The sequence below is a fragment of the Cohnella cellulosilytica genome, assembly GCF_042431195.1.
Classification (GTDB): domain Bacteria; phylum Bacillota; class Bacilli; order Paenibacillales; family Paenibacillaceae; genus Cohnella; species Cohnella cellulosilytica.
Window position 1 is genome coordinate 288,358 of sequence record NZ_JBHMDN010000016.1, and the last position, 88,940, is coordinate 377,297.

71 protein-coding genes (1 of these 71 running past the window's edge) are annotated in these 88,940 nt (G+C 56.4%); 56 read left to right on the top strand and 15 right to left on the bottom strand.

Annotation, left to right across the window (positions count from 1 at the left end; genetic code table 11):
* The 6 genes from ACFFT4_RS13245 to ACFFT4_RS13270 form a co-directional block, all read left to right on the top strand.
* Positions 1-434, top strand: partial view of a GntR family transcriptional regulator gene (locus tag ACFFT4_RS13245; RefSeq protein WP_378048308.1) — the 3' portion only. 247 nt of this gene lie to the left of the window's left edge; the window shows 434 of its 681 coding nt (coding positions 248-681); the start codon falls outside the window, past its left edge; the stop codon is at positions 432-434.
* Positions 431-1,408, top strand: coding sequence for a sugar kinase (locus tag ACFFT4_RS13250; protein WP_378048311.1), 978 nt, complete (start codon positions 431-433; stop codon positions 1,406-1,408). Before ACFFT4_RS13245 ends, ACFFT4_RS13250 begins: the two co-directional genes overlap by 4 nt.
* Positions 1,409-1,441: 33 nt before the next feature.
* On the top strand, positions 1,442-2,101 hold the full coding sequence (locus tag ACFFT4_RS13255; protein ID WP_378048313.1) for a bifunctional 2-keto-4-hydroxyglutarate aldolase/2-keto-3-deoxy-6-phosphogluconate aldolase: 660 nt from the start codon (positions 1,442-1,444) through the stop codon (positions 2,099-2,101).
* A 284-nt stretch (positions 2,102-2,385) separates the two neighbouring features.
* Positions 2,386-3,417: an ABC transporter substrate-binding protein gene (locus ACFFT4_RS13260; RefSeq protein WP_378048315.1), complete on the top strand. Its 1,032-nt coding sequence runs from the start codon at positions 2,386-2,388 to the stop codon at positions 3,415-3,417.
* Positions 3,418-3,432: 15 nt separating this feature from the next.
* A complete protein-coding gene (locus ACFFT4_RS13265; protein ID WP_378048316.1) occupies positions 3,433-4,461 on the top strand; it encodes a FecCD family ABC transporter permease in 1,029 nt (342 codons plus the stop codon).
* Complete coding sequence (locus ACFFT4_RS13270; RefSeq protein ID WP_378048317.1) at positions 4,462-5,433, top strand: FecCD family ABC transporter permease; 972 nt, start codon at positions 4,462-4,464, stop codon at positions 5,431-5,433.
* A gap of 136 nt (positions 5,434-5,569) precedes the next feature.
* Here ACFFT4_RS13270 and ACFFT4_RS13275 read toward each other — a convergent pair whose 3' ends face one another.
* Both ACFFT4_RS13275 and ACFFT4_RS13280 read right to left on the bottom strand, forming a co-directional pair.
* Positions 5,570-5,851 carry a toxin-antitoxin system YwqK family antitoxin gene (locus ACFFT4_RS13275; protein ID WP_378048319.1) on the bottom strand — a complete coding sequence of 94 codons (282 nt, stop codon included), beginning with the start codon at positions 5,849-5,851 and terminating at the stop codon, positions 5,570-5,572.
* Positions 5,852-5,893: 42 nt separating this feature from the next.
* Complete coding sequence (locus ACFFT4_RS13280; protein ID WP_378048321.1) at positions 5,894-7,324, bottom strand: aminotransferase-like domain-containing protein; 1,431 nt, start codon at positions 7,322-7,324, stop codon at positions 5,894-5,896.
* 250 nt (positions 7,325-7,574) lie between these two features.
* On the opposite strand from ACFFT4_RS13280, the gene fur reads away from it, so the two are divergent.
* On the top strand, positions 7,575-8,057 hold the full coding sequence (gene fur, locus ACFFT4_RS13285) for a ferric iron uptake transcriptional regulator (RefSeq protein WP_378048323.1): 483 nt from the start codon (positions 7,575-7,577) through the stop codon (positions 8,055-8,057).
* A 98-nt stretch (positions 8,058-8,155) separates the two neighbouring features.
* Here fur and ACFFT4_RS13290 read toward each other — a convergent pair whose 3' ends face one another.
* Positions 8,156-9,034: a LysR family transcriptional regulator gene (locus tag ACFFT4_RS13290; RefSeq protein WP_378048325.1), complete on the bottom strand. Its 879-nt coding sequence runs from the start codon at positions 9,032-9,034 to the stop codon at positions 8,156-8,158.
* A gap of 159 nt (positions 9,035-9,193) precedes the next feature.
* On the opposite strand from ACFFT4_RS13290, the gene ACFFT4_RS13295 reads away from it, so the two are divergent.
* Positions 9,194-10,417, top strand: a complete 1,224-nt coding sequence (locus ACFFT4_RS13295) for an MFS transporter (RefSeq protein WP_378048326.1) — start codon at positions 9,194-9,196, stop codon at positions 10,415-10,417.
* Positions 10,418-10,446: 29 nt separating this feature from the next.
* Entirely contained in the window at positions 10,447-11,163 is a 717-nt protein-coding gene (locus ACFFT4_RS13300; RefSeq protein WP_378048440.1) for an ankyrin repeat domain-containing protein, read from the top strand.
* 322 nt (positions 11,164-11,485) lie between these two features.
* Here ACFFT4_RS13300 and ACFFT4_RS13305 read toward each other — a convergent pair whose 3' ends face one another.
* The gene (locus ACFFT4_RS13305) at positions 11,486-12,280 is read right to left on the bottom strand and encodes a phytanoyl-CoA dioxygenase family protein (RefSeq protein ID WP_378048328.1); all 795 of its coding nucleotides are present in this window, start codon (positions 12,278-12,280) and stop codon (positions 11,486-11,488) included.
* A 155-nt stretch (positions 12,281-12,435) separates the two neighbouring features.
* On the opposite strand from ACFFT4_RS13305, the gene ACFFT4_RS13310 reads away from it, so the two are divergent.
* From ACFFT4_RS13310 to ACFFT4_RS13320, 3 genes are all read left to right on the top strand, one after another.
* Entirely contained in the window at positions 12,436-13,389 is a 954-nt protein-coding gene (locus ACFFT4_RS13310) for a helix-turn-helix domain-containing protein (RefSeq protein WP_378048330.1), read from the top strand.
* Positions 13,390-13,922: 533 nt separating this feature from the next.
* A complete protein-coding gene (locus ACFFT4_RS13315) occupies positions 13,923-14,387 on the top strand; it encodes a WGxxGxxG family protein (protein WP_378048332.1) in 465 nt (154 codons plus the stop codon).
* A 434-nt stretch (positions 14,388-14,821) separates the two neighbouring features.
* A complete protein-coding gene (locus ACFFT4_RS13320) occupies positions 14,822-15,658 on the top strand; it encodes a divergent polysaccharide deacetylase family protein (protein ID WP_378048333.1) in 837 nt (278 codons plus the stop codon).
* Here the strand turns inward: ACFFT4_RS13320 and ACFFT4_RS13325 are convergent.
* Positions 15,637-16,329: an N-acetylmuramoyl-L-alanine amidase family protein gene (locus ACFFT4_RS13325; protein WP_378048335.1), complete on the bottom strand. Its 693-nt coding sequence runs from the start codon at positions 16,327-16,329 to the stop codon at positions 15,637-15,639. The genes ACFFT4_RS13320 and ACFFT4_RS13325 overlap by 22 nt on opposite strands.
* Before the next feature lie 230 nt (positions 16,330-16,559).
* Here ACFFT4_RS13325 and ACFFT4_RS13330 point away from each other — a divergent pair, with 230 nt between their 5' ends.
* Positions 16,560-16,781, top strand: coding sequence for a YqzE family protein (locus tag ACFFT4_RS13330; protein ID WP_378048337.1), 222 nt, complete (start codon positions 16,560-16,562; stop codon positions 16,779-16,781).
* Here ACFFT4_RS13330 and ACFFT4_RS13335 read toward each other — a convergent pair.
* From ACFFT4_RS13335 to ACFFT4_RS13355, 5 genes are all read right to left on the bottom strand, one after another.
* Positions 16,778-17,701, bottom strand: a complete 924-nt coding sequence (locus ACFFT4_RS13335; protein WP_378048339.1) for a hypothetical protein — start codon at positions 17,699-17,701, stop codon at positions 16,778-16,780. The two genes, ACFFT4_RS13330 and ACFFT4_RS13335, sit on opposite strands and share 4 nt — an antisense overlap.
* Positions 17,702-17,850: 149 nt before the next feature.
* Entirely contained in the window at positions 17,851-18,735 is an 885-nt protein-coding gene (locus tag ACFFT4_RS13340) for a YqhG family protein (RefSeq protein WP_378048341.1), read from the bottom strand.
* Positions 18,732-20,402, bottom strand: coding sequence for a DEAD/DEAH box helicase (locus ACFFT4_RS13345; RefSeq protein ID WP_378048441.1), 1,671 nt, complete (start codon positions 20,400-20,402; stop codon positions 18,732-18,734). Before ACFFT4_RS13345 ends, ACFFT4_RS13340 begins: the two co-directional genes overlap by 4 nt.
* Positions 20,403-20,580: 178 nt before the next feature.
* A complete protein-coding gene (locus ACFFT4_RS13350; RefSeq protein WP_378048343.1) occupies positions 20,581-21,984 on the bottom strand; it encodes a sensor histidine kinase in 1,404 nt (467 codons plus the stop codon).
* Positions 21,981-22,697 carry a response regulator transcription factor gene (locus ACFFT4_RS13355; protein ID WP_378048345.1) on the bottom strand — a complete coding sequence of 239 codons (717 nt, stop codon included), beginning with the start codon at positions 22,695-22,697 and terminating at the stop codon, positions 21,981-21,983. The genes ACFFT4_RS13350 and ACFFT4_RS13355 overlap by 4 nt, the downstream gene beginning before the upstream one ends.
* A 155-nt stretch (positions 22,698-22,852) precedes the next feature.
* Here ACFFT4_RS13355 and ACFFT4_RS13360 point away from each other — a divergent pair, with 155 nt between their 5' ends.
* From ACFFT4_RS13360 to ACFFT4_RS13370, 3 genes are all read left to right on the top strand, one after another.
* A complete protein-coding gene (locus ACFFT4_RS13360) occupies positions 22,853-23,653 on the top strand; it encodes a flagellin family protein (RefSeq protein WP_378048346.1) in 801 nt (266 codons plus the stop codon).
* 312 nt (positions 23,654-23,965) lie between these two features.
* Positions 23,966-26,587, top strand: coding sequence for an adenosylcobalamin-dependent ribonucleoside-diphosphate reductase (locus tag ACFFT4_RS13365; protein WP_378048347.1), 2,622 nt, complete (start codon positions 23,966-23,968; stop codon positions 26,585-26,587).
* A 210-nt stretch (positions 26,588-26,797) separates the two neighbouring features.
* Positions 26,798-27,376 (top strand): Uma2 family endonuclease, encoded by a 579-nt coding sequence (locus ACFFT4_RS13370; RefSeq protein WP_378048349.1) that lies wholly within the window; start codon positions 26,798-26,800, stop codon positions 27,374-27,376.
* Positions 27,377-27,501: 125 nt separating this feature from the next.
* Here ACFFT4_RS13370 and ACFFT4_RS13375 read toward each other — a convergent pair whose 3' ends face one another.
* Positions 27,502-27,906 (bottom strand): hypothetical protein, encoded by a 405-nt coding sequence (locus ACFFT4_RS13375; RefSeq protein ID WP_378048351.1) that lies wholly within the window; start codon positions 27,904-27,906, stop codon positions 27,502-27,504.
* Between the two features lie 1,072 nt (positions 27,907-28,978).
* Here ACFFT4_RS13375 and ACFFT4_RS13380 point away from each other — a divergent pair.
* The 13 genes from ACFFT4_RS13380 to ACFFT4_RS13440 all read left to right on the top strand — a co-directional run bounded on the left by ACFFT4_RS13380 (position 28,979) and on the right by ACFFT4_RS13440 (position 48,388).
* Positions 28,979-30,829: a glycosyl hydrolase 115 family protein gene (locus tag ACFFT4_RS13380; RefSeq protein WP_378048353.1), complete on the top strand. Its 1,851-nt coding sequence runs from the start codon at positions 28,979-28,981 to the stop codon at positions 30,827-30,829.
* Positions 30,830-30,983: 154 nt separating this feature from the next.
* Entirely contained in the window at positions 30,984-31,895 is a 912-nt protein-coding gene (locus ACFFT4_RS13385; RefSeq protein ID WP_378048355.1) for a carbohydrate ABC transporter permease, read from the top strand.
* Complete coding sequence (locus tag ACFFT4_RS13390) at positions 31,892-32,734, top strand: carbohydrate ABC transporter permease (RefSeq protein ID WP_378048357.1); 843 nt, start codon at positions 31,892-31,894, stop codon at positions 32,732-32,734. Before ACFFT4_RS13385 ends, ACFFT4_RS13390 begins: the two co-directional genes overlap by 4 nt.
* A gap of 173 nt (positions 32,735-32,907) precedes the next feature.
* A complete protein-coding gene (locus ACFFT4_RS13395) occupies positions 32,908-34,632 on the top strand; it encodes a cache domain-containing sensor histidine kinase (RefSeq protein WP_378048359.1) in 1,725 nt (574 codons plus the stop codon).
* Entirely contained in the window at positions 34,633-35,901 is a 1,269-nt protein-coding gene (locus tag ACFFT4_RS13400) for a response regulator (RefSeq protein ID WP_378048361.1), read from the top strand. It abuts the gene before it with no gap.
* A 111-nt stretch (positions 35,902-36,012) separates the two neighbouring features.
* Positions 36,013-37,365: an ABC transporter substrate-binding protein gene (locus ACFFT4_RS13405; protein ID WP_378048363.1), complete on the top strand. Its 1,353-nt coding sequence runs from the start codon at positions 36,013-36,015 to the stop codon at positions 37,363-37,365.
* 408 nt (positions 37,366-37,773) lie between these two features.
* The gene (locus tag ACFFT4_RS13410) at positions 37,774-38,790 is read left to right on the top strand and encodes a response regulator (protein WP_378048365.1); all 1,017 of its coding nucleotides are present in this window, start codon (positions 37,774-37,776) and stop codon (positions 38,788-38,790) included.
* The gene (locus ACFFT4_RS13415) at positions 38,787-40,634 is read left to right on the top strand and encodes a sensor histidine kinase (protein WP_378048366.1); all 1,848 of its coding nucleotides are present in this window, start codon (positions 38,787-38,789) and stop codon (positions 40,632-40,634) included. Before ACFFT4_RS13410 ends, ACFFT4_RS13415 begins: the two co-directional genes overlap by 4 nt.
* Before the next feature lie 84 nt (positions 40,635-40,718).
* The gene (locus ACFFT4_RS13420) at positions 40,719-42,302 is read left to right on the top strand and encodes an extracellular solute-binding protein (protein WP_378048367.1); all 1,584 of its coding nucleotides are present in this window, start codon (positions 40,719-40,721) and stop codon (positions 42,300-42,302) included.
* A gap of 65 nt (positions 42,303-42,367) precedes the next feature.
* Positions 42,368-43,321, top strand: coding sequence for an ABC transporter permease (locus tag ACFFT4_RS13425; RefSeq protein ID WP_378048369.1), 954 nt, complete (start codon positions 42,368-42,370; stop codon positions 43,319-43,321).
* A complete protein-coding gene (locus ACFFT4_RS13430) occupies positions 43,321-44,199 on the top strand; it encodes a carbohydrate ABC transporter permease (RefSeq protein ID WP_378048371.1) in 879 nt (292 codons plus the stop codon). Before ACFFT4_RS13425 ends, ACFFT4_RS13430 begins: the two co-directional genes overlap by 1 nt.
* A gap of 158 nt (positions 44,200-44,357) precedes the next feature.
* Positions 44,358-46,337 carry a copper amine oxidase N-terminal domain-containing protein gene (locus tag ACFFT4_RS13435; protein WP_378048373.1) on the top strand — a complete coding sequence of 660 codons (1,980 nt, stop codon included), beginning with the start codon at positions 44,358-44,360 and terminating at the stop codon, positions 46,335-46,337.
* Between the two features lie 224 nt (positions 46,338-46,561).
* Positions 46,562-48,388: an AbfB domain-containing protein gene (locus tag ACFFT4_RS13440; protein WP_378048374.1), complete on the top strand. Its 1,827-nt coding sequence runs from the start codon at positions 46,562-46,564 to the stop codon at positions 48,386-48,388.
* A 107-nt stretch (positions 48,389-48,495) separates the two neighbouring features.
* Here the strand turns inward: ACFFT4_RS13440 and ACFFT4_RS13445 are convergent, their stop codons facing one another.
* Positions 48,496-50,469 (bottom strand): glycoside hydrolase family 127 protein, encoded by a 1,974-nt coding sequence (locus tag ACFFT4_RS13445; protein ID WP_378048376.1) that lies wholly within the window; start codon positions 50,467-50,469, stop codon positions 48,496-48,498.
* Between the two features lie 132 nt (positions 50,470-50,601).
* On the opposite strand from ACFFT4_RS13445, the gene ACFFT4_RS13450 reads away from it, so the two are divergent.
* The 6 genes from ACFFT4_RS13450 (at position 50,602) to ACFFT4_RS13475 (ending at position 57,160) form a co-directional block, all read left to right on the top strand.
* Positions 50,602-51,402 carry an AraC family transcriptional regulator gene (locus tag ACFFT4_RS13450; RefSeq protein WP_378048378.1) on the top strand — a complete coding sequence of 267 codons (801 nt, stop codon included), beginning with the start codon at positions 50,602-50,604 and terminating at the stop codon, positions 51,400-51,402.
* A gap of 124 nt (positions 51,403-51,526) precedes the next feature.
* Positions 51,527-53,020: an alpha-N-arabinofuranosidase gene (locus ACFFT4_RS13455; RefSeq protein WP_378048379.1), complete on the top strand. Its 1,494-nt coding sequence runs from the start codon at positions 51,527-51,529 to the stop codon at positions 53,018-53,020.
* Entirely contained in the window at positions 53,017-53,322 is a 306-nt protein-coding gene (locus ACFFT4_RS13460) for a DUF6171 family protein (protein WP_378048380.1), read from the top strand. Before ACFFT4_RS13455 ends, ACFFT4_RS13460 begins: the two co-directional genes overlap by 4 nt.
* 324 nt (positions 53,323-53,646) lie before the next feature.
* Positions 53,647-54,576, top strand: a complete 930-nt coding sequence (locus ACFFT4_RS13465; protein WP_378048382.1) for an ABC transporter permease — start codon at positions 53,647-53,649, stop codon at positions 54,574-54,576.
* A 15-nt stretch (positions 54,577-54,591) separates the two neighbouring features.
* A complete protein-coding gene (locus ACFFT4_RS13470) occupies positions 54,592-55,485 on the top strand; it encodes a carbohydrate ABC transporter permease (RefSeq protein ID WP_378048385.1) in 894 nt (297 codons plus the stop codon).
* Positions 55,486-55,555: 70 nt separating this feature from the next.
* Entirely contained in the window at positions 55,556-57,160 is a 1,605-nt protein-coding gene (locus ACFFT4_RS13475) for an extracellular solute-binding protein (RefSeq protein ID WP_378048387.1), read from the top strand.
* Positions 57,161-57,458: 298 nt separating this feature from the next.
* Here the strand turns inward: ACFFT4_RS13475 and ACFFT4_RS13480 are convergent, their stop codons facing one another.
* Complete coding sequence (locus ACFFT4_RS13480; protein WP_378048389.1) at positions 57,459-59,684, bottom strand: helix-turn-helix domain-containing protein; 2,226 nt, start codon at positions 59,682-59,684, stop codon at positions 57,459-57,461.
* A 412-nt stretch (positions 59,685-60,096) separates the two neighbouring features.
* On the opposite strand from ACFFT4_RS13480, the gene ACFFT4_RS13485 reads away from it, so the two are divergent.
* The 7 genes from ACFFT4_RS13485 to ACFFT4_RS13515 all read left to right on the top strand — a co-directional run bounded on the left by ACFFT4_RS13485 (position 60,097) and on the right by ACFFT4_RS13515 (position 67,894).
* On the top strand, positions 60,097-60,570 hold the full coding sequence (locus ACFFT4_RS13485) for a DinB family protein (protein WP_378048391.1): 474 nt from the start codon (positions 60,097-60,099) through the stop codon (positions 60,568-60,570).
* A gap of 117 nt (positions 60,571-60,687) precedes the next feature.
* The gene (gene lacZ, locus ACFFT4_RS13490) at positions 60,688-63,723 is read left to right on the top strand and encodes a beta-galactosidase, LacZ type (protein ID WP_378048443.1); all 3,036 of its coding nucleotides are present in this window, start codon (positions 60,688-60,690) and stop codon (positions 63,721-63,723) included.
* Positions 63,724-63,906: 183 nt separating this feature from the next.
* The gene (locus ACFFT4_RS13495; RefSeq protein WP_378048392.1) at positions 63,907-64,587 is read left to right on the top strand and encodes a FadR/GntR family transcriptional regulator; all 681 of its coding nucleotides are present in this window, start codon (positions 63,907-63,909) and stop codon (positions 64,585-64,587) included.
* Positions 64,584-65,732 carry a galactonate dehydratase gene (dgoD, locus tag ACFFT4_RS13500; protein ID WP_378048394.1) on the top strand — a complete coding sequence of 383 codons (1,149 nt, stop codon included), beginning with the start codon at positions 64,584-64,586 and terminating at the stop codon, positions 65,730-65,732. The genes ACFFT4_RS13495 and dgoD overlap by 4 nt, the downstream gene beginning before the upstream one ends.
* 10 nt (positions 65,733-65,742) lie before the next feature.
* The gene (locus ACFFT4_RS13505; protein WP_378048395.1) at positions 65,743-66,111 is read left to right on the top strand and encodes a DUF488 domain-containing protein; all 369 of its coding nucleotides are present in this window, start codon (positions 65,743-65,745) and stop codon (positions 66,109-66,111) included.
* A 242-nt stretch (positions 66,112-66,353) separates the two neighbouring features.
* Positions 66,354-67,472, top strand: a complete 1,119-nt coding sequence (locus ACFFT4_RS13510; protein ID WP_378048396.1) for a GntR family transcriptional regulator — start codon at positions 66,354-66,356, stop codon at positions 67,470-67,472.
* Positions 67,473-67,528: 56 nt separating this feature from the next.
* A complete protein-coding gene (locus ACFFT4_RS13515; RefSeq protein ID WP_378048397.1) occupies positions 67,529-67,894 on the top strand; it encodes a winged helix-turn-helix transcriptional regulator in 366 nt (121 codons plus the stop codon).
* Positions 67,895-67,969: 75 nt separating this feature from the next.
* Here the strand turns inward: ACFFT4_RS13515 and ACFFT4_RS13520 are convergent, their stop codons facing one another.
* Positions 67,970-68,527, bottom strand: coding sequence for an NAD(P)H-dependent oxidoreductase (locus ACFFT4_RS13520; protein WP_378048399.1), 558 nt, complete (start codon positions 68,525-68,527; stop codon positions 67,970-67,972).
* A 416-nt stretch (positions 68,528-68,943) separates the two neighbouring features.
* On the opposite strand from ACFFT4_RS13520, the gene ACFFT4_RS13525 reads away from it, so the two are divergent.
* The 14 genes from ACFFT4_RS13525 to ACFFT4_RS13590 all read left to right on the top strand — a co-directional run bounded on the left by ACFFT4_RS13525 (position 68,944) and on the right by ACFFT4_RS13590 (position 87,958).
* Positions 68,944-70,275 carry an ABC transporter substrate-binding protein gene (locus ACFFT4_RS13525; protein ID WP_378048401.1) on the top strand — a complete coding sequence of 444 codons (1,332 nt, stop codon included), beginning with the start codon at positions 68,944-68,946 and terminating at the stop codon, positions 70,273-70,275.
* A gap of 76 nt (positions 70,276-70,351) precedes the next feature.
* Positions 70,352-71,644, top strand: a complete 1,293-nt coding sequence (locus ACFFT4_RS13530) for a glycoside hydrolase family 125 protein (RefSeq protein ID WP_378048402.1) — start codon at positions 70,352-70,354, stop codon at positions 71,642-71,644.
* A 25-nt stretch (positions 71,645-71,669) separates the two neighbouring features.
* Positions 71,670-72,557, top strand: a complete 888-nt coding sequence (locus tag ACFFT4_RS13535; RefSeq protein WP_378048404.1) for a carbohydrate ABC transporter permease — start codon at positions 71,670-71,672, stop codon at positions 72,555-72,557.
* 14 nt (positions 72,558-72,571) lie between these two features.
* The gene (locus ACFFT4_RS13540; RefSeq protein WP_378048406.1) at positions 72,572-73,474 is read left to right on the top strand and encodes a carbohydrate ABC transporter permease; all 903 of its coding nucleotides are present in this window, start codon (positions 72,572-72,574) and stop codon (positions 73,472-73,474) included.
* Between the two features lie 3 nt (positions 73,475-73,477).
* Positions 73,478-74,638 carry a glycoside hydrolase family 76 protein gene (locus ACFFT4_RS13545; protein ID WP_378048408.1) on the top strand — a complete coding sequence of 387 codons (1,161 nt, stop codon included), beginning with the start codon at positions 73,478-73,480 and terminating at the stop codon, positions 74,636-74,638.
* A 24-nt stretch (positions 74,639-74,662) separates the two neighbouring features.
* Complete coding sequence (locus ACFFT4_RS13550; protein ID WP_378048410.1) at positions 74,663-75,742, top strand: glycoside hydrolase family 76 protein; 1,080 nt, start codon at positions 74,663-74,665, stop codon at positions 75,740-75,742.
* On the top strand, positions 75,739-76,788 hold the full coding sequence (locus tag ACFFT4_RS13555) for a glycoside hydrolase family 76 protein (protein WP_378048411.1): 1,050 nt from the start codon (positions 75,739-75,741) through the stop codon (positions 76,786-76,788). The genes ACFFT4_RS13550 and ACFFT4_RS13555 overlap by 4 nt, the downstream gene beginning before the upstream one ends.
* 482 nt (positions 76,789-77,270) lie before the next feature.
* A complete protein-coding gene (locus ACFFT4_RS13560; protein WP_378048413.1) occupies positions 77,271-77,732 on the top strand; it encodes a hypothetical protein in 462 nt (153 codons plus the stop codon).
* A gap of 282 nt (positions 77,733-78,014) precedes the next feature.
* Positions 78,015-79,421, top strand: a complete 1,407-nt coding sequence (locus tag ACFFT4_RS13565; protein WP_378048415.1) for a glycoside hydrolase family 30 protein — start codon at positions 78,015-78,017, stop codon at positions 79,419-79,421.
* Between the two features lie 19 nt (positions 79,422-79,440).
* Entirely contained in the window at positions 79,441-81,753 is a 2,313-nt protein-coding gene (locus ACFFT4_RS13570) for a helix-turn-helix domain-containing protein (protein WP_378048416.1), read from the top strand.
* 131 nt (positions 81,754-81,884) lie between these two features.
* Complete coding sequence (locus ACFFT4_RS13575) at positions 81,885-82,820, top strand: ABC transporter permease subunit (RefSeq protein WP_378048418.1); 936 nt, start codon at positions 81,885-81,887, stop codon at positions 82,818-82,820.
* A gap of 13 nt (positions 82,821-82,833) precedes the next feature.
* Positions 82,834-83,724 carry a carbohydrate ABC transporter permease gene (locus ACFFT4_RS13580; RefSeq protein WP_378048420.1) on the top strand — a complete coding sequence of 297 codons (891 nt, stop codon included), beginning with the start codon at positions 82,834-82,836 and terminating at the stop codon, positions 83,722-83,724.
* Positions 83,725-83,778: 54 nt separating this feature from the next.
* Positions 83,779-85,308: an ABC transporter substrate-binding protein gene (locus tag ACFFT4_RS13585; RefSeq protein ID WP_378048421.1), complete on the top strand. Its 1,530-nt coding sequence runs from the start codon at positions 83,779-83,781 to the stop codon at positions 85,306-85,308.
* 295 nt (positions 85,309-85,603) lie between these two features.
* A complete protein-coding gene (locus ACFFT4_RS13590; protein WP_378048423.1) occupies positions 85,604-87,958 on the top strand; it encodes an ATP-binding protein in 2,355 nt (784 codons plus the stop codon).
* On the opposite strand, the gene ACFFT4_RS13595 is transcribed toward ACFFT4_RS13590, so the two are convergent.
* Complete coding sequence (locus ACFFT4_RS13595) at positions 87,921-88,901, bottom strand: D-alanine--D-alanine ligase family protein (RefSeq protein ID WP_378048425.1); 981 nt, start codon at positions 88,899-88,901, stop codon at positions 87,921-87,923. The two genes, ACFFT4_RS13590 and ACFFT4_RS13595, sit on opposite strands and share 38 nt — an antisense overlap.
* Positions 88,902-88,940: the final 39 nt, after the last annotated feature.

Below are 88,940 nucleotides of genomic sequence, written 5' to 3' on the forward strand. Positions count from 1 at the left end.
CCCTGCGGGAGCTGATCGAATGGGATGCCGTGAGCAGGTCGATTCCGCGTCTGGGGCCGGAAGACTTCGAGCGGCTGTCCGCATTTTACGAGAATATGCTCGAAGCGGCCCGCGAAGACGACTTGTTCCGGTTTATCGATCTGGACATGGCCTTCCACGGTTACTTTTTCGAGAAGTCGGGCAACCGGACGATTCTCCACATTTGGCTGCAGACCGCGGTTAAGCTGAAGAGGTTTCTGGCGATCACCAACAAGCTGTATTTTCCCGACCTGGCGTCGATCGCCGTCGGCCACGCGCCACTGATCGAAGCGCTGAAAACCGGGAACGAGGATGAGATCAAGCGGCTGTTCGTGCTCCATCTGAAGGAAGTCTGGTGGAGAATGGGACGCAGCCGGGACAACGAGCAAGAACGTCTGGGGAGGCAGGAGCGATGAGTGTGCATACGGAAGCGGGCGAAGCGGCGTTTCGTCCGGAAGTGATCACGTTCGGCGAGACGATGGGGCTGCTAATCGGGGGCTCCAAAGGGATTGAACACAGCGCGAGCCTGGACAAATCGTTCGGGGGCGCGGAAAGCACCGTCGCGATGGGACTGGCGCGGCTCGGGCATCGCGTCGGCTGGTTCAGCCTGCTCGGCGACGATCCGATGGGACGACTTATTCTGAAGACGATCCGGGGAGAGGGCGTCGACGTCTCCCGGGCCAGGCTGACGGCGGAGGCGCCGACCGGGTTGATCCTGCGGGAGCAGCTTGCCGGCAAAATGTCGGTGTATTATTACCGCAAGTTTTCCGCGGCGAGCCGCATGCGGCCGGAAGATCTGGACGCCGGGTACCTCTCGCAGGCCAAATTTCTTCATCTGACGGGCATTACGCCCGCCCTTAGCCCGAACTGCCGGGATACGGTGCGCGAGGCGATCCGCATCGCGAAGTCGAGCGGAGTGAAGGTGGTGTTCGATCCCAACCTGCGGCTGAAGCTGTGGGGGCTGGACGAAGCCCGGGCGGTTCTGCTGGAGCTGGCGGAGGAAGCGGATTATTTTCTGCCCGGCCTGGATGAATTAAAGCTGCTGTACGAGACGGACGACTTCGAGGAGATCGTCGGCCGGCTGAGAGGCTTGAAGGCGCAGTCGATTCTCAAGGGAGGCGACGACGAGACTTACGTCATCGGTCCGGATGAGGTCGTTGCCGTGCCTTATTTCAAAGCGAAGCATTTCGTCGATCCGATCGGAGCCGGGGACGGCTTCTGCGCAGGCTTCCTGTCCGGGATTTTGCGCGGCTTCTCCCCTGTCGAAGCGGTGCGGCTGGGCAATCTGGTCGGCTCGCTTGTCGTGCAGACGATCGGCGACTGGGAAGGCTTGCCTACCCGCGAGGAAGCGGATGCGGTCTTGAACGATAAAGCTCATGTAGAGCGCTAATTACCTTAAAGCCAGAAAGGGCGGATTCAACAGATGAACAAGCTTAACACGATCCAGCGTATTGTGGAACACGGCGTCGTCGCCGTATTGCGGGGGAAAGACGCGAACGAAGTCGCCGAGATGGCGGAGCAGGCGATCGCGGGCGGCGTTAAAGCGATCGAAATCACGATGACGGTGCCGTCGGCGCTTAAGGCGATCGAGAAGCTGGCCGGGAAATATTCCAGCACGACGAACGATCCGGACAAATTCGCGATTATCGGCGTCGGCACGGTGCTCGACCCGGAGACGGCCCGGGCCGCCATTCTGAGCGGCTCCGAATTCGTCGTCGGACCGTCGCTTAATCCGGCGACCGTCGCGCTGTGCAACCGGTACCGCATTCCGGTCATGCCGGGCGTCATGACGATCAAGGAAATTCAGGAGGCGCTGGAGCTCGGCGTCGATATTGTGAAGCTGTTCCCGAGCACGACCCCGTCGGCGATCAAGGCGATCAAGGGCCCGCTGCCGCAAGCGAACATTATGCCGACCGGCGGCGTTACGCTGGACAATGTCGGCGAATGGGTCGCGGCGGGCGCCGTGGCCGTCGGCATCGGCTCCGACTTGACGAACGAGGCGGCCAAGAAAGGCGACTTGAGCCTGATCGCCGCCCGCGCCGCCCAATACGTGCAAGCGTTCAAGGCGGCCAAAGGGCGATAAGCCGACGGAAGCCCGTCTTGATGGATTGCGGCCGGCCTGCAAAGCCCGCCGAACGTTATAGAGCCGTGAGCATTAAGCCTGCCTGCCGCGTGAACGCGGTTGGGCAGGTTTTTTACGTTGATTGCGGAGAGCGGAGAATAGGCCAGCGGGACGGCGTTCATCGTCGGACAAAACTGGATGGAAGCTAGTTTTGCAAACTGGATGGCGCCAAAGCCGATTCCCTTCGCTACAATCTATAATTGATAATAATTATCATTTTCGATTACGACGAGGGGGAGCAAGACATGAACAGGAAATGGTCGATCATCGTTTTTATGCTGTTGTTTATTATAACGGCAACAGGGTGCGGAGCAGGCAGCGACGGGCAGCCGTCCGCCGGTTCGCCAAGCGGTACGGAGGCGGCCGCCGGGACGGAAGCGTCGGCGGCGGAATCCGCTCCGGCAGAATCCGCTCCGGCAGAATCCGAGCCTGGCGCGGCGGCATCCGTCGAGCACGAATGGGGAACGTATCAGTCGGAAACCGTTCCCGAGCGAATCGTGACGCTGGATTTCTCCTTCATCGACACGCTGACCAGTCTTGGAGTTAAGCCGGTGGGCAACGCGGGCGTAGGCACGACCAAAATCCCCGAATATTTGCAGGATCGGGTGACGGAAGCCGATGCGGCGGACGTCGGGGAGCGGAAGGCTCCGAATCTGGAAGTGGTGCAGTCTCTGAAGCCGGACTTGATCATTGCCAGCGTGGATCGCCACAGCATGATTCGCGGAGAACTGGAGGGCATCGCGCCGACGGTGGCGTTCGACGACGTCAGCTACGACGAGGTGCTGGACAACGTGCGGAGCATCGCCGCGATCCTGGGCAAACAGGAGGAAGCCGAGCAGGTCGTCGCCGGGCTGAACGAGAAAATCGCCGCCGTCAAGCAGCGGATCGAAGGCGCTCCGACCATTCTGGTCGCCGGTCTGTTCGACGATACGTTTACGGTATGGGTCAAGGATTCGTTCGTGGGCTCGCTGCTCAGCCAAGTCGGGGCGGACTACGCTTTTAACGGGGAAAAGGACAATCTGGAAGGCAAGGGCGAAGGGGTACATATGACGCTCGAGCGGCTCCACGAGATCAATCCGGACTACATTATGCTGTACGGGGACAGCCCGGACAAGCTGCAATCCAATCCGCTGTATCAAGATTTGAAATCGGTCAAGGACGGCCGCTTTATCGTCGTGGACCGCAATTTGTGGGCGCGGGGCCGCGGTCCGATCGCCGCGAACGAAATTCTGGACGAGACGCTCGCCGCGCTGGCGGCGGATTCCGCATCCGAGTAAGGAGAGAAACCGGGCATGGGCGCAAGCATGGAACATAGACGGCCGGATTCGCGTCCGGCCGCCCTCCGGTGGGCGCCGGCGGCAGCGCTGCTCCTGCTGTTCGCGGCAATTGCCTGGCTGACGTTGACCTATCGGGTAAGCGGATTGGACTGGCGAACGCTGTTGTCGCCTTCGGGCGACCTGAAGGACGAGCTGGCCGCCTATACGGTCTGGCATGTGCGGGCTCCGCGGCTGCTGCTGGCGGCCTCGCTCGGCGCGGCGCTGGCCGTGGCCGGCTGTCTGCTGCAGGCGATGACGCGCAACCCGCTGTCCGATACCGAGATCATCGGCCTGAACCAGGGGGCTTCGTGCGCCGCGGTGGTCGCCCTGCTCCTGTTCGGCGGCTCCGACAGCTCGCTGGTCATTCTGCCCGCCGCGCTGTGCGGCGCCGCGGTCAGCGGGGTTCTCGTCTACTGGCTGGCGCGCTTCGGCGGCAGCGACGTGTCCAGGCTGGTGCTGTCCGGCGTGGCGATCAGCGCTTTCATGGGGGCGCTCACGACCGGCATTATTTTGCTGTTCGAGACGCGGCTGATGGAAATCGTCTATTGGATGGCCGGCAAGCTGTCGGGAGCGAATTGGTCGGACAACCGGCTGATCTGGCTGATTGACGCGCCGGTTCTGGCCGCGGCATTTCTGCTGTCCGGAAGGCTCAACCTTCTTGCGCAGGGCGACGAGGTGGCCGCCGGGCTGGGCGTGAACGTGGCGCGCACCCGCGGGCTGCTCGGCCTTATGGTCATCCTGCTGGCGGGCAGCGCCGCGGCGGTGGCCGGACCGATCGGCTTCGTCGGCCTGATGGTGCCGCATATGGCCAGAAGGATCGTCGGCATCGCGCATCGCCGACTCATTCCCGCGTCCGCGCTGCTGGGCGCCGTTCTGCTGTCGACGGCGGATTTCGCCGCGCAGTGGATTTCCTATCCGGCGGATATTCCGGTCGGCATCGTCACCGCTTTCCTCGGCGTGCCGTTCTTCCTCTATCTGCTTCGCCGAAACAAGGAGGAACGCTGAATGAAGAAAGCGCGCTTTGCATCCACGGCCGTCGGTCTGCTTCTCTTGCTGCTTGTCATCGCTTTGCTCAGCCTGCGCTTCGGCGCGGTGTCCGTGCCGCTGTCCGATATCGTGAAGGAACTGTTCGGAGGAGAAGCGCTGGTGCTGAAGTATCGCTTGCCGCGACTCGCAATCGCGGTGCTGGTCGGCATCAATATGGCCGTATCGGGAGCGATTCTGCAGGGGATCACGAGAAATCCGCTGGCGGCGCCGGACGTGGTCGGCGTATCGGCCGGAGGCGGCTTCGCGGCGGTCATCGTCCTGCTGCTGTATCCCGGCTCCGGCGCGCTGCTGCCTTTTGCGGCGTTCGTCGGCGCCGTTGCGGCCGCGGCCGTCGTCTACGCGGCGTCTTATCAGCGGGGAGGCGTTCGACCGCTGCGCCTGGCGCTGACCGGGGTGGCGGTATCGACCGGTTTTCAGGCGATGATTACGTTCCTGATCGTCAAATACGCGCTGTCCTCGTCCCAGGCGCTGGTCTGGCTGAAGGGCAGCCTCTACGCCCGGTCCTGGCAGCACGTTGAGCTGCTGTGGCCGTGGACGCTGGCGGGCTGCGCGATCGCGCTGCTCGGAAGCCGCCACTTGAACGCGCTGCAGCTGGACGAGCAGACGGTCAGAGGCATCGGCATGAAGGTTCAGGCCGCGCGTCTGGCGCTGCTTGCGACGGCCGTCGGCCTCGCCGCGAGCGCGGTGGCGATCGCCGGCACGATCGGCTTCGTCGGCCTGGTCGTTCCGCCGCTGGCCCGGCGTCTGGTCGGCTCCGACAGCAAGCGGCTGCTGCCGGTCGCGGCGCTGCTCGGGGCCGCGCTCGTCTCGCTGGCCGACCTGCTCGGCCGGGTCGCGCATCCGCCGCTGGAAATTCCGGCCGGCATTCTTACCGCGCTGATCGGCGCGCCGTATTTCGCTTACGTGCTGTTCGTCCGCATTTCGCGGTAAAGGCATAGAAGCGCGGCTGATCCCCCGATCCGCCGCGCCGCAAGCGGAAGCCGGCATCGGGTCGTTTAATCGGTTTTTCGCGAGCTTCCGAAGGCACGTAAAATGTACCGTTCCCGGCCTTGTCCGCGGGGACGGTTTATTTTTTATCGCGATTGGTCGTTTTGTATTTGTTTCCCTTGTTGTCGTAGGTGATCCATTCGCCGACGGGTTCGCCCTTGTCGAAATATCCTGAACGTTTTAACGTTCCGTCCGTCCGATACCATTCCCAGTAGCCGTCCGGAGCATCGTTGACCATTTTTCCTTTCGACCAGATCGTATTTCCGTTGGCGTGGTATTTGATCGTCAAACCCTCTACCACTTCCATTTCTTTTTCCTTGACGCCGTTAGGATGGATCAAATCGCACTTTTCCTTCTCCATTACCTTACCTCCCTGTAACTGAAACGATTCCGTTATACCAGCCTACTCCGCGACGGAGCGAATCGCCTCCGCCAGACGGGCGATGCCCAGGTCGATCTCCTCCGCCTTTGGCCGGGCATAGGTGAGGCGCATATGACCGGCTTCGGCCCCGTACAGGCTGCCCGGAACGAAAGCGACCCCGTGTCCGAGCGCTTCGTCGAGCAGACGGCTGTCGTTCATGGCGGCGTTTATTTTGCACCACAGATGCAGTCCTCCTTCCGGAAGGGAGAAGGAAACGAGCCCGGGCAGCTCTCTCTCCAACGCTTCGGCCATCAAATCCCGCTTGTATGTCAACTGCTGCCTAAGCCGCTCAATATGAGGGGCGAACTGCGGCGATCCGATGAACCGTGCCGCGATCTGCTGCGGGATGACGCTGAAACCGAGGTCCATCTGGCGCCGGGCGTCGGTCAGCCGGCTGATGACGGAGTGCGGCGCGACAATCCAGCCGATGCGCAGGCCAGCGGCGGCGATTTTGGAGAACGAGCCGATATACAGCGTGTTCGATGCCGCATCCTCCGCTTTCAGCGGCAGCGGGGCGTCGTCGGCGGTCAGGCTGTGAGGGTCGTCCTCGACGATCGGGAGGCCCAGCTCGCTTGCCGTCTCCAGCAAGCGGCTTCTTCTGCCGGGATCGAGCACCGTTCCGGTCGGGTTCTGATAATTGGGATTGACGAAAATCATTTTGATCCGGTGGTTGCGGTGCAGCGTTCGTACCGCATCCGGGTCCACGCCCCGCTCGTCGACCGGCAGGCGATACAGGCGAAGGCCGGCAGATTGGAACATCGACAGCGAGCGGGTAAAGGAGGGCGTCTCGACCGCCACCGCGTCTCCGGGCGACAGCAGGCATTGCGTAATCAAGTAGAGCGATTGCTGGGAGCCGCTCGTAATGAGCACCGAGGCTTCCGTCGTGCGAATGCTCCTGTGCCGTTCCAGAAACTCGGCCAGCGCTTTTCTTAACGGAAGAAAGCCTTGTCCCCCGTCGTAACCTTCCGCGGGAGGATAGGGGAGGTTTCTCATAATCCGCCCGATCTCCCGGTCGGGGGACAGATCGACGGACAGCTTGCCGCTGGCAAAATCAATGATGGACGGATCTCCGGCAAGATTTTCGCGGATCAGGCGCAGAAACGGCAAATTGGGCAGAAAGCTCCCGCTCTCCGCATAGCGATGCCATTCGGGCGTGCGGATTTCCGCGTTAGCGTGCTTGAAGGGGCCGACGATCGTTTTGCTTCCCGGGATGGATTCGGTGAAGCCGTGCGAGCGCAGCTCCGCGTAAGCCTGCACGACGGTGCTGCGATTCACGCCGAACAGCCGGGCCAGCTTGCGTTCGGAAGGCAGCGGGCTGCCGGGAGGGAATTCCCCGCCGACGATTCGTTCCTGCAGGTGCTCGGAGATTTGAAGGTAGAGCGGGAGAGGGCTTTGGCGGTCGGGTTTCCACACGGGTACACACCTGCTTCGTTCGGTCTGGCGGCGGGTCGTACGCGGACTCGCGATATGTTTGAATTTTACCATATGAAGTTCTTGCCGTCACTTTAGGGGCCGACCGCATCGTCGCTTCGAAAGGAATAATAAGGATATAATAATGCGCTTATGGGATATGCTGGCGATTTTTTTGATTTTTTCGCCCGATTTCGCTATGATGGGAAGGTGACAATATAATCGACTCTAATGAAGCGGAGGTGTCCATAGGATGGATATCGTGGAGCAAATCGACAAGATCAACCGGCAGTTGACCGTGAACGGATATAAGCTGACGCCGCAACGCGAGATTACTCTGAAGGTGCTGCTGGAGAACGAGAAAGACCATTTAAGCGCCGAAGATGTGTTCATGCTGGTGCGACAGAAGTTTCCGGAGATCGGCTTGGCTACGGTATACCGGACTTTGGAGCTGCTCGCTGAATTGCACATCGTGCAGAAAATGAACTTCGGAGACGGCGTCGCCCGCTTCGACCTCCGTCAGGAGGGGCACGATCATATGCATCACCATCTCGTCTGCAGAGTATGCGGAGCGTTGGAGGAAATTCAGGACGACTGGCTGGTGGAGCTGGAGCAGCGGGTCGCCAACGAGTACGGCTTCAAGGTCACCGATCATCGGCTCGATTTCATGGGCGTGTACCAAACCTGTAAAAACGGCAGCAAAACCTGCAAGAAAACGGGTAAAGCCGTTTCTTAAGCGGCGCAAGCCGCCAAGCATCGGGTAAAGCCGTTATAGAACCGGCGATAGCCAACCTGCCTGCCGCCTCGCCGCGGTTCGGCAGGTTTTTTTGCATCTTACAGGCCGGATTTGACGAGATCGACGAAGTTTTGCGCGGCCTGGGACAGGCGGTGCTGTTTGAGCCAGATTAAACCGACCGGCGAAGCGAGCTCGGTGTCCGGCGTCACTTTGCTGGCGTGGATCGGATAGCCGTGATGCTTCTTCAGCACCGTCTCCGGAACAATCGACGAGCAGAAGCCGGATGATACCAGCTCCAGCAGCAGCGCGATGTCGGAGCACTCGCCCATCAGACGAGGGGACAGGCGGGAGCGGGAGAACGCCTCCAAAATCAAATAATGCACGCCCAGTCCCTCGGTGCTCGGCAGCACGAGCGGGGAGGCATGAAGATCGGCCAGCGACACTTCGTCCGTCATCCGCTCCTCTTTCGCCGACGAAATAAAATAGAAGGGCTCGCTGCGAAGATGGAGCACGGCGAAGGAAGACAGCTCCAGCGGCAGGCGAATAATCGCCAATTCGATGGCCCGGTCCCGCACCAGCTGGCATAGGTAGGCGGACTCGTTCTGCTGGATTTTATAGGCGACCTTAGGGTAGCGGCTCCCAAAGGCCCGCAGCAGATCGGACAATCCCGCGGCGGAAAACGTGTTGACGCCAATGTTCAATTTGCCGCTCGCCCCGTTCCCGACTTCCTTTGCTTCCGTCTTCGCTTCTTCCATGAGCGCAACCATTTGCAAGGCGTACTTGTACAAGGTTTTTCCGGCTTCCGTGACTTCGAACGGCTTGCCGCTCCTCTCGACCAACGTCGTGCCAAGCTCCTCCTCCAGCGCTTTCAAGTGCTGGCTAAGCGGCGGCTGCGACATATGAAGCCGCTCGGCGGCGGCGGAGATTTTGCCTTCCTCGACGATTGCGATAAAATACCTCAACTGCCGCATGTCCAAGTCCGTCGAACCTCCTTCTATAGGGAAAAGCTAAGCGAAACCAATTTTATTTATATTTTTCATATACCGAATCTCATGTTAGCATACTTGTAGGGAAGAAAAGAAGGGCCGCTTGCGGGTTTCTTCCTTCCTGTTTTCCAGCTGTAAAGGAGATCGTTCATGCGCATCAAATCGGCTTTTCCGCTGCTGCTGATCAATATGTTTCTCGCGAATTTAAGCATGGGACTCGTCATTCCGATCCTGCCGGAGCTGCTCGAGCAGTTCCGGGCCGGAGGACAGGCCGCGGGGTATCTCGTATCCTGCTTTGGCCTGACGCAGTTTCTGTTCTCGCCGATCGCGGGCAATCTGGCCGATCGTTACGGCCGCAAGCCGCTTATCATTGCCGGACTGATTCTGTTCTCGGCCTCCCATCTGCTGGCCGCTCTGTCCTGGGATCTCTCCTTGCTGTTGGTCTCCAGGCTGATCGGCGGAATGGGCTCCGCCGCTTTAATCCCGGCCATCATCGCCTATGCCGCCGACATTACGACGGACGACCAGCGGGGCAAAGCGATGTCCTGGTCGGGCGCGGCGATGACGTCGGGCTTTATCATCGGACCGGGAGTCGGCGGTCTGCTGGCCGAATGGGGGCTTAAGGCGCCGTTCCATGCTTCCGCGATCGTAGGCGTGCTGGCGATGCTGTGCAGCCTGTGGCTGCTGCCCGAATCGCTCAAGCCGGAAGTCCGGAAGCTGCGCTTGCGGACGCAGCAGTCGAAGACGAATCTGTTTCGTCAAATTGCGCTTTCCGTTCGGTCCCGCTACTTCATTCTGCTGCTGATCGTGTTCACGATGACCTTCGGGCTGACGCACTTCGAGGCGATTTTTCCGCTCTATGTCGTCCAAGCGTACGGCTTCGGCACCGGCGAGATCGCCGTCCTGCTGACGCTGTGCTCCTTGATCGGCACATTTAATCAAATCGTGCTGACCGACCGGATCAGCCGGCGGTTTGGGGAGAAGAAGGTGATCGGCGCCATGCTTGCGCTGTCGGCCGTCTCGCTCGCGTGCCTGCTCGTGTCGGGCAATTATTTTTACGTGATGTTCGTTACGATGCTGTTTTTTACGTTCAACAACATTTTGCGGCCGACGATGAATACGCTGCTGTCCAAGGCGGCCGGAGAGGATCAGGGCTTCGTGGCGGGGATGAATAACGCCTACACGAGTCTCGGAACGATATTCGGTCCGCTGCTGGCCGGCATTCTGTTCGACATCGATCTTGGCCTGCCCTACCTGTTCGGCGCGTCGGTGCTGCTGGCGGGCAGTATCGTTCTGGTCAGACGGATCGACGGCAGGTCGTCTCCTTCCGCGTCCGAAGCGGAATCCGAAACGGCCTTCGGAACAACGGGGTGAAGCCGCAGGGGAAGGGAGCGACAGCGTTGCTGCAAAAATTGGGATGGGTCATTCTGGCGGCGATTATCGCCGGCTGCGAAGCGCGGACGGATATTCTGCCGAGCGGCGGGGAACGGAATACGACGATTGAGGGGAATCAAGAGATGGATAAGTTAAACCGGGATTTGCTGCAAGCCGCTGACCAAGGGGACCGCAAGGCCGTCGAACGGCTGCTGGAGCAGGGCGCGGATCTCAACGCCGTCGACGGCCGGGGACGCACCGCCGCCATGATCGCGGTGCTTAACGACCGGCTCGATTTGTTTAAGCTGCTGGCAGACAGAGGGGCCGACATCGACATCAGGGACGACCGTCTGGACAACCCGCTGCTGTATTCGGGGGCGGAGGGCAAGCTGGACTTCCTGAAGCTCGCCCTTGCCGCAGGCGCCGATACGACAATTACGAATCGCTTCGGGGGAACCGCGCTTATTCCGGCGGCCGACCGAGGGCATGTCGAGATCGTTCGCGAGCTGCTGGAGCATTCCGACGTAGACGTCGATCATGTCAATAACCTGGGCTGGACCGCCTTGCTGGAAGCCGTCATTCTCGGTGACGGAGGTTCCGATCATCGGGAGATTGTCCGTCTGCTCGTCAAGCACGGAGCCGACGTCAATCTGGCCGACAACGACGGCGTGACGCCGCTGCAGCATGCCAAGAGCCGCGGCTACCGCGAGATGGCCGATATTTTGACGAAAGAGGGCGGAAGATAAGCGAGGATTAACGCCGGGCTTGGGGCGAGCGATAGACAAAGCGGAGGTTGCTGCAGAGTTGCTTAGGTAATCGATAGACGAAGAAGGGGCTGTCCTATAAATAGTGAGCGTACAAGACGATCGATGAAAAAAGAAGGACATCTCTCTCCTGGAGTCTGCCTCATACGCTCCTGAAATCACATTGTCACGGGTTTATCTAATCCCATTTCAGGAGCGTATAGCAGCGGAAGGAGATACATACCCCTTGCACTTTATTCATCGATTATCTTTCAAAGCAGCTTTGGTTTACTTATGGGACAGCCCTTTGTCCGGCAGAGGCCGATCAGCTATCGCCCCGCACGGCCAATACGGGGAACAGCGGCCCCTTGAGCACGTCGCCCTTCTCCAGGTTCAACCCGCTCGTGATCGTGTGGTTCGCGCCGCTGAATGTAATGTCGTCCGGCATATAGATGATCGCCAGCGCCCGGCGCGGGCGGTCGGTTTCGTTGGCATGGGCGTAATGGAACGTCAAGCCGTTATGGAACGTACAGCTTCCGGCTTTCAACGGCACGACGACGGGCTTGCGGTCGTCCAGCTGTCCGCCCTCGACGTAGTCGAAAATGTTCTGCGGATCGAGGAAATCGATGCCGTGCAGCTTGCCCAGCTTGTGCGACTTCGGGATGAAGGCCATGCAGCCGTTTTTCTCGTTCACGTCGTCCAGCGCGATCCAGATCGACAGCATGCCCTGCTCGGCTTCGTTGATCGGCCAGTACGGCGTATCCTGGTGCCAGGGCGTCGGCTTGGAGTCGTTCGGCATTTTCCATAGACCGTGGTCGTGGAAGAAGCGGATTTTGTCGGCTCCCGTAAGCTGCAGCGCGGATTGGGCGAACCGTTCGTGGAAGCTGAACTTGCCCATTCCGGCATGATCCCGCCACGTATTGACTTTTTGGTTAAGAACGCGATAGTAGAGCCCGCCTTGCTTGTCCGTCTGCACCGAGCGGTCGCCCGTCGTCTGCATCGCTTCCTCCAAATATTCCCTCAGCAGCTCCAGCTCTTCCGCGTTCAGCATATTGTCTACTTTTACGAAACCGTTCTCACGATAGAAATCGATATGATCTTGCGTAATTGGCGTTGTCATGGAACGTTCCTCCTTGGCGGTGATATGCTTCTATCCTACAGCCGAAACCCGGAGGTGAGGATGGAGAGAAATCCGTATTTTTTGTAAAAAAGTCGAATCGCCTTATTCTTTATAAATCATGGGGTTGCGGGATGTTATAATAGGCGAAAAGCGTTTTGGTCGAAAATGGGGAGGAGGCGAAGACGGCTTTGTCGACGCGCGTGGATTACCGGACGATCTCTCCGTACGTTCGTTTCGTGCACGAGGTGATCATCGCTGTGGGCGCAATCAATCCGGAGCGTTACATTTACGATCACGAGTTTATTTACGTCGTGAAGGGCGCGGGCACTCTGCGCATCGAGGACAGAATGTACCCGATGGGGCCCGGGGATCTGCTGTATATTCGGCCGCGCATGGCCAATGAAATGTTTGTGTCGGAGAGCGAGCCGCTGCATTGCTTCGCCGTGCACTTCGATTACGTCTTCCTGGGCGAGGCGGCGGAGTTTTCCCCGTACGTCGTTTATTTGGGGAACAGAGCGGAGGAGGGAGCGCCGGATGCGAGCTGGCTCCATGCGCGCCCCGATGCCGAGCTGATAGACATGAACATTCCGGAGCGGATGACGCCTGCCCGGGTTCACGATTTTTTCGACGCGTTTAAGGAGCTGTGCCGCGCATTCGAGGAGAGAAGGGCGGACGCGCAAATCTGGCTCAAGGCGTCGATGCTGAAGCTGATCGGCCTTATTCACGGCGAGCTGACGACCGAGGAAGGCATTCGGGTCAGCCACTCCCATGCCGATATGATGCTGGGGGCGATCCAATATATGAAGGAAAATTTTGCGTCCGCGATCGATCTGAAGCTGCTGGCCGCGCGGGCGAGCCTGTCCCCCAAATATTTCGGAACGCTGTTTAAGCAAGCGACCGGGCTGACGGTGCCCCAATATTTGACGGGAATCCGCATCGGGGAAGCCAAACGTCTGCTCAGGGAAAACGCCCACACGATCGAAGCGATTGCCGAGAAGGTCGGAATCGGAGATATGTACTACTTCAGCAAGCTGTTCAAAAAAACGGAAGGACTGTCTCCGAAGCGCTACGCCGATTCCTTGCGGTGGCTGGCCTCGAAGGAGGGCTAGGAGCAAGCAACAACGCCTGCGGCGTCCTTAGGACGATGAACGCGTTTTTGCCGGAGCCGATTCATAAGGATATACTTTCCGAATCATGGACAAAGCCCGCCGCCCCGGCAGGCCGCGAGCGGCGCCGAGACGGCGGAAGCGATGGTTCTCCTCGGTTAGCACCAGCCGGCGCGCAAGATGATTACCAAGAGGACGAAGAGTACAAGTGCGAAAGCCGCGGCTCCCGCAACTCCGCCTTTAGGACCGCAAACATCACCTGCAACAGGATATCCCATATCTATCACCACCTTGCGGTTTGATTATGACGATCGTCACGTATGTAGCTTATGTCAAGGCTCGCATACGGTCCGTACATTCACCCATCTTGGCAAAAACAGGCGCAAGCACATGCCCGGCCGTTCCTCCTGGGCTCCGTCGGACTTTCGCCCGTCTTTCCTCCTTCTGGATGGGGACCCGCCGATCCTCATCGCATATTTTGACCCGCCGCGGACACCTTAATAGGGCAATCAAATTGCTTAAGGAGGGGTTTTGGTTTGAATAAAACGGCGGCTAGTTTGGCTCTTGGCACATGCATCGCGTTGGCGAGCGTCATTCCTGCATCGGCGCACGCGGCAGGGACTACGGGAACCGCAGGAGACATGATAAGCGGAGCGACTCCGACGAGAACGTACGGAACGACCTTAGACCGCACGAACAACGGAAACTTCGGCACTTATAGCACGAATGGCACTTATAACACCAACGGCGCCAACGGCACATATGCACCCAACGGCGTTTACGGCAACGGCATGTACGGAACCAACGGAACGTACGATTCGACGCGCATGAACGCGTATCGTCCGCACAATGCGACGACGAATATGACGACGCGGGCGAACAACACCGTCAGAAGAATGGAAACGACGACCAGAACGGGCTTCAGCTGGGGCTGGCTCGGTTTGCTCGGCCTGTTCGGCTTGGCGGGCATGCGCAGCCGGAGCCGCGAAGACGCGCGTTAATCGGTATTCGACCAAGGAGGCTTGCCTGACACAGGGCGAGCCTTTTTGGTTTGGCCGACGCGTCCGTTTTTGTATGATTTCTCATACAAAATATGGCATTGAAGCGGTCGGGGCGGCAGATTTGTGCGATAAATCATACAAAGTGACCGCAAATAGACGTATACGGATGAATTTTGTATGAAATTTCATATAAAATTGGCGAGCGACAACAGACGGCTTCATTCAACGGCCCCACCCAACGGCCCCACCCAACCCGACTGGTCCAATAACAGAAACGCAGCCCGCAAAGCCCCCTTTTCGAATAACCCATACGTTGTCCGGAAAAACGCCGTAAGGCGTTTTTCTTATGCTCAATGAGGCGGCACATAAATTTTTCCAATCCGAGAATACTGTTAGAGCCTGATGTCGATTACAGCTTGTAGGAGGAAAAAAGGATGACTCAACGCAATCGATTTAACGCCGTCGCCGCCGGTATTCTGTCGGTTTGGCTCGCGCTGTCGCCGGGTTTGCCGCATGCGCATGCCCATGTCCATGCGAATATTCCGGTGAACGAGCCAGCCGCGCAGAGCCGGATTGCCGTCGTGATCGACGACTTCGGCAACGGCATGAAGGGCACGGAGCAAATGCTGAAATTGCCGATCAAGCTGACCGTCGCCGTTATGCCCTTCCTGCCGACGACCAAGAAGGACGCGGAGGAGGCTTACCGGCTCGGACATGACGTTATCGTGCATCTGCCGATGGAGCCGGTACGGGGCAAGCGGAGCTGGCTCGGTCCCGGAGCGATCACGACGGACTTAAGCGACGACGAAATCCGCAAGCGCGTGGAGGCGGCAATCGCCGATGTGCCGCATGCGATCGGGATGAACAATCACATGGGCTCGAAAGCGACCGCCGACAAACGCGTCATGAAGGTGGTGCTCCAGGTATGCAAGGAGAAGGGGCTGCTCTTTCTCGACAGCCGAACGTCTTATCGGACGGTTGTGCCGGAGGTTGCCAAAGAGCTCGGAGTCGAGACGCTGCATAACGACGTTTTTCTCGATGACGTCTATACGCGGCATCATGTGCTGAAGCAAATCGGGATAGTGAAAAAGGTGCTCGACAAAAACAAGAGCTGCATCGTCATCGGCCATGTCGGAATGCCCGGCTTGTCGACTTCGGACGCGCTGCGCGACGCGATTCCGGAGCTGAAAGGCAAGGCGGCGTTCGTGCCGCTCACCGCCCTGCTGCCTTCTCCGGAGCCTTTCACCGCTCACGGGCTGCATAACCGATAGGTGATAATGCCGCTGGCGATGGCCGCGGCGATGCGATTTTGCCCGGGGAGAGAGGTAAGCATCGCCCGGTCTCCCGGATCGCTCAGAAAAGCCGTCTCGACGATGACGCTCGGCGCCTGAACCTGATTCAGCAGGTAGTATTGGCTCGCCGCCTGCGGCAGCCTGAACCGCTTCTGCTGACGGTTCAGGCTGTCCTGAATGAACATGGCCAGCATGGCGCTGCGCCCTTCGTGCTGATGAATGACGAGCGGGCCCCGGTTTGCCCTTTTCGGAGACCAGTTGACGTGGATGCTTACGTACAGGGACGCTCCGACCTCGCCGGAGAGGCCGAGCCGCTGCGACAGATCCCGGCGATGGCGCGAACGCGTCAGGTGCCAGCGGTTGTCGTCGCTCAGCGCGTAATCGCCGGTCCGATTCAAGACGACCTTAAGCCCTCTGGCGCGCAGAAGCAAATAGAGCTTTCTGGAGATGGCCAGATTGATGTCCTTCTCCAGAATGCCGTTCCAATGCGTCCCGCCGTCGATGCCGCCGTGGCCTGCGTCAATCAGCACGTCGGCGCCCGGCAGCGCGCGCTTAAAGCTTGGCGGTTCGCCGGCCGCGCCGGCCGCGGATTGTTCGACCATCCACATTAAGCCGCAAGCGATCATAACGATTCGAATGGCTAATAACAAGGAAATCTCCTCCGTTCTCGTGGCAAAGCTTATCCGCTCTATAGCGTGACACAAATTGCCGTTCGCCATGCAGGACGGTTGAGCGCTTCCCAAAGCGGGCATGCTAGGAAGAGGATGTTCAAGAAGTTCCGGTTTTGATCGCGAAGGGGAACGGGAAGCGGATTAGACATCGAATCTTGAACTAGCCGGACATCCGGTACTCATGCTTTAGAACAAGGAGGAGAGCGGCGATGGACGGAACGGAATATTTAAAATACGTGACGGAGCGGGTGGTCACCTACATGGAACGTCCGAGGGAAGAGGAGAAGCGGGAGACGCACGGGAAAGAGCCGTGGCTGACCAGATGGTTCGGCGTGGCACCGATGGGGCTGATGGTCTGGTGGGCAAGCCGGTCGGACCGAAAAAGCAAAACGCGCCCGGAGGCGCGTTCGATGGATTCGGCGAGAAATTAACGATAAAAAAGTCCGTTTGCCAGCAGGGCGTCAAGAGGGATAAAGCGCGTTCCCGCCATATCCAGGGCAAGGTCGATGCGGCCATCCGCCCAGCGCTGATAGCCGATAACCGGAGCCGCGTACAGCATCGCGTCCCCGAAGGGCTCCGCTACATATCGCAGATGCTTGCCCTCATCGAGGCGCTTCTGCAGCTTCCGGACGTCTTCCGCAGGGAATGGCGTCTCTTTGGTGAGCCAGGGCAGCTTCTCGTAAGCGTCGAACAGCTCGTTCAGCCGCAGGGCGTCGACGCGGGAAGCGGCGGCTTGTCCGGCGGGAAGCGGGCGGTCTCCGCCGCCGGTCAGGGAAGCCCATTGCGCCGCGTCTACCGGAAGCTGCTCGGCCGTCTTGGCATCCAGCCAGTAGGTCTGCTCCCCGATCCGCACCTCCCAGGCGGCGGCGAAGGGATGCGCATAGCGCTTGGAGGCGGTGATCAGGCCGACCTCCTCCGCGGAAATCAGCCCGCTGTAGACCAGCGAGCGCTTGAGCTGCTGCATGGAAAACAGGGAGTAAGGGCCCGTTCCGTATTCGCCAAGCTGGAAGGAACCGTCGACGACCGCGTGCACAACCATGTAGCCGATATCTTGTCCTTCTTTGGTGAACAGCACCAGCCAGCTGTGCGTGCCTGGACCGAGCGCCGCAATGTGCGGATCGGCGCCCTGCCAGTCCTGGAACGGCTTCTGCTTGGACAGCGCCGCGACCCAGCTTTCGACCTGGCGCTCCAGCTTGGATTGCGGCTCGGCGCCGGCTCCGCCTGCGGCGAGTTCCGCGGCTGCCGGCCGCACGGCCGCGCTCGACCAGAGCAGGGCCGCTATCGCCACCGTCGCCGCGAATCTCAGGCTTGTCCTGCGCCGACGGCCGGCTCGGTCCATTGAACTTATCATTCGTATCCCCCGCAATTTCGTTGGAATCCGGCTTGGCGCCGCTTGTCGTTCTTCATTGTAGCCGACGGGCGGCGCCGAAGGTGTTGGAACGTGTCGGGATGCGCCGGGCGCGGCGGTTCTATTTTTGCCGATTGGCGGCGTTTGGCCGCTTAATCGATGCCCGGAAGGTGGAAAATGCCGCAATTCAGCACGGTCACGTTCACGCGCGGCCTGTACTGCCAGTCGATTTCCGCCTCACGCTGCTCGAATCTGGCGGTGACGGCTTCCTTCTGCTCCCGCTGGTCGGGATGATTCATATGCTCCAGCATGGGAACATAATATTGCCGAATTCTCTCCAACTCGTCCTGTCTTCGCGCTTCGGCCTCGACAGCCCAGGAGAAGTCGGCGGCGCGCAGCTTGCGTTCGAGCGCCGCTTCGAGCTGGGTCATTCCTTTTCTCAGGGAAAAACCGTTTTTGAGCAGATGGACGTTGGACGGAAGCCGGGGCGTCATTCTGCGGTCCTTCAGCTTGTCCATGAACCTCTCGTCGATGACGCCGGTGGCGAGCGAGATGCCCCACTGGTACAGCTCTTCCCGTTTCATGTCGCATTCGTAGCCGACTTTGAAGTTCGCCCCCAGCCAGGCGGTATAGGGTTGGGAGGCGAGCGGGTCGAGCCGGCCGCGGGGGGGCTCCTCGAACAAGGTGACGCAGCGTCCGTCCTGCTGCACGACGTCGAACAGCTGGTGCAGCCGTCTGGAGCCGAAATAGACGTCCTCCTGGATGATGCGGCCGGATTCGGTCATGACGTAAGACACCGGCGAAGCGTTCATGCGGTCGGACATCGCCGGATTGTCGAACGACCAGCGATAGGTCATCGTCTCGGGAGGCGTCCCGGTCCGGTCGACGAAGCTCCAGTAATACGGACGGTTGGACAGCGCCCGGTCGGCGTCCGGAGACAGCTTCACCGTCACTCCGGCGGGGGCCTTCTCGATAAATTGGCAGTTTTTCGACTCCAGATAGGAGACGACAAAGCGCTGGATCTGTTTCGTGTTCATGTCGCGTTCTCCAGTTGCCTTCGTTTTTTCGTCTCGAGCAGCGTATCCCCGAGTCCGTCGATCTTTTTGCGCAGCTCCTCGCCGTCCTCGGTTTCCAGAACAAGCTGGGCCAGGCGGCGCTCCAACGAATCTTCCTTCTCGAACTGCTGAATGATTTCGTCCAGCTCCCCGATGACCAGCTCGAACATGTTGATCTTCTCGTGCAGCAGGTGGACGATATGCTCTTCGATCGTGCCGAGCGTGCACAGGTTGAAAATCTGCACGTCCTCCGTCTGGCCGAGCCGATGAACCCGGCCGATCCGCTGCTCGACGCGCATCGGATTCCACGGCAGGTCGAAGTTGATGACGTGGTGGCAGAACTGCAGGTTGATGCCTTCTCCGCCTGCTTCGGTCGCGACCATCACCTGCGCGCGCCTGCGGAACAGCTCCATCATCCAATCCTTCTTGCCGCGGTTCATCCCGCCCCGATAGGGAACGGCGATCAGGTCGTGCTCTTTGAAATATTTCAGCAAATATTCCTGCGTCGCCCGATATTCGGTGAAGATGATCGCCTTGTCGTCCAGGCTGCGGACAAGCTCCATCGTCTTCTCGGCCTTCGTGTTCGACTTGATGCGCTTGATCAGCTCGACCAGCTCCCAGATGCGGGCGCGAAGCGGGGAATCCTCGGACGTCTTCTTGAACAGATTGATCAGCGTCAGGAACACGGCATCGCGGCTGGAGCACACTTCCCGCTGCAGGGTAACCAGCGACAGCATGCTGGCCATGTCTCCGTTCTCGGAAGCCGCGTGCTTGCGCACGTAATCGGTCACGCCTTCATAGAGCGCCATCTCTTCCGCGGACAGGCGCAGCGGAACGTTGGTGACGACCCGTTTCGTGAACTCGACGCCCCCGTCGCTGCGGCGGTTGCGGATCATGACCTGGCCCAGCGCCTCCTGCAGCATGGATTCGTTCTTAGGCACACGGCGGTCGGCCACGAAGTTGGTCGCGAAGTCGCCCTCGCCTCCGAGCTGTCCCGGCTTCAGCAGGGTGATGAGGTTGTACAGCTCCGACAGGTCGTTCTGGACCGGCGTGGCGGTGAGCAGCAGGCAATATTTTTTCCGCAGCTCGTTGATGAATTGATAGTTGCCCGTGCGTTTGTTCTTCAGCTTGTGGGCCTCGTCGACGATGATCAGATCGTATTCGCCGTCCAGCAGCGTCTGCCGGTGCGGGTCGCGCTTGGCGGTATCCATGGAGGCGACGACGATGTCGTTGTCCCACGAATAGGCTTTGCGCTGCGCCACGGCGGGAATGTCGAACTTGCCGTTCAGCTCGCGCACCCATTGGAGCACGAGGGAGGCGGGCACGAGCACGAGCGCTTTCCTCACGAGGCCGCGGATCAGATATTCCTTAAGGATCAAGCCGGCCTCGATCGTCTTGCCCAGTCCGACCTCGTCGGCGAGAATCGCGCGACCCCGCATCTCGTGCAGTACGCGGCGGGCGGTGTCGATCTGGTGAGGCATCGGTTCGAAATGCGGCAGCAGCGACAGGCACCGCAGCGCGTGGAAGTCGGTGACGAGGTTCGCTTCCTCCGCCTCCAGCGCGAGCTGGTACAGCGACCAATCGTCCCAAGGGCCGTTGCGTTCGGCCCGCCGCTCCAGCTCCTCGAAAGCATACCGGTCGACGTACATGTCGACGAGCGGATGAAGCGGGCGGGGGGCGGCATCGGGTGGAACAGAGGTATTCAATCGGCATTCCTCCTCGGCGATCTCGCAAGTATTCCATGTTCTAGTATGGGCAACCGGGAGGGATTCGAAACGGGGAGAGAGCGGAATGCGTGGCCGGACGTTCGGGAAGGCCGGGAAGCGATTATCCGCTCGGTGTCGGCGAGGGAAGACGGAAAGAAAATACGGCTCCGCCTTCGTCCCGGTTGCCGGCTTCTATGCGTCCGCCGCAGCGTTCGACGATCGCTCTCGATATGGCCAATCCGAGGCCGTTCTCGCCGTCCTTTCCTTTGACGAACCGATGGAACAGATGGGGCAGCAGCTCTTCCGGTATGCCTCCTCCGTCGTCGGAGATTGCGATTACGACTTGATCCTGGTCCGTGCCGACGCGCAGTTCGATCGAGCGGCGGGCGTGTCGGGCGGCGTTCGCGACGACGTTGAGCAGCGCCTGCAGCAATTTGTCCCGATCGGCGCGCACGGTCAGGCGTTCGGGCGTTGCTTCCTCGTACGCCACTTGCAGACTCAGCTCTCTTGCGACAAGCATCGGGTTGATCCGCTCGACGGTATCGTCCAGCAATTCCTTCAGGGGGACGGGCGCGGGGCGGAAAACGTCCTCTTCGCTGTCCAGCTTGGCGAGGAGCGTCATTTCGGACACGATTTTTTTCAGCCGGCCGCTTTCGCCGAGAATGACGTCGAGCCCTTTGCGAACGTCCGCACCTTCGAATACGCCGTCGCGGATGCCTTCCGCGTAGCCGGCGATCGACATGAGCGGGGTTTTCAGCTCGTGGGAGGCGTTCTGGACAAACAGCTTCTGTACGCGGACGTATCGGTCCAATTCACCGGCCAGCTCGTACACGGTTTGCGCGACCGCTCCGATCTCGCCGCCGGCCGGGATTTTGCGCACATCGGCGAACCGGCGTTCCTTCACTTTCTTCAGCTCTTCCCGAAGCTTCATGAGAGGACGGATCAGCTTCCTTGTAATAACGAGACTGAGCAGCAGGACCAGAATACCGCCAACGCCCAGCACGACGAGCAGCCGGCCGAACAGCGCCTGTTCGAGCTCGCTGACTTTGCTCATCGGCGTTACGAGCGTCAGCGTGCCTTGCGGGACCGCGCTGACTTCGACGATATAGCGGCCGTCCTGGCCGGACTGCAGCGCCTGCAGGTTCTCGGGGCTGAACGACAACGTTTCCTCCTGGCCCTCGGGAACGGGGATCACGGTGCCGCCCGCCGTCAGGACGGGCTGGAGCGGAAGCGTTCGCGAGAGGACGTTGCCGTTCTCGTCCGCGACGATGGCTTGCACTCCCGCCGTAAGCTGGACGGGCGACGCCTCAAGGGTGGGGATATCCTCGATTGCGCCGGCAATGCCCAGGGGCGCGGCTTGCGTTCGCAGGGTGGTTGCCACGCTGGCTCCGAGCGTTTTCATTTCGTTCTTCTGGGCGACGATCAGATGGTCGAGCAGCACATAGTGGATCATGACCGCGGTCGCGCCGAGAATAACGACGAGCAGCAGGCCGAACGCCAGATTGATCTGATGAACCAGCTTCATGACGCTTCCCCTCCTCCTTCCGTCCGCAGGCGATATCCGTGTCCCCATACCGCTTCCACGGGCAACTGCTCGATTTTTTTGCGCAGGCGCTTGATCAGATGATCGACTGCGCGGTCGCTGCCGAAGTAATCGTCTCCCCAGACGAGCACGAGCAGCTCCTCGCGCGCGAAGGCGCGGTTGGGATGCTCCGCGAACACCTGCAGCAGCGCAAATTCCTTGAAGGTCAGATCGATCTCCTGCTTGTCCCAGAAAGCGCGCCGTTCTTCCGGCAGCAGCTGCAGCGGCCCGATGCCGACGACCGGCTGAGCGGAGGCCGTTTCCTCGGATCGTTCCGTCCGGCGCGGCTTGTACCAGCGCTGTAGAAGCCTTTTCACCCGCGCGACCAGCTCCCGGGGACTGAACGGCTTGACCAGGTAATCGTCGCTGCCCAGCTCCAGCCCCATGATTTTGTCGACTTCGCCGTCTTTGGCGGAGATGATGACGATAGGCACGTCGCCTTCCTCCCGGATGCGGCGGCACAGCTCGTAGCCGTCCATCCCGGGCAGCATGATGTCGAGCACCCACAGGTCGGGCGGATTGTCGCGCCAGAGCGTCCATGCTTCCTCGGCGGAGGAAAGTCCGATCGTCCGGAAGTTTTCTTTGGCCAAATAAGCCTCTACGAGATTGCGAATATGCAGGTCGTCGTCTACGACGGCGATAAAATAATCTTCCATGATTTTGATCCCCTTTCGTTACTTCATTATAGCAACCGGTTTTTCGCTTGCGGCCGGTGCCATCGTTTTTCCACAATTTCACCAACGTCCTGCCACAGTCGGCAGGTACACTCGTACTTGTAAAACAAATTCAAATCCAAGGAGCGTGTTCTACGATGAACAGCAGAAAAAAACGCATTGTCCCGAGAGTCGCCCTGTCCGCGCTGATGCTGTCGGCGATTGCCGGCCCCGTTGCGGCGAATGCCGCACCCGATTCCGCTTCGCACGCCGCGCCGGTTCTTACCGTCGCGAGTTCGGTTAAAGCGATACCGCTCGCGGGAGCTTCGGCGATCAAGCTGCAGGATCCGCTGGAGCTGGCCAAGCAGTACGCGCCGGATACGGTCGAGGCGTGGGAGAGCTTGCTGGCGAAGTACGATTCGCTGCAAGCCACGGTGAAGCCGGTCGCGATCAGCATTAAACTGGAGCAAGCGGAGGCGGTCGCAGATGGCCTGCAGCCAGCCGAGGGTGCAAGCCCGCTCGGGATCGTCGAAGCCGTTCCGTTTGATGGAGACTGGACGAGCCTGGCCGGCAGCGTCAAGGCAACGGGAGCCGGGGCGATCGCGCTTGAGGCCGTCGAAGGTAACGTCGTGTTCGACGTTAAGGACATCGGCACGGCGGAAGCGATTCCGGTTCCGGGCGTCCCCGTGCCGAAATTCACGGCATCGACCGATGCGGCCGGGAGCGTCTCCGCCGTTCCCGAGATCACCAAGCTTGTCGACGCGGGGCATGCGATCGCCGATAAAGCGCAAAGCGTAACGCTTGCGGCGCCGTCGCCCGCTTCGGGGGCTGTGCTGCAAGGACGGATCGAATTGGCGAAGGCGGCGGAGTCGAAGGATGCCGAGACGATCCGCGCCTCACTGGCCAAGCTGTTCGAAGCCTACGAAACCTATGTCGAGGAGCTGCAGTCGTCGAAGTAAAAGAAATCAAGAGAGGCGCGGGCGTAAAAAGGTTGGAATAGAGTCGTTGCGCCGTACGAACAAACCCGTTATCGGAGTCATCCCGGCCGGCATTCGCCTCGTCCGGGATGGCTCTTTTGTCGCGGGATAAATGTCTGGCCGGGGCGGTAAATTTTATGGGCGCAAAGTCTATAGAAATACAACATATGGGAGAGTATAATGGCGGGAGAGCACAATATGTTGTACAATTTACATATAACGCTGATTTTTCGTTCCTTTTCGATTGCACATGGATTGTGCCCTGTCTACTACGTTTAACGGGAGTTGATGGCAATGTCAATGATGCAGGAAAGGCGTCTCGAAGGGCTGAGCGAGAAAATATTTCTCGATCGGTATGCCTGGAAAAACGCGGACACGGGAGAGACCAAGGAAGGCGACGTCGTGCTCGTGCTGACGAAGGACGATCCGAAATTTCCCTCCAAGGACGTCGGGGAGGTCGTGGCGCGCAGCGGGAACGAGGTGACCGTCAAGCTTCGGAGCGGCGAACGGGTCGAATCGTCGATCGAGAAGCTGACGCTGACGATCGAGAAGACGCCGGAGGAGATGTGGGATCGGCTCGCGAACGCGATGGCGTCCGTCGAGGATACGCCGGAGAAGCGGAAAACTTGGGAGGAGAAGTTTCGCTGGCTGCTCGACGACTGGAAGCTCGTTCCCGGGGGGCGGATCGCGGCGGGGGCGGGGGCCAGCGAGGAGCTGACGCTGTTTAATTGCTATGTGATCCCTTCCCCGCACGACAGCCGCGGCGGCATTATGCGGACGTTAACGGAGATGACCGAGATTATGGCCCGAGGCGGCGGTGTCGGCATCAACCTGAGCTCGCTTCGCCCTCGCCGCTCAATCGTCAAGGGCGTAAACGGCACCTCCAGCGGCGCGGTGTCCTGGGGCGGGCTGTTCAGCTACACGACGGGCTTGATTGAGCAGGGGGGAAGCCGAAGGGGCGCCTTAATGATGATGATCAACGATTGGCACCCGGACGTCGAAGACTTCATTACCGTGAAGCAGACGATGGGGCAGGTGACCAACGCCAACCTGTCCGTCTGCGTAAGCAACGCGTTCATGAAGGCGGTCAAGGAAGACGCGGATTGGGAGCTCATGTTCCCGGATTCGGCCGACCCTGAATACGACGATCTCTGGGACGGCGATCTGGACAAATGGAAGCAGCGCGGCAAAAAAGTCGTGCATTACCGAACGGTCCGCGCCCGCGACGTATGGAACACGATCATCGAGAGCGCTTGGAAATCAGCCGAACCCGGCGTCGTGTTCATGGAATACTACAATCAGATGTCCAATAGCTGGTACTTTAATCCGATTATTTGTACGAATCCGTGTGGCGAACAAGGCCTGCCTGCGTGGGGAGTCTGTAACTTGTCCGCGGTTAATCTGTCCAGATTCTACGACGAAGAGAAGCGCGATGTCGCCTGGGATGAACTGTCCAAGGTCGTTCGTTACTCGACCCGTTTTCTGGACAACGTGATCGACAAGACGCCATACCATTTTCCGGAAAATGAGAAAAACCAGCAGAACGAGCGGCGTATCGGCCTGGGCACGATGGGACTCGCCGAACTGATGATCCGGCTGGAAATCCGTTACGGCAGTCCGGAAAGCTTGGATTTTCTCGATAAGCTGTACGGATTCATAGCTCGCGAAGCGTATCTGGCTTCCACGGAGATTGCCGCGGAGAAAGGCTCGTTCCCGGCGTTCGAGGCGGAGAAGTTTCTGCAAAGCGGATTTATGAAAAATATGGCGGAGGCGTTCCCGGAAGTGGGCGAAGCGGTAACCAAGCGGGGGATGCGCAACGTCACCGTCATTACGCAGGCTCCGACCGGATCTACGGGCACGATGGTCGGCACGTCTACCGGTATCGAGCCGTACTTCGCTTTTGAATTTTATCGGCAGAGCCGACTGGGCTTCGACAAGCAGCTTGTCCCGATCGCTCAGGAGTGGAAGGATGCTCATCCGGGGGAAGAGCTTCCGGAATGGTTCGTCACGGCGATGGACTTGTCGGCCAAGGATCACATCCGCGTCCAGGCGGCCATTCAGCGCTGGGTGGACAGCTCGATCTCGAAGACGGCGAACTGTCCTGCGGACTTTACGGTCGAGGAGACGGCCGAGCTGTATGAGCTGGCGTTCGAACTCGGCTGCAAGGGCGTCACGATCTATCGCGACGGCAGCCGGGATGTGCAGGTGCTGAGCACGATGAAGGACGAGAAAAAGGAAGAAGCGGAGACGGCTCCGGCGGCCGGCCCGAATCCGATAGCGGCCGCTTCAAGTTCGGTGGCTGCTGATTCAGGTTCCACTGCGGCTCTGGACACCGCGCTGAACGCAAACGTCACGCCGCAGCAAAGACAAGTGTTCGACAAGCGGTACAAGAGTCGGCCGAAAATTCTTCACGGCGCGACCTACAAATACAACACGCCGTTCGGCATGGCCTATATTACGGTTAACGACATGGACGGCACGCCGGGAGAGATTTTCCTGAACGTGGGGAAAGCCGGTTCCGACGTGTTTGCGATGGCGGAAGCGCTCGGCCGCGTCTGCTCGTTGTTCCTGCGTTACGGGGATCACGGCGACAAGGTTCAATTGCTGGTCAAGCACTTGAAAGGCATCGGCGGCTCAGGCGCTGTCGGCTTCGGTCCGAACCGCGTCGAATCGATCGCCGACGCCGTCGCTCAAGCGTTGGAGGCGCATGCCGGACTTTCGTCCGAACACTCCGGGCACGAGCAGGCCGCCGCTTCCGAGTCGACGGCTCCGGCTGCTTCCCCCGACGACGTCGCCCTCGAAAAGCCGCAAACCGTCTATACTTCGAAGGATCTGTGTCCGTCCTGCGGCTCGGCCTCGCTGCTGAACGCGGAAGGCTGCAAAACCTGCACCAATTGCGGATATAGCAAGTGTTAAAGGCTGAATGGATCGTCCGAGATCGCATAGGTTTCTGGAAGGCAGAAGAGCCGGCCAAACCACAAACAAGACTGCTTGACAGATCCCGCTTGGATTGTCCATACTAAGGGAAAATAAACGGCAGGGAAGCACCCCGCAAAGTCGAACACGGCCAAGTGTTTCTTTGCGGGGTGTTTTCGTTTGCCGAGATCAAGATGGAGTGATGCGGCGATGAATCGTTCGAAGCCCCCGGCACGTCCTAGGGATGGGAAAGTAAAGGAACAGGAGGAATCCTACTCGCTGATTGAAGAGCGCTACGAAATCATCGGAGGGGTGCGTTATGATTTCCTGTCCTCGCCTAAGTACGCGCATCAGAAAATGCTGACGAATTTCTATCTGGCGTTCCATAGCGCATGCAGCCAAGAGGGAGAGATTCTGCTGGCGCCGATGGATGTGCATTTCGACGAAAACAATATCGTGCAGCCCGACGTCATCTACATTGCGAGCGAGCGGCTGGATATGATCCACGACGGATTCGTCTTCGGTGTGCCGGATTTGCTGGTAGAGATTCTGTCCGAGAGCACGGGCCGTCATGATAAAAAGGTTAAAAAAGCGCTGTACGAGCAGTTCGGCGTCAAGGAGTATTGGCTTGCCGATCCGATCTATCGGACCGTCGATCAATTCGTTCTGCAGGAGGGCCGTTACGAACTGGCAGCGACGTTGTCGGAAGGAGATACGCTAACCTCGCCGACTGTCCCCTGCCTGGCCATCGACCTTTCCGCCATTTTTCCGGAGAATCTGCGTCAGTAGAAGCTGGCAGACCCTGCGCAAGTGGACGTTCTGATGGATGGAACTCAAAGGAGCGGCAGTTTCCTACAGACGGCAACATAAACAAACAACCGGCAAAATCCCTGAGCGGATTTTGCCGGTTGCGTTTAATAGGGGTTTTTCAACATTTCGACTTCTGTCTTTATCATTAACTGTTCGCGATTGAGAACCTCGATGCTTGCAGCGTGCGTGTTGAACTGAAACGTGAACTTCCGCTCCAAGGTATCTTGCCGGTTCGCGATGTCCACTACCGTTTCTTTGACAGATTTGACCATGCCGATCAACTGGGCATACATTTTCTCGTGGCTGTTCAGCCGGGTTAATATGGTTTGCTGATCCTTCTTGATACTCTGAATCTCCGCTTTAAAATCCGACCTAACTGTCTCAATCTCTTGACGGAACTCCGACCTAACTGTCCCAATCTCCGACCTGACTGCCTCAAACTCTTGATTGACTTCCGACCTGAAATTCCGCAACTCATCAAGAATCAATTCCAGCGTTGCTTGGCTCACTGAATACTTTTCCTCCTCCAGGATTGGGATACCGAATCAACGATTCCTTTCCGAGCAACGTATCAATGCCGACCTGCGAACCTGGTCCCGGAGGCACGAGGGACGTATATTAATTTTATTATATCAAATTAGGATAGGCAGGAGGAGGTATTACTACAATTCTGTGATGCTTTTAAGAAATCAATTGAAGCATCACACTATCCTGCTCGTTAATCGAGAAAGGTCAGCCGCTCTATCCGTATTAGCCGGAACTCCTGCCACTGATAACCAATACGAATTCGGGACAATCGGAGGTGCGTCATGGAGGCGTTATCGGATATTCAACCGCAGGCATTGGCGGACAAGCTGGCCGAGCGGCTTCATCGGCCGCCGGATCGGCCCGCTCATCGAAAATTTGGAAGCGTCGGTTACGGTCCTCTTATTGGCCGCCATCCTCTTGAAAATTACGATTGCGTTTCACGGGGCGGTCAGCGGCATATGCCAGTTGTTCGGATTGAGGGATAGAACGTGGGTGGCCGTTCCGCTCGCGGTCATCGTCGCCGGCTTAGCCTTGTCGAACGAGAACGTCGTTGAGAACATCGAGTGGGATCGGCGCTATTTATTCGAATATGAATTGCTGTACGGGCTTATTTTCCCATTAATATTGCTGGCGATTACTTGGATCAGGAAGAGAACTCATCGGGGATAAACCCGTCTAAGTCTGAGAGCCGGACATTCAGCCAAGCTCGTTACATACTGAAAGATCTGCGTTCATTCCCCCCATAAGAGCGTCTATCCTATTTCCTATAATGGAGAGGGTAAGATCGCTTAACGATGGACAGGGGAGAAAAAGTTTATGCCTATAATTGACGCGAAGACAACCTATTGTCAGCCCGATCACCTGAAGAGCGCTGTGCGGCATGCACTCCGGATGCTATATCGCGATCACGAGACTGTATTTCAAGCTCCCGCAACGACGGGGAGTGTCGCGTCTGAAGGCAGAACGCTCGTCCGTATTCGCTATGCGGCAGGCGGCGATGCATGTCCGGAATGGGCGGAAGCATATACGATACGCATAGCGGATGACTGCAGCGTGGAGATTGTCGGCCGCGACGATCTTGGCTTGGTCTACGGCATTCTGCACTTCAGCCGTCATGTGCTGGGGGTTGACCCGTTCTGGTTCTGGGCGGATCTGCCGCCGCAAGCCAGGGACATTATCGAGGTGCCCGCCAGCGATTACTTCTCCAAGCGGCCGAGGACGCGCTTCCGAGGCTGGTTCGTGAACGACGAGGTGTGCCTGATCGGCTGGAAGCCGACCTATCCGCCGACGGCGGAGGTATGGCAGCCTGTGTTCGAGGCGCTGCTGCGCTGCGGGGGCAATATGGTCATTCCGGGCACCGATCTGCCGAAGTCGGGCATCCATGCCGAGCTTGCCTCCGAGATGGGACTGTGGATGACGCATCACCATGCGGAGCCGCTCGGGGCGGAAATGTTCCTACGCGCCTATGAAGGCTTTAAGGCAAGCTATCATGAGCACCCTCGGCTGTTCGAGAAGCTGTGGGAGGAAGCGATCGAGAAGCAGAAGGATCGGAACGTCGTCTGGGTGCTGTCGTTTCGCGGTCAAGGAGACACGCCTTTCTGGGAGAACGACCCGTCGTTCGACACGCCGCACAAGCGGGGCAATCTGATCGGGCTTGCCGTCCGCAAGCAATACGAGATGATCCGGGAGCAAGTCGCCGACCCCGTATGCTGCATGGCGATGTACGGCGAAATCGCCGAATTGTACAAGCAGGGCCACATTCAGGTGCCCGAGGGCGTCATTCTCGTCTGGGCGGACAACGGCTACGGCAAGATGGTGTCCCGCCGCCACGGCAACGTCAATCTCCGGGTGCCGGCGCTGCCGGCTCCGAAGGAAGGAGAGGCGCACGGCATCTACTACCATGTGACGTTCCACGATCTTCAGGCTTCCAATCATCTGACCTTGTTTCCGTCGCCCGCCGGGCTGATCCGGGACGAGCTTGAAGCGGCTTTGGAGACAGGGGCCGGCGATTATTGGCTGATCAACAGCGGCAATATCCGCCAGCATCTCTATACGCTTGATCTGATTGCGGAGCTGTGGGGCTCCGGCGCGCCCGGCGTCGAGGAGCACAGGAAGCGGTTCGTCGCAAGGCTGTTTCCGCAATCGGAGGCACAGCGCGGGGCAATCGAGCGCTTGCTCGCCGATTATGCGGAGCCGACGATTCGCTACGGCCCGCACGAAGACGACAAGGCCGGTGACGAGTTCTACCACCATCCGGCGCGCCGGATCGTCGGCCACTGGCTCCGCGGGGAGGCGGCAAAGCCGGACGAGGGCTTGCTGTGGGCGGCCGGGGAAGCTGGCTTCGACCGGCAGGTCGAACATTTCGAGCGTCTGTGCGAGCAGGCGATTCCGGTTTGGACGCCGCTTGGGGCGCGGGCGGCCGAGACGCTGGGCCGCATGAAGGAAGCCGAGAAGACGAGATTCGAGGATCACTGGCTGTTCCATATTCGCCTGCACACTTCCGGCTGCCGCGGTCTCTACTCCCTATGCCGGGCGTATCGCGCGTTCCGGGAAGGGGACGCTCCGGCGGCGTTCGTGTACGCGGCGCGCTCGCTTGCCGCCTATCGCGAAGGGCTTGCCGAGCTGCGGCGGGCAGAGCACGGCAAATGGGAGAGCTTCTATTCGGCGGACTACTTGACGAACGTGGCCAGCACGGTCCAGAGCGTCGAGACGGTCGTCCGATGGATACGTCTGCACGGCGACAGCCCGGACTTCTTCCAATGGTACAAGCAATATTTGATGCCCGAGACGGAGAAGTACATTTACCTGGAGAACACGCATCGCCGGGTACTCCCGGACGAAGAGCTCGCCGCACGGCTGGATGCGCTGTTTACGTTCCAAGGAGCAACTTCCCCTGCCAAGTAACCGGACAATTCGGACGCCCGAGAGGCGTCCATTTTTTGTTGAATAGTGAAAGAATCGCATTCGATCCTCTCCTTATCGCCGCCGGCAACCGCTTATATAATGAGGGTACGCAAAGAAAGCCAGGCAACCGGATAGACGACAGGAGTGGGAATGTATGCAAATGAAGGTTAGACAGAAGCGCTGGGAATCGCCCCTCGCGGGCTACTTATTTTTATCGCCGTGGCTGATCGGTTTTATTTTGCTGACGCTCGGGCCGATCTGCATGTCCTTGTATTACTCGTTCACCGACTATTCGCTGCTGTCCGCCCCGAACTGGGTCGGGCTGGACAATTACCGCAAAATTCTCACCGCCGACGATACGTTCCCGCATACGCTCAAAATTACGATTTTGTTCGTTCTTCTCACCGTGCCGCTTCGCTTGGCGTTCGCTCTGCTGATCGCGATGATGCTGAACAGGCCGATCAGAGGGATCGCCTACTACCGCACGATGGTCTACTTCCCGTCCCTGATCGGGACGAGCATCGCGGTGTCGATTTTGTGGAAAAACATTTTCGGCCGCAACGGCTTCGTGAACGATGTGCTCGGCTTCTTCGGCATCTCGGGCAAATCGTGGATCGCCGACCCGAAATACGCGCTCGGCACGCTGATTCTGATGATGGTATGGCAGTTCGGCTCCTCGATGATTATCTTCCTCGCGGGCTTGAAGCAGATTCCGCGCGATTTGTACGAAGCCGCCTCCGTGGACGGCGCGAGCAAGTGGCGGCAGTTTGTGAGGATCACGCTGCCGATGCTGTCCCCGATTATTCTGTTCAACGCCGTGCAGTCTCTGATCAACTCGTTTCAGATGTTCACGCAAGCGTTCGTCGTCACGAACGGAGGTCCCGTCCATTCCACTTACGTGTACGTCATGTACCTGTATCAGACGGCGTTCACGAAGTTCCAGATGGGTTACGCTTCCGCGCTGGCCTGGATTCTGCTCTTCCTGATCGGCGCCTTTACCGCGGTTCTGTTCGCCACGTCGCGATACTGGGTATTCTATGAAACGCAAGGAGGCAAACGGGGATGACCGCAACGATGAAACGACTCGGCCTGCACGGCTCCATGCTGGCCGTCAGCCTGCTCATGATGTATCCCGTGTTCTGGTGGCTGGGCGCCTCGCTCAAGACGAACGCGGAGATGAGCTCCGCCTCCTTGTTCCCGAAGAAGCTGAATTGGTCCAACTTCTCGGAAGGCTGGAACGCCGTGCCGAACTACGCCTTCACGCATTTCTACGTAAACACGTTCGAGCTCGTGCTGGGCGTGCTGTTCACGAGCATCGTCTCCTGCAGTCTCGTCGCCTTCGCCTTCGGGCGGCTCGACTTTCCGCTGCGCAACGTATGGTTCGCAATTATGCTCGTGACGCTGATGCTGCCGACCCAAGTAACGATCGTGCCGCAGTATGTCATGTTCAACGAACTGAATTGGCTGAACACTTACTTGCCGTTTTATGTTCCTCACCTTCTCGCGGGGGGCGTCGGCGGACCTTTCTTCATCTATTTGCTCGTGCAGTTTATCCGCTCGATTCCGAAGGAGCTGGACGAATCGGCGAAGATCGACGGCTGCTCCTGGTTCGGCATCTATTGGAGAATTGTGCTGCCCTTGATCAAGCCGGCGCTGGTGACGGTGGGAATCTACTGCTTTCTCTGGAACTGGGACGATTTCTTCGGGCAGATGCTCTATCTGAACACGGTCGACAAATATACGATGAACCTCGCGCTCAAGCTGTTCATCGATTCCCAAGGCTCCGTTCCTTGGGGGCAACTGCTGGCGATGTCGCTGCTCTCCGTCGTTCCGTCCGTCCTCGTGTTTTTCTTCGCGCAGAAGCACTTTGTCGAAGGAATTGCCTCGGGCGCGGTGAAAGGATAGAATACAGACAGTCTCGGCATTGCAAGCAAAAACGACTTTGGCGCCTTTTGGACGAGCGTTTTTGTCGGAGACGATTCAGCACGGGATAAAGAATAGGATATTCTCTGAGTCGTCTCCAAAAAGCTGCGAAGCTCGCGGCTTTCTTTGCATTGTCGGCAGAGAGGAGCAACGGGGTGAGAAATCCGTTCAAGACGCTGCGAATCGATTTCGTTTTTTTCTTCGGATTCGCTTTTATCGTCACGCTGCTCGTCGGCGTCGTCGTATGGCTCAGCTATTCGAGCAGCTCCAAGGAAATCGCGTCCAACACGTCGCATTATCAGCAGAAGCTGCTGGGCGAGTTGAACAAGAAGCTGACGACGAGCCTCGTTGGCATCGAGCAAAGCTCGAACACCGCGTCCAAAAACTTCGACGTGACGTACAACCGGTTCCAGGCAGGGACGAAGTACGATAAAGTGCGCGCGCAGGCGGAAATCCGCTCGCAGCTCAACAATTACGTTTTCAACACGCCGATTCTGCATTCGATTCACGTCTATTCCGTACTTCCGCTGAACTACAGCCTTCAGGAGTACGTTCAGTTTCTGCCGTTCGAACAGATGAAGGAAGAAACATGGTATCCGCTCATCGACAAGACTGACGATGCATGGATCAGCGAGCATACGATCCGGACGAACAGCGGGGACATCCCGGTAATCAGCTTCGCGAGAAAAGTGTACAACAACCTGAACCAGTACTACGCCTTAATGGTTTTGAATATTAAAGTGCCCGTGTTTCAAGCTTTAATCGAGACCGAGGGCGGCCGCTCCAGCGTCGCTCTACTGGACGAGACGGGCCAACTGATCACGCAGACGGTGAACGAAGCGTTCAGTCAGGAGCAGCTTGACGGGATTGCCGCGGAGATCGAGCGGAACGCCGCCGGCTCCAAGCGGACGGGCGACGAATTCCTCGTGTGGTCGAAGTCGATCGATTCCAAATGGACGCTGATCGAGCGTACGTCGTGGAAGGACATGACTGCCAGCAGCTTGCAAATCACCCGCCTGTTCCTGCTGCTCGGCATCGCCGCGATCTTCCTGATCCTGCTGCTGGGGGGGCTCGTAGCCAGGCAATTCATGAAGCCGATCGGGCTGCTGCTCAAGGCGATGAGCAACTATTCGCCGCAGAAGCAGGATGTACTGCCCGATGATTACAAGAACGAATTCGGCAGGCTGTTCCAGGGGTATCAGAAGCTGATGCAGCGAATTGAAGAGCTGTACGGAAATCTGGAGGTTCAATACGAGAAGCGAAGGGAAGCGGAAATCAAAAGCCTGCAGGTGATGATTAACCCGCATTTCCTGTACAACTCGCTCGATCAGGTCAATTGGGTGGCGATCACGGCGGGGCAGTCGAAGATCAGCGCGATGCTGTCGCAGCTCGGTCAGCTGTTCCGGCTGGCGCTGTCGAACACAGGAAGGCTTGTGCCCCTCTCCGAGGAACTGGCGCATATTGAATGTTACCTGCAATTCCAGAAGATCAGGTGGGAGGATAGGCTGGAGTACCGGATCGAAGCCGATGAAGGGACGCTGCGCCTGCGCGTGCCCAAAATTATTCTGCAGCCGTTCATCGAGAACGCCTTCGTGCACGGCTTTCACGGCAGACGCAGCGCTAAGCTTACGGTCACGATTCGGCCGGCGGACGGGCAACTTGAGATCGCGATCGCCGACGACGGGCGCGGCTTGCGCGACGCGGCCTCCGAGAGCCGGAGCGCCAAGGGGGGATACGGACTGCGCAACGTGAAGGAACGAATCGAGGCGCTGTTCGGTCCGTCTTACGGCTTCGAGTTGATGCCGGGGGAAACGGGCGGTATGCGGGCGATCGTTCGATTGCCGATCATCGAAGAGCAAACGCAGGAGGAGGACGCGTAAATGTGGAAAATCGCGCTCGTCGACGACGACTTTCAAGTGCTGGACGGTTTGCGCAGCATCATTCCGTGGGAGGAGCTGGACGCGGAGTTTGCCGGCGACGCCATCGACGGTGAAGAAGGGCTGAAATTGATTGAGGAGGTCAATCCGGATATCGTCATCACCGATATTTACATGCCGATGATGAACGGGATCGAGATGATCGAGCGGCTGCGCGCTCGCAAGTTCCCCGGACGCTTCATCATTCTTAGCGGATACAACGACTTCGAATTCGCCCGTTCAGCGATCCGTATGGGCGTCGAAGATTATTTGACGAAGCCGGTTACGGTCGAACAGGTTCGTCAGGTGTTGGCCGCGACGATCGAGAAGCTGGAGGATTCGTACTTAAGCAGCATCGAGCAGACGAAGCTGAGCCGCCGGGATAACGCCGGAGAGCCTGCGAGCGAGGAGGATTGGCTGAAGTCGGCCATCGTCGGCGCCGGCTCCATGGACAGCCTGCAGCCGGCGCCCGAAGGCTGGCGGGACAGCCGGCCGATCGTTCTCGTCCTCGAGCTGACGAAGACCGAGCGCGTCAAAGGCATCTCCGTCGCCGACTGGAACTTGTTCAAATTCGCCATCACCAATATCGCCTGCGAGATTTTGGAGCGGGACGTTCCGAAGCATGGCTTCGCCTGGCTGTACGGCAATCATGCGGCTGTCGTTCTCGATCCCGATCACGGGCTGACCGAATCGGAGCGGCTGGCGGAATGCCGCAGGATCGGCCATACCCTTGTCGAGGAGACCGGCCGATATTTGGACTTGAAGCTCCGCTACTCCCTGGGCGAGCCCAAGAGCTCATGGCATGGCATACGGGAATCCGCGGACGAAGCGCTGAAGCGGCTGCTGACGGAGGACGAATCGAACGGGGCGGGGCAGGAAGCGGCTCCGGTGCCGGTCTTGCACCAGAAGCATCGCAAGGCGATCGAATTCATGATCGAATACGTGCACGAGAATTACGCGGAAGACATTACGCTCGAAGATTTGGCGAGCCGGCTGTTCATTTCCAAAAACTATTTGAACCAGCTGTTCAAAAAGACGACCGGCGAGACGTTCACCAACTATGTCATCCGCGTTCGGATCGAGAAGGCGAAAGCGCTGCTCTCGGAAGGGAAATACTTGATCTACGAAGTGTCCGAAATGGTCGGTTACCAGAACGTTCCTTACTTCAGCACGCTGTTCAAGAAATACTGCGGCGTAAGCCCGAGCGATCTGTTCAAAAACAAAGCGAAATGACGGCCTTTCGGTGGATTGTGAAAGATTTGTGTTCGATGCTCTTCTACACGCTCGCGGAGACCGATGCTAGTATAAAGTTGCAAGTCGACAATTTGAAGGGGGACCTCATACATGGCAAGAAAATGGTCGATCGCAGTCGCTTCATTACTGGTTTTGGCAACGGTTACGGCATGCGGCAACAGCAATAATTTGAAAGACGCGAATTCGGCGAGCCCTGGCGCTTCGCCGGCGGCCTCGACCTCCGCAAGCCCTTCGGCCTCCGGAGGAACGGACGAGCAGGTCAAGCTGACGATCGCCTGGTGGGGCTCGCAGGCTCGGCACGACGCGACGCAGAAAGCGCTTGAGCAGTATACGGCGCTGCATCCGAACGTGACGTTCGAGAGCACGTTTTCGGGATGGGACGGCTACTTCGACAAGCTCGCGGTCCAGTACTCGGCGGGCAGCGCGCCGGACATCATCCAGATGGACGCGGCCTATGTCAACGATTACGTGTCCAGAGGACTGCTTGCCGATATCGGAAGCATCAATACCGCCGACGTCGATCCGAGCCTGATGGAATCCGGCAAGGTAAACGGCGTCCTGTACGCCCAACCGCTCGGCGTCGCGGCGATCGGAATGGTGTACGATAAAACCGTCGTCGACAAGCTCGGTCTGAAGGCGCCCGATTTCAATTGGACGTGGGACGATTACTACGCGTTCGGTCAAGAAGCGAAAGCCAAGCTCGGCAACGACAAGTATGTCTATGCCGACCAAAGCGCAGATCTGGTCGACTACACCGCTTACCAATACAGCATGGGCAAAGGCTACATCTATGATGCCGAAGGCAATCTGGCCATCGATAAAGCGACGTGGATCGAGTATCAGACGAAGCAGAAGGAACTGCGGGACGCGGGCATTCTGACGCCTCCGGATCTGACGACGACGGACAAGGAGCTTGATCCGCAGCTCGACAACGTCGTCAACGGCAACGCGATCGTCCGTCACCTGTTCTCCAACCAGGTCGGCGCTATCGATGCGCTGAAGCCGGGTACGTACGAGTACGCCTCGCTGCCGAAAGGCTCCGAAGCGGGCGGCTGGCTCAAGCCGAGCATGTTCTGGAGCGTTAACGCGCAATCGAAACATCAGGAAGAAGCGAAGGCGTTCATCGATTGGTTCATCAACGACCTGGAAGCGGGCAAGACGCTCGGGCTGACTCGCGGTACGCCCGTATCGGGCGAAATTGTCGCCGCCCTGAGCCCGGAATACAGCGAAGGCGACAAAAAAGGCGTCGAATTCATGAACCAGGTTTCACCGGACGCGCAGAAGTTCGTGAACGATCCGGTCGGATACGGCAACTTCAAGAACGATTACAAGCTGATTGTCGAGAAGATCCAGTTCGGCTCTTCCACGCCGGAGCAAGCTTACGAAGAGCTGTTGAAGAAAGCCGGCGAATACGCGGCTGCCGCTGCGGCGGCGAAAAAATAATAGAGAGCGGAAGGGAGTAAACTGGACCCCATAGACTGGACACTTTGAAAAAAGGTGTTTAGGCTAGGGGGTCCTTTTTGTATGCGCGGATCAGGCTCCTGGAGTCCCAAGTTGAAATGCTAAAAAAAGCCGACACGAAAGAAAGGCCGCTGTTAGCCAAGGGAAAAAACCTAAGTAAAAATAAACTTTTCGAACTGGTTCAGGACGCCGTACAGCAAGGCTTTAAGCGCATCGACAGATTCTCTTTTTTAAAGTGTCCTTGACATAGGGGCCAGTTTAATCGCACGGGCTTCTTTTTTCTTCCGGCAGTCTGTCTATATAAGAAGTAAATAAGATTGGATAAATAATAGGAAAAAAAGACAACGATTATCTTTTAGAATAGAGAGATAACCTAGCGAGGTGAAAGCGATGTATTCTATTCTGGTGGCCGAGGATGAACCGTGGCTGCGCAGCTCGGTCGTCGAAATGGCAAGTCGGATCGGGGAGAACAAGTTTACCGTGTCGGAAGCGACGAACGGCGAAGAGGCTTGGGCGTTAATCCAGGAATTATGGCCGACGATATTGATCACGGATATTATGATGCCCAAGATGGACGGGCTGTCTCTTATCCATAAGATCCAAGAGCATGAGATTCCGATGGCTTTCATTATCATTAGCGGCTACGATAATTTTCAATATGCGCAGAAGGCGATTCGCTACGGCGTTACCGAGTACCTGTTGAAGCCGATAGATATGGAGCAGCTTCGAGAGGCATTGCGTAAATCCGAGGAAAGCATGGGCAGCCTGAAGGAGATCGGGCAGTACATGTCGCGTTTTCAGCAGCTGGTAGGCGCATTCGATGAAATGTCCCCCCAGTCGGCGGGCAGAAAGATGACCGAGTTGATCGATTCCGTTCTAAAGCTTAAATATATTAATCCGGCTGCGAGATTGAATCTGCTGCGGATTTTCGATTGGAAGCTGACCGGAATGGCGAAGGAGTCGAACTTGGGCCAGATTGTTCCTCTTGACCTCGGCGGGGCGGAGGATTCAGCAGTTCTCCGGCATTTTGGCCATCTGGCCGATCTTTTGATCGTTCATTCCGCGAAGCAGAACGCCGCGAATTCCCATCATGCCGTGAAGCGGGTTTGCGAATACATTCACGTTCATTACAGGAAGGATATTTCGTTAACCGAAATGGCGCAATATGCCAACATGAGCATTTCTTATTTTAGTTCATGGTTCAAACGCTGTACCGGCCGAACGCTGGTTCAATATATCCAGGAGGTTCGAATCGAAAAAGCGAAGCAGCTTCTACGTGAAACCCAACTGAAAAACTACGAGGTTGCCGAAAGAACCGGATTTGCGACGCAGCCTTATTTTATTCGGGTATTCAAAAACGCGGTCGGCGTTTCTCCCAACGAGTTTCGAAAGAGGATGGGGCCATGAAGCTTGCGATGAACTTCCTGTACCGATACTCCATGAAGCAGAAAATGATCTTCGCTTTTCTGACGGTCAGCCTGCTTGCCGTGGTCACGATCGCCCTGTCCGCCCAGTATTATTACACCCGGGCAACAACCAAGGATTTCTTCAACATTGCGAGCAGCTCGTCCGCCAGCCTCAACAACCAAATCGACCGATACTTCAAACAGATGATCCAATCTACCTCCGCCGTGATCGCCGGTCCGCTCCCGTTATTGGGCAGCAGCTTTAATGCGAATAGCGAGGCCGGAGCCATTCAAGCCTGGTTGACGGGGAAAGCGCCGTTGACCGCCGCCAACAAGCCGATCATCGAAGATACGCTCAGAAGATATATTGCCATCAACTATTCCGAAATCGAGAGTCTCGTTCTCCTGAAGGAAAACGGGGAATGGGTTTCTTCGAATGGACAAGCCAGGTATCGGACCGATGAACCCTGGTTAGGCTTGCCTGCGAGCGCCAAACCCGTCGTTATCCCGACTTATCCCTCTTATCCCTATCAAGTACCGATCGTATCTTTGGTCATTCCCGTTTTCAGCGTCGAGAACACGCGCATTGTCGGGAGATTGGTCATTCATCTGTCGCTCACGGAATTGAAAGAGATCATGGGGAAGACGTCGATTGGGAAGACGGGAACGTTCTTCATCGTGTCGGCTTCGGACACGATCGTATACCACCCCGATTCAAGCCTTGTCGGCAATCCGATAACGATGACGGCCTTGAAGGATTTGCGATTAGACGAACCGGATACCGTGCAAGAGATCGGGGGACAAGATTATTTGATCACGTTCACCCGCTCGGATTTCACGCAATGGAGGAACGTCGCTATCGTTCCGCTGCAAGAAATGGCTACCGGTTTGAACTTGGCTACGCAATCGATGTTAATCGTACTTGTCTTCTTGTTTCTGTTCGTTATTTTGGTCGTACCGACGCTCACAAGATTCCTTATGGAGCCCGTCGTTCGACTGAAGAAGATCATTCATGAGGTAGAACGGGGCAACTTGAACGTTCGCGTCGAGTTTCATCCCGGAAGAGACGAACTGCAGAGCTTAAGCCGCAGCTTCGGTCAGATGGTCGGACGTTTAAATTCGTTGATTGACGACGTGTACCGGTATCAATTGAGAGAGATGCAGTTGGAGGTGCGGCAGAAGGACGCGATGATCAAAGCGCTGCAAGGGCAAATCAATCCGCACTTTCTGTATAATACGCTGGGGCTGATTCGCAGCATCGCTTTCATGGAAGAGGTTCCGAGAATCGAGAAGATCGCCGGGAACCTGGCTTCTTTTTATCGTTACACCGCGAAGCTGGAGCCGCTTGAAGTGACTCTCCGCGAGGAGATCGAGCATCTGAGTAAATACTTGGAGATCATCGATATTCGGTTCATGCAAAATTTTCAGAGCAAAATTTACGTAAACGAAAAATTTATGCCGGCTCGCCTTGTGAAGCTGTCGCTGCAGCCCATCGTGGAGAACGCGGTGAAATACGCGGTGGAGCCGAAGAACGGCAATGCCAGCATTCTGGTCAATGCCTTCGACGAAGGAAGCGACTTGATTCTGGAGGTGGCCGACAACGGCCCCGGAATGCCGCCGGAAAAGCTGGAGAGCATTCGCCATTCACTTGCTCAAGTTGCCGAGCGCCAGGAGGAAGGAGAATACGCGACGCGGGATTCGCTTGGCCTGGCCAACGTTCATGCGCGTCTCGTGTTACGGTACGGGAGCGAATACGGGATCGCCGTCGATTCGTTCGTGGAGAGAGGGACGGTCGTATCCATCCGCATTCCATTTAAAAAAGTAGAATCGGATAACAAATCTTAAAAGATTGGAAAATCGAAAGCCCTCTTCTAATCTATGATGAACTCAAGCCGCAACGGCTAACCAAACTTTCAGGAGGGTCAAAGAATGAGGAAATCGTTGGCAATTATGCTTGCGACGTTTCTGGCGGCCGCCGTTATGGCGGGCTGCTCCGGAAACGCATCGAACAAGGCCTCGGGAGGAAGCGAAGCAAAGACTCAGACCGCTTCACCGGAAGCGGGAGGAACGACCGGCAGCGTCGAAGTCGTGGACGACGGAACCGAAAAGCTGACGTTGACCTTTATGCCGGAATCGTGGAGCGGCGGCAAGTGGAGAGAAGACCATCCGACCATCAAATATCTGAACGAGAAGTTCAACGTCGATCTGAAAATCATGTGGACGGATGGTCCGACGTACAAGGACAAATTGAACGTCATGGCCGCCTCTGGCAGCCTGCCGGACTTGTACAGGGTGACCTCGGACAACTTCGGCAAATGGCAGGACGAAGAGGTTTTCCTGGATCTTGCTCCTTATTTGGATCAATATCCGAATTTGGCGAATGCGTTCCCGGAGGAGCAATGGAAGATGCTGAGCCCGCAGGGCAAAATTTACGGAATACCGCTGTGGGAAATCGAGAATCGGGACAGCTATCAAGTCAGAGCCGATTGGATCCGCAACGCAGGGCTGCCGATGCCGAGCGAGGAGACGTTTAACGTCGACGAGTTTTACGCGATTATGAAGGCGTTTGCACTGGACGATCCGGACAAGAACGGGAAGAAGGATACGATCGGCTTCGCCACCGACAATACGCTGGGCAGCAACACGGCGCAATTGCGGGCCGCCTTTGGCCTTGCCAACGGATGGAAGCTGGAGGACGGCCAATTGCTTCCCCAGTTCGTTCAGTCGAAGGAGCAGAAAGATTTCCTGAGCTACTTAAGAAAGATGTACGAAGAAGGGATCATGGACAAAGATTTCCTCAGCCGGACGGGGGCCAACACCTACGAATTGTTCCAAGCAGGCAAATCGGGGATATGGACCCATCACCCGCTCGGCTTGCGAACGGATACCGAGAAGCTGAGAGGAATCGACCCGAGCGCGGAACTGATCCAACTGGCCCCGCCGATCGGCCCGACCGGGCTTCGCGGCAACCCGACGGGCTTGACCGGAGCGAATAAAGTGGTCGTCAACGGCACGATCGATCCGAAGAAACAGCAGCGCATCTTGAAAATTCTGGACTGGTGGGTGACCGACGAGGGCACGGACATTATGAAAAGCGGCATCGAAGGCATCCACTATACGAAGGAAGCCGATGGCACTTACAAGGCAACGGATCTCGTCGAGACCGATCTGCCCCGGATTATGAACAACTGGTTTTTCAAGCGCGCGGATCCGAACCTGGGAACCTTCCGTTGGACCGAACCGGAAATTGCCGACTTCGACAATACGTTTAATGCGAACAATGCCAAGTACCCTTGGAAACCGGAGTCCGGAGGTCTGGAAATTTATTCGGAAACCTATAATCAAAAATGGAACGACCTCTCGACGAAATTTACGGAGGCCCAGCTTAAAATCGTCATTGGCCAGGAGCCTGTGGACAGCATCGACAAGGCGATCGAGGAGTGGAAGGCGGGAGGCGGAGATCGGATCATTCAAGAGATGAACGACGCTTACGCCAAACTGCAGGGGAAATAAGGCAAGGCGAGTCGGCCGCATAGATTGCGGCCGACCGATTTTTAAGCGAAGGAAGGCGAAGCATCATGAGGTCGACCGTCATTGAAACGAAGATCGATAGCCAAGGAAGGACGCCTTCGGCCGCGGCCCATTATATCAAGCGCGCTTTCCCTATTTATTTGATGATCCTTCCGGGCCTGTTATCGATTGTTTTGTTTAAATATCTGCCGATGTTCGGCATCGTCATTTCGTTTCAGCAGTACAGTCCTTTCAAAGGAATTTGGGGCAGCAAGTGGGTGGGACTCGACCATTTCGTTCGACTGTTTACCGAGCAGCAGTTTGTGACCCTGCTCCAAAATACGCTCATTCTCAATCTGATCGACATTTGCTTTTATTTTCCCGCTCCGATCATATTCGCGTTGATTCTGAACGAGGTGCGCGTGAGATGGTTCAAATCGACTTTGCAAACCGTCGTGTATTTGCCCCATTTCGTCTCCATGATCGTCGTTGTCGGAATTACCGTCGTCTTGTTTGCGAGCGAATTCGGCGGGGTGAATCAGTGGCTGGATGCCATCGGACTGCCCCGATACGAAGGCTTGACGGACCCGGATCACTTCCGGTGGATATGGCTGCTGCAGAACATATGGAAGGAAGTCGGCTGGAGCGCGATTATTTATTTGGCTGCGCTGGCCTCCATCGATCCGACCTTATACGAAGCCGCCGTCATGGATGGAGCCAATCGCTGGAGGCAGATTTGGCATATTACGCTGCCGTCTCTCGCCCAGGTGATTCTGATCCTGTTCATTCTTAGGCTCGGAAGCTTTATCGACATCGGCTTCGAGCATATTTTCCTGCTGCAAAATCCGCTTAATCTGGTCGTATCCGACGTGTTCGATACCTACATCTATCGGATCGGCGTACAGCAGGGGGAATTCAGCTATACGACGGCGGTTGGCCTGTTCAAGTCTGTTGTCGGCCTCTCGTTGGTGCTCTCCGCGAACGCCATTGCGAAACGGTCGGGCAAGGAGGGGGTGTACTGATGAAAATTCGCAAAATTTCCGGCAGCGAAACCTATTTCGACGTTCTTGTTTATGCGGTGCTCATTTTATGGGGAGCCGCTATCCTGCTGCCGCTGCTCTATGTATTGATGACGTCGTTCGCCACCGAGAAAGAATATTTGACCCGAGGATTTTTCATTCTGCCGAAAGAATGGACATGGGACGCCTATCTCTATTTGCTGGCCAACGACAGCTTCTCGCAAAGTTTCGTGAACGCCGTTGTCATTACCGCGGTCGGAACCGCGCTGAGTATTTCGATGACTACGCTAATGGCTTACGGCCTGTCCAAAAAGTGGCTGAAAGGACGGACCGTATTCAACTTTATGGTCGTATTCACGATGCTGTTCTCCGGCGGCCTGATTCCGACTTATCTGGTCGTCAAGGAGTTCGGCCTGATCGATACGTTCTGGTCTCTCTGGCTTCCGGGAGCCGTTGCGCCGTTTTACCTGATCGTTATGCGCAGTTTCTTCTCCTCGGTTCCGGGTGAACTGGAGGAGTCAGCGCGGGTGGACGGCTGCGGGGAGTGGAGGATGTTTTTCGGCATTATGCTGCCTCTGTCCAAAGCTTCGATAGCGACTTTCGTCTTGTTTTATATGGTAGGGTACTGGAACACTTACTTCTCGGCGCTCATCTATTTGAACGATTCCGGCAAGTGGCCTTTGCAAGTCTTCTTACGGCAAATTCTCGTGCTCAATCAATCGATGGACGGTACGGCCACCTTGATGGAACAGATCATCGCGTACACGCCGGGAGCGAAAATGGCGGCCATTGTCGTCTCGGCGCTGCCGATGATGATCGTTTATCCGTTTCTGCAGAAGCATTTCAATAAGGGCATGCTGCTCGGTTCGTTAAAGGGCTGACACAGAGAGGTCGTTTTCTGGACTGCCGCAATGCGATTAAAGCGCTCGGGAATGTCGCCCATTCCATAGTTATTGGTTAATAATGACAGGGTACCGCCCCCTTTTTCTGGTATATTAGTAGAGAGAATAGATAGCATACTGGAGAAAGAGGTCGCGCAATGAGGAAGTTTTTACGGATTTTACTTGCAGCAGCGCTGGTTGTGGGGGTAACCGCAGCCGCAGGAGCTAACGCTCGTCAGGCGGACGCAGCCGGCTCGAGTCCGAAGATCGTGGAGATTATCGGCAAAGATACGATGCTAATGGACGACGGAACGTTGTGGACCTCTGTCTACGGTTTTGAAAAACTCCGCTTTTCCACGGATCTCGCGACGATCTCGGAGCGCGGCCTGGGAATTACAAAAGGCGGACGATTAATGGAGTATTACAACGACCATGAACCGCTGCTCACGCCGGACGCATCCAACATCAAGCAGATTGCCGGCGGCTACTGGCTGAGAAGCGATGGAACGGTATGGGAGAACTACGAGCAGCTCAAGGGAATCGATCGGGTGCTGCAGATCGCTTACGGGAAAGGCGGTTCCGAAGGTTTAGCGCGCACGAGCTTCGCCATGCTGCAGCAGAACGGGGATTTGCTGCTTAAAGATCATTATGCCCAAGGCAAAAACCTCAAGCTCGGAACGATCGCGAACCCGACGGCCGTTACCGCCATGACTGCGATGGACGGCAAGGTCGCCGTGCTGTTCAACTCGGGAGAAGTGGTCGTCTACGAGGCGTCGAACTTCGACGACAATGGCACAATCCTTCCGGTTACGGTGGCGCAGAATGTCAAACATATCGCGTACACGCCCGGCAACCCGACGCAGGTGCTGCTCGTCACCCTCAAGGACGGAACGGTGTGGCAGACGGGCGAATATCAGGGGCGCTGGAAGCTCGACCACCAAGTTGCCGGCCTGATCTCCATCGCGAGGACGGTTCATTACGTGGATGCGAAGCAATTTTACGCGCAGCGCGAGGATGGGAGCTGGGTTCTGTACGACAACGGGGAAATCGTTCCGTTGGAAGGGCCGAAGGCCGAAGCGGTGGACGTCTCCCTCTCCGAGCTTAAGCCCCTTGTCGGGGATACGCTGAAGCTCGGCATCCGCGAGACGTACTCTAACGGCGCCAAGATCAAGGTCGAGCCAAGCAAGTCGAACGTCGCAGTGGACAAGCCCTACTTGCTCAAGCTGACTGCCGACGGCCAATTGCAGGTGCTCGGAGTGGGGCAGGCGCAAGTCACCGTGACGACCGGCGGCTTCGAGAAAACGATGACGGTTTCCTCCAGCCTGCCAAACAACCTGACGTATGCCAAACTGGTTTCCGGGACCGTATTCGTTCCGGCGAAAGCCGTTGTGAAAGCGCTGGGCGGAACGGTGTCCGCCGCAAACGGAACGATGGAAGCGAAAATCGGCGATATTGTTTTTTCTTTTAAGGCAGGGGATAAAAAAGCCCGGCTAAACGGCACAACGATCACGCTTAAGGCCGCGCCGTTCTCCGAAAAAGGGGAGACGTATATTCCCGACTCCTTGCTGAAGGCCGCCGTTGACGCAAAGGTAAAATGGGACGCGAAATGGCGGAGCGCCGAAATTTCGCTTGGCGCCGATGCCAAGCTGACGGTCGTATCCGTCGAGACGGCGGGACTCGTCAAGAAAGCGATGCAGGGAAGCTTGGCCAGTTTTATCGGCAAGAGCTACTGGGTCAATTATTTTGAAGGCTGGGATCGTTTCTCCAAAGTTACGGTCGTCGACGTCGTTCCGCAGCCGTCGGGAGACTTCGTTGTCCAATTCCGGAACGCGGCGGGCAAAACGCTGAAGGGTTATCCGATGTCGTCCGAATTCGTCAAGGAACTGTTTACGAACGAGGATTATTTCTTTAACTTCGACCCGAAGAAGAAGTACAAGTGGTCCGCGGCGACCTGGAACCAGATCAAGGCCGGCAACGTGACGCTGGGCATGAACAAGGATCAGGTAAAAATGGCATGGGGCCGCCCGGCAGGGACCAGCATCACGAACGCGTCCGGGAAGAAGGTTGAAACCTGGGTCTACTATAATTTCGATACTGTAGCTTTCGTCGACGGCAAGGTGATTTTGATCATCAATTAAGGATTGCAGAAGCCCGTGTGGGAGGACCGGAAGGACCTCTCATACGGGCTTCTTTTTTTCTTCAGGGGCGAACCTTGGGATTTCTGCAATCATGTTTTATTTTTTCAATCGCCAATGTGCGATTAGTACAATCATGCACTGAATTGTGCACTATACGCGAACGGTTCGTTTGTGCCGTAATAGAGATGTAATTAAGCGCTTTCAAAAAAGAGAGGAGATTAATGATGAGAAAAATGCGGAAAATGCTGCTGGCCGTCATGTTCGCGGTATCGGTTCTCGCCTTGGGAGAAGCGCCTGCCGTCGAAGCCGCGCCGCAGACGATCGTCAACGGAACGCCGTGGAAGGATGTCAACAACGCTTCGCTGCAGGCTCATGGCGGTCATATCCTTCAAGTCGGTTCCACTTATTATTGGTACGGGGAGGATAAGATTCATAACAGCGCCAATTTCAAGGCCGTTACCGTCTACTCTTCCACGGATTTGAAAACGTGGACATGGCGAAGCTACGCCCTGACGCAAGCCTCGCATCCGGAGCTTCAATCCGCCAAGATCGAGCGTCCGAAAGTTCTGTATAACGAATCGACGGGCAAATACGTGCTGTGGGGGCATTACGAGGACGGAGCGGGCTACACCCTGGCCAGAGTCGCGGTGGCCACATCCGACACGCCGACCGGCCCCTTCGTCTATCAAGGAAGCTTCCGGCCCAACAACAACGAATCCAGGGATATGACCGTCTTCAAGGATACGGATGGGAAGGCCTATCTGGTCTCGTCTTCGAACAACAATTACAATTTAAGGCTGTACAGATTGACATCCGATTATTTGGGCATCGATACCGAACTTAACATGATCTACGAGGGCGATCACCGGGAGGCGCCGGCCATCGTGAAGCAGGGCAATGTTTATTATCTGATCACATCGGGCGCGTCGGGTTGGTATCCCAATCAGGCCATGTATTCCACGGCAACCAATATGAACGGTCCATGGTCGGCGCTGCAGCCGCTAGGCAACAAATCCGCCTTTTACTCGCAGCCTGCGTTCATTCTGACCGTTCAGGGCAGCGCGGCAACCTCCTATGTCTATGTGGGCGATCGGTGGAATTCGAGCCAACTCGGCGATTCAAGGTATGTCTGGCTGCCTCTGACCTTGAACGGCACATCGGCCTCGCTGGACTATTACGACACGATCTCCGTCGACGCCGCCACAGGAGTCGTTAACGGGGTGTCGAACGGCACGCTGCTGTCCCAGGGCAAGCCGGCAATGGCGCAGTCTGCGCTGGGAGCAAACCCGGCGAGTTACGCCAACGACGGAAACTATCAGACAGAATGGGTCGGCACAAGCGTATCTTGGCCCCATTGGTGGAAGGTCGATCTCGGTACGGTCAGACAAATCAATAACGTGCAAATCTCGTGGTGGATGATGAACGGTTCCGAGGGGTATTACCAGTACAAAATCGAAACGAGCGCAGATAACGTCAACTGGACGGTGGCGCTTGATCGAACGGGAAACACGACTTACGGTTTCACCTCCGATACGTTCTCGGCCACGGGAAGATACGTAAGAATCAACATGGCGAACGCCAAGCTTCACAACAATCCGAGCAACTGGTATACGCCAAGATTGTGGGAGGTCAAAGTATTCGGGCAGGCGATCGACGCCGTCAGATGGCAGTCGCACAACTATCCGTCCCGCTACATCGCGAACGACAACGGCACCGCCAAGATCGTGGAAAATCCGGCGGTCGCCAATTCGGAATGGATTATGGTCCCGGGGCTGGCCGATTCCGCCGGCGTGTCTTTCCGGCTGAAGAGCAATCCGAACGTATACTTAAGACATTCCAACTACATGCTGTACGCGCAGACCGATTCGGGAGGAGTATTCGCGGCGGATGCGACCTTCTACCAGGTTCCGGGCTTGGCGGCCGGCGGCAAATCTTCATTCCAGTCGTACAACTATCCGACCAGATACATCCGTCATTCCGGCTTTAATCTGCGAATCGATCCGATCGGCACTGCACTGGAGAAGAACGACGCGACTTTTCAGGCTCAGTAATCGGCAGCTCCGTGTCGGAGTGTGGATCTTATGCGGCCTAGGCGAGGAATGGAAACGGACAGACGGACGCCGGGAACGGCGCCCGTCTGTCTCGCAATTTCTGGAAGTCAGCTTTCCCGAATCCAAACCTGCATCTCCCCATGTTCCCGATTGCCCCACATTGTGTAAGGAACGGCGCGCAGCTTCGCGGGCGTCCGAACGGGCGGATCGCCGCGATAGAGCGACGCGTCGATCTCGTTAGCAGCCACGGTCCGAATGCCTTTCGCTTCAATAACGAAGATGCCGCCCAAGCTTTCATCCCAAGCGCTCGTCAGCTCCGCGTCCGCGGGCAGCGACAGCGATGCGAGCGGGGCGCCGTTGTCGGTCTCTTCGAAGCAGTAGACGAACGGGCCGCGCTGCAGGGCAACCCGTCCGGCATTGGCTCTGACCTGCGGATGGGCATAAATCCGCCGCGGAGTCATATCGAACTGCGCGTCGATGCAGTCTCCGCTGCGCCAATCTCGCGTAAAGTAGGCGTAGCCGTCGCGAATAACCGGTTGCTCATCGGCGCCGTTAACGCGGAACGTCGTTGCGGCGGACCATGAGGGAACGCGCAAGGCAAGCGTAAAGCTGCCGGAGCCGTCGGCGCTTGCGACCTCCAGCGACGCATTTCCGTTCCAGGGCAGACCGCTCTCCAGGCGAATGCGCACGTTGCGGCCGGAAAGCTCGAGCTCGGTCTCGCTGCCGATGTACAAGTGCGTATACAGCGTATTCGAGTTTGACGTATACACGTATTGCCCTGCGGATACGAGCAGCCTTGCGGCGTTCGGCGGGCAGCAGGCGCAGCCGTACCATTTCTGCCTGGTCGCCTTGATATGATGCCTACCCGGGTTGCCGCTGCTCGCGGCGGGCCATACTTCCATCGGATTAACGTAGAAATAGTGCTTGCCGTCCAGCCCGATCCCGGCGGTAACGGTATTGTAGAGGGCGCGTTCCATCACGTCGGCGTACTCTCCCTTGGGCTCGACTTGCAGCATGCGCCGGGCGAAGAAAATCAATCCGATCGACGCGCACGTCTCGGAATAGTTCGTATCGTTCGGCAAATCGTAATCGAACGTAAACGCTTCGCCGTGAGGGGTGGAGCCGATGCTGCCGGTTACGTACATCTGCTTGCCGATCATGTTGGCCCACAGTCTTCGGCATGCTTCCAGCAGCTCGGAATCGTCATTATGAAGCGCCAGGTCCGCCATGGCCGTATACATGTAAACCGCGCGTACGGCATGTCCGACCGCGACCTCTTGCTCCCGCACCGGCTTGTGGGCTTGATGATATTCCGGCGCGGGCGGCTTGGACTGAACGACGCCGGGATTCCAGTAAGAGGTTCGTCCGCGGGCCTCCCATTCCCGATGCAGGAAATTCGGTTCCTGGCCGCGTTCGTCGATCAGGAAGCCGGCAAGCTCCAGGTAGCACCGTTCACCCGTCGCCTCGTACAGCTTCACCAGCGCCAGCTCGATTTCCTGATGGCCGTCATAGCCTTGAATTTGCCGCTCTCCCGGACCGAATCGCCGATCGATGTGATCGGCGACGCGCCGGGCGACGTCGAGCAGCTTCGTCTTGCCGGTTCCGCGATAATAGGCGACGGCCGCCTCGATCAGATGTCCGGCGGCGTACATTTCGTGGCAATCCGTCAGGTTCGTCCAGCGGGCCTGCGGATTGCGGATCGTAAAGTACGTATTCAAATACCCGTCTTCCAGCTGCGCGGACGCGAGCAGCTCGATCGCTTCATCCGCCAGCCTCTCCAGATCGCCGTTCGGCTTGTTCGTCAGCGAGTAGCCGACCGCCTCCAGCCACTTGTAGAGATCGGTATCCTGGAAGACGAGGCCGGCGAAATCTCCGGCTTCCAGTCCCGCGGCGATGCGGAAATTGCGAATACAGTGGCTCGGCTCCGCATCGGGCACTCTGTCGTTCAGCGCTTCCCATTGGTACGGAATGATCGTGTCGTTGACGAGCTCCACGTACGATTGCCAGTACGGGTCGTTAAGTCTGACGTGTTTCAGCTCTACAGGATGGCTAAGGCCCGGTCGACGATTCGTCGTCTCCATAATCTACTCTCCATTCGAAGGTGGTTTGATGTATGATCATTTTAACGAAGAGGCACGGCTTTGTCGGTAGGCGCTCCGATAGATTAGGTGTCAAAAAGTGACTTTTATTCTTTCCGCGGGGAGGTTGCGAGCTTGCTGCCGTTTTATACGCACCGGCCGTATCGGCTGCATATGGGCGGCCATTTTCTGGCCGAGGAGCCCTGGTCCCATATGGCAAGAAAAATAACGGATTACGAGCTGCTGCTCGGGGTGTCCGAAATCGTCTACTTGGAGGTCGAAGGGGAGCGGTACGAGATCGGGCCGGGGGAGGCGATGATTTTGCGGCCGGGTCAGTTTCATCGAGGGTTCAAGCCCTCCTTGCCCGGCGTGTCGTTCTATTGGTTCCACTTCATGCAGCCCGAGGCGGACGGGCGCGATCCCGACGGCTTCCTGCCGCTGCACGCGAAATGCGCCAATCCGAACCGGCTGCACATTCTCGCGCGTCAACTGCTGCATGCGGCCAGCGGCGGTTACAGCCTGCCTCATGCCGGGGACTATTTTCTGACCTGCTTGTTGATCGAGCTGGCGGAGCAGGGGAGGCCTTCCAGTCCGGACCCCAAGCTCGCCGAGCTGCGGGAATGGATTCGGCTCCATGCTCTGGAAAAGCAATTTACGGTTGAGCGAATCGCGGCGTACAGCGGCTACAACAAGCAGTATTTGACGCGGATGTTCAAGCGCAACTTCGGCTCCGGCCTGCTGGATTACGTGCATTCCGTCAAGCTTGAGGCGGCCAAGCAGCTGCTTGCGGGCAGCAAACTGTATGTGAAAGAGGTGGCCGACCGGGTCGGCTTCGCGGATGAGAAACAGTTCGCCAAGTGGTTCAAGCGGCATTCGGGGGTCACACCGACTGCTTATCGCGAGGCTTTTACAAGGACGAGGTTAAACAACATTTGATGCGGCTGCGAAATTTCGGCAAAAAAGGTTTGCGATTTTAGCTGTCCGCTTTTATTATGGAATTGTAGTTAATGTATTTATGATTCAATTAATGAAAATATTATTCCTAAAGGAGAGGATTCAGATGGCCAACCGAATCGTCATTCACGCGGATCGGGCGAAGGGCACGATCAACCGCAACATTTACGGACACTTCTCGGAGCATCTCGGACGATGCATTTACGAAGGGCTCTGGGTCGGGGAGGATTCCCCGATTCCAAACACGGACGGCATTCGCAACGACGTACTGCAGGCATTGAAACAGCTCAAAATTCCGGTGCTGAGATGGCCGGGGGGCTGCTTTGCGGACGAATATCATTGGAAGGACGGCGTTGGCCCGAGAGAAGAGCGCAAGCGCATGGTTAACACGCATTGGGGCGGCGTCGTGGAAAACAATCATTTCGGAACGCATGAGTTTATGAGACTGTGCGAGCTGCTCGAATGCGAGCCGTACATTAACGGCAACGTAGGCAGCGGCACTGTACAGGAGATGTCCGAATGGGTCGAGTACTTAACGTTCGATGGCGTGTCTCCAATGGCCGAGTGGCGCAAGCGCAACGGGCGGGAACAGCCGTGGCAGGTGAAGTACTTCGGCGTCGGCAATGAGAACTGGGGCTGCGGCGGCAATATGCGTCCGGAATATTATGCGGATCTGTATCGTCAATTCCAAACCTATGTCCGCAGCTACGGGGACAACCGGATTCACAAAATCGCCTGCGGGCCGAGCGAGGGCGACTATCATTGGATGGAAACGCTGATGAAGCAGGCCCAGCGGTTTATGGATTCCATCACGCTGCACTACTACACGATTCCGGGCTCCTGGTCGGAGAAGGGCTCCGCCACCGGTTTTCCCGAATCCGAATGGACGATCACGCTGCGCAAGGCGCTGCATATGGAGGAGCTGATCGCAAGGCACTCCGCGATTATGGATCAGTACGACCCGGACAAGCGCGTCGGTCTGATCGTGGACGAGTGGGGAACGTGGTACGATGTCGAGCCGGGCACGAACCCGGGCTTCCTGTATCAGCAAAATACGATCCGCGACGCGCTTGTCGCCGGGATTACGCTGCACGTCTTCCATCGGCACAGCGACCGCGTCCGCATGGCGAATATCGCGCAGTTGGTCAACGTGCTGCAGTCTGTCGTTCTTACGGAAGGCGAGCGCATGCTGCTGACGCCGACCTATCATGTCTTCAATTTGTTTAAGGTTCATCAGGATGCGGAATTGCTGGACCTGCACGAGACGGTCGAGCAGATCGGAAGCGGTCAAGAAGCTTTGCCGCAAATTTCCGCGTCCGCTTCGCGAGATGCCGAAGGCCGCATCCACTTGAGTCTGTGCAATCTGGATCATCGGTCGGGCGCGAGCGTTGCCATCGAGCTGAGAGGATGGATCGAGGGCGACCTACAGGTCAAAGGCTCCCTTCTCGCTTCGGAGCGGACGGACGGCCACAATACGTTCGACAGCCCCGATCGGGTTGCGCCGGCCGCGTTTACCGATTTCGTCGTCGAAGGCAAGCAGTTGACGGCCAACCTGCCGCCGATGTCCGTCGCTGTTCTGGAGTTGACTGCGCGGCAATGAGGACGGGAACGGGCGGCGATTCGCCGTGCAAAGGCTGCCGGGACGACTATCGGGTGTCCGAGGAACGAATCGACAAGCTGCTGGCCGCGCCGATGTTTCGTCCCGACAGCGGCGTCTGCGTTCCGGACGACATTTATCAAGAGCGGCTGAACCTGTGCCGCGATTGCGCCAAGCTGGTCGGAGGGCATACGTGCGCGTTATGCGGGTGCTTCGTCAGAATCGCCGCCAAGTTCAAGGATAGAAGCTGTCCCGCGCCCGGAGGAGCAGGCTGGCGGCGGTATTCGAACGAAGCCCATTCATAGGACATAAGCCAAGAAGCTTTCGGCAGCTAAAATCGCACCGAACAAGCGACAGTGAAGGACGCAGGGTTGCGCGTCCCCAACTGTCGCTTTTTTTGGCGATTCGGCAAGCATAACCGGCCGAACAGCTGAACAAACCGGCTCCAGTGCAGAAATGTCAGATTCGTTCACTCTCCCGACCCCCGAAAAAGTCAATGATGAAACGGATTGTCACTATACCGGAATTTGCCGCTCTTCTATATTGGATTCAAGCAGGGGACAAACCAAGGAAAGGGACGAAAGCCAACGGGATTGCACCGGATGTCAATCAGAGGAAAGAGGGGAAACATGAACAAAACGAAAACAAGAGGGCTCTGGCACGAGCTGTACGCGAATCGGATTTTATTTCTCATGCTGCTTCCCGTACTCGTCTACTTTCTCATTAACAACTACGCGCCGATGATCGGAATTTATTATGCGTTCGTGCAGTTCGAGTTCAACACGAGCCTGTTCAATATGAGCTTCGTCGGGTTGAAAAACTTCGAATTTCTATGGAAGTCCGGGAAGCTGATCGAACTGACCGTAAATACGATCGGATACAATCTGGCGTTCATTATTCTCGGGAACGTGCTCTCGATTTCCGTCGCGGTACTGCTCAGCGAGCTCAAGGGCAAGTGGTTCAAGAAAATGACGCAATCGGTTCTGTTCCTGCCGTACTTCGTCTCCTTCGTCATTCTGAGCGTTATCGTGTTTAACCTGTTCAACTATGAACAAGGGGTGCTGAATACGGTGCTGGAGCGATTCGGAATCGCGCCGATAGACGTGTACAACAAGCCCGGGCTGTGGATCATCTTGATTGTCGTGTTTTATTTGTGGAAAAGCTTCGGCTACAGCATGGTCATCTATCTGGCTTCCATTACGGGCATTAGCGAGGAATATTACGAAGCGGCGCGAATCGATGGAGCCAACATGTTTCAGAGAGCGTGGAGCATCACCGTTCCGATGTTGAAAAGCACCTTCGTCATCCTGCTGCTGTTTTCGCTCGGTTCGATCATGAAGGGACAGTTCGATCTGTTCTACCAGATGGTAGGCAATAACGGTCTTCTGTACAGCACGACCGATATTCTCGACACTTACGTATACCGTTCACTCAAAGTTACGTTCGATATGGGGATGGCGACGGCCGCAGGGGTCTATCAGTCGCTGTTCGGTTTTGCGCTGATCATGGTCGTCAACGGTATCATTCGCAAGGTCAACAAAGAGTACGCTTTGTTCTAGAGGGGGAGGCAATCGATGAAGATCAGAGAAGACGGCTCCGCCGTATGGTTCCGCTTGCTCGCTTACGTCGTCGTGATCGGAGGCAGCATTCTGTGCATCCTGCCGTTCATACTCATTGTATCGGCGTCGTTGTCGAGCAACGAATCGATTTTGCAGGAAGGCTACAACATCATTCCGCGCAAATTTTCACTGGAAGGCTATCGGATCATTTTCAAGGTCCCGGACGAGGTTCTGCGAGCTTATGGCGTAACCTCGCTCGTTACCGTTATCGGTACGGCGCTTGGCCTGTTCATGATGACGATGGCCGGTTACGTGCTGCAGCGCAGAGACTTCAAGTATCGCAACTTTTTCTCCTTCGTCATCTACTTCACGACGCTGTTCGGGGGAGGACTTGTTCCTTACTATATTTTGATTACGGAATATTTGGAGTTTACCGACAGCATGTATGCGCTCATCTGGCCGTCGCTGATGACGCCGTTCCTGATCATCCTGATGCGAAGCTTCATCAGCTCCGCCGTCCCCGACGAGGTGACGGAATCGGCCAAAATCGACGGCGCCAACGATTTTCTGATCTATTACCGAATCGTGCTTCCGCTCGCCGTTCCCGGTCTGGCGACCGTGGGCCTGTTTCTGGCGCTGCATTACTGGAACGACTGGTTCTCGTCCGCGATGTATATTAACAGCCCTGAGAAGTACCAGCTGCAGTTCTACTTGTACAACATTATCAACACAGCCGATTTCCTGAGAAATATCGGGGCCGGAACCGGGATCGTTTTAACGGAAGGCGTGCCGACCGAATCGATGAAGATGGCGATGGCGATCGTCGTCACCGGACCGATTCTGCTGCTCTACCCGTTCATTCAGCGTTATTTCGTTAAAGGACTGACGATCGGGGCCGTTAAAGGTTAGAACCGCTCTCAGGGAGACCTGGGACTGGCTAACATATATAATTTAGAAGGAACGCAAAGGGAGGATTCACATGCCAGGAAAGTTGAAAAAATCGTCAGGTCTGATCTTATCCATCGTTCTGTTGTTATCGCTGATTACCGCTTGCAGCGGCAATAACAACAAGTCGTCGGAAAGCCCGTCCTCGTCGCAGGCGTCCAATTCGCCGTCGGCAGAGCCGTCCGGATCGTCCGAATCGCCGTCCGCAGAGCCTGCGGGCATCGACACCTCGAAGAAAGTGGAGCTTCAATTCTACATGCTCGGCAACGCGCCGAAGGACTTGGCCAAGATCGAAGCGGAAATCAATAAAATGGCGCTTGAGGATTTGAATGCGACGGTCAAGTTCAACTTTACGACGTGGACGGATTGGGATCAGAAGTACAAGCTGCTGTTGTCCACGGGTCAGAAGGTCGACTTGATCTTCACCGCCGAATGGACGCAATATCAGCAGTATGCGAAGAAAAAGGCGTTTATGCCGCTGGACGAGCTGCTTCCGAAGGCAGCGCCCGTCTTGAATCAATTCGTACCTCAGGATATGTGGGACGCGGTCAGAATCGACGGACAAATCTACACTGTGCCTGCTACCTACAAGGAGTATGTAACGGGCGGATTCGTATGGCGCGAAGATCTGCGTCAGAAATACGACCTGCCCAAGCCGGTCGATATGGCTACCTTCGAAGCCTATCTGGCGGGCATCAAGAAGAACGAGCCGAACATTCAGCCGGTGGCGATCGGTTCGGATGTCGCGGCGGCTTTGTCCGACTCTCATCTGGATATCGCCCGGGATATTGTAGGCCCTATGCCTTACGGGGTGTTTGCGCCTTACGGCAATCCGTCGCAGGTGACGAATTACTGGGGCTCCGCGGAGCATCTTGAGGATCTGAAGCTGTACAGAAGCTGGGCGGAAAAAGGCTATATCTCGAAAAACGAGCTGAACGTGAAGGATACGAACCAGGATAAACTTATCAATGGAACTACGGCGGCCATGCTGGGCGATAACCCCACCCGGTACAATCAAACGCTTAACAATATGAAGTCGCTTCATCCGGACTGGGAGCTCGGCTACCACCCGTACGGCTTGACCAAAGGCTATGCGACGCCGGTGCATCCGATTCATAACGGCTTCGCGATTCCGGCGCACAGCGAGAACGCGGAACGCGCGCTTGCCTTCTACGAGAAAATGGTAACGGACAAACGCTATAATCAATTGACGGAATACGGCATCGAGGGAGTCAACTACGAGGTCGAGAACGGCTATTATAAAATGCTTGGCAATGCCGACACGAACGGCTTCCTGAGAGAGAACATGCAGGGCTGGGCATGGCGCAATCCGGAATTTATGCTGTTCGAGCCCAGCTATGACGGAGTCCAGGCGATCTTCGACGAGCTGGACAAAATCCAGAAGCCGGACATCTACACCGGTTTTGCCGAGGATTATACGGAGTACCAGGCGGAGCGCGCCGCCTTGGAGCAGGTCGAGAAGCAGTATCTGTTCCCGCTGCTGGCCGGTCAGGTCGCGGACGTCGAGAAGGGGCTTGCCACGTTTATGGATAAAGCGAAGCAGGCGGGGCTCGAGAAGGTGCAGCAGGGTTACACCAATCAATGGCTGGCTTATCTGCAAGAAGCGGGAATCCAATAAACCTGACTCGACGCGGCGGATTCGGAGACTGAGGCTGTTTCGTTAAGTCATTAGAGGGTCCACCTATAAAATGATCTATTTATTACCATGGGGATATATCTCCTTCCGCTGCTGATACGGTCATGAAATTAAGAATGGATTAACCCGTGACAGGGTAATTTCATGACCGTATGAGGCAGGCGCTTCGCTCTACAGGAGATATATCCCCATTCTTTTTTCTATCATTTTAGTTGCCCTGGCTTACGAAGCAGCCCCATCCTGCATCTTTCGGAAGGAGATAGATGCGGCTTGTCCCTTTTTATCGTCCCGCTTTGCGAAATTCCGAAGGCGTAACGCCGTTGATCTTTTTGAAAATCCGGTGAAAATACGAGCTGTTTGTGTACCCTGTCCGCTCCGCGATTTCCGCGACCGAATGCTCCGATTGAATCAGAAGCTCCTTGGCCTTGTCCATGCGCACCTGGTTGATGCGATCCACGATATTGTTCAGCGTCTGATGGCGGTACACTCTGCTGATGTGATAAGGAGACATGTTGAGCTCCTCCGCGATATAATTCAGGCTTAAGTTCGGGTCGGCGTATTGCGTCTCGATCAGCTCGGTAATCCGGCGGGTCAGCTCCTCCTGCTTGCCGCTTCGTTTCTCCACAAGCCTGAGCTTCAGCACCTCGAACAGAGCGTAATACCGTTCCGTCAATTCCTCCAGCGTCTCGCATTCCGCAATATCCGGAATGGCTTCCGGTCCGAATCCGAGCTGCAGCGAGCCGTTTCGTTCGATTTCCGTAATCATATTCGTAAGCGAGACGGTCAGATGCTTGGCCGCCACATTGGCGATGACAGGCGGGTAATGGGCAGTTTCTTGCATTATTTCTTCAAAAAGCGCTTTAGCCTCGTCGTTTTTGCCGCCGATGAGGGCGTCGATCATTCTCTTCTCCTTGCCGACGGGGAACGCATAGGCGGTGCTGTCGGACAAATCCAGCCCGGAAGAGGCGATGATCGTATTCGTACCGAGAAAAAAGCGATGCTGAGACGCCGAATGCGCCTCCTTGAACAGGTAATGAAGCTCAAGCGGTTCGCTGCTGTACGGAGAATAGGCGACGGTTACGCTCAAATTTAGATACTCCTTGCACGCATGCTGCACTTCGCCAAACATCAGCTGCAGCTCGGGGCCGGGCAATTGTCCGCTCAGAGCGTTCATCATAAGTAGCAGGCCGTTCTCCTCCAGATCGACCGCCTCCACGCGCATAAACTTCGAGCAAATTTCCGACGCGATATTCATAATGGCGAATTTGTAGGTCAGCAAGTCGTTATGCCCCTGATCCTTAAGCTGTTTGAGCCCGTCGATCCGGATATGGGCGAGCATGTAGGGCCGGGTAAAGTCGAACGAAATGTTCAGGCTCTGCAATTTGTCCAACTGATATTCCGGATTAAAGTCCTTCATCTGGACGAGCTTCCGCAGCATATTCTGACGAACGGTGTAGCTGCTGTCGCGGCGTTCCGATTCCAGGGCCTCCACCCGGCTTTCGATTTTATGAATCGGAACGTACAGGAAGCGGGAGAGCAGCCAGGATAGCATCAGACCGACCCCCAGAATTACGGTGGCGATCTGCAAAGTCGTCGAGCGCACCTTCGTTACGGCTGCCGTGATCGCTTCATAGGGAGTAATTCTGACATACTGCCAGCCGTATTTGTCGGGCGAAGTGTACGTAATGAGCGATTTGACGCCTTCGAAATCGGCGATCGTATAGCCGGATTGATGGCTTTGAATCGTCTCCTTAATGAGTAAACGTTCCTCTTGTCCCCACTGCACTTCCGATAACTCGCCGACGGACAGAATGTTGTCCTGATCGTCGATAAAATAATTTTTGCTCGCGCCCTGGAAATTGTCGATTCCCAAATCGTAATTCACCCAATCGGCGGATACGTTGACGATAATCGCCGAGTTGATCTTCCGGTCGAAGCCGATGGCGTCATACAGGAGATACGTGAAAGCGCCTCTGGGGGACTGCTCCTCCCCTTTGTAATGAAAGGTTCTGGGGATTGGCGTAAACGGCTTAAACTCGTGAAAGTTTTCCACGATCTCGTTGATCCCCGATTCTTCCACGAGACTCTCGGGTGTCAGACCGCGCTGCTGTCCTTCGCGAGAAACGATATAATATCCCGCATCCGGATGGTAGACGTAGATGGATTGGATGAAGGGCATCGTGGCCAAGTAACCGTCCAGATCGAGCATGGCCGCCTGAATATCGAAGGCATCCGGCGCTTTGTAGTAGAGCAGCTTGGCGATCGTGCCGTTGCGATAAATTTGCGAGGAGACCGTCAGCGCATTGTCGCTCGTTCGGGCGACGGTCTGGCTTGTCTGCCGCAAATGATTCAGATCGGACTGGAACGTTTCCTTCTGCAAGATCCGGGCGAACGCATAATAGTAGACGTAGGAGGCGATAACGAGCGCCGCAACGATGCATAGCGTAATTCCGATCAGGATTCGCGTGTACAGCTTTCGATTGCGGCTCATTTTTTTGAGATTCATGGCGGCCTCCCTTTGTACGAAAATGGAGATGAACGGTACGATTTCGATTTATTATAGCTTGATCGGCCTATGCACAACAGTGGAACGATCAGGCAGGCATGAATTTTCGCGGCTTTTGGTTGTGAACATATTTGCGGTTGCTGATTTTATTTGCGGTTTGTCGGAGCGGCGGGCGGCTCGGCTTCCTTAATGTGCGGCGGTAACAGACTTCATAATCGTTCATGCCGATAAGCTCGGATTGTTCACATAAAGCAAGAGGTTGATCTGGAATCGCTCCGCCTTATGCTTTATACTTCGGTTGCATGCCCATATGCTGAGGTTTGCTGCGGCTTTGCTTTACTGGCGCTATAATACGAGAGGAAGGCATATTCGCGCATGGAATCGGATAAGCCGTTTTCAGAGGAGGCAGGCCATGAACTATGATTTTAACAGAAGCTGGCTTTCGAACAAGTTCGAAGAATTAAGAAGACGTATCCTGAAAGCTCTTCAACAGCTTAGCGACGATCAAGTCAATTGGAGACCGGACGGCGCGAGTCATAGCATATCGACGCTGCTCAGGCATGTTGACGGCAATATTCAAGAAAGAATTATGAAAGGAATTTTGGGCCGCGACATTCACAGAAATCGTAAAGACGAATTCGAACCGATCTATATGACAAGGCCCGAGTTGGAAAAGCTGGTTCAAGACCGTTTCGAGCTGGTGATTGTTACCGTCAACACGATCGCCGATGAACAACTGGAGCAGAAGCAACGGGTTAGAAACCGAGAACGGACAAATCTGGATATGCTGCATCAATGCGCTGCGCATTACTCCGAGCACATGGGACAAATTTTTTATATCGCGAAGCAAATGCTGCAAGAAAATTATAAATCCACGTCCATATAGTGGCATCCGCGATCTGTAACGATGAAAGTTCATCATGGGAAAAATGAGGGATAACGAGTGGGAGAAAGTGTGAAAGAGAGAGTGGCAGAGAGAGTCAGGGAGAATGCGAGAGAAAGCATGCCCAGTCTGGCGTGGCTCAGCGACGTCGGCGTGTATCAGGTCAATCGGCTCGACGCGCATTCCGACCATCGCTATTACGCAACGATGGAAGAAGCCGAAGCGGGCGGCGCAATGCCGCTGCGTCATTCCTTAAACGGGACCTGGAAATTCAGCTATGCCGCGAATCCGGCCAGCCGAGCCGAAGATTTCTACCGGCCCGACTTCGACTGCGGGGGCTGGGACGACATCGAGGTGCCCGGCCACATCCAGCTGCAGGGCTGGGGGCGGCCGCAGTACGTCAATACGATGTATCCGTGGGACGGCCTGGACGGGTTAAGACCCCCTGACGTTTCGCAGACGTCCAACCCGGTCGGCAGCTATGCGACGACGTTCGAGCTTCCCATGAGCATGAAGGATCGCCCTGTGTTTATTTCTTTTCAAGGGGTGGAATCGGCTTTCTATGTGTGGCTGAACGGCGAGTTCGTCGGGTACGGCGAAGACAGCTTCACGCCGTCCGAATTCGACCTGACTCCTTACGTGCGGGAAGGCGACAACAAGCTGGCGGTGGAAGTCTATCAGCGGAGCACGGGGAGCTGGCTGGAGGATCAGGACTTCTGGCGCTTCTCCGGCATTTTTCGCGATGTGTACCTTTATACGATTCCGGGCGTCCATGTCCGGGACCTGTTCGTGCGCGCGGACCTGGACGATACCTATACGACGGGGCTGCTGAGCGCAGATCTCCTGCTGGAAAATGCCCCTCTCGCGCCCAGGGCCGCTGCCAAGCTGGAATTAAAGGACGCAGCTGGCGCCGTCGTAGCGACGGGGACGGGCGAATTCGCAGGCGGCAGGTTAAAACTGTCGCTGGACGTCGGACGCGTGGAGCGGTGGAGCGCGGAAAACCCGTACTTATACAAAGCCTGCATTTCGGTCTATAACGGGCAGGGCGAGCTGGCGGAGGCGATCGTTCAGAACGTCGGCTTCCGGCGTTTCGAGATGAAGGACAAGCTGATGTGCCTGAACGGCGAGCGCATCGTGTTCAAGGGAGTTAACCGCCACGAGTTCAACTGCAGGAGAGGCCGAGCGATTACGCGGGAGGATATGCTGTGGGACATCGCGACGCTCAAGCGGAACAACATCAACGCGGTGCGGACGTCGCACTACCCGAACCAGACGCTGTGGTATGAGCTGTGCGACGAATACGGCGTGTATGTGATCGACGAGATGAATCTGGAATCGCACGGTTCCTGGCAGAAGATGGGGGCGGTCGAGCCTTCGTGGAACGTTCCCGGCAATCGTCCGGAATGGCGCGATATCGTCATGGACCGGGCGCGCTCGATGCTGGAGCGGGACAAAAACCATCCTTCGATCCTGATCTGGTCCTGCGGCAACGAATCGTACGCGGGGGAAGTGATTTTGCAGGTGTCGAACTACTTCCGGGAGGCCGATCCCGGCCGTCTCGTGCATTACGAAGGCGTGTTCCATAATCGCGAGTACGACGAGACGAGCGATATGGAGAGCCGTATGTACGCCAAGCCGGCCGATATCGAAGCGTACTTGCAGGCCGATCCGGCCAAGCCGTACATCAGCTGCGAATATATGCACGCGATGGGCAACTCGGTCGGCGGCCTGCACAAATACACGGAGCTGGAAAACAAATATCCGATGTATCAAGGCGGCTTCATTTGGGACTACATCGACCAGGCGCTGGTGAAAAAGGATCGTTACGGACGGGAGTTTCTGGCGTATGGCGGGGATTTCGAGGACCGGCCGACCGATTACAGCTTTTGCGGCAACGGCATCGTGTACGCGGATCGGACCGTGACGCCGAAAATGCAGGAGGTCAAGTTCCTGTACCAGAATTATAAGCTGGCGCCATCCGCGAACGGCGTAAAGATCGTCAACGAAAGCCTGTTTGCGGGAACGGACGGATTAAGCCTGGTCTACCGTCTTTATTATGAAGGAACGGAGATTGCTTCCGGCCGGGCGGAGGTGTCAGTCCCGGCGCAGACTTCGGCTTTCGTGCCGTTCGGGCTGCCGGACGTGTCGGATAAGCCGGGAGAGTATTGGATCGACGCCTCGCTCGTGCTTGCGGAAGCGACCGCCTGGGCGGAAGCCGGCTTCGAGATCGCCTTCGGACAGACGACGTTCCTCGTGCCCGGAGCGGAGAAGCCTCTTCCGGAAGGGCCGCTTCGCGTCGTCGAAGGCGACGTGAACATCGGGGTCGCCGGGAACGGGTTTGCCGTGTTGTTCTCCAAGCAAGCGGGCTCGTTGGTTTCGCTTCGTTACGGCAGCAGGGAGATGATCGCGGTTCCTCCGTATCCGCAGTTCTGGAGAGCGACAACCGATAACGACAAGGGCGTCTCGCTGGCCTATTCGGCGGGAGCGTGGCTCGCCGCCACCGCGGCCCGCAAATGCGACGGCGTCCTCCTGAGCGAGGAGAAGGGAACCGTTACCGTGAGCTTCGACTACATCTTCGGCATCGGCGCGGACGTGCGGGTCGCCGTCGCTTATACCGTATTCGCGGACGGAAGCGTACGGGTGCGTTCGAAGTATCGGGGGGCGGCCGGATTGCCGAACCTGCCGATGTTCGGGTTATCCTTCAAGCTGTCCGCCGACTATGACGAAACCGAGTGGTACGCGATGGGCCCGGAGGAAAATTATATCGACCGCGTCCACGGAGCGCGACTGGGCACATTCAGGCGCAAGGTTACCGAGCTGGCGTCGCGTTACCTGGTGCCGCAGGAGTCGGGCAACCGAACCGGGGTTCGCCGCGTGCGCCTAACGGATGCGACCGGCGCCGGGCTGGAGCTGAACGCTTCGCTGTCCACCCCGGTAGAGTGCAGCGTTTCTCATTATACGGCGCTGGAGCTCGAAAACGCGGCGCATCCGTGGGAGCTGCCGCAGCCGCATTACACGGTCGTAACCGTGGCGGGACGGCAAATGGGCGTCGGAGGCGACGACAGCTGGGGCGCGCCCGTGCACCGGGAATATCAAATCCCGGCGGACGGAGAGCTGGCGTTCGAATTCACTTTAAGCCGTGCGACACCGCGATAAAAACATGAAATAAGAAGCTCGCCATAACGGCTTCCCGCCGCGGCGAGCTTCTTTTTTGACGGCGCGGATTGTCGGGCATTTTCGTCAGGGGCGATATCGGGTTGACACAATGAATATAAAGATATTATCTTATATGTATAAAGATCATATCTATACGGACGGAGGCCAAGATACGGGAGCAATATGAAAAAGCTGGCCCACGAAGAAATTTTGAAGCGAATGGAAGAGAACATCCGCACCGGCGAATGGAAGCCGGGGGAAAGGCTGCCGACGATGCAGCAATTGGCCTCGCGCTACGGGTACAGCTTGACGTCGGTGCGGGAGGCGCTGCGCGTGCTGGAGAGCCGGAGGCTTGTCAGCATCGAGCACGGCAGAGGCATATTCGTCGCCAACGATCCGGATCTGCTGGGCGATCCGACCGGGCGGCTGCGGGGGATGGAGACGCATTCGCTGCTTCAGCTGCTGGAAGCGCGCCTGGCGATAGAGCCGGAGCTGGCCGCTTATTGCGCGGTGCGCGCGACCGTCCCGCAAGCCCGGCTCATCCGCGAGCTGGCCGACCGGATGGAGGCGCAGATGGAAGCCGGCGAGGATCATTTTGCGACCGACGTGCAATTCCATCGGGAAATTGCGGACGCCGCCGGCAATCCGCTGCTGGCGCAGATGCTGAGCGTTGTCGCGGACTTATCCGCGCAGGGGAGAAGAGAGACGGACAAGCTGCCGCATATGCGGGAGAAGGCGGCCGGCTATCACAGGCTGATCGCCATCGCCATTCAGGAGAGACAGGCGGATCAGGCGCGAGCGTTGATGAAGGCCCACATTCAAGACATGCTGAACGCGATTCAAGCGAGAGGGAGAGACGCATGAAAATTACAAAAATGGAAACGTTCGTCGTACCGCCAAGATGGTTGTTCCTGAAAATCGAGACCGACGAAGGGATATCCGGTTGGGGAGAGCCGATCGTCGAAGGCAAGGCGCATACGGTGAAGGCGGCGGTCGAAGAGCTGAGCGGCTACTTGATCGGGCAGAACCCGCTCGATATCGAGGATCATTGGCAAGCGATGTACCGGGGCGGCTTCTACCGCGGAGGTCCCATTCTGATGAGCGCGATCGCCGGGATCGACCAGGCGCTGTGGGACATCAAGGGCAAATTCCATCAAGCTCCGATCTATCAGCTTATGGGCGGAGCCTGCCGCAAATCGATGAAGGTGTACTCCTGGATCGGGGGAGACCGGCCTTCCGACGTCGGGGAGGCGGCCGTGCGCGCGCAGGCGGCGGGGTTTACGGCCGTTAAAATGAACGCGACCGAGGAGCTGCAATACGTCGACAGCTACGAGAAAATCGATCAGGTGCTGGAGAGAGTGGCGGCGGTGAGGACGGCGGCCGGTCCGCATTTCGGCATCGGCATCGATTTTCACGGAAGGGTCCATAAGCCGATGGCCAAAATATTGGCGAAGGAGCTGGAAGCCTACCGCCCGCTGTTCATCGAAGAGCCGGTGCTGCCGGAAAACAACGAAGCGCTGCGGGACATCGCGAACGCGACGCACATTCCGATCGCCACGGGAGAGAGGATGTTCTCGCGGTGGGATTTCAAGAGTCTGCTCTCGGACGGATACGTCGATATTATCCAGCCGGACGTGTCCCATGCGGGCGGCATTACGGAGTGCAAGAAAATCGCGAGCATGGCGGAAGCGTACGACGTGGCGCTGGCGCCGCATTGCCCGCTCGGACCGATCGCGCTGGCGGCCTGTCTGCAGGTGGACGCGACCTGCCACAACGCCTTTATCCAGGAGCAAAGCTTGGGCATCCATTACAACCAGGGCAACGATCTGCTCGATTATATCACCGATCCGTCGGTGTTCGCCTACACGGACGGACATGTCGCGATCCCGGCCGGCCCGGGGCTCGGCATCGAGATCGACGAAGCGCATGTTCGCAAGATGGCGGAGGTCGGACACAACTGGAAAAACCCGCTTTGGCGCCATGCGGACGGCAGCGTCGCGGAGTGGTGAAAAGGACGTTATGGGACAGTTCAAAATCAAACGGGTATACGAAGCTGCGAACGACGAAGACGGAGTCAGGGTTCTGGTTGACCGGCTATGGCCGCGAGGCATGACGAAGGAACGAGTCGGCGCGGAGGCGTGGCTGAAAGAAATCGCGCCCACCCCGGAGCTGATCCGCTGGTTCGGTCATCGGCCGGAACGGTTCGAGGAATTCCGGGAACGCTATTTGGCCGAATTGAAAAGCGGCTCCGCCGCGCCCCACCTTAACCGTCTGCGCTCATGGGCGAAGGAACGGGACGTCACGCTGCTGTACGGCGCCAGAGACGAGCGGCATAATCAAGCGATCGTGCTCAAACGCTATCTGGAAGATTCGGCGGACTACTGTTGACGGCGGCCGGGCAGGAAGGGGCGAGGATCGATGGAAAGGCAGAGGGAGATGCTTCTGCGTTTTCATCGATCCTCTTGCGCCCTCATGATCCAGCCATAGAACCACTCCCCCACGTAACGCCGCCCTTCCGGCATTTGCTTCAACATCCCCTCCCACGCATTTCGCGGCAATGAAATTCAACTTGATAGGTTTCATGATTTTAGGTATAGTTGATATATCATGATACATCAAGGGATGGTAAAATGGACGGTCCACTGTACGAGCAAATCTACCACTATCTGCTGGAAAAAATCAAAAGCGGAGAGCTGCCCCGGGGAGGGCGAGTCCCGTCGGAGAAGGAATTGGCCGACCAGTTCAACGTCAGCCGCATCACCTCGAAGAAGGCGCTCGAAATGCTGTCCGCGGACGGCCTGATCGAGCGCGTGCAGGGCAAAGGCTCCTTCGTCGCCGATACGCTGCCCGAGCCGGAGCTGATTCAGGGAACGCGGCAATCGTACCCGCAGAGCTGGAAGCTGGTCGGCCTCATTCTGCCCGACTTCGCCGATTCTTACGGATTGCGGATGATCCACGGCGTCGAGGAGCGGCTGTCCGAGCTGGGCTGTCGCATGCTGATGAAAATAACGTACGACAAGCGGGAAGAAGAGGAAGAGGCGATTCGCTCGTTCCTTCAGCTTGGCGTAGACGGCTTTATTATTTTCCCCGTTCACGGCGAGCATTACAATTCGGAGCTGCTTCGCCTCGTGCTGGACAAGCATCCGCTCGTATTCATCGACCGCTACTTGAAGGGATTGGCCGCATGCTCGGTGTATACGGACAACCGTCTGGCGGCGTTCGAGCTGACGCAGCACCTGCTTGACCGGGACCATACGGAGATCGGCTTTATTACGCTGCCTGCGGAAAATACGTCGACGATCGAGGACCGCATTCAAGGCTATACCGACGCGCTGATCCAGCGCGGGCTGCGGATGAATCCGCAGCATCTGATGACGAACCTGTTCAGCTCGGTCCCTCGTTCGTTCGAGGAGCGCAACGTGCAGGTCGACTTTGCCAATGTGAAAAAATTCGTGGAAATGAACCCGGATCTGACCGCGTTCGTCGCCGTCGAGTACAACCTGGCGCTCATTCTGCGGGAGGTGCTGCTGTCGATGGGCAGACGCATTCCCGAGGATTGCAGCATCGTCTGCTTCGATTCTCCGCACAGTCCGTTCAACAAGCATTTGTTCACGCATGTCAGTCAGGACGAATTCGCGATGGGGCGCAGCGCCGCGGACCTGCTGCAGATGCAATGGGATATGAAGGAGATTCCCTTTAACAACACCGTTCCGTTCGAGATCGTGCAGGGCGATTCGACGACGGCGTAATCCGGCGCCCACGCCGGGTTTGAAGCCTGTTCCATACCGAAAGGAGAGTGTGAATCGTGCGCGAGACCTCTATTCCAACCGGCGTGAAACTGAACGAAACCGGCTTTGGATACACGTTGTCCTTAATAGGCGGCAAATATAAAATGATCATTATGTATTGGCTGTTTGAAAATAAAGTCATGCGCTTTAACGAACTGAATCGATGTATCGGCAACATCTCCTTTAAAACGCAAAGCGTCATGTTAAAGGAGCTGGAGGCGGACGGGCTGATCATCCGCAAGGAATTTCCCCAAATCCCGCCAAAAGTCGAATATTCGTTGTCTGAAAGCGGCCTTTCGCTTCTTCCATTGTTAAATATGATGTGCGAGTGGGGCGAGAAAAACAGTCCGCCCGCTCTGAAGGCTGTACAGCGGCAGGCGTAATTGTTCCGTTTAAATGGCCAAGAAGTATCTCCCGAACAGGAAATACTTCTTTTTTTATAACCGCATGGCTGATGATTACAGCCTGTCGAGAAAACACAAATAATCCAGCGCGGATTTTTCCAACTCGAGTTCAGACTTGTCTTTATCAAGCGTATTTTCACCGGACTCGTTTTCTGAACCGTAATACGCGAAAAACGAACGATAATTTGCATGGCAGTATCGGAAGGTGGTTTCAAAAGGAGATAATAAATAACTAAGCGGATAGCGATAACGTCCATCTTCACTATAATCTTCTTTTCTGCTTCCGGCGGATACAGCCAAGGCAGCTTTGCGATTCTTTAATTTATCGCCTCCATTTGAACCAAACGCCCATCCATAAGTGAAAACGTCGTCAAGCCATTTTTTAAGAAGAGGCGGGCAATTAAACCAATATACAGGGAACTGCAACACAAGATTGCCATGTGATTCGATCCGTTCTTGTTCCTTTTTCACGTCTATGTTTCCATCGGGGTAAATCTTGTGCAATTCGTGAACCGTGTATTTTTCGGGATATTTTTTGAGTTGTTCCACCCATCGTTTATTCACGACTGAAGTTTCTAGGTTTGGGTGTGTCACGATAACAAGAGTTTTCAATCATTCGTCCTCCTTATCTCTTCCATAGCCTCCCGGCATTCGCCGAAGCAGACGGGGCAAGGGTTTCTTTGAATCGATCAGCCTGCTCTCCTCTTGCTTTTCGTAAGAGTTTTATTTCCTTCCTCGAGTATAAAGAGTGTGTTTTTAATTTATAAGTACGCACTTTTGGGACAGGTACTGTTGTAAAGGTGAGTGCCGCCTTCAGCCTGGATATCGAATTTTGATCACGCCGTATCAGGATTGCACTCCCTTGAGAAACTAGGACTGATACCGTTTGTCGTCGAATGGCGAATCAGATGAGAAAATCATTATGTTGATATGTTTATTTCTTATAAAATTTATGTTGACATATTATGTTGTCGGAATTAATATATTATGTGTAAGCGCTTAATAACTTGGATAAGGGGCTGTCGAAAATGAAAAAGTGGATAGGCATCCTATTAACCTGCGCCATGGTGCTTGCGGTATTGGCCGGGTGCAGCGGAAACAACAACGGCGGCAACAGCGGCAACGGAGGAGGAGCGGCTTCGCCTTCGAACGGGGGAGGCCAGTCGAGCTCCGGAAGCGGCGACGTTGTCGAGCTTACGTTCTGGGGAGACTGGGGCGGCGAAGGGCAGACGCAGTTCGAGACGATGGTCGACGCGTTCAACAAGTCGCAGGACAAAATTCGCGTGAAATATGTGCTGCAGCAGGATATGATCACGAAGTTTCTGACGGCCGCGACTTCCGGCGGCTCGCCCGACGTGATGTTCTGGGACCGCTGGCGGACGAACCTGTACGCGCCGAAGAACGTTCTCCACCCGATCGACGAATACATGGCCCGGGACGGCATCTCCACGGCGGATTATTACGACGAGGCGCTCAAGGAGCTGTCCCACGACGGCAAGCTGTACGGCCTTCCGCTGACGGTGGACGCGCGGGCGCTGTTCTACAACAAGAAGATGTTCGCGGACGCGGGACTTCAGCCTCCGACCAACTGGGAAGAGCTGGCGACCGCAGCCAAGGCGCTGACCAAATGGAACGGCGACAAACTGGAAGTGGCGGGCTTCTCGCTCGGCGACGCCGGATTGTTCAACATGTATCTCCAGCAGGCGGGCGGCCAGATGCTGAACGCAAGCAACGACGCCACCGATTTCAACAACGATAAAGGCTTGTCCGTCCTGAACCTCTGGGATCGGCTGCTGAATCAGGACAAAGTGTACAAAATCGGCTTCGAGCAAGGCTTGGGCGAAGGCACCGACGCTTTCGTAACCGGCAAGCTGGCCATGAACTATACGGGACCGTGGATGTTAAGCACTTATAAGAAATACGGTCAGGATCTCGATTTCGGCATCGTTCCGCCTCCGGCCGGACCGAACGGAGACAAGGGAAGCGTCATGGGCGGCTTCGGTCTCGTCATCGGCGAAGGCTCCAAGCACAAGGAAGAAGCGTGGGAATTCGTCAAATGGTGGCTCGCGAACAAGGACAACGTACTGCTGTGGGCCAAGACGAGCTTGAACATTCCGGGCTACAAGCCGGCGCTCGAAGATCCGTTCTTCAAGGACGATCCTTCGTGGCAGCCGTTCCTGGATACGCTCGATTTCGCCAAAATCCGGCCGCAGCATCCGGGCTACTCTATTATGGAAGGCGACGGCCTCGTGCCGAACCTGCAATTGTTCCTCGAAGGCAAGCAGGATGCGGCGACGACGCTTAAGAAAGCGCAGGAGCAGGGCGATCGGCTGCTGAAGGACAATGCGGACGTGAAGTAAGCGGCTGCCAAAAAAGGAGAGGGAGGCTCGCCTCCCTTTTCTCTTATAGAGAGGCGACATAAGGGAGTGGGATACGATGGTTCAATCGACAGACCTGCTGGAAGCTTTGCAGCAGTGGATCGTCTCGGTACAGCGGCAAATGCCGCATCGTCCGAAGACGCAGGAGATGTTCGACGCTTGCATGCGCAATACGATCGAGACGACGTTCCGCAGGCTGCAGGACGGCACGACGTTCGTCATTACGGGAGATATCCCGGCGATGTGGCTCAGAGATTCGGCGGCGCAGGCAAGACCTTATTTGCTGCTGGCAAAGTCCGCGCCGGAATTCGAACGCCTGCTGCTGGGAGTCGTGGAGCGGCAGCTGGGTTACGTCGTTCACGATCCGTACGCGAACGCGTTTAACGAAACCGCGAACGGTCATGGCCATCAGGACGACGAGACCGACATGAGTCCTCTGGTCTGGGAGCGCAAATACGAGATCGATTCGCTGTGTTATCCGCTTCACCTGGCTTACCTGCTTTGGAAAAACGCCGGAACGACCGCGCAGTTCAACGGCACGTTTCGCAAGGCGGCGGCTCTGATTATCGAGCTGTGGAGGAAGGAACAAAACCACGAACAAGACTCGGACTATCGCTTCGTCAGAAGAAACTGTCCGGTTACCGATACGCTGTCCCGCGACGGCAAGGGTTCGCCTGTCGGCCGAACGGGCATGACCTGGTCCGGTTTTCGGCCGAGCGACGACGCCTGCGATTACGGTTATCTGATTCCCTCCAACATGTTCGCGGTCGTGGCGCTGCGCGAGTTGGCCGAGATCGCGGAGCGGGTGTTGGGAGACGCAGCGCTGCGGGCCGATGCCGAGAGGCTGGCGTCGGAGATCGATGCCGGCATACGCGCCTATGGCATCGTGAACCATCCGCAGTTCGGCGACATTTATGCCTACGAGACGGACGGGCTGGGCGGGTACCAGCTGATGGACGACGCCAACGTGCCGAGCCTGCTCTCGATTCCGTATCTCGGCTATGCGGACAATGACGATCCGACGTATGTCCGGACAAGGAACTTTATTTTGAGCGAGCACAATCCTTACTTTTTCTCGGGGAAAGAAGCGGCGGGTATAGGCAGTCCGCATACCCCGCATCGCTATATTTGGCCAATCGCGCTGGCGATGCAGGGATTGACGGCGCGGGAGCCCGAGGAGAAGCTGAGACTGCTCGACCTGCTGGAGCGCACCGACGGAGGCGCCGGCATGATGCACGAAGGCTTCGATGCGGACGATGCGTCGAAGTATACGAGGCCGTGGTTTTCATGGGCGAACATGATGTACTGCGAACTCGTGCTGGACGTATGCGGCATTCGCGTAGCCGGATGAATTCGAGGAGAAAGGAAGAGCGCACATGTTTCGATCCCGCAAGCTGCACGCCCATCAGGCGCGCATGGCGTACCTGTTCATCTCGCCGGCCATTTTGCTGTTCTCCGTTTTTACCGTCATTCCGGTGTTCATGGCCTTTTACCTGAGCTTTACGAATTACGACGTGCTGAGCCGGATGGACTGGATCGGGCTGGACAATTATCGGAAGCTGTATACGGACAGCCTGCTGTGGCAGACGTTCCGTAACGTGCTGTTCTATACCGTCATATTCGTGCCGCTGAACATTCTGACTTCGCTGCTGATCGCGCTGCTGCTGAACAAGGCGGTCCGGGGCGTCAAAGTGTTCCGCACGCTGAACTACTTGCCGACGCTGACGTCTGCGGTCGCCGCGGCGACGGTATGGCTGTGGGTGCTGCACCCGGAATTCGGCCTGTTGAACGGCTTCCTGTCCTACTTCGGCGTCACCGGTCCGGCTTGGCTGTCGGAGACGAGAACGGCGATGGCCTCCGTCATTATGGTGACGCTGTGGCAGGCGGTCGGGTCCAACATGGTCATCTACTTGGCCGGTCTTCAGGGCGTGCCGGACTACCTGTACGAATCGGCCAAGCTGGACGGCGCGAACGCGGTTCAGCGCTTTCGCTACATTACATGGCCGCAGCTCAGGCCGACGACGTTCCTTGTCAGCACGATGTCGATTATCGGCGCTCTGCAGCTGTTCGACCAGGCGTTCGTGCTGACCCAGGGCGGACCGGCGAACGCGACGAAGACGCCCGTGTATCTCATCTACCAGCAGGGCTTTAACCAGCTGCAGATGGGCTACGCTTCGGCCCAGGCGTTCGTGCTGGCGCTGGCGATTCTCATTTTCTCGCTGATCAACATGCGGCTGTCCAAAGCGGAAGAGCCGATCGTATAGGGGGGTGAAAGGTGATGAAAACGACATCCGCGGCCGGCGACTACAGCCCCGGCGCAAGCCGGGCGCTGCATCTGACCGTATTTTACGTCACGGCTACGGCCGTATCGCTCGTCATGTTCCTTCCTTTCTTATGGAGCGTGCTTACTTCGTTTAAGCCGGACAGCGAAATTTTTGCGTTTCCGATCCGGTGGCTGCCTTCGCATTTTACGCTGGATCACTACAGAGACGCGTTTACGACCGTTCCGTTTCTGAGATATTTCGGCAACTCCTTTTATCTGGCGGTCATGGGCGTGCTGTCCAACCTGTTCCTCGGCTCGCTGGCCGGCTACGCGTTCGCCAAGCTGACGTTCCGGCTCAACAAGCCGCTGTTCCGCGTGCTGCTGATGGCGATGATGATTCCGGGCGTCGTGACGATGATTCCGAGCTTTTACGTGCTGATGCATCTGCCCTTCGTCGGCGGCAACGACTGGACGGGAGGGGGCGGACACGGCTTGCTTAATTCGTTCTGGGCGATTATTCTTCCCGGGGCGGCGGGCTCTTTCGCAGTGTTCTTCATGCGGCAGTTTTTCCTGACACTGCCCAGCGACATGATGGAGGTGGCGCGGATCGAAGGGGCGGGCGAGTTCCGGATTTTCTGGCAAATCTATCTTCCGCTGACGAAGCCGGCGCTGGCGACGCTCGGGATTTTCACCTTCCAGGCGGGCTGGAACTCCTTCCTCTGGCCGATGATCGTGCTGAACGATCCGCTCAAGCATACGATCCAGATGGGCTTGCAGGCGTTCTCTTACAACCATCAGACCGATTTCGGACCGATGATGGCGGGCGCGCTCGTGGCGACGCTGCCGATTCTTGTGCTGTTTATTCTGCTGCAAAAATATTTCGTGCAAGGGATCGCGTTCAGCGGCGTCAAGGGGTAGGAGGTGGCGAACATCGCAACGAAGCGGATCGCGTGGTCGAGAGGCGCCGTTCTGGCGCTCGCGCTGGCCGCCGTACTCGTCTGGCAGCTGTCCGGCTGGCCGGGAGGCGGCGCGGACAGGGAGCTGTGGGCCGCCCGGGCCGACGAGGCGGGAGCCGAGCTGGATCTCTCGTTCTGGGACGACAAGCGCGGCATGTTCAACAATGCGTCTCCGTGTATTTTGCAGGCGTGCACCGACCCGTTTAATTACTGGTGGCAAGCGCACGCGGCCGACGCTCTGCTCGATCGTTACGAGCGGACGAAGGACGACGGGGTGCGAGCGAGGGTCGGAGAACTGTTCGAGGGCATTCGCGACCGCAACGCCGGCGTATGGACGAACGGCTATTACGACGATATGGAATGGATGGCGCTCGCCTGGCTGAGAGCTTACGAGCTGCTGGGTGACGACAAATACAAGGCTGCCGCGCTTGAGCTGTGGACGGATATCCAAGGCGGCTGGAACGAGGAGATGGGCGGCGGCATCGCGTGGCGCAAGGAGCAGCTCGATTACAAGAACACGCCCGCCAATGCGCCTGCCGTTATTTTAGCCGCAAGATTGCACCGGAATTTCGGCTCGCAAGACGATTTGGAGTGGGCATTGAAAATTTACGATTGGCAGAAGCGGACGCTGGTCGACCCCGAATCCGGCCTTGTGTGGGACGGAATCAACCGGACGGGAGACGGCGCGATCGATAAGGATTGGAAGTTTACCTACGGACAGGGCGTATTTATCGGCGCGGCGATGGAATTGTACGAGGCGACCGGCGAGGAGAAGTACCGGGACGACGTGAACAAGACGGCCGATTATGTGCTGGAGGCGATGGCCAGTCCGGCGACCGGGCTGCTTCCGAACGAAGGAGACGGCGACGGAGGCTTGTTTAAGGGCGTGCTCGTCCGCTATTTGACCGAATGGGCGGCTCGCGAGCCGGAGCGGGGCGGCCAATACGGCAGTCTGATTCTGGAGAACGCGGCCAGCCTGTGGGATTACGGCCGGGGCGGCGAGGCCGCCAGGTTCGGTACGTCGTGGGCGCAGCCGCCGGATACGGTCGTGCAGCTCAGCTCGCAAATTAGCGGTACGATGCTGCTCGAGCAGGCGGCGAAGCTGGAGAGACTGGGGTTTAAATAAGGAAACGGAGCGGTGATCATACCTATGAGACAGCAGAAGAAAGCGTGGGCCGCTCGGGCCGATCTGGCGCAGCAGGCGCTTGTGGAGCATTATTGGAATGCGGAACTTGGCATGTTCGACATTGAGACGCCTTGTCCGAACGGCGAATGCAATACGATTTTCCATTATTGGTGGATGGCGCACGCGGTCGAGGCGTTGACGGACGGATTGGAGCGCACCGGGGATTCCCGATACTCGGAGCTGCTGAACGCCCTGTACGAAGGGCTGCTCCGACGCAACGGAGGCGCATGGCCGAACGAGCTGTATGACGATATGGAGTGGATGGCGCTCGGTTGGCTTAGAGCGTACAATGCGACGGGGACGGAGAAGTACAAGCAAGCGGCGTTCCTGCTCTGGGAGGATATCAAGACCGGCTGGAACGAGCATATGGGCGGCGGCATCGCCTGGCAGAAAAGCCAGCTCGACTACAAAAACACGCCGGCCAACGCGCCCGCCGTTATTCTCGCGGCGCGGCTGCACGCCCAGTTCGGCGACGAAGCCGATCTGGTCTGGGCCGTGAAAATCTACGAGTGGCTGAAAAACAACCTCGTCGATCCCGCAAGCGGCTTCGTCTGGGACGGCATGAACCGGCAGGGCGACGGGGCGATCGACAAGGAATGGGAATTCACGTACTGTCAGGGCGTGGTAATCGGCGGGGCGCTTGAGCTGTACCGGGCGACAGGGAACGAGGCGTATATGCGGGATGCGCGGCGAACGGTCGAGGCGGCCGCCCGCAGATTGACCGATCCGGCGACTGGCGTGCTGCCGAACGAAGGCAAGGGCGACGCCGGACTGTTCAAAGGCATTTTCGTCCGCTACCTGACACAGCTTGCGCTTGCCGACCCGTCCGGCGGCGGGGAGGCCGCCAAGCTGGTCGCGGACAATGCCGACCTGTTATGGTCCAAGGGTCGGGACGCCGAGCGGACGCTGTTCGGCCCGAACTGGAGCGAGCCTCCCGGCGGCACGGTGGAGCTGGGGACGCAGATCAGCGGGGTGATTTTGCTGGAGGCGGCCGCGCGGCTTGAAGCTGCGGAGCTTACCGGGCGGACGGAGGCGATCGTATGAGCGGCTGGACGGAGAGGGCCGAGGAGCTTCAGGAGGCTTACTACCGGCATTACTGGAACGAGCGAACGGCCATTATGAACCAATGGTATCCGGAGAAGGAAGGCTCGGAAGGCGAGAACTATTACTACTGGTGGCAGGCCCATGCGATCGACGCTCTGGTCGACGGCTGGGAACGGAGCCGGGACGAGAAGTATTTGGAGCGCGCCCGTCGGCTGGCCCGCGGCCTCAAGGCGTCCAACGGCGGCACGTATCGCCACGATTATTACGACGATATGGAATGGACGGCGCTGGCGCTGCTGAGAATGTACGATCATACCGGCGAAGAGGAATACAAGCTGGCCGTGCTCGACCTGTGGGCGGACATCCAAACTGCCTGGAACGGACATATGGGCGGAGGCTTGGCCTGGAATAAAAATCAACTGGACTACAAAAACACGCCGGCCAACGCGCCGGCCGCCATTCTCGCGGCCCGGCTTTACGCCCGCTTCGGAACGGAGGACGACCTGGCTTGGGCGAAACGAATTTACGAGTGGAACCTGGAGAACCTGGTCGACCCGGAGACGGGCTTCGTCTGGGACGGTATGAACCGGCTGGGCGATGGAAGCATCGATTACGACTGGGATTTCACTTATTGTCAAGGCGTCATGATCGGAGCGGGATTGGAGCTGCACGCCATTACGGGTGAAAACCGCTACTTGCGCGAGGCCGAGAGAACGGCACGGGCGACGATCGACCGTTTGGTCGGCTCGGCGACCGGGCTGCTGCCGGACGAGGGGATCGACGACACCGGTTTGTTCAAAGGCATTCTCGTTCGTTACGTCAAGCTGTTGATCGACCGGCAGGCGGAAGGAGCGGGGGAGTGGGCGGACATTTTGCGCCGGAACGGCGAGGCGCTGTGGGACCGCGGGATCGACCGCGCTTCCGGATCGATCGGCCCGTCGTGGTCGGAGCCCCCGACCGGTCCGATCCAGCTCAGCGTCCGCCTGAGCGGCGTCATGCTGGCGGAGGCTTTGGCGGGGCTTGGAGAAAAGCAGCACGGAAGCTAGTGGGGAGCTGTCGCACGACGGCAAAGTCGGGACGTTTGTCGGAGTCGAATAGACCCCGGGGAGCGTCCCTTTTCGCCTTCATGCGCCATAATCGGCCGAAGCCGCCCGGTTACGGTCTCCCGGACCGTTAACGAGCCGATCCTCGGTGGAAGCGTCGAATAACGGTCCGCGAGATCGTTAACGGGCCGATCCTCGGTGGAAGCGTCGAATAACGTTCTCCCGGACCGTTAACGGGCCAATCATCGGCGGAATCGTCGAATAACGGTCTCCGAGACCGTTCTATGGTCCGTTCGAGTGGCGTTGCACGATACTTTCGAGCAATGCGCCTTGCGAAAGCATTGCCATAGGCAGCGCGTTCATAGGTGTTCTGGTAATTTCCTCTTGCTGAGGAGTTGTCGTTGATTCCGGAGAGCGATAGACTGAAGATAGTTCGGCGATCTTATCCTGCAATAGGCAATCTCAAGGAGAGAGGAAGGGATTCGTTGAAGAGGCTGATTCGTATCGTATTGTTCGTTTTTTGCGTTATTGTGATTAGCTCCTGCAAAGCGAACACTAACTTTTATTCCGGGATAACGTACGAAGATATTGCCGGTCCGTCTGCTCCTGACAACGCCGAGTTTGTCCGGGAGTTCAAGGGCCATGGCGACAGCTGGGCGGCGGTCAATATCGTGTATAAAAAGAAAAACGACAATGAATTCATAGGTAAGTGGTATGTGAAGTACATTGGAAAAGAAGCTTCTCCAACCGGTGAAATCAGCTACAACTATAGCGCGGGAGACGACAAAGGCAGTGGCGCCATGACCTTCATCCAACCGCCGGATGCCGGGATCTATTACATGGGGCAGTTACCGAGCCGGATTTCCTTGCCGAACGACGATTCAGTCATAGACTTGCAGTTGGTATGGGATAACGCGAAAAAATCGGAATTGTTGAAGTTAATGTGAAGCCAGGGGCCATCCTGCAAAAGGGATGGCCTTAAACTTGTCGCTGCAGATGGTGCGGAGAAGCCCTTTTTTGTTAGTGGGCTCCTGCCGCCAACGATGCGTTCTAAAAAGCGAGTCGAGATCAGGTTTGAGGAAGGGCTTTGCCCGCGAAAATCGTTTTTGAGAAGTAATCTACGGAATGAGCAGTAGCGGGGCCCACTCCCGTCTGCGATGCTGAAAGCAGCCTTTGCTCCCGATAGCGGGGCAGGTATTTTACGAGTGGAAAAGGGGCTGCCGATAAAGATGGTAGAGAATGCGAAAGAGCAAGGAAAAGCGGAGGTTTGGTGGAGCTCCGAAGCGGAGCCGCGAAGCAGGGAATGGTTTGCGCGGCCGTTCGATATCCCCTACCGGCTGGAGCGGCAGGCGGATGCGGAGATCACCGCTCCGTCTCCGGCGGAAGGAGAGACGCTGGCGATTTTTCCCGAGCGGCTGCACCAGGAAATTCTGGGTATCGGCACCTCCATGGAGGAGAGCACGGTGTTTAATCTGGCGCGGATGTCCGAGAGCAAGCGAGAGGAGATTTGCCGCAGTCTGGTCGACCGCGAGCGGGGAGCCGGCTTTAATCTGATTCGGATTACGCTGGGCACGTCCGATTTTACCGCCCGCGCTTTTTATTCCTATAACGACCTGGAGCCGGGAGAGACGGATTTCGAGCTGGAGCGCTTCTCCATTCGCAAGGATATCGAATACGGGATTATCGACGTGCTGCGTCGTTTGCGGGAGCTGCAGCCGGAATTGCTGTTTTTCGCCTCCTCCTGGTCTCCGCCGGCCTGGATGAAGACGTCGGGAAGTCTGATGCGGGGGCAGCTTAAGGAAGGAGAGCAGTATACGCGGACGCTAGCGAAATATTACCGGATGGCGATCCAGGCCTATCGCGAGCAAGGCATCGAGCTGTATGCGATTACGGTGCAGAACGAGCCGCTGCTGGAAATCGACTATCCGAGCTGTTATATGAGCCCGCAGCGGCAGACCGAGCTGATCGCCGCGCTGCGGGAGGAGTTGGACGAGCACGGCTTGCGGACGAAAATCTGGATTTTCGACCATAACTTTGCCGATGCCTGGGCGTACGTCAGTCCGATTTTGAACGATGCGGCGGGCCGCGCAGCCGCCGACGGCATTGCGTTCCACGATTACGACGGGGAGCCGACAGTGATGCGGGAGCTGCAATGCGCGTATCCCGACCTGTCGATCCACCTGACCGAGCGTTCGCTGTGGGGCGTGGAGGCGGCCGACCGGTTCGTGCAATATTTTCGCAGCGGGGCTTCGAGCTATAACGCTTGGGTGACGATGCTGGACAGCCGGATTGGCACGCATCAATGGGTTGGCACGCCGGACCCTACGCTGATCGTGCAGGATGCCGAAGCGCCCGAGCGGTTCTGGATGACGCCGGAGTTTTATTTGACCGCCCAGTTTTCCAAATTCGTGCCGCGGGGAGCGCGCCGGGCGGACAGCTCGCCGGGCTCGGCCGAGACGGTAACCCATGTCGCCTTCGTCAATCCCGACGGAACGGTCGTCGCCGTTGTCGTCAATCGCACCGACCGGCCGCAGCCGTTCCGTCTGCTGTGCGAAGGCCGGCAGATCCGGGCGGCGCTGCCGCCGAAAACGGCGGGGACATACCGCTGGCGGCGCGCGCCGGCCGATACAGATTAAACGCGGGAGTGAGACAGTCATGCCGACGGGATTTCGTTCGCGCAAATACCTGCAGCGTCTGATCGCATCGTTGATCGTTTTTGTCGTGCTGGTGCTTTGCGTATTTGCTTTTACGCTGTATTGGAACATGAAGGACGGAACGATGAGGCAGCAGCAGGAAGCCAATCGCAAGGTGCTGGCGCAAATCAAGTACAACGTCGGATATATGGACGAAATTTTGCGAAATTTGATGATGTCGCTCTATTTCGATCACGAAGCGACGTCCCTGCTGCACAGTCAGCAATTCAGCTACGGGGACGTGGCGATCAAGCTGGCCCGGCTCGACAAGCTGGCCGATTCCTCCACTTACCTTCATTCGATTACCGTCTACAACGCCAATACGGATACGTACCTGTCGACGAACCGCAGCTTTCAGGACAATTTGGCCGGACAGATCGAATCGTTCGAAGCTCAGTTAGCCGAGCGGAGCGAGCTGCCGAATATGAAGCCGATTCCGATCCATCCTCCCTCCGCAGCCGACAAGGTCGAATTCTTTTCCTATATGATGCAGGGCGCAAGCGTCGGCGGCTCAAGCAGGTCGAGCCGGCTCATCCTGAACGTCAAACCGGAATGGGTGTTCAACAATTTGGCGGTGATGAACGATCTGGCTTACGATCGCAGCCAATCGCTGCTGCTGATGGAAATCGACGGCACGCTGTATACGAACGACAACGAAAAGGCTTCTTCCTTGACGGAGGAAGCCGTTGCGCGCATTCGGGAGGCAGAGGGAGAGTTTGAAACCTTCATCGTTGGCGGCGGCCAGGGAAAAACGCTCGTGACGGTCATGCCGCTGGGCGTCTATCCCTGGAAGGTGGTCAGCGTGCAGTCCTACGATTATGCGTTTAAGGAAGTTTATCGGACGCGCAGCATGCTGATGGTGATTACGGCAGCTTTTTTGCTGCTGTCCGGCATTGTGGCCTGGCTGCTGTCGAACCGGCTGTATCGGCCGCTCGACCGTATGCTTGGCAGACTGAAGGGCTGGAACGGCCCGGAAGCGGCGATGCAAAAGGACGAATGGACGTATTTGTACGACACCTACGCTTCCATGATGGAGAAGGCGACGAGCGCCGAACGCTCGCAAGCCCGCAATCGCCGGATTATCCGGCAGTTTCAAGTGCGCAGCCTGCTGGAGGGCAGCTCCGGCCTGAGCCGGGAGCAATTCTCCCAACTGCTGCAGGAGCAGAAGCTGCCGCTTGGGGCGGACGGGCCTTATCTGCTCGGCTTGTGCAAGCTGGACCAGGACAACGGCCGCTTCCCCCAGGCCGGCAGCAAGGAGAAGGCCATGTATCGCTTCGCGCTCGGCAATATTGCCGAGGAATGGCTGAGCAAGCGCTGCAGCCCGGTCTGGCTGGAGACCGACAAAGGCAGCGGGGAGTTCGTCTTCCTCGGTACGCTGACCGGGAAGTTCGATAGCGAAGCGTTTGCCGAGGAGCTGCGTCAATTGCAGAGGTATTTGCTCACCAGCTATCAGTTGACCGTCGCCTTCGCTTACCCCGAGCCTTTCGACGACTACCGGCTGATCTCCGGCGCCTACAATCGGGCGAAGGAGCTGATGAAGTACCGGATGCTGCTCGGAGTTACCGCCATTTTGTCCGAAGAGACGGTTCGCGAGAGCGAGCGGGATGAAGATATTTTGCAGGCGACGGACCGGGAGAAGCGGATGATCGAGCATCTGCGGGCGGGCAGCGGGGAGGCGCTCGGCGAGGATTTTCGCGCTTTCTTCCAATATGCCTCCGGACTGACGTTCGGACAGTTCATGAACGCGGTGCTGCATATGACGGTCGCCGTCGTCAAGACGATCGGCGAAATGAACGAAAATCGGATTCGCCCGCTGAACATGGATACCCGGCATTTCTACCAAGAGGTGCTGGAGCGGGAGACGGCGGCGGATATGGAGGCTTTATTTCAGCAATTGGCCGCCCAGATCGAAGATCCGAACGTGCGGGGCGACGGCGAGCGGACGGATATTTTGTGCCGGACGATGAAGGACATGATCGCCGAGAATTACGCGGACCCCGATTTCGGTCTGCCTGCGATCGCCCAGCTGCTGAAAATGTCCTCCGCCTATATCGGCCGTCAATTCAAGCAGGGAACGGGCCAACCGGTTACGGAATACCTCAACGACGTCCGGCTGGAACGCGCGCTGGAGCTGCTGGAATCGGAGGAAATGACCGTCAATGAGGTGATGGAAGGCTGCGGGTACCGTTCGCAGAGTCATTTTTTCAAGCAATTCAAGCTCAAATTCGGCACCTCGCCCAAAAACTATCGCCTGGCCCGGGCGATGAAGCAGTAAAGTACGAAAAAGAGCGTCGCAAGGCGAGTAAAGTATTGTTTCAGTAGTAGCGCGGAGCCCGGTGCGCGGAGCAAAATGGGAGGCATCAAGGCTGCGCTCATCGCTGCGGCAGCACGGGAGGTGAAAGGGAAATGAACAGCAGGATGAGAAAGGGGGGCACAGCGACGGGCGGCGTCGGGGCCAAGCATCGCGATTTGTTTCTGCTCAGTCTGCCCGCGCTGCTGCTTACTTTGACGTTCAGCTACTTGCCGCTGCTCGGGCTTCCGGTGGCATTCAAGAAATTCCGGTTCGACCGCGGCATTTTCGGCAGTGCCTGGAACGGGTTCGACAACTTCAAATTTTTCTTCGTGTCGGACAACGCCTGGCGCGTGACGCGAAATACGATTCTGTACAATACGGGGTTTATCGTCATTACGCTGGTGTGCGCACTGGTGCTGGCCGTGCTGCTGAGCGAGATGACGGGCCGGGCGGTCAAGGTGTACCAGACGACGCTGTTTTTGCCGCATTTTCTGTCCTGGGTCGTGGTCGGTTATATCGTGCTTGCGCTGCTGGAGCCGGGCAGGGGACTGATGGACGATGTGATGCGGCTGTTGGGTCGGGAGGCGATCAACTGGTACCAGGACGCGGGACGCTGGCCGTACATTCTGAATGCGGTCAACTTATGGAAAACGGTCGGCTTCTCGACGCTTGTCTATTACGCCGGCATCATTGGCATCAACCCGGCGTATTACGAGGCGGCCGAAATCGACGGCGCGGGCAAGCTGCAGATGGCTTGGCGCATTACGCTGCCGCTGCTGGCTCCGCTTGTCGTCGTGCTGCTGATCGTGGCGATCGGAGGCATTTTTCGCGCGGACTTTGGCCTGTTCTATTTTGTTCCGAACAATTCGAGTTTTCTGTATTCGACGACGGATGTTATCGATACGTATGTATTCCGGGCGTTGCGCACGATCGGCGATGTCGGCATGTCGGCGGCGGTCGGACTGTATCAGTCGATTGTCGGCTTCGTGCTTGTCGTCGCGACCAACGCTCTGATTCGACGCGTTAACGCCGATCATGGACTGTGGTAGGAGGGCGACAACGATGAACGCCGGAGGAAAGGCGGACCGCGCCGCGAATGCGCTGCGCCATCTGCCGCTCGTCTTGGTCGCGGCCGCCATGATCTTTCCCCTTCTGCTCGTGGTCGCGATTTCGGTGTCCGATGAGGAGGCGCTGTCCCGTCACGGTTATCGGCTGTGGCCGGAGCGCTTCAGTCTTGCGGGTTACCGGGCCGTGCTGGGCCACCCGCAGGCGCTGCTCGACGCCTATGGCGTCACTGTGCTGGTGACGGCGGCGGGTACCGTCGCGGGACTGCTGTTCACGGCAATGGCGGCTTACGCGATGTCGCGCAAAGATTATCGGTTTCGCAAGGCGACGACGTTTTTTATCGTATTTACGATGCTGTTCAGCGGAGGTTTGGTTCCGTTCTACATTTTGATCGTGAAGTATTTGCATCTTAAGGACACCTTATGGGCGCTGATTTTGCCGTATCTGGTCAATCCGTTCTATATGCTCATTATGAAGGGCTTTATGGACCGGATGCCGATGGAGGTGGTGGAGTCGGCGAAGCTGGACGGGGCGGGCGAGTATCGGACGTTTTTCCGCATCGTGCTGCCGCTGGCCGTTCCGGCGCTCGCTACGGTCGGCCTATTCATCTCGTTCGTCTATTGGAACGACTGGTGGCTCGGCCTGCTGTTCATCGACCGCGACAGCCGCATTCCGCTGCAGCTATTGCTGTACCGCACGATGAACGCGATCGAGTTCTATGCGGCGAACGCGCAGTATTTGAGCGGCAAGGTCGATATCGCGAGATTTCCCGGCCTGTCGGCCAGAATGGCGCTTGCGGTGCTGGGAGCGGGGCCGATGCTGTTTCTGTTTCCGTTGTTCCAGCGTTACTTCGTGAAAGGGCTTACGGTCGGATCGGTCAAGGAGTAAATTTCTCCGGCAAGGGCCGGTGCAGATGAAGACGACAATGGGGGATGAAGAAGAATGAGGGGAAAAAGAGGAATCGCGGCCGGAGCGGCAATCGTGCTGCTCTGTACGCTGCTGGCGGCTTGCAGCGGCAATTCGCAGAATGAAGGGGCGTCCTCGGCTCCGTCCGGCGGGGCGAGCTCGTCCGCCGACAGCGGACTGAAGCCGGTGGAACTGGTCTGGTATTATCCGCAGTGGGCGACGTACCCGGATTTGAAGGAAGTCGAGGCGGAGGTCAACAAGATTACGCAGGAGAAAATCAACGCGACGATCCGGATGATGCCGACCGACGGCGGCAGCTATGAGCAGAAGCTGAATACGATGGTGGCCGCCAACGAGAATTTCGATATCGCCTGGACATCGTTCTGGATGTTCAACTATGCGCAGAACGCCCGCCGCGGCGCCTTCGCGGAAATCGGCAGCCTGCTGGACGAGTACGGACCGGAGCTGAAGGCGACCTTCCCGGATATGGTGTGGGACGCACTCAAGGTCGACGGGGAGATTTACGGCGTGTTGAACTACCAGACGATTACGAACAAGGAAGGGTTTCTGATTCAGAAACGGTTCGCCGACAAGTACAATTTGGATACCTCCGCGATCAAGACGATTCGCGATATCGAGCCGTTCCTGCAGCAGATCAAGGACAACGAGCCGGACATCGTTCCGTTTGCGCTGACCCGCGCGGGCAATTTTGAAAATATGAAGACGACCTACAACAACCTGGAGTTCATCTCCAACGAGGCGCTGGTCGGCATCTATCGCGGAGATGCGGAGACAAAGGTGATCGACGTCGTGCAGTCGCCGGAGTACAAGGAGTATTTGACGCTGATGCACGACTGGTACGCCAAGGGACTGATCAATCCCGACGCGCCGACCGTCAAAGCGCTGGACGACCGCAAGAAAACGGGCCAGCTCGCCGTTACGTTCCATAACGTGCTCAAGCCGGGCAGAGAAGTGGAGGAGCAGCTTGCCTCCGGCGGACAGGAAATCGTCACCGTGCCTACGTCCGAGCCGTTCGTCGGCACGAACACGATTATCCAATCGATGCAGGCGATCAGCAAGACGTCCAAAAATCCCGAGCGCGCGCTGATGTTCCTGAACCTGCTAAATACGGACAAGGAGCTGCTCAACCTGATCTGCTACGGGATTGAAGGGAAGCATTACACCCGCATCTCGGACAATACGGTTAAGCTGATCGACAACAGCGGCTACAGCCCGAACCAGACATGGGTGTTCGGCAACGGCTTCCTGGCCGACTTGCAGGAGGGACAGACGGAGGAAGTACGGGAAGCGACACTTAAGGAGAACAACGAGGCGCAGGCTTCGCCGATTCTCGGCTTTACGTTCGACCCGGAGCCGGTGCAGACCGAGATCGCCAACATTCAGGCGGTCAACGACGAGTTCGGCCCTCCGCTGAATACGGGCGCGACCGAGGTGGAAACGACCCTCGCGGAATATATCGCCAAGCGCCAGAAGGCGGGCATCGACAAGGTGGTCGCGGAGGTTCAGCGGCAGCTGGACGAGTGGAAGTCTAAGACGCAGAAGTAGGGCTACAGGCGCATGAGAGAGGCGTGAAAAATTAAAAATCGTAAATTTTAGTTGTCAATCATTTTGCCGAGTGGATCTAATATCGCCGCTCTCTTCTGCTGATGGAAGAGGGCGGCGATATTTTGATATATTCACTGTTTTTTTCACGGTGTCAAATTGTAGTGTAATTTGTTGGGTTTTCTACAAAAATCGACAAAAATAAAATCAGGAAGCTGGTATACTCTTTTCAAAGTCTTAAGTCCTAATAACTATGAATTATTTGGAGGTTTAAGACAAAGTCAAGGGACGTGAGAAGATGGAATTTATTAACCGAGTAAAGGAAACCGAAGACATTTTAAGGATGATGGACAATCGTAATGGTAATAAAATAATTGTACTCTATGGTACTACAGGTGTCGGGAAAAGTGGTCTTGTTAGAAAACTCATGAATCAGGATTTTATTGGCTACCGATCCATTCGTGTGTCTGTGAGTAAGAGTTCTCCAGATACAATCGAGAATTTGCATTATTTGAATGTCTTATACAAGGCTGTTTGGGAACTGGCTCAGAAAAAAATGTTCGACGATATCCCTACTCCTGTCCAGCAAGGATTGAGAAGCTGGAAGCGGGTTATTCAATTTGCGGTGGGGTTTGCAAGAGCGAAAGCGGGTATTGAAGCTGAAAATCGGATATTTGAACCAATCGAAGAAAATAGCGTCATAAGAAAAAAAGATTATCTAATAGATGTGCTTAACAATAGATCTTTTGTAATCACAATAGAAAACGTTCAAAATATGGATACACAATCTTATGAAATAATCTATGAAATACTCAAGAACGTTAAAGGAGTTTGCTTTGTTTTTGAATACACATGTGAGTCCGGGGGAAATCCTGATCTGCAGAACTTCATCAATGAATTAGAAACATCCAATGCAAAAATATATTGCTATGAGATTAAAAGACTGGCTTTCGAAGAGGCTAAGAAACTGGTACCAAACTATGATCCAACAGTTTTTGATGATAATGCCCTTAAAAGAAAGTATGATAACGCAAATGGAAATCTAGTTCACATGAAGATGGTTGTCCCTGCGATGAACTCGGAAGAAAATCCGATTAGATATTCTCTTGATGCTCTAAGTAAAGATGAAAATTTCATAATTAATTTGATTTATTTAAATGAAGGCCAGATCGATATCGTGCTGCTATTCCAGTTGCTCACTCAACGGCCACAAGAGGCTGTTCAGTTTTCACATTCCGCTCTTCAGTCGCTAATTGACAATTTGGAAACCCGCCAGTTTATTGGTCGAAGCGGATCAGTGTTGGCTATTCATCATGACTCCATTATCGCGGAACTGGAAAGTCAAAGACCAAATGCTATTCTGTACAACGCCTACCGTTTGCTTACTGGTCACTACCATATGCAAAAAGTTGAATTCCCTGATAACGAAAGTAACATTGAAAAACTCTTTGCACTGTACTTAAAGTTTTCGGATGAAGCGATTTTAGAGATATTGGACGATTTAAAGAGGATTATAATAAGTTACAAATATCCTCAAAATGTAATAGCCAAGCTTGGTTATCTACGAGATAGATTAATGAGTAAGCCACATGCAAATTTGAAAACTGTTTATGAATTATCGCTAATGATGTTAGAAGTCTCCTACTATATGGGACATATCGAATCAGCCGAAGAAAACTTGGATACAATACTTGATCCCGGAAACACCTTGCATATCGCATATAAAGCTGGAATTTTAGCTTTAGATAATTCAAACCATGGTAATATTGCGACGATTAAGTCAATGATTAGCCAAACACAAGAGGGAAGTCGGCCTAGACTAGTTTTAGAATTAATTTTGCTATCCTTAATGATGCAGATGTGCCCATTGTTGGAATCGAAGAAATTGGCAACGGCAATGATGGGGGTAGAACAATATAGACAGTATATGGAGTTTGGTTTCTTATTGCGAAATTACGCGGAATTGGTTGATGTTGCAGAGAGCATAGCTCTTTATACCAATTGCATTAGTTTTTTTGAAGGCTTCGACAGAAAGGACCTTCAGGCACAAGTCTATATTTCTTTGTCCATGTGTCACGCATATAAAGGGGAACTTGATATTTCACTGAATTATTTGAATAAGGCCGTGGAAACGACAGATAAGCCATTAAAAGAGAATATTCTATTAAATAATTTTGCCGTTCTGGAGATGCTTGGAGGCCGCTTTTCAGACCAAGTAATTAAAAATTTGAATGATTCATTACTATTAACGTCCAATGAATATGAACTAATTATCGTGAAATGTAACGTCCTCATCTATTATGTTAATACCCAACATTACGATCGAGCCAGGGAAATTTGTGAGCAGATAGAGAGAAGTGACTATGAGCAGTTCCAGTACGAAGAACTGCTCCATATAGTATATCAAAATTTATTGTTTTACTATGAGCGTTTGGGGGAGACTCATAGTTATGAAAAATACTGCAATAAAATCAAGGACATGCTGGAACAGCGGGAAGTAGGCTCTGAAAGCAAACATTATATCCAATTAATGCTTAATGGTGAACGCTCTGACGACTACTTTTATACTCAGTTTCCATTTCGGGCTGACTTTTTAGGATATTGGGAGTTTGAAATCAATAGGGAGCTTGAGCATTCTCAATTAGCAACCTAAACATATCCTCATATTTAATGCCCTGTTGCTGGAAAGCGTAATAAAATGCACAATCGTCACCTAAATAACAATCGGGAGATAGCTCGATGAGGGTAAAATTCCCATTATGAAATCTACCGTCAATGCGCATGAATTCAACTTTATCGAAGGATTGAAACAGGGCCTGAAGATTACCTTTATCATTTTCTGATAATAAATTACTTTTCTGAAAGTCGATTGTTGTATCATCGAGTTTCTTGGTCTCAAAGCCCCAAATCGTTTTTTCGAAGTAATCTTGTTTATCCATAATCAGCTTAACTTCCTCCGTTAACCTGATACTTTGTCTATTTCCAAATATAATATATTCGACTTCATAACCTTGAATATATTCTTCAACTAAGATGGGCATCTTATGTGATCTTATTAGTTGTGCAATAAGATTAGCTGCGTCTTGGTAGTTTGAACAAATATTATGAATTGAAATGCCTGTCGATCCTCCCCCAAAATTTGGTTTTACAACTAGGGGAAGTTGAAGTGTACTTAGTCTCCTTAGTACAACATTCTTATCATAGTCTCGAACAAGTATACTCTTAGCGCTGTTAATCCCGAACTCCTTTGCATAGAGTTTCGACAAATGCTTATCATTGCAAAGGTTATGGGTATAGCAATCCGCACCGACATACATAAGATGACTGCTCTCACAGATGGCCGGGAGTAGACTTTTTGAGTTTGAGCTATTCAACCCGTATCTTATAGGAAATATAATATCGTGCTTATGTTTTTCAATATTGGAGGTAAACAGCGAAATATCTGTATAATGCACAACTTCTTTTGCGATTTTCTCCAAAGAGGATTTGATAAGTTGAGTCGCCTCAGCGCTATTTCCTTCCAAGTCCCTTCTCGCTAGATCAGCGGAAGTAAGTGTTCTCAGTTCATCCGTAACAAGCACCACTCTGTTATACATTCGTAATAAAAACCTCCAAATAATTCATAGTTATTAGGA

Coding starts and splice junctions, on each gene's coding strand:
- ACFFT4_RS13470 (WP_378048385.1), top strand. CDS start 54,592: ATGAAGATCAGAGAAGACGGCTCCGCCGTATGGTTCCGCTTGCTCGCT.
- ACFFT4_RS13330 (WP_378048337.1), top strand. CDS start 16,560: ATGGACGGAACGGAATATTTAAAATACGTGACGGAGCGGGTGGTCACC.
- ACFFT4_RS13585 (WP_378048421.1), top strand. CDS start 83,779: ATGAGGGGAAAAAGAGGAATCGCGGCCGGAGCGGCAATCGTGCTGCTC.
- ACFFT4_RS13460 (WP_378048380.1), top strand. CDS start 53,017: ATGAGGACGGGAACGGGCGGCGATTCGCCGTGCAAAGGCTGCCGGGAC.
- ACFFT4_RS13595 (WP_378048425.1), bottom strand. CDS start 88,901: ATGTATAACAGAGTGGTGCTTGTTACGGATGAACTGAGAACACTTACT.
- ACFFT4_RS13495 (WP_378048392.1), top strand. CDS start 63,907: ATGAAAAAGCTGGCCCACGAAGAAATTTTGAAGCGAATGGAAGAGAAC.
- ACFFT4_RS13260 (WP_378048315.1), top strand. CDS start 2,386: ATGAACAGGAAATGGTCGATCATCGTTTTTATGCTGTTGTTTATTATA.
- ACFFT4_RS13305 (WP_378048328.1), bottom strand. CDS start 12,280: ATGACAACGCCAATTACGCAAGATCATATCGATTTCTATCGTGAGAAC.
- ACFFT4_RS13295 (WP_378048326.1), top strand. CDS start 9,194: ATGCGCATCAAATCGGCTTTTCCGCTGCTGCTGATCAATATGTTTCTC.
- ACFFT4_RS13435 (WP_378048373.1), top strand. CDS start 44,358: ATGAGGAAGTTTTTACGGATTTTACTTGCAGCAGCGCTGGTTGTGGGG.
- ACFFT4_RS13360 (WP_378048346.1), top strand. CDS start 22,853: ATGAACAGCAGAAAAAAACGCATTGTCCCGAGAGTCGCCCTGTCCGCG.
- ACFFT4_RS13565 (WP_378048415.1), top strand. CDS start 78,015: ATGGTAGAGAATGCGAAAGAGCAAGGAAAAGCGGAGGTTTGGTGGAGC.
- ACFFT4_RS13250 (WP_378048311.1), top strand. CDS start 431: ATGAGTGTGCATACGGAAGCGGGCGAAGCGGCGTTTCGTCCGGAAGTG.
- ACFFT4_RS13370 (WP_378048349.1), top strand. CDS start 26,798: ATGAATCGTTCGAAGCCCCCGGCACGTCCTAGGGATGGGAAAGTAAAG.
- ACFFT4_RS13555 (WP_378048411.1), top strand. CDS start 75,739: ATGAGCGGCTGGACGGAGAGGGCCGAGGAGCTTCAGGAGGCTTACTAC.
- ACFFT4_RS13480 (WP_378048389.1), bottom strand. CDS start 59,684: ATGAATCTCAAAAAAATGAGCCGCAATCGAAAGCTGTACACGCGAATC.
- ACFFT4_RS13570 (WP_378048416.1), top strand. CDS start 79,441: ATGCCGACGGGATTTCGTTCGCGCAAATACCTGCAGCGTCTGATCGCA.
- ACFFT4_RS13355 (WP_378048345.1), bottom strand. CDS start 22,697: ATGGAAGATTATTTTATCGCCGTCGTAGACGACGACCTGCATATTCGC.
- ACFFT4_RS13510 (WP_378048396.1), top strand. CDS start 66,354: ATGGACGGTCCACTGTACGAGCAAATCTACCACTATCTGCTGGAAAAA.
- ACFFT4_RS13425 (WP_378048369.1), top strand. CDS start 42,368: ATGAGGTCGACCGTCATTGAAACGAAGATCGATAGCCAAGGAAGGACG.
- ACFFT4_RS13365 (WP_378048347.1), top strand. CDS start 23,966: ATGTCAATGATGCAGGAAAGGCGTCTCGAAGGGCTGAGCGAGAAAATA.
- ACFFT4_RS13535 (WP_378048404.1), top strand. CDS start 71,670: ATGTTTCGATCCCGCAAGCTGCACGCCCATCAGGCGCGCATGGCGTAC.
- ACFFT4_RS13550 (WP_378048410.1), top strand. CDS start 74,663: ATGAGACAGCAGAAGAAAGCGTGGGCCGCTCGGGCCGATCTGGCGCAG.
- ACFFT4_RS13400 (WP_378048361.1), top strand. CDS start 34,633: ATGTGGAAAATCGCGCTCGTCGACGACGACTTTCAAGTGCTGGACGGT.
- ACFFT4_RS13530 (WP_378048402.1), top strand. CDS start 70,352: ATGGTTCAATCGACAGACCTGCTGGAAGCTTTGCAGCAGTGGATCGTC.
- ACFFT4_RS13265 (WP_378048316.1), top strand. CDS start 3,433: ATGGGCGCAAGCATGGAACATAGACGGCCGGATTCGCGTCCGGCCGCC.
- ACFFT4_RS13440 (WP_378048374.1), top strand. CDS start 46,562: ATGAGAAAAATGCGGAAAATGCTGCTGGCCGTCATGTTCGCGGTATCG.
- ACFFT4_RS13350 (WP_378048343.1), bottom strand. CDS start 21,984: ATGAAGCTGGTTCATCAGATCAATCTGGCGTTCGGCCTGCTGCTCGTC.
- ACFFT4_RS13420 (WP_378048367.1), top strand. CDS start 40,719: ATGAGGAAATCGTTGGCAATTATGCTTGCGACGTTTCTGGCGGCCGCC.
- ACFFT4_RS13335 (WP_378048339.1), bottom strand. CDS start 17,701: ATGATAAGTTCAATGGACCGAGCCGGCCGTCGGCGCAGGACAAGCCTG.
- fur (WP_378048323.1), top strand. CDS start 7,575: ATGGATATCGTGGAGCAAATCGACAAGATCAACCGGCAGTTGACCGTG.
- ACFFT4_RS13320 (WP_378048333.1), top strand. CDS start 14,822: ATGACTCAACGCAATCGATTTAACGCCGTCGCCGCCGGTATTCTGTCG.
- ACFFT4_RS13525 (WP_378048401.1), top strand. CDS start 68,944: ATGAAAAAGTGGATAGGCATCCTATTAACCTGCGCCATGGTGCTTGCG.
- ACFFT4_RS13270 (WP_378048317.1), top strand. CDS start 4,462: ATGAAGAAAGCGCGCTTTGCATCCACGGCCGTCGGTCTGCTTCTCTTG.
- ACFFT4_RS13445 (WP_378048376.1), bottom strand. CDS start 50,469: ATGGAGACGACGAATCGTCGACCGGGCCTTAGCCATCCTGTAGAGCTG.
- ACFFT4_RS13485 (WP_378048391.1), top strand. CDS start 60,097: ATGAACTATGATTTTAACAGAAGCTGGCTTTCGAACAAGTTCGAAGAA.
- ACFFT4_RS13430 (WP_378048371.1), top strand. CDS start 43,321: ATGAAAATTCGCAAAATTTCCGGCAGCGAAACCTATTTCGACGTTCTT.
- ACFFT4_RS13540 (WP_378048406.1), top strand. CDS start 72,572: ATGAAAACGACATCCGCGGCCGGCGACTACAGCCCCGGCGCAAGCCGG.
- ACFFT4_RS13475 (WP_378048387.1), top strand. CDS start 55,556: ATGCCAGGAAAGTTGAAAAAATCGTCAGGTCTGATCTTATCCATCGTT.
- ACFFT4_RS13340 (WP_378048341.1), bottom strand. CDS start 18,735: ATGAACACGAAACAGATCCAGCGCTTTGTCGTCTCCTATCTGGAGTCG.
- lacZ (WP_378048443.1), top strand. CDS start 60,688: ATGCCCAGTCTGGCGTGGCTCAGCGACGTCGGCGTGTATCAGGTCAAT.
- ACFFT4_RS13275 (WP_378048319.1), bottom strand. CDS start 5,851: ATGGAGAAGGAAAAGTGCGATTTGATCCATCCTAACGGCGTCAAGGAA.
- ACFFT4_RS13505 (WP_378048395.1), top strand. CDS start 65,743: ATGGGACAGTTCAAAATCAAACGGGTATACGAAGCTGCGAACGACGAA.
- ACFFT4_RS13390 (WP_378048357.1), top strand. CDS start 31,892: ATGACCGCAACGATGAAACGACTCGGCCTGCACGGCTCCATGCTGGCC.
- ACFFT4_RS13465 (WP_378048382.1), top strand. CDS start 53,647: ATGAACAAAACGAAAACAAGAGGGCTCTGGCACGAGCTGTACGCGAAT.
- ACFFT4_RS13415 (WP_378048366.1), top strand. CDS start 38,787: ATGAAGCTTGCGATGAACTTCCTGTACCGATACTCCATGAAGCAGAAA.
- ACFFT4_RS13255 (WP_378048313.1), top strand. CDS start 1,442: ATGAACAAGCTTAACACGATCCAGCGTATTGTGGAACACGGCGTCGTC.
- ACFFT4_RS13590 (WP_378048423.1), top strand. CDS start 85,604: ATGGAATTTATTAACCGAGTAAAGGAAACCGAAGACATTTTAAGGATG.
- ACFFT4_RS13385 (WP_378048355.1), top strand. CDS start 30,984: ATGCAAATGAAGGTTAGACAGAAGCGCTGGGAATCGCCCCTCGCGGGC.
- ACFFT4_RS13575 (WP_378048418.1), top strand. CDS start 81,885: ATGAACAGCAGGATGAGAAAGGGGGGCACAGCGACGGGCGGCGTCGGG.
- ACFFT4_RS13455 (WP_378048379.1), top strand. CDS start 51,527: ATGGCCAACCGAATCGTCATTCACGCGGATCGGGCGAAGGGCACGATC.
- ACFFT4_RS13580 (WP_378048420.1), top strand. CDS start 82,834: ATGAACGCCGGAGGAAAGGCGGACCGCGCCGCGAATGCGCTGCGCCAT.
- dgoD (WP_378048394.1), top strand. CDS start 64,584: ATGAAAATTACAAAAATGGAAACGTTCGTCGTACCGCCAAGATGGTTG.
- ACFFT4_RS13410 (WP_378048365.1), top strand. CDS start 37,774: ATGTATTCTATTCTGGTGGCCGAGGATGAACCGTGGCTGCGCAGCTCG.
- ACFFT4_RS13345 (WP_378048441.1), bottom strand. CDS start 20,402: ATGTACGTCGACCGGTATGCTTTCGAGGAGCTGGAGCGGCGGGCCGAA.
- ACFFT4_RS13405 (WP_378048363.1), top strand. CDS start 36,013: ATGGCAAGAAAATGGTCGATCGCAGTCGCTTCATTACTGGTTTTGGCA.